Origin of the sequence: Streptomyces sp. AC550_RSS872 (assembly GCF_019049285.1) — a bacterium.
Taxonomy (GTDB): domain Bacteria; phylum Actinomycetota; class Actinomycetes; order Streptomycetales; family Streptomycetaceae; genus Streptomyces.
Genome location: NZ_JAGMUL010000120.1, coordinates 46983 through 160419 on the forward strand (window position 1 = coordinate 46983; position 113437 = coordinate 160419).

100 protein-coding genes and 1 pseudogene (1 of these 101 running past the window's edge) are annotated in these 113437 nt (G+C 71.3%); 38 read left to right on the plus strand and 63 right to left on the minus strand.

Translation table 11 applies throughout. The features are described 5' to 3' along the window. Together KUM44_RS33190 and KUM44_RS33195 are read left to right on the plus strand one after the other, a co-directional pair. The coding region (locus KUM44_RS33190; RefSeq protein ID WP_217213460.1) for a transposase at positions 1 to 370 on the plus strand (370 nt) is incomplete at its 5' end. Positions 371 to 642: 272 nt separating this feature from the next. After that, positions 643 to 2028: an MFS transporter gene (locus KUM44_RS33195; RefSeq protein ID WP_217213461.1), complete on the plus strand. Its 1386-nt coding sequence runs from the start codon at positions 643 to 645 to the stop codon at positions 2026 to 2028. Positions 2029 to 2096: 68 nt separating this feature from the next. Here KUM44_RS33195 and KUM44_RS33200 read toward each other — a convergent pair whose 3' ends face one another. From KUM44_RS33200 to lnt, 4 genes are all read right to left on the minus strand, one after another. Then, the gene (locus tag KUM44_RS33200) at positions 2097 to 4043 is read right to left on the minus strand and encodes a GAF domain-containing protein (protein ID WP_217213462.1); all 1947 of its coding nucleotides are present in this window, start codon (positions 4041 to 4043) and stop codon (positions 2097 to 2099) included. A 77-nt stretch (positions 4044 to 4120) separates the two neighbouring features. Then, a complete protein-coding gene (locus KUM44_RS33205; protein WP_217213463.1) occupies positions 4121 to 4930 on the minus strand; it encodes a 3-hydroxybutyrate dehydrogenase in 810 nt (269 codons plus the stop codon). A 54-nt stretch (positions 4931 to 4984) separates the two neighbouring features. Continuing rightward, the gene (locus KUM44_RS33210; protein ID WP_217213464.1) at positions 4985 to 5464 is read right to left on the minus strand and encodes an NUDIX domain-containing protein; all 480 of its coding nucleotides are present in this window, start codon (positions 5462 to 5464) and stop codon (positions 4985 to 4987) included. A 68-nt stretch (positions 5465 to 5532) separates the two neighbouring features. Next, a complete protein-coding gene (gene lnt / locus KUM44_RS33215; RefSeq protein WP_217213465.1) occupies positions 5533 to 7143 on the minus strand; it encodes an apolipoprotein N-acyltransferase in 1611 nt (536 codons plus the stop codon). A 237-nt stretch (positions 7144 to 7380) separates the two neighbouring features. Here lnt and KUM44_RS33220 point away from each other — a divergent pair, with 237 nt between their 5' ends. Continuing rightward, complete coding sequence (locus tag KUM44_RS33220) at positions 7381 to 8454, plus strand: O-antigen ligase (protein WP_217213466.1); 1074 nt, start codon at positions 7381 to 7383, stop codon at positions 8452 to 8454. A 3-nt stretch (positions 8455 to 8457) separates the two neighbouring features. On the opposite strand, the gene KUM44_RS33225 is transcribed toward KUM44_RS33220, so the two are convergent. Both KUM44_RS33225 and KUM44_RS33230 read right to left on the minus strand, forming a co-directional pair. Beyond that, positions 8458 to 9000, minus strand: coding sequence for a hypothetical protein (locus KUM44_RS33225; RefSeq protein ID WP_217213467.1), 543 nt, complete (start codon positions 8998 to 9000; stop codon positions 8458 to 8460). A gap of 105 nt (positions 9001 to 9105) precedes the next feature. Beyond that, a complete protein-coding gene (locus KUM44_RS33230; RefSeq protein ID WP_217213468.1) occupies positions 9106 to 9891 on the minus strand; it encodes a glutamate racemase in 786 nt (261 codons plus the stop codon). 39 nt (positions 9892 to 9930) lie between these two features. Between KUM44_RS33230 and KUM44_RS33235 the strand changes: the two genes are divergently transcribed. After that, entirely contained in the window at positions 9931 to 11124 is a 1194-nt protein-coding gene (locus tag KUM44_RS33235; protein WP_217213469.1) for a glycosyltransferase, read from the plus strand. Here the strand turns inward: KUM44_RS33235 and KUM44_RS33240 are convergent, their stop codons facing one another. Further along, positions 11125 to 12420 carry a TerD family protein gene (locus tag KUM44_RS33240; protein ID WP_217213649.1) on the minus strand — a complete coding sequence of 432 codons (1296 nt, stop codon included), beginning with the start codon at positions 12418 to 12420 and terminating at the stop codon, positions 11125 to 11127. A 296-nt stretch (positions 12421 to 12716) separates the two neighbouring features. Here KUM44_RS33240 and KUM44_RS33245 point away from each other — a divergent pair, with 296 nt between their 5' ends. The 4 genes from KUM44_RS33245 to KUM44_RS33260 all read left to right on the plus strand — a co-directional run bounded on the left by KUM44_RS33245 (position 12717) and on the right by KUM44_RS33260 (position 17347). Continuing rightward, the gene (locus tag KUM44_RS33245; RefSeq protein ID WP_217213470.1) at positions 12717 to 13151 is read left to right on the plus strand and encodes a DUF6643 family protein; all 435 of its coding nucleotides are present in this window, start codon (positions 12717 to 12719) and stop codon (positions 13149 to 13151) included. 43 nt (positions 13152 to 13194) lie between these two features. After that, positions 13195 to 14019: an MOSC domain-containing protein gene (locus tag KUM44_RS33250; RefSeq protein ID WP_217213471.1), complete on the plus strand. Its 825-nt coding sequence runs from the start codon at positions 13195 to 13197 to the stop codon at positions 14017 to 14019. A 178-nt stretch (positions 14020 to 14197) separates the two neighbouring features. After that, positions 14198 to 14803 carry a hypothetical protein gene (locus tag KUM44_RS33255; RefSeq protein WP_217213472.1) on the plus strand — a complete coding sequence of 202 codons (606 nt, stop codon included), beginning with the start codon at positions 14198 to 14200 and terminating at the stop codon, positions 14801 to 14803. A gap of 108 nt (positions 14804 to 14911) precedes the next feature. Continuing rightward, the gene (locus tag KUM44_RS33260; RefSeq protein WP_217213473.1) at positions 14912 to 17347 is read left to right on the plus strand and encodes a right-handed parallel beta-helix repeat-containing protein; all 2436 of its coding nucleotides are present in this window, start codon (positions 14912 to 14914) and stop codon (positions 17345 to 17347) included. A 21-nt stretch (positions 17348 to 17368) separates the two neighbouring features. Here the strand turns inward: KUM44_RS33260 and KUM44_RS33265 are convergent, their stop codons facing one another. Continuing rightward, positions 17369 to 19585 carry a hypothetical protein gene (locus tag KUM44_RS33265; RefSeq protein WP_254390482.1) on the minus strand — a complete coding sequence of 739 codons (2217 nt, stop codon included), beginning with the start codon at positions 19583 to 19585 and terminating at the stop codon, positions 17369 to 17371. Between the two features lie 375 nt (positions 19586 to 19960). Between KUM44_RS33265 and KUM44_RS33270 the strand changes: the two genes are divergently transcribed. Together KUM44_RS33270 and KUM44_RS33275 are read left to right on the plus strand one after the other, a co-directional pair. After that, positions 19961 to 20791 carry a DeoR/GlpR family DNA-binding transcription regulator gene (locus tag KUM44_RS33270; protein ID WP_217213475.1) on the plus strand — a complete coding sequence of 277 codons (831 nt, stop codon included), beginning with the start codon at positions 19961 to 19963 and terminating at the stop codon, positions 20789 to 20791. Positions 20792 to 20849: 58 nt separating this feature from the next. Then, complete coding sequence (locus KUM44_RS33275) at positions 20850 to 21329, plus strand: SRPBCC family protein (RefSeq protein WP_217213476.1); 480 nt, start codon at positions 20850 to 20852, stop codon at positions 21327 to 21329. On the opposite strand, the gene KUM44_RS33280 is transcribed toward KUM44_RS33275, so the two are convergent. The 3 genes from KUM44_RS33280 to KUM44_RS33290 all read right to left on the minus strand — a co-directional run bounded on the left by KUM44_RS33280 (position 21326) and on the right by KUM44_RS33290 (position 24646). Beyond that, complete coding sequence (locus KUM44_RS33280) at positions 21326 to 22207, minus strand: arginase family protein (protein ID WP_217213477.1); 882 nt, start codon at positions 22205 to 22207, stop codon at positions 21326 to 21328. The two genes, KUM44_RS33275 and KUM44_RS33280, sit on opposite strands and share 4 nt — an antisense overlap. Continuing rightward, complete coding sequence (argJ, locus tag KUM44_RS33285; RefSeq protein ID WP_217213478.1) at positions 22162 to 23400, minus strand: bifunctional glutamate N-acetyltransferase/amino-acid acetyltransferase ArgJ; 1239 nt, start codon at positions 23398 to 23400, stop codon at positions 22162 to 22164. The genes KUM44_RS33280 and argJ overlap by 46 nt, the downstream gene beginning before the upstream one ends. Positions 23401 to 23521: 121 nt before the next feature. Further along, a complete protein-coding gene (locus tag KUM44_RS33290) occupies positions 23522 to 24646 on the minus strand; it encodes a PLP-dependent cysteine synthase family protein (RefSeq protein ID WP_217213479.1) in 1125 nt (374 codons plus the stop codon). 345 nt (positions 24647 to 24991) lie between these two features. Here KUM44_RS33290 and KUM44_RS33295 point away from each other — a divergent pair, with 345 nt between their 5' ends. Then, a complete protein-coding gene (locus KUM44_RS33295) occupies positions 24992 to 25312 on the plus strand; it encodes a hypothetical protein (RefSeq protein ID WP_062717296.1) in 321 nt (106 codons plus the stop codon). A gap of 183 nt (positions 25313 to 25495) precedes the next feature. Next, entirely contained in the window at positions 25496 to 26074 is a 579-nt protein-coding gene (locus KUM44_RS33300) for an ATP-binding protein (protein ID WP_217213480.1), read from the plus strand. 249 nt (positions 26075 to 26323) lie between these two features. On the opposite strand, the gene KUM44_RS33305 is transcribed toward KUM44_RS33300, so the two are convergent. Genes KUM44_RS33305 through KUM44_RS33315 form a run of 3 tightly spaced genes read right to left on the minus strand, consistent with a single transcriptional unit; the run spans position 26324 to position 29945 of the window. Then, positions 26324 to 28885, minus strand: coding sequence for an ABC transporter permease (locus tag KUM44_RS33305; RefSeq protein WP_217213650.1), 2562 nt, complete (start codon positions 28883 to 28885; stop codon positions 26324 to 26326). Positions 28886 to 28908: 23 nt separating this feature from the next. Next, on the minus strand, positions 28909 to 29667 hold the full coding sequence (locus KUM44_RS33310) for an ABC transporter ATP-binding protein (protein WP_217213481.1): 759 nt from the start codon (positions 29665 to 29667) through the stop codon (positions 28909 to 28911). Beyond that, positions 29664 to 29945 carry an SHOCT domain-containing protein gene (locus tag KUM44_RS33315; protein ID WP_217213482.1) on the minus strand — a complete coding sequence of 94 codons (282 nt, stop codon included), beginning with the start codon at positions 29943 to 29945 and terminating at the stop codon, positions 29664 to 29666. The genes KUM44_RS33310 and KUM44_RS33315 overlap by 4 nt, the downstream gene beginning before the upstream one ends. 171 nt (positions 29946 to 30116) lie before the next feature. On the opposite strand from KUM44_RS33315, the gene KUM44_RS33320 reads away from it, so the two are divergent. Genes KUM44_RS33320 through KUM44_RS33330 form a run of 3 tightly spaced genes read left to right on the plus strand, consistent with a single transcriptional unit; the run spans position 30117 to position 31780 of the window. Further along, the gene (locus tag KUM44_RS33320; RefSeq protein ID WP_217213483.1) at positions 30117 to 30731 is read left to right on the plus strand and encodes a TetR/AcrR family transcriptional regulator; all 615 of its coding nucleotides are present in this window, start codon (positions 30117 to 30119) and stop codon (positions 30729 to 30731) included. An 11-nt stretch (positions 30732 to 30742) separates the two neighbouring features. After that, positions 30743 to 31315 carry a DUF4865 family protein gene (locus tag KUM44_RS33325; protein ID WP_217213484.1) on the plus strand — a complete coding sequence of 191 codons (573 nt, stop codon included), beginning with the start codon at positions 30743 to 30745 and terminating at the stop codon, positions 31313 to 31315. Positions 31316 to 31345: 30 nt separating this feature from the next. Beyond that, a complete protein-coding gene (locus tag KUM44_RS33330; RefSeq protein ID WP_217213485.1) occupies positions 31346 to 31780 on the plus strand; it encodes a tautomerase family protein in 435 nt (144 codons plus the stop codon). Here KUM44_RS33330 and KUM44_RS33335 read toward each other — a convergent pair. Further along, on the minus strand, positions 31767 to 32216 hold the full coding sequence (locus tag KUM44_RS33335) for an RpiB/LacA/LacB family sugar-phosphate isomerase (protein ID WP_217213486.1): 450 nt from the start codon (positions 32214 to 32216) through the stop codon (positions 31767 to 31769). The two genes, KUM44_RS33330 and KUM44_RS33335, sit on opposite strands and share 14 nt — an antisense overlap. Positions 32217 to 32300: 84 nt before the next feature. Here KUM44_RS33335 and KUM44_RS33340 point away from each other — a divergent pair, with 84 nt between their 5' ends. Next, on the plus strand, positions 32301 to 32588 hold the full coding sequence (locus KUM44_RS33340; RefSeq protein WP_217213487.1) for a hypothetical protein: 288 nt from the start codon (positions 32301 to 32303) through the stop codon (positions 32586 to 32588). 1 nt (position 32589) lies between these two features. On the opposite strand, the gene KUM44_RS33345 is transcribed toward KUM44_RS33340, so the two are convergent. Both KUM44_RS33345 and KUM44_RS33350 read right to left on the minus strand, forming a co-directional pair. Continuing rightward, positions 32590 to 33831, minus strand: coding sequence for an ROK family protein (locus KUM44_RS33345; protein ID WP_217213488.1), 1242 nt, complete (start codon positions 33829 to 33831; stop codon positions 32590 to 32592). 36 nt (positions 33832 to 33867) lie between these two features. Then, a complete protein-coding gene (locus tag KUM44_RS33350) occupies positions 33868 to 34521 on the minus strand; it encodes an alpha-ketoglutarate-dependent dioxygenase AlkB (protein WP_217213489.1) in 654 nt (217 codons plus the stop codon). Positions 34522 to 34589: 68 nt separating this feature from the next. On the opposite strand from KUM44_RS33350, the gene KUM44_RS33355 reads away from it, so the two are divergent. Continuing rightward, on the plus strand, positions 34590 to 35723 hold the full coding sequence (locus KUM44_RS33355) for a methyltransferase (RefSeq protein ID WP_217213490.1): 1134 nt from the start codon (positions 34590 to 34592) through the stop codon (positions 35721 to 35723). A gap of 28 nt (positions 35724 to 35751) precedes the next feature. On the opposite strand, the gene KUM44_RS33360 is transcribed toward KUM44_RS33355, so the two are convergent. Both KUM44_RS33360 and KUM44_RS33365 read right to left on the minus strand, forming a co-directional pair. Next, complete coding sequence (locus KUM44_RS33360) at positions 35752 to 36600, minus strand: class II fructose-bisphosphate aldolase (protein WP_217213491.1); 849 nt, start codon at positions 36598 to 36600, stop codon at positions 35752 to 35754. Positions 36601 to 36645: 45 nt separating this feature from the next. Continuing rightward, the gene (locus tag KUM44_RS33365; protein WP_217213492.1) at positions 36646 to 37527 is read right to left on the minus strand and encodes an SIS domain-containing protein; all 882 of its coding nucleotides are present in this window, start codon (positions 37525 to 37527) and stop codon (positions 36646 to 36648) included. 155 nt (positions 37528 to 37682) lie between these two features. Between KUM44_RS33365 and KUM44_RS33370 the strand changes: the two genes are divergently transcribed. After that, positions 37683 to 38462, plus strand: coding sequence for a DeoR/GlpR family DNA-binding transcription regulator (locus tag KUM44_RS33370; RefSeq protein WP_217213493.1), 780 nt, complete (start codon positions 37683 to 37685; stop codon positions 38460 to 38462). A gap of 108 nt (positions 38463 to 38570) precedes the next feature. Then, complete coding sequence (locus tag KUM44_RS33375) at positions 38571 to 40406, plus strand: glycoside hydrolase family 15 protein (protein ID WP_217213494.1); 1836 nt, start codon at positions 38571 to 38573, stop codon at positions 40404 to 40406. A gap of 76 nt (positions 40407 to 40482) precedes the next feature. Here KUM44_RS33375 and KUM44_RS33380 read toward each other — a convergent pair whose 3' ends face one another. Then, entirely contained in the window at positions 40483 to 41472 is a 990-nt protein-coding gene (locus tag KUM44_RS33380) for a hypothetical protein (protein ID WP_217213495.1), read from the minus strand. A gap of 182 nt (positions 41473 to 41654) precedes the next feature. On the opposite strand from KUM44_RS33380, the gene KUM44_RS33385 reads away from it, so the two are divergent. Both KUM44_RS33385 and KUM44_RS33390 read left to right on the plus strand, forming a co-directional pair. After that, a complete protein-coding gene (locus KUM44_RS33385) occupies positions 41655 to 41870 on the plus strand; it encodes a heavy-metal-associated domain-containing protein (RefSeq protein WP_217213496.1) in 216 nt (71 codons plus the stop codon). Between the two features lie 66 nt (positions 41871 to 41936). Continuing rightward, positions 41937 to 44210 (plus strand): cation-translocating P-type ATPase, encoded by a 2274-nt coding sequence (locus tag KUM44_RS33390; protein WP_217213497.1) that lies wholly within the window; start codon positions 41937 to 41939, stop codon positions 44208 to 44210. A 62-nt stretch (positions 44211 to 44272) separates the two neighbouring features. Here the strand turns inward: KUM44_RS33390 and KUM44_RS33395 are convergent, their stop codons facing one another. From KUM44_RS33395 to KUM44_RS33480, 19 genes are all read right to left on the minus strand, one after another. After that, positions 44273 to 44725, minus strand: a complete 453-nt coding sequence (locus KUM44_RS33395; protein WP_217213498.1) for a phospholipase — start codon at positions 44723 to 44725, stop codon at positions 44273 to 44275. Between the two features lie 105 nt (positions 44726 to 44830). Beyond that, the gene (locus KUM44_RS33400) at positions 44831 to 45421 is read right to left on the minus strand and encodes a hypothetical protein (protein WP_217213499.1); all 591 of its coding nucleotides are present in this window, start codon (positions 45419 to 45421) and stop codon (positions 44831 to 44833) included. Positions 45422 to 45426: 5 nt separating this feature from the next. Beyond that, positions 45427 to 46293: a carbohydrate ABC transporter permease gene (locus tag KUM44_RS33405; protein ID WP_217213500.1), complete on the minus strand. Its 867-nt coding sequence runs from the start codon at positions 46291 to 46293 to the stop codon at positions 45427 to 45429. Continuing rightward, the gene (locus KUM44_RS33410; protein WP_217213501.1) at positions 46290 to 47234 is read right to left on the minus strand and encodes a carbohydrate ABC transporter permease; all 945 of its coding nucleotides are present in this window, start codon (positions 47232 to 47234) and stop codon (positions 46290 to 46292) included. Before KUM44_RS33410 ends, KUM44_RS33405 begins: the two co-directional genes overlap by 4 nt. Then, positions 47231 to 48514 carry an ABC transporter substrate-binding protein gene (locus tag KUM44_RS33415; protein WP_217213502.1) on the minus strand — a complete coding sequence of 428 codons (1284 nt, stop codon included), beginning with the start codon at positions 48512 to 48514 and terminating at the stop codon, positions 47231 to 47233. Before KUM44_RS33415 ends, KUM44_RS33410 begins: the two co-directional genes overlap by 4 nt. A 71-nt stretch (positions 48515 to 48585) precedes the next feature. Continuing rightward, positions 48586 to 49338, minus strand: a complete 753-nt coding sequence (locus KUM44_RS33420; protein ID WP_217213503.1) for a cupin — start codon at positions 49336 to 49338, stop codon at positions 48586 to 48588. Further along, complete coding sequence (locus KUM44_RS33425) at positions 49332 to 50249, minus strand: PmoA family protein (RefSeq protein WP_217213504.1); 918 nt, start codon at positions 50247 to 50249, stop codon at positions 49332 to 49334. The genes KUM44_RS33420 and KUM44_RS33425 overlap by 7 nt, the downstream gene beginning before the upstream one ends. Beyond that, complete coding sequence (locus tag KUM44_RS33430) at positions 50246 to 51361, minus strand: Gfo/Idh/MocA family protein (protein ID WP_217213505.1); 1116 nt, start codon at positions 51359 to 51361, stop codon at positions 50246 to 50248. The genes KUM44_RS33425 and KUM44_RS33430 overlap by 4 nt, the downstream gene beginning before the upstream one ends. 316 nt (positions 51362 to 51677) lie before the next feature. Beyond that, positions 51678 to 54206: a beta-galactosidase gene (locus tag KUM44_RS33435; protein WP_308402785.1), complete on the minus strand. Its 2529-nt coding sequence runs from the start codon at positions 54204 to 54206 to the stop codon at positions 51678 to 51680. Beyond that, complete coding sequence (locus KUM44_RS46085) at positions 54203 to 55138, minus strand: carbohydrate ABC transporter permease (RefSeq protein ID WP_254390484.1); 936 nt, start codon at positions 55136 to 55138, stop codon at positions 54203 to 54205. Before KUM44_RS46085 ends, KUM44_RS33435 begins: the two co-directional genes overlap by 4 nt. Beyond that, positions 55138 to 56088, minus strand: coding sequence for a carbohydrate ABC transporter permease (locus KUM44_RS33440; protein ID WP_217213507.1), 951 nt, complete (start codon positions 56086 to 56088; stop codon positions 55138 to 55140). Before KUM44_RS33440 ends, KUM44_RS46085 begins: the two co-directional genes overlap by 1 nt. 6 nt (positions 56089 to 56094) lie before the next feature. Then, positions 56095 to 57378 (minus strand): sugar ABC transporter substrate-binding protein, encoded by a 1284-nt coding sequence (locus KUM44_RS33445; protein WP_217213508.1) that lies wholly within the window; start codon positions 57376 to 57378, stop codon positions 56095 to 56097. 197 nt (positions 57379 to 57575) lie between these two features. Then, on the minus strand, positions 57576 to 59312 hold the full coding sequence (gene polX, locus KUM44_RS33450) for a DNA polymerase/3'-5' exonuclease PolX (RefSeq protein ID WP_217213509.1): 1737 nt from the start codon (positions 59310 to 59312) through the stop codon (positions 57576 to 57578). Positions 59313 to 59413: 101 nt separating this feature from the next. Further along, on the minus strand, positions 59414 to 60643 hold the full coding sequence (locus KUM44_RS33455; RefSeq protein WP_217213510.1) for a DegT/DnrJ/EryC1/StrS family aminotransferase: 1230 nt from the start codon (positions 60641 to 60643) through the stop codon (positions 59414 to 59416). 169 nt (positions 60644 to 60812) lie between these two features. Next, positions 60813 to 61940, minus strand: coding sequence for a GNAT family N-acetyltransferase (locus KUM44_RS33460; protein ID WP_217213511.1), 1128 nt, complete (start codon positions 61938 to 61940; stop codon positions 60813 to 60815). 172 nt (positions 61941 to 62112) lie between these two features. Beyond that, the gene (locus KUM44_RS33465; protein ID WP_217213651.1) at positions 62113 to 62892 is read right to left on the minus strand and encodes a class I SAM-dependent methyltransferase; all 780 of its coding nucleotides are present in this window, start codon (positions 62890 to 62892) and stop codon (positions 62113 to 62115) included. Between the two features lie 94 nt (positions 62893 to 62986). Continuing rightward, positions 62987 to 64204, minus strand: coding sequence for an aminotransferase class V-fold PLP-dependent enzyme (locus tag KUM44_RS33470; RefSeq protein WP_217213512.1), 1218 nt, complete (start codon positions 64202 to 64204; stop codon positions 62987 to 62989). A gap of 5 nt (positions 64205 to 64209) precedes the next feature. Further along, a complete protein-coding gene (locus KUM44_RS33475) occupies positions 64210 to 65529 on the minus strand; it encodes a pyridoxal-phosphate dependent enzyme (RefSeq protein ID WP_217213513.1) in 1320 nt (439 codons plus the stop codon). Beyond that, a complete protein-coding gene (locus tag KUM44_RS33480; RefSeq protein WP_217213514.1) occupies positions 65526 to 67004 on the minus strand; it encodes a Y4yA family PLP-dependent enzyme in 1479 nt (492 codons plus the stop codon). The genes KUM44_RS33475 and KUM44_RS33480 overlap by 4 nt, the downstream gene beginning before the upstream one ends. A gap of 267 nt (positions 67005 to 67271) precedes the next feature. On the opposite strand from KUM44_RS33480, the gene KUM44_RS33485 reads away from it, so the two are divergent. Beyond that, entirely contained in the window at positions 67272 to 69515 is a 2244-nt protein-coding gene (locus tag KUM44_RS33485) for a sialidase family protein (RefSeq protein WP_217213515.1), read from the plus strand. A 45-nt stretch (positions 69516 to 69560) separates the two neighbouring features. Here KUM44_RS33485 and KUM44_RS33490 read toward each other — a convergent pair whose 3' ends face one another. From KUM44_RS33490 to KUM44_RS33505, 4 genes are all read right to left on the minus strand, one after another. Continuing rightward, positions 69561 to 69971 carry a VOC family protein gene (locus KUM44_RS33490; protein ID WP_217213516.1) on the minus strand — a complete coding sequence of 137 codons (411 nt, stop codon included), beginning with the start codon at positions 69969 to 69971 and terminating at the stop codon, positions 69561 to 69563. A gap of 115 nt (positions 69972 to 70086) precedes the next feature. Beyond that, positions 70087 to 71985, minus strand: coding sequence for a molecular chaperone HtpG (htpG, locus tag KUM44_RS33495; protein WP_217213517.1), 1899 nt, complete (start codon positions 71983 to 71985; stop codon positions 70087 to 70089). Between the two features lie 94 nt (positions 71986 to 72079). Continuing rightward, the gene (locus KUM44_RS33500; RefSeq protein WP_217213518.1) at positions 72080 to 72796 is read right to left on the minus strand and encodes a class F sortase; all 717 of its coding nucleotides are present in this window, start codon (positions 72794 to 72796) and stop codon (positions 72080 to 72082) included. 152 nt (positions 72797 to 72948) lie between these two features. Further along, complete coding sequence (locus KUM44_RS33505) at positions 72949 to 73869, minus strand: hypothetical protein (protein ID WP_217213519.1); 921 nt, start codon at positions 73867 to 73869, stop codon at positions 72949 to 72951. Positions 73870 to 74091: 222 nt separating this feature from the next. Here KUM44_RS33505 and KUM44_RS33510 point away from each other — a divergent pair, with 222 nt between their 5' ends. After that, positions 74092 to 75195, plus strand: a complete 1104-nt coding sequence (locus tag KUM44_RS33510) for an acyltransferase family protein (RefSeq protein WP_217213520.1) — start codon at positions 74092 to 74094, stop codon at positions 75193 to 75195. Positions 75196 to 75204: 9 nt separating this feature from the next. Here the strand turns inward: KUM44_RS33510 and KUM44_RS33515 are convergent, their stop codons facing one another. The 3 genes from KUM44_RS33515 to KUM44_RS33525 all read right to left on the minus strand — a co-directional run bounded on the left by KUM44_RS33515 (position 75205) and on the right by KUM44_RS33525 (position 78814). Next, positions 75205 to 75801, minus strand: coding sequence for a TetR/AcrR family transcriptional regulator (locus tag KUM44_RS33515; protein ID WP_217213521.1), 597 nt, complete (start codon positions 75799 to 75801; stop codon positions 75205 to 75207). 19 nt (positions 75802 to 75820) lie between these two features. Then, entirely contained in the window at positions 75821 to 77884 is a 2064-nt protein-coding gene (locus KUM44_RS33520) for a discoidin domain-containing protein (RefSeq protein ID WP_217213522.1), read from the minus strand. Positions 77885 to 78037: 153 nt separating this feature from the next. Further along, positions 78038 to 78814 (minus strand): class I SAM-dependent methyltransferase, encoded by a 777-nt coding sequence (locus KUM44_RS33525; protein ID WP_217213523.1) that lies wholly within the window; start codon positions 78812 to 78814, stop codon positions 78038 to 78040. A 154-nt stretch (positions 78815 to 78968) separates the two neighbouring features. On the opposite strand from KUM44_RS33525, the gene KUM44_RS33530 reads away from it, so the two are divergent. Both KUM44_RS33530 and KUM44_RS33535 read left to right on the plus strand, forming a co-directional pair. Then, complete coding sequence (locus KUM44_RS33530) at positions 78969 to 80114, plus strand: serine hydrolase (protein WP_217213524.1); 1146 nt, start codon at positions 78969 to 78971, stop codon at positions 80112 to 80114. 71 nt (positions 80115 to 80185) lie between these two features. After that, on the plus strand, positions 80186 to 80887 hold the full coding sequence (locus tag KUM44_RS33535) for a CPBP family intramembrane glutamic endopeptidase (protein WP_217213525.1): 702 nt from the start codon (positions 80186 to 80188) through the stop codon (positions 80885 to 80887). A gap of 5 nt (positions 80888 to 80892) precedes the next feature. On the opposite strand, the gene lpdA is transcribed toward KUM44_RS33535, so the two are convergent. The 3 genes from lpdA to KUM44_RS33550 form a co-directional block, all read right to left on the minus strand. Beyond that, a complete protein-coding gene (gene lpdA, locus KUM44_RS33540) occupies positions 80893 to 82305 on the minus strand; it encodes a dihydrolipoyl dehydrogenase (protein ID WP_217213526.1) in 1413 nt (470 codons plus the stop codon). A 182-nt stretch (positions 82306 to 82487) separates the two neighbouring features. Beyond that, a complete protein-coding gene (locus tag KUM44_RS33545) occupies positions 82488 to 83330 on the minus strand; it encodes a hypothetical protein (RefSeq protein ID WP_217213527.1) in 843 nt (280 codons plus the stop codon). Between the two features lie 172 nt (positions 83331 to 83502). Then, positions 83503 to 86694 (minus strand): amidohydrolase family protein, encoded by a 3192-nt coding sequence (locus tag KUM44_RS33550; protein WP_217213528.1) that lies wholly within the window; start codon positions 86692 to 86694, stop codon positions 83503 to 83505. A gap of 198 nt (positions 86695 to 86892) precedes the next feature. Here KUM44_RS33550 and KUM44_RS33555 point away from each other — a divergent pair, with 198 nt between their 5' ends. Continuing rightward, the gene (locus KUM44_RS33555; protein WP_217213529.1) at positions 86893 to 87603 is read left to right on the plus strand and encodes a ThuA domain-containing protein; all 711 of its coding nucleotides are present in this window, start codon (positions 86893 to 86895) and stop codon (positions 87601 to 87603) included. Further along, positions 87573 to 88685 carry a Gfo/Idh/MocA family protein gene (locus KUM44_RS33560; protein WP_217213530.1) on the plus strand — a complete coding sequence of 371 codons (1113 nt, stop codon included), beginning with the start codon at positions 87573 to 87575 and terminating at the stop codon, positions 88683 to 88685. The genes KUM44_RS33555 and KUM44_RS33560 overlap by 31 nt, the downstream gene beginning before the upstream one ends. Positions 88686 to 88715: 30 nt before the next feature. Here KUM44_RS33560 and KUM44_RS33565 read toward each other — a convergent pair whose 3' ends face one another. Continuing rightward, on the minus strand, positions 88716 to 90194 hold the full coding sequence (locus KUM44_RS33565; protein ID WP_217213531.1) for a glutamate-cysteine ligase family protein: 1479 nt from the start codon (positions 90192 to 90194) through the stop codon (positions 88716 to 88718). A 183-nt stretch (positions 90195 to 90377) separates the two neighbouring features. On the opposite strand from KUM44_RS33565, the gene KUM44_RS33570 reads away from it, so the two are divergent. Both KUM44_RS33570 and KUM44_RS33575 read left to right on the plus strand, forming a co-directional pair. After that, positions 90378 to 91547, plus strand: coding sequence for an MFS transporter (locus KUM44_RS33570; RefSeq protein WP_217213532.1), 1170 nt, complete (start codon positions 90378 to 90380; stop codon positions 91545 to 91547). A 137-nt stretch (positions 91548 to 91684) separates the two neighbouring features. Continuing rightward, positions 91685 to 92500, plus strand: coding sequence for an SAM-dependent methyltransferase (locus KUM44_RS33575; RefSeq protein ID WP_217213533.1), 816 nt, complete (start codon positions 91685 to 91687; stop codon positions 92498 to 92500). Between the two features lie 45 nt (positions 92501 to 92545). Here KUM44_RS33575 and KUM44_RS33580 read toward each other — a convergent pair whose 3' ends face one another. Together KUM44_RS33580 and KUM44_RS33585 are read right to left on the minus strand one after the other, a co-directional pair. Beyond that, on the minus strand, positions 92546 to 93451 hold the full coding sequence (locus tag KUM44_RS33580; protein ID WP_217213534.1) for a helix-turn-helix transcriptional regulator: 906 nt from the start codon (positions 93449 to 93451) through the stop codon (positions 92546 to 92548). Positions 93452 to 93509: 58 nt separating this feature from the next. Next, positions 93510 to 94157, minus strand: coding sequence for a phosphotransferase (locus KUM44_RS33585; RefSeq protein ID WP_217213535.1), 648 nt, complete (start codon positions 94155 to 94157; stop codon positions 93510 to 93512). Between the two features lie 17 nt (positions 94158 to 94174). Here KUM44_RS33585 and KUM44_RS33590 point away from each other — a divergent pair, with 17 nt between their 5' ends. After that, a complete protein-coding gene (locus KUM44_RS33590) occupies positions 94175 to 94909 on the plus strand; it encodes a maleylpyruvate isomerase family mycothiol-dependent enzyme (protein ID WP_217213536.1) in 735 nt (244 codons plus the stop codon). 24 nt (positions 94910 to 94933) lie between these two features. Here the strand turns inward: KUM44_RS33590 and KUM44_RS33595 are convergent, their stop codons facing one another. After that, a complete protein-coding gene (locus KUM44_RS33595) occupies positions 94934 to 95314 on the minus strand; it encodes a MarR family winged helix-turn-helix transcriptional regulator (RefSeq protein ID WP_217213537.1) in 381 nt (126 codons plus the stop codon). Between the two features lie 85 nt (positions 95315 to 95399). On the opposite strand from KUM44_RS33595, the gene KUM44_RS33600 reads away from it, so the two are divergent. Both KUM44_RS33600 and KUM44_RS33605 read left to right on the plus strand, forming a co-directional pair. After that, complete coding sequence (locus KUM44_RS33600) at positions 95400 to 96884, plus strand: MFS transporter (protein ID WP_217213538.1); 1485 nt, start codon at positions 95400 to 95402, stop codon at positions 96882 to 96884. 72 nt (positions 96885 to 96956) lie between these two features. Then, positions 96957 to 97241: a DUF6332 family protein gene (locus tag KUM44_RS33605; protein ID WP_217213539.1), complete on the plus strand. Its 285-nt coding sequence runs from the start codon at positions 96957 to 96959 to the stop codon at positions 97239 to 97241. Here KUM44_RS33605 and KUM44_RS33610 read toward each other — a convergent pair. The 3 genes from KUM44_RS33610 to KUM44_RS33620 form a co-directional block, all read right to left on the minus strand. Beyond that, positions 97202 to 97867 (minus strand): response regulator transcription factor, encoded by a 666-nt coding sequence (locus KUM44_RS33610; protein ID WP_217213540.1) that lies wholly within the window; start codon positions 97865 to 97867, stop codon positions 97202 to 97204. The genes KUM44_RS33605 and KUM44_RS33610 overlap by 40 nt on opposite strands. Beyond that, positions 97864 to 99108, minus strand: coding sequence for a sensor histidine kinase (locus KUM44_RS33615; protein ID WP_217213541.1), 1245 nt, complete (start codon positions 99106 to 99108; stop codon positions 97864 to 97866). Before KUM44_RS33615 ends, KUM44_RS33610 begins: the two co-directional genes overlap by 4 nt. Before the next feature lie 369 nt (positions 99109 to 99477). Next, the gene (locus tag KUM44_RS33620; protein ID WP_217213542.1) at positions 99478 to 100182 is read right to left on the minus strand and encodes a TetR/AcrR family transcriptional regulator; all 705 of its coding nucleotides are present in this window, start codon (positions 100180 to 100182) and stop codon (positions 99478 to 99480) included. A 142-nt stretch (positions 100183 to 100324) separates the two neighbouring features. On the opposite strand from KUM44_RS33620, the gene KUM44_RS33625 reads away from it, so the two are divergent. Beyond that, a complete protein-coding gene (locus tag KUM44_RS33625) occupies positions 100325 to 100774 on the plus strand; it encodes a nitroreductase family deazaflavin-dependent oxidoreductase (protein WP_217213543.1) in 450 nt (149 codons plus the stop codon). A 35-nt stretch (positions 100775 to 100809) separates the two neighbouring features. Here the strand turns inward: KUM44_RS33625 and KUM44_RS33630 are convergent, their stop codons facing one another. Then, positions 100810 to 102066 (minus strand): geranylgeranyl reductase family protein, encoded by a 1257-nt coding sequence (locus tag KUM44_RS33630; RefSeq protein WP_217213544.1) that lies wholly within the window; start codon positions 102064 to 102066, stop codon positions 100810 to 100812. Between the two features lie 133 nt (positions 102067 to 102199). On the opposite strand from KUM44_RS33630, the gene KUM44_RS33635 reads away from it, so the two are divergent. Further along, positions 102200 to 103555: a dipeptidase gene (locus tag KUM44_RS33635; protein ID WP_217213545.1), complete on the plus strand. Its 1356-nt coding sequence runs from the start codon at positions 102200 to 102202 to the stop codon at positions 103553 to 103555. Positions 103556 to 103580: 25 nt separating this feature from the next. Then, positions 103581 to 104633, plus strand: a complete 1053-nt coding sequence (locus KUM44_RS33640) for a protein kinase family protein (RefSeq protein WP_217213546.1) — start codon at positions 103581 to 103583, stop codon at positions 104631 to 104633. On the opposite strand, the gene KUM44_RS33645 is transcribed toward KUM44_RS33640, so the two are convergent. The 4 genes from KUM44_RS33645 to KUM44_RS33660 form a co-directional block, all read right to left on the minus strand. After that, a complete protein-coding gene (locus tag KUM44_RS33645) occupies positions 104575 to 105615 on the minus strand; it encodes an NUDIX hydrolase (RefSeq protein WP_217213547.1) in 1041 nt (346 codons plus the stop codon). The genes KUM44_RS33640 and KUM44_RS33645 overlap by 59 nt on opposite strands. Positions 105616 to 105756: 141 nt before the next feature. Then, positions 105757 to 106008, minus strand: a complete 252-nt coding sequence (locus KUM44_RS33650; protein WP_374202098.1) for a hypothetical protein — start codon at positions 106006 to 106008, stop codon at positions 105757 to 105759. Between the two features lie 46 nt (positions 106009 to 106054). Further along, complete coding sequence (locus KUM44_RS33655) at positions 106055 to 107062, minus strand: TIGR01777 family oxidoreductase (protein WP_217213549.1); 1008 nt, start codon at positions 107060 to 107062, stop codon at positions 106055 to 106057. A gap of 139 nt (positions 107063 to 107201) precedes the next feature. After that, positions 107202 to 108470, minus strand: a complete 1269-nt coding sequence (locus KUM44_RS33660) for a DUF418 domain-containing protein (protein ID WP_254390487.1) — start codon at positions 108468 to 108470, stop codon at positions 107202 to 107204. 263 nt (positions 108471 to 108733) lie between these two features. On the opposite strand from KUM44_RS33660, the pseudogene KUM44_RS33665 reads away from it, so the two are divergent. Continuing rightward, positions 108734 to 108877: pseudogene (locus tag KUM44_RS33665) on the plus strand (ABC transporter ATP-binding protein); the annotation flags it as partial. A gap of 590 nt (positions 108878 to 109467) precedes the next feature. Here KUM44_RS33665 and KUM44_RS33670 read toward each other — a convergent pair. Beyond that, the gene (locus tag KUM44_RS33670) at positions 109468 to 110421 is read right to left on the minus strand and encodes an ROK family protein (RefSeq protein WP_217213550.1); all 954 of its coding nucleotides are present in this window, start codon (positions 110419 to 110421) and stop codon (positions 109468 to 109470) included. A 220-nt stretch (positions 110422 to 110641) separates the two neighbouring features. On the opposite strand from KUM44_RS33670, the gene KUM44_RS33675 reads away from it, so the two are divergent. After that, positions 110642 to 111718 carry a LacI family DNA-binding transcriptional regulator gene (locus KUM44_RS33675; RefSeq protein WP_217213653.1) on the plus strand — a complete coding sequence of 359 codons (1077 nt, stop codon included), beginning with the start codon at positions 110642 to 110644 and terminating at the stop codon, positions 111716 to 111718. A 7-nt stretch (positions 111719 to 111725) separates the two neighbouring features. Further along, on the plus strand, positions 111726 to 112517 hold the full coding sequence (locus tag KUM44_RS33680; RefSeq protein WP_217213551.1) for a hypothetical protein: 792 nt from the start codon (positions 111726 to 111728) through the stop codon (positions 112515 to 112517). A 19-nt stretch (positions 112518 to 112536) separates the two neighbouring features. Here the strand turns inward: KUM44_RS33680 and KUM44_RS33685 are convergent, their stop codons facing one another. Further along, on the minus strand, positions 112537 to 113437 hold the final stretch of the coding sequence (locus KUM44_RS33685; RefSeq protein ID WP_217213552.1) for a serine/threonine-protein kinase. The gene runs 1079 nt beyond the window's last position; the window shows 901 of its 1980 coding nt (coding positions 1080–1980); the start codon falls outside the window, past its right edge — the gene reads right to left on this strand; its stop codon occupies positions 112537 to 112539.

Here is a 113437-nt window from a genome sequence, read left to right on the forward strand (position 1 = left end):
TCAAAGGCGCAAACGCCATCTGATCACCGACACCCTCGGCCTGGTCCTGGCCGTCCTGGTGACCGCCGCGAACGTCCACGACACCGTCGACGGAACGTATCTGCTCGACGACCTGGCGGCGCGTCATCCCAGCGTGGTCAAGGTCTGGGCCGACGGCGGCTACCAGAGCAGCATCTTCAATCACGGTGCCGGCCACGGCATCGACGTCGAGGTCGTGCAACGGACCCGGACGAAGGGGTTCGAGCCGCTGCCAAAGCGGTGGGTGATCGAGCGGACCTTCGGCTGGCTGATGCAGCGCCGCCGCCTGGCGCGGGACTACGAAGCCCTCCCGCAGAGATCCCGGACGATGATCCACTGGGGCGATGGCTAACAAAATGTCCCGCGAGTTGCTCTCTTAGTCAGCACCAAACCAGCACGGGAGTCAGCACGCCAGCATCAAATCACCCCGAATGACGCAACAAGGACACTGCCCGTTCTGCCATCGATCAGGCCCTCGGGACGGCCGTCGAAGCACCGGCATAGGGGCAACACGCACACCTCGTCCGCGAACTATGTAGTCCCACCACATGTGCCCCTGACCTGCAGATTCCTACGGTGTGCGAACACGTACCCGTCTCCACCGCACACGAGGAAGTGGCGCACATGGCCTCCGGAACCACCGCTCCCCCACCACCCGCGAACCTCCGTCGCATCGTCGCCGCCAGCCTCATCGGCACCACCATCGAGTGGTACGACTTCTTCCTCTACGGCTCCGCCGCCGCCCTCGTCTTCAACAAGCTGTTCTTCCCGGACTCCGACCCGGTCGTCGGCACTCTCCTGTCGTTTCTGACGTACGCCGTCGGATTCGCCGCCCGTCCATTGGGCGCGCTGGTCTTCGGGCACTACGGTGACCGGCTCGGACGCAAGAAGCTGCTGGTGTTGAGCCTGCTGCTGATGGGCGGGGCGACGTTCGCGATCGGGCTGCTGCCGACCCACGCGACCATCGGGTCCGCGGCGCCCGTGCTGCTGACCGTGCTGCGCCTGGTGCAGGGCTTCGCGCTCGGTGGTGAGTGGGGCGGGGCCGTGCTGTTGGTGTCCGAGCACGGGGACGCGCGGCGGCGTGGTTTCTGGGCCTCGTGGCCGCAGACCGGCGCACCCGCGGGGCAGCTGCTGGCCACCGGAGTGCTGTCCCTGCTGACGGCCCTGCTGTCGGACAGCGCCTTCGGCAGCTGGGGCTGGCGCATCCCCTTCCTCCTGTCCGGCGTACTCGTGATCGTCGGTTTGTGGATTCGTCTGTCTGTCGATGAATCGCCCGTCTTCAAGCAGGCGTTGGCACAGGCGGAGGCACGCAAGGTCACGCAGACGGCTGACGCCGAGAAGCTGCCGTTGGTCTCCGTGCTGCGGCACCACTGGCGTGATGTGCTGGTGGCGATGGGCGCGCGGATGGCGGAGAACATCAGCTACTACGTCATCACCGCGTTCATCCTCGTCTACGCCACCACGTCGGCCGGTGTCTCCAAGCAGACCGCTCTCAACGCCGTGCTCATCGCCTCCGCCGTGCACTTCGCGGTCATTCCCGCCTGGGGCGCTCTGTCGGACCGGATCGGCCGTCGTCCCGTCTACCTGCTGGGCGCCGCCGGCGTCGGGCTGTGGATGTTCCCGTTCTTCTCACTCATCGACACCGGCGGTTTCGGCAACCTGATCCTCGCCGTGACCGTGGGCCTCGTCCTGCACGGCGCCATGTACGCGCCCCAGGCGGCCTTCTTCTCCGAGATGTTCGCGACCCGGATGCGCTACTCCGGTGCCTCGATCGGTGCCCAGTTCGCCTCGGTCGCGGCGGGCGCGCCGGCACCGCTGATCGCGACCGCGCTGCTGGCCGACTACGACAGCTCCACCCCGATCGCCCTGTACGTCATCGCCGCGGCCGTCCTGACGTTGATCGCGGTCGGCGCGGCCAAGGAGACCCGTCACCGGGACCTGGCCGACATCGACTCCCCGACCGACGCGGAGCCGACGGCGGCCCGGGCGGCGGACGCGCGCATCGTCTGATCCACCCAGCGTCCACCGCGCACACTGCCCCTTCCCGGCAGCGCCCCGTACGCCCGCGCGTGCGGGGGTCAGCGCTGTGCCGGTGCCGACAACCGGTGCAGGCGCAGGGCCAGTTGGATCTCCAGGGCGCGGGCGGGGCTCTGCCAGTCGTCGCCGAGGAGGCGGCCGACGCGCTCCAGGCGCTGGGCGACCGTGTTCACATGGACGTGCAGTTCGTCCTTGGTGCGGGCCGGGCTCATCCCGCTGGCGAAGTACGCGTCGACGGTGCGCAGCAGGTCGGTGCCGCGCCGTTCGTCGTAGGCGACGACCTGGCCGATCGTGCGGTCGACGAAGCCCGCGATGTCCCGGTCGCCGGCCAGCAGCAGCCCCACGAACCCGAAGTCCTCGGCGGCGGCGCCGTCGCCAGAGCGGCCGAGCAGTCGCAGGGCGTCGAGGCAGCGCCGGCCCTCCTCGTAGGCGGCGGCCACGGCGTCCGGGTGGGCGGCCAGGGCCTCGACCGGGGCGGAGGCACCGACGGTGACCGCCTCGTGGACGGCCGTGCCGAGGTGACGGGCGGTGCTGCGGGCCAGGGTGGTGGCGGTGTCTCCCGCAGCGAGGGGCAGGAGCAGGACCGTGCCGCCGTCGCGCGCGGCCGCCAGGCCGTGCCGGGTCGCGGCGAGGTGGGACGCGGCGGACCACAGGCGTCTGCGGGCGGCCGCCTCCTGGTCGGCGTCGGCCGATGTGGCGTCGAGGCGGGCGGCGAGGACGACATGGGTGGCGTCGAGGTCGGCGTCCAGCCGCGCCGCACGCTCGCGCAGCAGACGCGGGTCGCGGTCGCGGGCGTCGAGCAGATCGTCCAGCAGCTCGCCCCGGACCCGCTGTTCGGCCTCGGCGGCGGAGCGGCGGGCGAGCAGCAGGAGGGAGGTGACCATCGCGGCCCGCTCCAGGGTGCGCTGGTCGACGGGGTCGAGGCCGGGGTGACCGCGCAGGACCAGCGCGCCGAGCAGCTCTCCGCCCGCTGCCACGGCGGCGATCCAGTCGTCGTCGTGTCGTACCGCGTGGCCTTCGACGCGGGAGATCTCCAGGGCGTCGGCCGGTGCGGCGGTGGCCTCCGCGAACTCGACCGTTCCGTCGAGGACTTCGGAGACCGCGGCGGCCACGTCGTGCACGCCTCCGCCGCGCAGCACGAGTTCGGCGAGCCGGTCGTGCACGTCGGAGGCCCGTTCGATGACTCCGCTGCGGTCCTGGATGATCTCGTTGGCCCGTTCCAGGTCGGCGAGGGCCGAGCGGGTCTCGGTGAGCAGGTTCGCGGTGTCGATGGCGGCTGCGGCGAGGGCGGCGAAGGAGCCGAGCAGCGCGATCTGCTCTCGTTCGAAGACCCGCGCCCGTCGGTCCGCGGCGAACAGGACGCCGATGACATGGTGTCCCAGCATCAAGGGCACCCCGAGAATGGCGACCAGTCCCTCGTCGCGCACGCCGGAATCGATGGTGAGGGTGTGCTGGAAGCGGTCGTCCTTGAAGTAGTCGTCGGTGACATAGGGGCGGGCTGTCTGCGCGACGAGGCCGCCCAGGCCCTCCCCCATGCCGAGCCGCAGCTGCTGGAAGCGGGCGGCGACGGATCCCTCGGTCACCCGCATATAGGTGTCGCCCCTGGCCGGGTCGTTCAGGCTGAGATAGGCGACGTCCGTGCCGAGCAGCGACCGGGCGCGCTGCACGATCGCCTGGAGCACGGCATCGAGGTCCCGCAGGCCGGCCAGGTCGTGGGCCGTCTCGAACAGGGCCGACAGTTCGGCCTCGCGCCTGCGCCGTCCCTCCAGCTCGGAGCGCACGCGCAGCGCGAGCAGCCTGGCCTGTTCGAGGGCGACGATCCGCTCGGTGGAGCAGCCCTCGGCGCGGGCGAGCAGCACCGGCTGCTCATAGGCGTCGGCGGATGCGCCCCGGGCCAGCAGCTCCAGGAACGGCGTCTCCGCGCTGCTCAGGGGCGCTCCGGCAGGGGCTGCGGAGCGCTCGGCGGGGTGCACGTGATCGCGAGACATGCCGACAGGATTGCTCATCGCACCGCCATCCCGTCAGCCCTGTGGATAACTCGGAATTCCGCCGCCCTCTCGGCCGGTCAGTGCGCTGTCCAGCCGCCGTCGAGCACGAGCGACGTACCGGTCACGAAGGAGGCGTGCGGACTGCACAGATACGCCACGGCCTCGGCGACGTCCTCCGGTTCGATGAGCCGCTTGACCGCGCTGTCCTGCAACAGCACCTCGGAGAGCACCCGTTCCTCGGGAAGCCCGTGAGCCCGGGCCTGGTCGGCGAGTTGCTTCTCGACCAGTGGGGTGCGCACATAGGCGGGGTTCACACAGTTGGAGGTGACGCCATGGGGTGCGCCCTCCAGGGCGGCGGTCTTGGAGAGTCCTTCCAGGCCATGTTTGGCGGCCACATAGGCCGACTTGAAAGCCGAGGCGCGCAGCCCATGTACGGAGGACACATTGACGATCCGGCCCCAGCCCTGCCCGTACATATGGGGCAGGGCTCCACGGATGAGCCGGAACGGTGCCTCCAGCATCACGGTGAGCACCGTGTGGAAGCCCTCGGGCGGGAACTCCTCGATGGGACGCACCAGTTGCAGCCCGGCGTTGTTCACGAGGACATCGGTGCCGGCGGCTGCGAGTTCGGCGGCGTTCAGGTCGGTGAGATCGAGGACGTGCGGTTCGACGGCCCCCGCGATGCCCCGGGCCGCTTCGGCGAGCTCCTCAAGACCGGCGGCGTCCCGGTCGACCGCTCTCACCTTGGCCCCAGCTGCCGCGAGCCGTAGCGCGCAGGCACGGCCGATACCGCCGGCGGCGCCGGTGACGAGGGCGGTGCGGCCGCCGAGGTCGAGCGGGAGGGGCAAGGACGAGCCTTGGGCCGGGAGGATGCTGCGCGGGGTCATGGCTCGACCCTAGACAGCACCCTCGCCAGGCCACATATGGTCACAACCCATACTTCAGTCCGAGCTCATGGGCTCGAACCACGTGGGTTCATCGCACTGTGCCTGCTTGATCCGGAACAGCTGACGCTCGCCCATCGCGGGCAGCGCGTCCACCTCGAACCAGCCCACCTGAAGGGATTCGTCGTCGTTCACGCGTGCCTCGCCGCCGACGGCACGGCAGCGGAAGGTGATGTCCATGAACTGGCACATGTCACCGTTGGGATAGGTGACCTCACCGCCCGACCTGACCAGGACGATCCGCTCGGCGACACAGTGGACCCCCGTCTCCTCGTACACCTCCCGCACGGCGGCGACCGCGGGCTGCTCGCCCGGGTCCGGGATACCGTTGATCACCGTCCACTCACCGTTGTCCGCGCGCTGCCCCAGCAGGACCCGGCCGTCGTCGTCGAAGACGACGGCGCTGACTCCGGGGAGCCACAGCATCTGATGACCGGCGGAGGCCCGGATCGTACGAATGAAATCAGGAGTAGCCATGGCCCCGACCCTAACGGGCCGTTGGCGATGCCCCCGGTGACTTCCGGGGGCGCACGTCCGGCGTACGGCTACAGGTCGCCCGCGCGTCGCGCCTTCAGTCCGGCGCCGATCGCCCAGCCAAGCCCGCCCGCGGCGACCAGCAGCAGCGCGATCTCCGGCAGGATGCCGAGCCGCGTGGCCGGCGTCTCGCTGGAGCGCAGCGGCACCTTCTGGACCAGCGAGTCGGCCACGAACATGCCCGTCTTCTGCGTGATCGTCCCGTCCGGCATGATGATCGCGCTGACGCCGCTGGTCACCGGGACGGTGACGGTCCGGCTGTGCTCGACGGCGCGGACGCGGGACATCGCGAGCTGCTGGTAGGTCATCTCGCTGCGGTCGAAGGTCGCGTTGTTGCTCGGCACGGAGATCATCTGGGCGCCGTCGGTGACCTCGGAGCGCACCGTCCAGTCGAAGGCCGCCTCGTAGCAGGTGACGAGGCCGACCTTGGCGCCGTCCATCGTGAACACACCGGGTTCGGTGCCCCGGCTGAAGTCCTGGCGGACCATCGACGTCCAGTTCTCGTTGATCGCCCCGACGATCGAGCGCAACGGCAGGTACTCGCCGAACGGCTGGATCTGCCGCTTGTCGTAGGTGTCGACCGGCCCCTTGGCCGGGTCCCACAGGATCTGCTCGTTGAACAGCTTGCCGTCGCGTTCCACGACGCCGCCGACGGAGATGGGCACGCCGATCGCCTGGGCTGCGTTGTCGATGACGGCGCGGGCGTCGGGGTTGGCGAACGGGTCGATGTCGGATGAGTTCTCGGGCCACAGCACGAAGTCGGGCCGTTCGGCCTTGCCCGCCTTGACCTGGGCGGCCAGGCGCTCGGTCTCCCGCGCGTGGTAGTCCAGTACGGCTCGACGCTGGGCGTTGAAGTCCAGTCCGGCACGCGGCACGTTGCCCTGGATGACGGCGACGGTAGCGGTGCCGTTCTCCGCCTTGTCGCTGACCAGCGGGCGCGCGGCCACGGCGCCCACCACCGGTACGGCCACGCTCAGCAGGGCCACGGCAGCGGCGGATCGCTGTACGGCCCGGGTGCGCCGCCGCTCCAGGAGCAGACGGACGATCTCGTACAGGCCGAAGCCGCACAGGACGATCGCGAAGCCGAGCACGGGTGTGCCGCCCACCGCGGCGAGTGGCAGGAAGACGCCGTCGGCCTGGCCGAAGGCGATCTTGCCCCAGGGGAAGCCGTTGAACGGCGCACGCGCGCGTGCCGCTTCTCCGGCGATCCACAGTGCCGCCGCCCACAGGGGCGAGCCCGGGAGCTTCGACACCGCGGCGACTCCCGCGCCCACCAGCGCGACGAAGACCGCCTCGATCGCGGCCAGCGCGAGCCAGGGACCGGGTCCGACCTCCACTCCGGTCCACACCAGCAGCGGCAGCAGGAAGCCGAGGCCGAAGAGATAGCCGAGGCCCAGGCCCGCCTTCCAGCTGCGGCCGCGCAGCACCCAGCCGAAGACGGCGAAGGCAGGCAGGGCCAGCCACCACAGGGTGCGCGGCGGGAAGCTGACGTAGAGCAGCACTCCGGAGAGCGCGGCGGCGAGGGCCGGAACCAGGCGCACGAGCCGTGCCGCGCGCGAGACGGGCGCTGTCTGCGACGGCAGCTGGTCCGACTCGCCCACGGAAGTTGCGGTGACGGTCACTCCGGGAGTGTACGGCGGCTGACCTCGGCACCGACAGCGCGGTCCGTGGCGGCAGGGGGCCCGGGCCTGCCCTGTGGGCTGCATCGACTGTCGTTTCTGCACGAGACATCCACAAATCGACCATCAGCCGTTACGGTAAGCCGGAGCCTCAGTCGTACCGGCCGGTCGGGTCCGGGCGAGCGGGGTCCGTCACAGGTCGGGGGACCGGGTTCGGGGGGCGGGGTGGATGTCACGGGGATGACGTCTGCGGCAGGTCCGGATGAGGACAGCGACAGACGAAACGTTTCTGATGCGGCCGGCGTGGTGGTGCTGGGGGCCTGCGCCGCCTGGTCGCTGATCTCGGCCGCCGTGCACGGCGGCCGGCCGGAAGGGGTCCTGCTCGCGATCCTGGCGGTGGCCGCCGGCTATGCCGCGGGGCGGATGAGCGGGGCGCTGCTGTCGGTCGCCGCGCCCTGCGCCGGAGCACTGGCCGGAGTGGGCCTGACGGTGGGTGTTCCGCATCTGTCCCCCGGCCCGCAGATCGTCGACCCGCTGGGTCATGCCGGGGCCACGGCTGCCGTACTGACCCTCTCGGCCGGCGCCGCGTGCTCTGCCGCCTGGGGAACGGCGGTGCCGGCCCTGCGCCTGGGTCTGCGCGTGCTGGCCGCCGGGATCGCGGTGACGGCGGCCGTGCTGGGCTCGACCACCGGCTTCGTGGCCTGTTCCGCCGTCCTGCTGTGCTCGCTCGCCGCGGGCCACCTCCGCCGTCGTGGCGTGGGCATCGCGGGGCTCGCCCTGGCCGCTGCCTCGGTCACCGGTTTGACCTGGGCGGTCGCAGCGAGCGCGGTTGCCGACGGGCTCGCCGCCTGGCTGGAGGCTCAGCTCACCCCTCACCGGGTCGAGCTGTGGCGCGACGCCCTGGACATGGCAGGTCGGGAGCCCGCGCTGGGTGTGGGCCCGGGGCGCTTCGGGGAACTCAGTGCGACGGCCGGCGCGACGCTGCCGTCCGACGGCAAGCCCCACTCGGCGCCCTTGCAGCAAGCGGCGGAACAGGGAGTCGTCGGCGTACTGCTGCTGGCGGCGGCCTTCTGCTGGATGCTGTTCGCGCTGTGGCGCACGGCGCGCCCCACGCCGGTCGCGCTCACCGCGGGCACGGCCCTGACGGCGTTGGCGGCCATCGCCGCGGTCGGCAACGCGCTCAGCTTCACCATGGTGTCGGTGGGCGCGGGCCTGCTGGCGGGGCTGGCCACGGCACGCCCGATCGCCGGCGATTCCGCGCAGCGCGAGATCGCCGCACGCGCGCGTGGCGATCGATCGGCCCCTGACGCGTAGCGCTCAGAGCGCTGGGCCGGCTGTCCGTGCGCGCAGCCGGTCCCTGATGACCGTCACGGCAGCCTCGGCGTCGTCCACGGTGACCGTGAACGTGTGGCCGTCCCACAGCCGCAGTACCAGGCCCTCACCACGTCGTACGACGACCGCGGTGCCCTTCTCGGGCCGCCAGCGGTAGCCCCAGCCACCCCAGTGGCGCGGGGTGACGAGCGGGACGAAGTCGGCCCCCACGACCTCGGACAGCGGGATACGGCGGCGTGGCACACCGATGTGGCCGCAGCGCACCTCGAGACACTCGTGGTCGACCTTCAGGGCGACATGCACGAACGCCAGGGTTCCGAAGAGGACCAGCAACCCGGCCGCGATGCAGCCGACGACTGCCATGACGAGCGGGGCGACGCCGCCGGTCCACGGGGAGTCGACGGCCAGCTCGATTCCGAGCGCCATGCAGGCGCCGCCGACGAGCGCCAGCAGCCATTGGACCCGGTTGGTCGCCCGCCCGGTCCAGACATCGGGGTGCGGCTTCCTGCCGTGGGGGTGGTCCCTCATGTCTATGAGGTTACTCAGGTTTCGCTGCGCTGGTACTGCGCTGCACAGGGTGACTGCGCCGACCGGGCCATGGCGGACTGAAGGCGTCCGCTTTGTGCCCGCCGGTCAGCGTGCGGGGCTGATCGCCTGTAGGAGACGGCCCTCTTCGTAGGAGAGGGCGGGCTCGGGAAGCGTGCCCTCGCGGCCGCTCAGGAGCACGGTCAGAGTCCCGTCAGCCGCCGCCCCGGGAGCGGGCTGCTCACCGAGGCGGCGCAGGGCCTGCGCGGCGACCGCTCCGGCGGAGCCGTGCAGGACGAGCGGCGGGAAGCCGGGGCGCTGGACGGCCTCGCGGATGCGTTCGGCCACGAGTTCGTAGTGCGTGCAGCCCAGGACTACGGTCGTCACGTCGTCGGGGGTCAGTGCGGCTGCCGCGGCGACGGCCGCCTCGATCGCCGCCTCGTCCGCGTGTTCCACGGCCTCGGCCAGGCCGAAGCACGGGACTTCGGTGACGGTCACACCGTCGGCGAAGTCCTCGATGAGGCCGCGCTGGTAGGGGCTGCCGGTGGTGGCGGGTGTGGCCCAGATGGCGAACGGGCCGCCGCCTGCCGCGGCCGGCTTGATCGCCGGCACCGTGCCGATGACCGGTGTGCCGGGTTCGAGGCGGGCGCGCAGGGTGGGCAGCGCGTGCACGGTCGCGGTGTTGCAGCCGATGATCAGTGCGTCGGGCCGGTGCGCGGCGGCGGCATCGGCGACGGCCACGGCGCGCCGCGTGAGGTCTTCGGTGGTCCTGGGGCCCCAGGGCATGCCGTCGGGGTCGAGTGAGAGCACGAGATCTGCGTCGGGTCGCAGTCGCCGTACCGCGGCGGTGGCCGCGAGCAAGCCGATTCCGGAGTCCATCAGCGCGATCTTCACCCGGTCACGATAGACGATGGGCCCTCGCCGGCCCCTGCGGTGGGGCAGACTGCGCGCGTGAGCGCCATCACGTGGACCGCCGCCGGATCACTCGCCGCCTGGCTGTGGCTACTGCTCTGCCAGGGCTTCTTCTGGCGTACGGACGTCAGACTTCCCGGGCGGACGGAACCGGTCGAGTGGCCGCCGGTCTGCGTCGTGGTCCCGGCTCGCGACGAGGCCGCGGTACTCCCGGCAAGCCTGCCGTCGCTGCTCGCGCAGGACTATCCGGGGCGCGCGGAGATCTTCCTGATCGACGACGGCAGTTCGGACGGCACCGGAGAGCTGGCGCGCGAGCTGGCGCGGCGGCACGGCGGGCTGCCGTTGACCGTGGACTCCCCCGGTGAACCACCGGCCGGCTGGACCGGCAAGCTGTGGGCGGTGCGCCACGGCATCGGGCTGGCACGCGCGCGTGGCCCCGCGTACCTGCTGCTGACGGACGCCGACATCGCGCATGCGCCCGACAGTCTGCGGGAGCTGGTCGCGGCGGCGCGCACCGGGGGCTTCGACGCGGTCTCGCAGATGGCCCGGCTACGGGTGGAGAGCGTGTGGGAGCGGCTGGTGGTGCCGGCCTTCGTCTACTTCTTCGCGCAGCTGTACCCGTTCCGCCGGATCGGCAGGAGGGGGGCGCGTACGGCGGCCGCGGCGGGCGGCTGCGTCCTCCTGCGCGCCGAGGCCGCGGAGCGGGCGCGGATTCCGGACGCCATCCGGCACGCCGTCATCGACGACGTGGCGCTCGCGCGGGCCGTCAAGCGCGGCGGCGGCCACATCTGGCTGGGGCTGGCCGAGCGGGTGGACAGCGTGCGCCCCTGTCCCCGGCTGCACGACCTGTGGCGGATGGTGTCGCGCAGCGCGTACGCACAGTTGCGGCACAACCCTCTGCTGCTGGCCGGAACCGTCGCCGGGCTCGCTCTGGTCTATCTGGTGCCGCCCGCGGCCGTGATCGCCGGTGCGGCCGTCGGGGACACGGTGACGGCGGTCATCGGCGGGCTCGCGTGGCTGGTGATGACGGGGACGTATGCCCCGATGCTCCGCTACTACCGGCAGCCACTGTGGCTCGCTCCTCTGCTGCCGTTCACCGCGTTCCTCTATCTCCTGATGACGGTTGATTCCGCGGTGCAGCACTACCGGGGGCGCGGCGCGGCCTGGAAGGGCCGCACGTACACGCGTCCGGACGCGGTGCCCGACGAGGGCTGACTACTTGCGGCCGGGCGTCCAGTTCATGCCCCACGCGTACGCGTGGTCGACCGTGCGCTGCGGGCTCACCCCCCGCTCGGGCACCAGGTAGCGGGCCTCGCGCTGGACGACCAGATCGCTGCCGGTGTTGGTGAGCAGGGCGAGGGCGCAGACCGTCGAGGGGACCGTGCACTCGTCGAGCGAGAAGTCGACCGGTGCGCCGTGCTGCGGGGTGAGCGTGACCGTGGCGTGCAGGTCGGCGAAGGAACGCGCCCCTTCGTAGATGGTCACGAAGATCAGGATGCGCCGGAAGTCCCGCTGGTGGTCGAGGTTGACGGTGAGGTTCTCGCCGCTCGCCATGGCGCCGGTGCGGTCGTCGCCGTCGAGGTGGATGTACGGGGGTTGGTTCAGGGCGCCGTAGGCGTTGCCGAGGGACTGGATGACGCCCTTGCGGCCGTCGGTGAGCTCGTACAGGGCGCACAGGTCGAGGTCGAGGTCGTTGTGCATGGCGACCGGGCGGCCCAGCTTGCTCGCCCAGCCCGAGAACTGCTTGCGCACCTGCCAGTTGAGGTTCACGCGCAGGGCGCCCGAGGTACCGCCCTGCTTGGTCAGCGAGACCGACGGGGCCGCCTTGGTGAGCGTCACCTTGCTGAGGCTGACCGGCGCCTGGGGTGCGGACGGCGGGACCGGTGGCATGGCGGGCGGCTGCATGGGAGCCGGCGGCGCCACGGGCGGGGGCGGGGTCATCGGGTTCGTGGCCGGCGGGGTGAGCGGCGCCGGGGCGGGCGCCGTCTGCTGGGGTTCGTCGACCGTGATGCCGTAGTCGGTGGCGAGGCCTTCGAGGCCGCTGCCGTAACCCTGGCCGACGGCGCGGAACTTCCAGGCGCCCTGCCGGCGATAGAACTCGCCGAGCACGAAAGCGGTTTCCACGGTGGCGCCCGTGCTGTCGAACCGAGCGACGACGGCGCCCTGAGCGCCGTCCTTGACCTCGATACAGAGGTCCGGAACCTGGCCGAAAGAGCCGCTGTCGGACGAGGCGGCGAGGATGACGGTCTCGATCGCGGGCTCCACGCGCGCGAGGTCGACGAGCAGACTGTCGGTCACCCGGCCGCCGGCGTCCCGCTTGCCCTCGTGGCGGACGGCGCCCGAGGAGTGCACGGGCTGGTTGTAGAAGACGAAGTCCCCGTCGGAACGGACCTTTCCGCCGACCAGCAGCAGCGCCGAGGCATCCGCGTCGGGCACGCCCGGCCCGGAGCGCCAGCCCAGTTCGACCCGCAGCGCCGTCGTCGGCACCGGAACGTTCGATCCTTTCGGCATTGACATGTCCGCCCCCATCACGGGTCACCGCGCCAGGGATGTCCCGGCAGCTCATCGGGTTTCTACAGGGTCAACCTATTCCCCGCTCCGGAGAACTCCCATGAGGGGCACGGGAACACCGACGGTCAACCCCCGGTAACCCGCCCGGAACTCGGCATTTACACGATCCGAGCACGGATTGGCGTCCCTTTTTGCCAAGTTCGCTCGCATTGGGGATCCGGCGTCACTGCGGACACATAAAACAACCCTCTTATCGGTCTCCCCAACCAGCACATCGTGGGCTTAACGTATGCGCCATGACCTCCCCCCGCTCCACCTATGGCGGCGGCTACTACTCCGCCTCCTTCCCGGACACTCCGATCTACGACTCGCTCGTGGCCGAGCGGGGCACCCCGCAGATCGCCCCGATCCGGGTGCCCGCCGCGTACGACACGCCGGGCAGCCATCTGCCCGCGCTGCCGTCGGCACTGCCCGCCCTCCCGGCGGCCCCGTCCCAGCCCTCCTACGGCTATCCGCAGGCGCAGCAGCCCGCTCCGCTGCAACAGGCGCCCGCGGCGTACATCCCTCAGCAGGCGGCCGCGCCGCGCGGCTATCCGGGCCCGCAGGGGCAGCAGCCCCGTCCGGTGGCTCCCGGCGGCATGGGCTACGAGGCGATGCGCCCCGCGGCTCCCCGCCCCGCCGCGGCTCCCTACCAGGACCCGTACAACAACCAGCAGTATCGCGGCTACTGACCCGTTCCCCCGGGCTGTCGGCGCCACCTGGCACGATGGGCCCATGGGGCACGCACAGTTGCAGTCGATACATGTTCATCCGGTCAAGGCGTTCCGGGGCACCGCGCCCCGGGAGGCCGTCGTGGAGCCCTGGGGGCTGGCCGGAGACCGACGCTGGGCGCTGATCGACGACGGGGGAAAGGTCGTTACACAGCGCCAGCAACCGCGCCTCGCGCTGGCCGCCGCCGAGCTGCTGCCCGGCGGCGTCCGGCTGTCCGGGCCCGGCATGGACCCGCTGACCGTGCCCGTGCCGACGAGGTCCGGCACCGTGCCGATGCAGATATTCCGCGACAAGGTCGAAGCGGTCCTCGCCGAGGACGACGCCGCGCACGCCTGGTGCACCGCCTTCCTCGGCGTCGACACGCGCCTCGTGCACATGGACGCCCCCGGCTCACGCCGTCCCGTCGACCCGGCGTACGCGCTGCCGGGCGAGACGGTCAGCTTCGCCGACGGCTTCCCGCTGCTCGTCACCACCACGGCCTCCCTCGACGCGCTCAACTCCCTCATCGCACGAGGTGATCACGCGGACGAGGGCCCGCTGCCCATGAACCGCTTCCGCCCGAACGTCGTCGTGTCGGGCACCACCGCCTGGGCCGAGGACGACTGGTCGCGCATCGCCATCGGCGAGGTCACCTTCCGTGTCCCCAAGAAGTGCGGGCGCTGCGTGGTGACCACGACCGACCAGGCCACCGCCGAGCGCGGCCGGGAGCCCCTGCACACCCTGGGCCGGCACCGCAGGCTGGACGGCAGACTGATCTTCGGCCAGAACATGGTGCCCCTCTCCCGCGGCACGATCCGGGTAGGCGATCCGGTCACGATCCTCGGCTGAGAATTCACCCCTGCGGGCGGCGGCGTACGGGAACCGGGGCCGGGCGCCCGCGCGTTGGGCCTTTCGTGAGAAGTTCATGAGAGGCCCGGTGGCGGTGATTTCACTCTCTCTTCGCCGGACTCGCGCGTGAGCTGCTCTGTCCGGGGTTATCACGGAGCGGGAAGGGGGTGGCCGGACGATGCGGGCGATCAGCGGACTCTGGCGCTGGCGGGACAATCCGCTGCGCCGTGCGACCGATCTGGCCGAGGCCTGGCTCGCCCTCGCGGCCCTGCTGCTGATCCTCGTCGTCATGCCCGTGGCCGGCTCGCTGGTCGGCGGCCTCGCCGAGGACGCCTTGCAGGAGTCCGTGCGTGAACAGCGTGCGTCCCGGCACATGGTGACGGCGAGCGTGGTCCGCAAGCTGGACGGTTCCCCGCTGGACGCCGACCCCGAGGCCGCCACCGGGCGGACCATGCGCACCCGGGTCGTGGCCGGCTGGACCGCCCCGGACGGCACCGTGCACCAGGGTCCGGTCATGACGAGCCTGGACACCCCGCAGCCCGGCGACCGGTTCAGGATCTGGACGGACGAACAGGGCCGCACCGTGGCCCGTCCGCTGGACTCCTCGACCGCGGCGACGCATGCCGTCCTCGCCGGGTTCGGCGCGGCCCTGCTGGCCGCCGGTCTGATCGAGGGCGGCAGACGGCTGATCGTCTGGCGCATGGTCCGTCGCCGGTACGCCCGTTGGGACCAGGCATGGGACAAGGCGGGTCCGGACTGGGGCCGGACCGGAGCCGGCAGCTGACGGCCTTACGGCTCTGGTCAACCCACCGCCCGCGCGCACGCTACGGTGGACCGGCCGAACTCTCCGGCAGCAGACCCGCGTACGACGAGGTGGGGGCACATCAACGCCATGGCACAGGGCACGGTCCAGGTGACGCACACCGGCACATCGCGGTGGCGGCGCCGCACGGGTGAGTACGCGTCGCTCGCCGCCGCCCTGGAGGCCGCGGCAGACGGTGACGTCCTCACCGTCGCCCCCGGCACCTACCGGGAGAACCTCGTCGTCCAGCGAGCGGTGACCCTGCGCGGCCCGGAGGGCTCTCCGGGCTCGGTGCGCATCGCGCCGCTGGACGGTGTGCCGTTGACCGTGCGCGCCTCCGCCGTGGTTCAGGACCTGCATGTGGAGGGCCAGGACGCGGCGGCGCCCGCCTTGCTCGTGGAGGAGGGCGCCCCGGAGCTGTCGGACGTCCGGATCGTCACGCGGTCCGCGGCCGGGATCGAGGTGCGGGGCGGCGCGCGACCGACCGTGCGGCGGTGCACCGTGGACAATCCCGCGGGCATCGGCATCGCCGTACTCGACGGCGGTGGCGGCGTGTTCGAGGAGTGCGAGGTCGTCGCGGCCGGCCAGGCGGGCATCGCCGTACGCGGGGGCGCGCATCCTCGTCTGGAGCGCTGCCGGATCCACCACGCCTCAGGTTCGGGGCTGACGGCGACCGGGGAGAACTCCGCGTTGGAAGCGGTGGGTTGCGAGGTCTACGAGGTCCGGGGCTCCGGCGTCCAGATCACCGGCCGGGCCACCGCCCATCTCACCGACTGCGATGTGCACCGCACCACCGCCGACGGGGTCACGCTCGACACGGACGCCGTGCTGACCCTGGCCGACTGCCGTATCCACGACATCCCGGAGAACGCGGTCGACCTGCGGTCCCGCTCGGTGCTGACGCTGACCCGCACGACGGTGCGTCAGTTCGGACGCAACGGCCTCTCGGTGTGGGATCCGGGCACGCGCGTGGACGCCAACCAGTGCGAGATCTTCGACAGCACGGGCGACTACCCGGCGGTGTGGGTCAGCGACGGGGCCACTGCGGTGCTGGACTCCTGCCGGGTGCACGACGTGCCGGACGCCTTGTTCGTCCTCGACCGCGGTTCGCGCGCGGACGTCGTCGACAGTGACCTGTCCCAGGTGCGCAACACGGCCGTGTCGGTGAGCGACGGCGCCACGGCCCAGCTCGACGACTGCCGGATCCGGGACGCCGCGACAGGCGCCTGGTTCCGGGACCACGGCAGCGGCGGCACCCTCAACAACTGCACCCTGGACGGCAACCAGACCGGCGTGATCGTCACCAAGGGCGCCGACCCCACCGTCGAGCGCTGCACGGTCGACTCCCCCGCCGAGGCCGGGTTCTACGTCTCGGCAGGTGGCCGCGGCACCTTCCTGGACTGCCGGGTGCGGGGCAGCGCCGGATACGGCTTCCATGTGATCGACGGCTGCCGTACGACGCTGAAGAAGTGCCGTACGGAGCGGTGCGCGCGCGGCGGGTACGAGTTCGCGGACGGCGGCCCGGACGCGGCCTTGGGAGTGGGCCCCGACGTGGAGGACTGCACCAGCGACGAAAGCGCGGGCCTCAGGCCGCCGGCCCCGGCGCCCGCCGTACAGACCGCGCATCAGTCCCCCGGGCTCCTCGGCGCGATCCCCGGCCAGCGCAGCACCGAGCAGGAGCCGCTGATCGCCGCCTCGGAGCCCGAGCAGCCGACGCGGACCTCCAAGGCCGTCCTCGGTGAACTGGACGCGCTGGTGGGCCTGGAGAGCGTCAAGCGCGAGGTGCGCGCCCTCACCGACATGATCGAGGTGGGGCGGCGCCGCCAGCAGGCGGGCCTGAAGGCGGCGTCGGTCAAGCGCCACCTGGTCTTCACCGGCTCCCCCGGCACCGGCAAGACGACGGTCGCCCGGCTCTACGGCGAGATCCTCGCCTCCCTCGGTGTGCTGGAGAAGGGCCATCTGGTCGAGGTGTCCCGTGTCGACCTGGTCGGCGAGCACATCGGCTCCACCGCGATCCGCACGCAGGAGGCCTTCGACAAGGCGCGCGGCGGTGTGCTGTTCATCGACGAGGCGTACGCGCTGTCGCCGGAGGACTCGGGCCGGGACTTCGGCAAGGAGGCCATCGACACGCTGGTGAAGCTGATGGAGGACCACCGGGACGCGGTCGTGGTGATCGTGGCGGGTTACACGGCCGAGATGGAACGCTTCCTTTCGGTCAACCCCGGTGTGGCGTCCCGTTTCTCGCGGACCATCACCTTCAGCGACTACGGCCCCGACGAATTGCTGCGGATCGTGGAGCAGCAGGCCGAGGAGCACGAGTACCGGCTCGGTCCGGGCCTGGCGGAGGCTCTCCAGAAGTACTTCACGGCGATTCCCAAGGGCCCGGCGTTCGGTAATGGCCGCACCGCACGTCAGACCTTCGAGGCGATGGTGGAGCGGCACGCGGGCCGGGTCGCCCAGTTCGACGAGCCGAGCACGGACGACCTGACGCTGCTGTACCAGGAGGACCTGCCGGAGCTGCCCTGAGGCGGCCCGGCAGGCCCGGGGTCAGCTCTGCACGTCGGACTCCGGCCGCTGTGCCGGCACCTCGGGCCGCAGCCGTTTCAGCAGCCGCTGCCGCTCCTGCGCGAACGCCGGGTCGGCCTGGTAGTCGCCGTGACCCAGGATCGGGGCGGGCAGGGGGTGTGCGGGGGTGCGGCCGTAGGCCAGCGGATCCTTGAGGGCCTCGCGGTCCACCGTGGGGGTGCAGCTGCCGGGCAGACGGACCGGGCCGCCGATGGGGTCGGTGACGCGGTACAGGTTGCGCCAGCAGTCGACCTCGGCGTGCAGGGAGGCGAGGGCGGCCGGGCCGAAGTGGGCCGGGAACCAGCGGCCGTAGAGGCGCTCCAGGGGGGAGCCGTAGGTGAGGAGTGCGACCCGTTTGCGGTCGGCGGGGGTCAGCTGCCAGGCCGCCGCGGCGGCGAGCACGCTGCCCTGGGAGTGCCCGGAGATGACGAGCCGGCGGTCGTCCTCGGCGCGGGTCCAGGTCGCCATGCGCCAGGTCAGGTCGGGCACGGCCCGCTCGGCGTAGCAGGGCGGTGCGAAGGGGTGAGCGGCGCGTGGCCAGAAGGTGCCGACATCCCAGAGGATGCCGATGGTGCGCCGTGCGGAGGCGTCCTTGTAGGCGCGTCTGCCCCAGGTGACGAAGAGTATGAAGCCGAAGCCGATCAGCCAGGAGCCCAGTGCCTGCGCGGTCTCGGCGGCGCCGTGCACGAAGGCGTGCGTTCCGTCGGCGGCCTCGCTCGGGGTCTGGTCGGCCAGGGCGCCGACGAGGGCTCCGGCGCCCAGGAGCAGGGTCGCGGTGGAGGTGACGGCGACGAAGAGGGGGGCGCGGTCGGTGAGCGTCGCCATCGCGCGCGTGCTCGCGATACGGCGGGTGCGGGCCGTGTCCCGGGGCTCGCCGGCGTAGTCGCGTTCCACGGTGCCCAGCTCGGTGCGGCGCAGCAGCCAGGCCCGCCACGCCAGCCAGCCGCAGAGCGACAGCAGGACGACCAGCAGCGGGGGGATCACGGAGGCCTGCCAGGTCAGCAGGACCGGCGGGCCGGCGATGGACCCGCCGGTGCCGTCCAGCCAGTCGGCGACCCGCTGGGCGACTCCGCCGGACATCACTCCGCCGAGAGCGCAGGCCAGCATCACCACGGCCGGTCCGCCCAGGCCCCGCATGGCGGCACGCGGGTCGGGTCGGGTGCGGTGCAGGACGTGGGCGACGACTGCGAGGACGATGACGAGCAGGCCTTGGAAGAAGGCGATGGCCCCGAAGGTAGGGTCGCCGGGGAGGCGGCCGGTCGACTGCCAGCCAGGGCGGTCCCAACCGGCGTAGACCAGGGCGAGCGCCAGCAGGACGAGGGCGGCGAGCGGCAGGCGTCGTACGAGGTGCTCGTCGAGTTCCTGGTCGAGGCGGTTCTCGCTGCGGCCCCGGCGGCAGACCACCCATACGACGACGCCGGCGCAGGCGACGAGTGCCGCGTCCAGGAGCCACCCGAGCGTGTCGAGGAGTGCGGGGCCACCGGGCCCGCGGTCGAAGCGCGCCGCCGCCGAGCCGACCGCCGCGGCCACCGTCAGCAGACCGGCGGCGGTGTGCGCGGCGCGCAGCCGGGCGACCAGGCGACGGCCGTACCAGAAGCCGGGGCGGCCGAGGGAGGTGCTGCCGGACTCCTCGTCGGGTTCGGCGTCGCGGGACATCGGCTGCTGGGACTCGTAGGCGCTCCAGGTGCGGCGGGACAGGTACCAGAGCAGGCCGGTGAGCGCGGCGGGCACCACGGCCGCGAGGGCGAGTCTGCGGCCGGGGTGGCTCCACCAGCCGCCGTTCGAGACCGTGGGCGACAGGAAGCCCAGCCAGCTGTTCCGCTCGGCGCACGCGCCTCTGCCCGCGCACTGCCAGGCCGCGAGGTCCAGGGCGACCTCGCAGGCGGCGGCGACGAGCAGCACTGTCAATGTCAGACCCGCGAGCCGCACGAGCAGGCCGTACAGACGTACGGTCCGTGCGCGGTCGCGCGTGGTGGGGCGCATCCAGTGGGCGAGGTTGACGACCATGAACGGCAGTAACAGCAGCCACAGGGCGCGGGCGCTGTTGCCCGAGGTGAGGTTGCACCAGACGTAGGCCTCGGGCACCGGTCTGCCCCGGTAGTCGTCCGGTCGGTCCTCGGCGTCGACGTCGTCGGCACGCCGGAACACGGCGGCCGTGTCGTCGCCGGTGATCCGTACGGTCCGCGGATCGTCGAGCATCTCCTGTGGTGTGGTGCCGCCGACGCCGTGAACCAGGAGTTCCAGGGCAATTCCGGCGTTTTCGTGTCTCTGTGCACGTTCCACTGTTCGCACTTCCCCCGTGACGAGCCGTTGGCTTCTGTCTGTGCGGGCACAAGGATCTCCGCGAAGAGGGTCCCGTACACCTCTCGTCACGGAATCTCCCCGATCCGCGTGAAGAACAGGGGAACGGGAGTTGTGGTCGTGACATGCCCGCGTCGGGACAGTCAGTGGCGCGACCGGTACCGACCCGTGCGAGTATGGGACCTCCCGCGCGCCGGGAGGGGTGAGAATGTCCTCATCAGAGCAGGTGCGCGGGTGTGGCGGACGGCTTGAGGCGAAAGGACCGGAGCGTACGTGAGTGAGAATCAGAACCTCCTCGCGGAGCAGCGGCGCGCCCTGATCCTTGACGAGGTTCGGCGCCGGGGCGGGGTACGCGTCAACGAGCTGACCCGCAAGCTCGGCGTGTCGGACATGACGGTGCGGCGCGATCTCGACGCGCTCGCCCGGCAGGGCGTGCTGGAGAAGGTGCACGGCGGCGCGGTCCCGGTGGTCGAGGCCAGCACGCACGAGCCGGGCTTCGAGGCCAAGTCGGGTCTGGAGCTGACGGCCAAGGAGGACATCGCGCGAGCGGCGGCCGAGCTGGTCGCGCCCGGCAGCGCGATCGCACTGTCGGGCGGTACGACGACGTACGCGCTGGCCCACCAACTGGTCGAGGTGCCCGACCTCACGGTGGTCACGAACTCGGTGCGGGTGGCCGACGTCTTCCACGCGGCGCAGCGCACGTCGGGCCCCCGGCAGGGCGCGGCCACGGTCGTGCTGACCGGCGGGGTGCGCACGCCGTCCGACTCGCTCGTGGGCCCGGTGGCCGACCAGGCGATCGCGGCGCTCCACTTCGACGTGCTGTTCCTCGGTGTGCACGGCATATCGGTGGAGGCCGGCCTGTCCACGCCGAACCTCGCGGAGGCCGAGACGAATCGGCGCCTTGTGCAGTCGGCGCGGCGGGTCGTGGTGGTCGCCGACCACACCAAGTGGGGTGTGGTGGGGCTGAGTTCGTTCGCTGCGCTGGAGCAGGTCGACACGCTGGTGACGGACGCCGGCCTCGACAGCGAGGCGCGCTCGGAGATCTCGGAGCAGCTGCGCCGGCTGGTGGTGGCGGGCGAGCCCGAGGAGGGTGCAGACATCTGACGGGGCGCCAGCTATGGTGACGCTGCCCGTAGCGGCGTCGGCATAGGGGGTTTCGTCCATGGCTCACCTGCTGCGTGAGGTGCGGCTCGACTTCGTCGGGACCGCGCCCGTACGGCATGTCTTCGCGCGGGAGGTCACCGCTCCCCCGGAGACGGTCTATCGCGCGCTGGCCGAGGACGTGCCGGGCTGGACGCAGTGGTTCTCGGCGGTGACGCTGGCCCGTCCGCTGGACGACGGGGCCCGGCGCGAGATCCGGCTCAGGGGAGGTACGCGCTTCGAGGAGACGATCCTCGCGGCGAAGAGCCCCGAGGTGTACGCCTACCGCGTCGACGTCACCAACGCGCCGGGAGCGCGGGCCATGGTCGAGGAGTGGCGGCTCGCCCCGGCGGGGGCGGGCACGCGGGTGCAGTGGACGTTCGCGGTGGACGGTACGGCGCCCTTCCGGTTCGCCTTCGGTGTCGCCCGGCCCGGTCTGGGACGGGCGTTCCGGGACGCGGTGACGGCGCTGGACCGGCGCCTGGCGGCCGCGGCGCGCTAGGACGGCCGTCCGGCGGACGTCGTCCGGAGACCGATGCCGTCGAGGATCCCTCTCAGGACGTGGTCGCTGTCGGCCGTATCGGTGGTGGGGGCGTGTTCCGTGATGCCCATGCCGGCGAAGGTGAAGCGTTGAGTGAGCGCGTGCAGGGCGGTGCGCAGCTGGTCGGGGTGCAGGCCCCCGGGTTCGGGGCAGGACAGGCCGGTGAAGTGCGCGGGGTCCAGCACGTCCAGGTCCAGGTGGACGTAGACGTGCGTGGCTCCCGTGGCCGCCACCTCGGCGAGCAGTCGGTCCGGCTCCCGGAGGCTCTGAACGGACAGGGCTCGGATTCCTTCGGAGTCGATGAAGTCCCGCTCCGCGGGATCGAGGGCGCGGACGCCCGCGAGGACGATCCGGCGGGTGGAGAGGCGTTCCTCCGGCTCGGGCACCAGTGCTGCCGGTCCCTGGCCGAGCAGGGTGCGCAGCACCATTCCGTGGAAGCCCCCGGAGGGGGACGTGTCGGGGGTGTTGAGGTCGGCGTGGGCGTCTAACCAGACGACGGCCAGGCTGTCGCCGTGGCGGGCGACGGCGCGGGCGACGGGCGCGAGCTCGATGCCGCAGTCGCCGCCCACCGCGAGGAGGGTTGCGCCGTCGCCGGTCCGGCACAGCGCGGTCCTGGTTGCTGCCAGGGAGCGGGTCAGCGCATCGAGGTGACGTACGCCGTCGTGGTCCTGTCCGGGGCGGGGGTCGATGTCGACGACGGTGCGTGACGCCGTGGGGAGCAGCGCGCCGAGCCGGTGGGCGCCCTCGGCCAGCCGTCGGGGATGGCGGGCCGCGGACCCCTGCCACTGCGGGATCACGAGCACCGTGGGGGATCCGTTGTCGCGGTCGCGGCCGGGCATGTCGTGTAGTCGGCGTTGACGCGGACGTAGCCGGCGGACAGGTCGCAGCCGTAGACCGTGGCTTCGGCCGCCCCGAGGCCGAGCGTGATGACGATGTCGACCTCGTCCCGGCGCATGAGGGCGACGAGCCGGTCGAGGGTGTCGGCTTCGGCTTCCTCGGGATAGACCTCGATGTCGCCGAAGCTGACGGTGACCTTGCCGGGCACGATGGTGGTGTCGTCGGTGTTCTTGCCGATGGCCATCAGCACCCGGCCCCAGTTGGGGTCGGCGCCGTGGACGGCGGTCTTGACCAGCGGGGAGTTCACCACGCTCTTGGCGATGCGTTTGGCCTGCGCGTGGTCGCCGGCCTCGCTGACCGTGACGCGCAGGAGCTTCGTGGCGCCTTCGCCGTCACCGGCCAGTTGCCGGGTGAGGTCCAGGCACAGGTCGGCGAGAGCTTCGGAGAACCGAGCCGGATCGACCGGGCCCGCGGCGCCGTTGGCGATGACCGCCACGGTGTCGGAGGTGGAGGTGTCGGTGTCGACGCTCAGGCAGTTGAAGGTGTGATGCACCGCTGTGCGCAGCGCGCTGTCCAGGTCGGCCGCGGGCATCTCCGCGTCCGTGAACACATAGGCCAGCATCGTGGCCATGTTGGGCTCCAGCATGCCGACACCCTTGGCCACGCCCACGACGCGGGCCTGTCCGACGGTCCGTACAGCGGTCTTCGGGCGGGTGTCGGTGGTCATCATCGCGCGGGCCACGTCCAGCGGTGCGGCCTTGAACGCCGCGAGTCCGTGCTCGGCGGTCTTGTCGAAGTGGGCGCGGATGGTGTCCATCGGCAGGGGGCGTCCGATGACGCCGGTGGAGCCGATCAGGACCTCGCCGTGCGGGATGCTCAGAATCCCGGCGACCCGGCGGACGACCTCGGCGGCGTTCTCCTCGCCCTGACGGCCGGTGGCGACGTTCGCGTTGTTCGCCAGCGTCGTCACGGCACGCAGCTTCTGTTCCGCGGCGTGTACCCGGCTGAGGGCCACGGCCGGGCCCGCGAAGAGGCTCTGGGTGAACATCGCGGCACTGACGGCCGGCCGGTCCGACGCGACTACGGAGATGTCGTCGCCGTGCTCACGCAGTCCTCCGTGCCCCGTGTAGGCCCGGAAGCCGGTCGGCCACTCCAAGGATTCCGCATCCCGAGGCAGTGAATGATCATGCACCATGTCGCATATGCTTGCATGGTAGGCGTGGGCTGTCCACGTACTTTCAAACGCCTCCCGAAGAAACGCCGTTCGGACGGGCGACTGCCGATCCGCCGGCCAGGCCGGCCCCGGACGCCGCCGGTCACTCGGGCCAGACCCCCGTGGCCAGCAGATGCTCGATGGCCGTCGAGTACGGCGCGATGTCCAGGCCCTGCTCGGTCAGCCAGGTGTCCGAGTAGTACTTGTCGAGGTACCGGTCCCCCGGGTCGCACAGCAGCGTCACCACACTCCCCTGGCGCCCCTCGGCGACCATCTCGGCGACGATCTTCAGCGCGCTCCACAGCCCGGTGCCGGTGGAGCCGCCCGCCTTGCGGCCGATGGCCTGCTCCAGAGCCCGTACGGCGGCGACGCTCGCCGCGTCCGGCACCTTCATCATCCGGTCGATGGCACCCGGCACGAAGCTCGGCTCCATCCGCGGCCGGCCGATGCCCTCGATGCGCGAACCGCAATCGCAGGTGACGTCCGGATCGCCGGTGGTCCAGCCCTCGAAGAAACACGAGTTCTCCGGATCGGCGACACAGATGCGGGTGTCGTACTGCATGTAGTGGACGTACCGGGCGATGGTCGCGGAGGTGCCGCCCGTGCCGGCCGTGGCGACGATCCACGCGGGCTCGGGGAACCGCTCCAACTCCAGCTGACGGAAGACGGATTCGGCGATGTTGTTGTTGCCGCGCCAGTCCGTGGCCCGTTCGGCGTAGGTGAACTGGTCCATGTAGTGGCCGCCGGTCTCCACCGCGAGGCGGGCGGACTCCTCGTACATCTTCCGCGAGTCGTCCACGAAGTGGCACCGTCCGCCGTGGAACTCGATCAGACGGATCTTCTCGGCGCTCGTCGTGCGCGGCATGACCGCGATGAAAGGCACGCCGATCAGCTTGGCGAAGTACGCCTCGGAGACGGCCGTGGAACCGCTGGACGCCTCGATCACCGGGCGGCCCGGCCGGATCCAGCCATTGCACAGGCCGTAGAGGAAGAGGGAGCGGGCGAGCCGGTGCTTGAGGCTGCCGGTCGGGTGGGTCGACTCGTCCTTCAGGTACAGGTCGATGCCCCACTGCTCCGGCAGCGGGAAGCGCAGCAGATGGGTGTCGGCCGAACGGTTGGCGTCCGCCTGGACCTTGCGTACGGCCTCTTTGAGCCAGGCGCGATAGGTGGCGTCGCTGTGGTCGACGTCGAGGGTCACGCCGGACGGGGTCTGCTGGACGGTGCTCACGGCGCTGCTCCTCATACTGTGCGGCGACGGCGACTCACGCGGCCGTCGCTTCGAGCATAAACACCTTTTCGCACGCTTCTCACCTGCATAAACACACCTTTGAGAGCCTCAAAGGCACCACTGCACCACTGGGGCAACGGTCTCACCCGGTTGTCGGGGGCGCATTCGCGCGAGTGCTCCGAACGCCCCGCTCAGCGACCACGGGCGCACTGGTGCTCGCCGCGGGACGCGGGCAGACTGCACCGGACGGGACGCGATCCCGAACGGGGTGCACACTGGATCACGACCAGAGCCGGCACCCGTACCAGGACGAGCCGGCCACTGACGCGCACAAGGGGGCGGGGCATGGCGGAGCCGGAGTTCAGGGCCACTGGCGTGCGGATCGGGAAGCGGCTGCGCTCGCTGACCCGGGCCGGGCAGGTGCGCATCAGCGACGGCAGGGTGCAGCTCCTCACCAGCTACGGCAGTGAGATCGACAGCGCGCCGGTGCAGGCCGTCCGGGCGTCCAAGCCCTGGTTCTCGGACGACCGGGCGCTGGCGGACCTCAACGGCAAGCGCTACTCCCTCACCCTCGGCGATCACGACCCCGCTCCGGGAGAGCCGGGACCTCCCGCGGCACGCCGGTTCATAGAGGCCGTACGGAAGGCCGCGGGGCGTAAGGGCTGAGTCACCGCGAGTTGCGGTACCGCACCCCCTGCGTCACGCTGGTCTCACGTCACTCTGGGTTTACCGGCGATAACGCTGCGAACCAGCCCGCCGGCCACGTCAGCAGGCGGCCGTTTTCCTCAAGCACCCTGCTGGATCCGTATCCGTGTTCTTCCGGACCTCTTCAGTCGGGGAGTCGCAGCCGTGATCAGTTACCCAAGCAGGCACTGCACGGTGGAGCTCCAAGCCCTGCCGTCGCGGATCGGCCAGGTCCGCAGAATCGTATCGGCGCAGTTGCGCTACTGGCATCTGGATCCCTTGATCGACCGCGCCGCGCTCGGTGTGACCGAGCTACTGACCAACGTCCACCAGCACGCCCAGCCGGACAAGATGTGCACCGTCGAGATCGAGCTGCTGCTCGACCGGCTCATGGTCTCGGTGCGCGACCACGACCCGCGGTTGCCGGTCGTGGCGGACGTCAAGGCCGCCGACGCCAAGGACGCCGACACGCTCGCCACCTGCGGGCGCGGGCTGGCGATGGTGGCCGCCGTCAGCGAGAGCTGGGGTGTGCGGCCGGACGGCGATTCAGGCAAGGTCGTGTGGTTCGCGCTGCCCACGCCTGTGACGGCGCGGGGCGCGAGGGCGCGAGCGCGGGCGCCACAGCGGACGGCCGCGGTGGCAGTGGCCTTGGAGGAGCCCGCGCGGCGGTTCGCGGAGGTCGGGGCGCGGGTTGATCTGCGCCGGCCCGAGCATGCTCCCGCCCGGTCGGCCGTTGTCGGTTGACCGGGCGGTGAGGGGTGGAGCGGTCGGGTACGGGCAAGCTCTTCGCACGCACTGTGCCCGCCCTGTGCCAGCCCTGTCCCGCCCGTGCAAGCCCTGTGCACGGGCGGGACAGCCGGCCTGCCGAATATCTGGTTCGGTCGCCTGCGGGGCGCCCCGACGGCTCCTTCACGGCCGGCGCGTTGGCACGGCTGGGTGGGTGGGCCGTTGCTGTGGGTCATGCGGGCCGCTTGGGCCGGGGTGGGTCATGGGTCACTCGGTGGCTATGGCGCGCAGGATGTCCAGGCGTGCCGCGCGGCGGGCTGGGCGAAGGCCTGCGAGGGCTCCGGCGGTCACGCCGACCAGGGCTACCACCAGGAGTTGCAGGGGTGGCATCGCGAAGGCGAAGGCGCTGTCGCTCGCGCCGTCGGAGGCCTTGACCAGCACCCAGCCGAGGAAGGAACCGAGGGCGAGGCCGCCGACCGTGCCGAAGGCTGCTACGAGGACCGACTCCCAGCGGACCATGGCGCGCAGTTGGGGGCGGGTCTGGCCCACGGCCCGCAGGAGGCCGAGTTCGCGGGTGCGTTCGTGGATGGCGAGGGTGAGGGTGTTGGCGATGCCAAGGAGGGCGATGAGCACCGCGAGGGCCAGCAGCGCGTAGACGAGGGTGAGCATCATGTCGATGCCGCCGGCCGAGGACTGCGCGTACTCGTCCCGGGTCTGGACCTCCGGGTTGCCGTACTGGGCGGCTGCCTTTTCCACCGCCGCCTTGCCGGTGTCCGTGCTCACGCCGTCCTTGAAGGAGACGGCTAGGAGGGTGTCGGCGTCCTGGGTGCGGTGCGGGGCCCAGGCCTCGCGGGTGATGACGTAGTCGCCGGCGAGTTCGGACTGACCGTAGACCGCGCGGACCGTGAAGGTCTCGGTGCGGCCGTCGGTGAAGGTGAGGCGGGCCTTGTCGCCGGTCGTCAGGTGTTGTTCGTCGGCCTCCTTCTGGGTGATGGCCATGCCGTGGGTGCCGAGGTCGTTCAGGGAGCCGTGGACGGTGCCGAGGTCGAAGGTGCGTTCCAGGGCCACCGGATCCGTGACCGTCAACGCCCTGCCCTTGCCGTCCACTTCGGCGACTCCGCGGCCGAGTCCGACGGCCGTGTCCACCTCGGGCAGCCGCTGGACCGCGTCGGCGAGGCGCGGGCTCAGGCCGCTGCCGCCCGCGCCGAACGACGGGGTGCTGACGGCCACGTCACCCGCGAAGGACCTGGACACCGTCTGGTCCATCGTCGCCTTCAGCGAGGCTCCGAACACCGTGAACAGGGAGACGACGGCCACGCCGATCATCAGGGCGCTCGCGGTGGCGGCCGTGCGCTTCGGGCTGCGCAGGGCGTTGCGCCGGGCGAGGCCGCCGGTGACGCCGCGCAGTCGGTCGAGGGGGCCGCCGAGGATCCGTACGGCCGTCGTGGAGGCGACCGGGCCGAGGACCACGAAGGCGGCCAGGGCGAGGGTGGCGCCGGTGCCCGCCAGCCAGAGGGACGGGGTCAGCAGGACTCCGCCGAGCGTCACGCCGATCGCCAGGGCGATCAGGCCCACGCCGGTGACGGCGCGGGCCCGGGAGGCGCCGGAGGTGTCGACGGCCGTCTCGCGCAGGGCGGCCAGGGGTGCGGTGCGGCCGGCCCGGCGGGCGGGGAGCAGGGCGGAGCCGAGGCAGACCACGACGCCGACGGCGAGCGGCAGGGTCATGGAGAGGGTCTTCAGCACCAGGTCGCCCTCGGGGAAGGGGAATCCGATCGCGGGGAACAGGGCCTGGAGGCCCGCCGCGATGCCGATGCCGCCGGCCAGACCGGCCACCGACGCGGTGACGGCCACGGCGGTCGCCTCGACGAGGGTCGACGCGGTGACCTGGCGGCGGGAGGCACCGAGGGCACGCAACAGGGCGTTCTCGCGGGTGCGTTGGGCCACGACGATCGCGAAGGTGTTGTGGATGGAGAAGGTCGCCACCAGGAGAGCCACGCCGGAGAAGACGAGGAGGAAGGTGGTGAAGAGGGTCAGGAACTGGCTGGAGATCATGTCGGTGTTCTCGGCGGCCGACTCCTGGCCGGTGATGGCCTCGACGCCGCTCGGCAGCACCGTCGTCAGTTCGTCGACGAGGTCCTGCTGGCCGGTGCCGGGTGCGGCCCGCACCTGGATGCTCGCGGCCTCGCCGGGCCGGGCCGTGAGGTACTTCTCGGCGTCGGCCCGGGTCATGCCGGTGAAGGTCACCTGGGCCATGCCGTCCTCGCCGCCGAAGGTCGCGAGGCCGACGATGGTCACCTTGACCGGGTCGGGCGTGCGCAGGGTCGTGGTGTCGCCGATCTTCAGGTCGCCGCGTTCGGCGGTCCCCCGGTTCACGACGACCTCGCCGGACTTCTCCGGGGCGCGGCCCTCGGCCAGACGGTACGGGTTGAGCTTCGGGTCGGTGATCCAGTTGCCGGCGAGGGTGGGCGGGCCCTGGCCGCCGACGGGGTCGCCGTTCCTGCCGACGAGCTGGCCGGCGCCCTGGATGTTGGGCGCGGCGGCCGCGACGCCGGGGGCCTGCTCGATCGTGGTGACGAGGTCGGTGCCGACCGGTTCGCGGGCGCCCTCGCTCTCGCCGGGCGTGGTGATGGCGTCGGCGCTGCGGACGACGGCGTCCGTGCCGCTGGTGGCGTTGCCGAACATGGTGTCGAAGCCGGCGCGCAGGGTGTCGCCCATGACGAGGGTTCCGACGAGGAAGGCCACACCGAGGAATACCGCGAGGAACGTGCCGACGAAGCGGCGCTTGTGGGCACGCAGGGAGGACACGCTCAGGCGGACGGAGGCCTTCATGCCGTTCATGGCGTTCATGGCGTTCATGAGGGCACCTCGAAGGCTTTCATGCGGTCCAGGACCTTGTCGGCGGTCGGGGATTCCATACGGTCGACCAGCCGCCCGTCGGCGAGGAAGACGACCTCGTCGGCATGGGCGGCGGCCACCGGGTCGTGGGTGACCATGACGACCGTGCGGGACGTCTGGCGCACCGTGCGGCCGAGCAGGCCGAGGACCTCCTCGCCGGAGCGGGAGTCGAGGTTGCCGGTGGGCTCGTCGGCGAAGACGACGTCCGGCTGTCCCGCAAAGGCCCGGGCCACGGCGACGCGCTGCTGCTGGCCGCCGGAGAGCTCGGAGGGGCGGTGGTGGAGCCGGTCGCGCAGGCCGACCACGTCGATCAGCGCTTCGATCCACTCCCGGTCGCCCCTGCCGCCCGCCAGGTCCAGCGGCAGGGTGATGTTCTCCGCGACGGTCAGCGTCGGCACCAGGTTGAAGGCCTGGAAGACGAAGCCGACCCGGTCGCGGCGCAGGAGGGTGAGGCGGCGGTCGTCGAGGCTGCCGATCTCGGTGTCGCCGATGTGGGCGGTGCCCGAGGTGAGCGTGTCGAGGCCGGCCGCGCAGTGCATCAGGGTGGACTTGCCGGAGCCCGAGGGCCCCATGATCGCGGTGAAGCGGCCGACCGGGAAGTCGACGCTCACCCCGTCCAGGGCCCTCACGCTGGTGTCGCCGGCGCCGTACACCTTCACGGCGTCGACGACCCGGGCGGCCGTCGGCACGGTCGTCGTGACGGTCGTGGTCGTCATGCCGCACCGCCCTTGCCGGTACGGCCGAACTGCTCGTCCAGGACGGACAGTCGGCGCCAGTACTCGTCCTCGTCGATCTCGCCGGAGGCGAAGCGGTGGCCGAGCACGGTGATGGGGGAGTTGCCGTCGGCCGCCGGCCGCCAGGGGCCGCGGCGTCCGCGCCACACCGTGCGGCGCAGCAGGGTGATGCCGCCGATCACGACGGCCGCCCAGATCAGCGGGAAGAGGAGGATCCACGGGCCGGGGCCGCCGTCGGCGAAGTGAGCCAGCGTCTGCATCTCGAGTCATCTCCCGAGTCGGTTCGGATGGGTCGTTCGGTGATGGTTCGAGGCTCGCGCCGGAAGGGGGGCCGGGTCGTCGTACGGCCAGCGGCAGTGTGCGTACCTCGCGGGGAGTACGCCGGGCTGATCGTGCTGCTCCCAAGAGGCTCGACTTCTGTAACTACTAGTATGTACAGTGAGGGTGTGAGCACCTCGGACACTTCGGACCGGCTGATCGAGTCCACCCGTGAACTGCTCTGGGAGCGCGGCTATGTGGGCACCAGCCCCAAGGCGATCCTGGAGCGCGCGGGTGCCGGACAGGGCAGCATGTACCACCACTTCAGGGGGAAGCCGGATCTCGCGCTGGCCGCGATCCGGCGTACCGCCGAGGAGATGCGGGCTACCGTCGCGGGAGTACTCGACGGGCCGGGCACGGCGTACGAACGTATCGAGGCGTATCTGCGGCGGGAGCGCGATGTGCTGCGCGGCTGTCCGGTCGGGCGGCTGACGATGGACCCGGACGTGATCGCCAGCGACCAACTGCGGGCCCCGGTCGACGAGACGCTCGACTGGCTGCGCGAACGGCTCGCCGGGATCGTCGAGGAGGGCAAGGAGCGGGGGCAGTTCGCCTCCGGGCTCGACGGTGAGTCGATCGCGGCGACGATCGTCGCGACGGTCCAGGGCGGCTATGTCCTCGCCCGGGCGTCCGGTTCGCCCGCCGCCTTCGACGCGGGCGTCCGGGGTCTGCTGTCCCTTCTCACGCCGTGCCAGGACCAAGAACAGGACCAGGACCAGGACCACTAGGAAGGCACCCGATGCACGCGACGCAGTACGAGCTCACCCTGCCTGCCGACTACGACATGGAAATCATCCGCCGTCGCGTCGCGAGCCGGGGGCATCTGCTCGACGACTGGCCGGGCTTGGGCTTCAAGGCGTACCTGACGCGCGAGCGCGGTGTGCACGGATCGCCGGTCAACCAGTACGCGCCGTTCTATCTGTGGAACACCGTCGCGGGCATGAACGCCTTCCTCTGGGGAGGCCCCTTCCAGGGCATCGTCGACGACTTCGGGCGGCCGTCGGTCCGGCAGTGGTCCGGGCTGGCGTACGAGGAGGGCAGTGCCGTCGGCTCCCCCGCGCGGGTCGCGGTACTGCGGCGCCAACACGTGCCGGACGAGGGGCTGTTGACCGACGTCATGGCGGACGCGACGCGGGAGACCGAGCGGATCGCCCGCGAGGGCGGCGCGGTGCTCTCGGCGGCCGCCGTGGACCCGAGCCGTTGGGAGCTGATCCACTTCTCCCTCTGGGAGAACGACACGCCCAAGACCGACGGCGACATGTACGAGGTGCTGCACCTCTCCGCGCCCGGGCGGGAACGGTTGCGGGGCTGACGAGGAAGTTCACAGCGAGGAGACCCACGCATGCCCTTCGTTCGCATCGACGCCCTGGGAGCCGGCCCCGAGCGGCTGGACGCGCTCGGCCGTGCCGTGCACGACGCCCTGGTGGAGGCCGTCGGGATCCCGCCCGACGACCGGTTCCAGGTACTGGTCGGGCACGACGGCACCCGCAGCACGCTCCGCTACGACGCCGACTACCTGGGCATCCACCGGGACGACGGCCTCGTGTACGTCACGATCACCCTGCGCTCCGGGCGAACCCCCGCGCAGAAGCAGGCGCTTTACCGAAGGATCGCCGAACTCGCCCACGGCTACGCGGGCACCGACCCACGGAACGTGTTCGTCAATCTGATCGAGAACGAGCCGATCAACTGGTCGTTCGGCGACGGGGTGGCGCAGTACGCCGACTGCCCCGCCCCCGTCGACTCCCCCGCCCCCGTCGACCTCACGTCTCCCTGAGGTCCAGGCGTCCGATGCAGGCCACGTTCTCCCGGTCCTCCGCGTCACCGCTCGCCGCGCCGGCGAACCAGGCGTCGAGGATCTCCTTGAGCAGGGGCTCGGACGTCAGGCGCAGGCTGAGGGCGAGCACATTGGCGTCGTTCCAGCGGCGGGCGCCGTCCGCCGTGTAGGCGTCCGTGCACAGGGCTGCCCGTACGCCCGGCACCTTGTTCGCGGCGATCGACGCGCCCGTGCCGGTCCAGCAGCACACGACCGCCTGGTCCGCCGTCCCGTCGGCGACCTCGCGGGCGGCGGCCGAGGAGCAGGCGGCCCACTGGGGGTCGTCGCCGGGGCGGAGCGCTCCGTGGGTCACCACGTCGTGGCCGCGGCCGCGCAGCTCGGTGACGAGGAGGCGGGCGACGGGTTCGTCCATGTCCGAGGAGACCGAGATCCGCATGTGCCGAGCCTACCGCTGGGCATGCGCCCGCCCGGCGCGCGGCCGAGCATGGAGATGAGCGGTGGGAACGGCCGAGGAGGAACCATGCCGACCCTGCACATCGAGCATCCGATCACGGACTTCGCCAGGTGGAAGACGGCCTTCGACCGCTTCGCCCCGGCACGTGCCGACGCGGGCGTACGGCACTACCGCGTCCAGCAGCCCGTCGACGACCCCGCCTATGTCGTCGTCGACCTCGACTTCGACGACGTGGCCGAAGCCGAGCGCTTCCTGGGGTTCCTGAGGTCGAGGGTGTGGTCGTCGTCCGAGAACGCGCCCGCGCTGGCCGGGGCGCCCCGGACGCGGATCCTTGAGACCGCCGACGAGCGGTGACCTACGGCGCCAGCGCCCCGAGCGGATCGTCCAGCACCGGCTGCCACGCCAACTCGGCCGCGCCGACCAGGCTGTTGTGGTCGAGGGTGCAGGCGAGGATCGGGACGCCGCCGCTCTGGCCCCACAGGCTGCGGTCGGCGACGACGGCGCGCAGGCGGTCGGGGTCGGTGTCGAGCAGGGTGCGGTGCAGGCCGCCGAGGATGATGCGGTCCGGGTTGAGGATGTTGACCAGTCCGGCCAGACCCAGGCCGAGCCGGTCGATGAGGGCCTCGGTGGCCGTGCGGACCGCGGGGTCGTCGTACTGGGTGCGGATCAGGTCCTTGGCCTGCTGGAGCAGGGAGCCCTCGGGACCGGGCTCACGGCCCGCCGCCGTCAGGAGCGCCAGCGGGTCGGTCTCGACGTCCAGGCAGCCGCGGCTGCCGCAGTGACAGGGTCTGCCCTCGGGGTGCACGGTGAGGTGGCCGACCTCCAGGGCCAGGCCCGAACTGCCGGTGTGCAGGCGGCCGTCCAGCACGAGCGCGCCGCCGACGCCGCGGTGCCCGGTGGCCACGCACAGCAGGTCGCGGGAGCCGCGCCCGGCGCCGTGCCGGTGTTCGGCGAGGGCGGCGAGGTTGACGTCGTTGGCGGCGAAGGCCGGTCCGGTGATGCCGGCCGCGCGCACGCACTCGGTGAAGATACGGCGCACCGGCGCGCCCACGGGCCAGTCGAGGTGGAGGGGGTTCAGTGCCAGGCCGTCCGGGTCCGCGACCGCGGAGGGGACGGCGAGGCCGGCGCCGACGCAGCGCCGGCCCGTCGCGCGCAGCAGGTCGGCGCCGGCCTCGACCACCGAGCCGAGGACCTTCGCCGGATCCGCGTCGACCGTCTCGCGGCCGGGCGCGGTGGCGACGATACGGCCGCCCAGGCCGACCAGCGCCGCCCGGAACCCGTCGGCGTGCACCTGTGCGGCGAGGACGACCGGGCCGTCCTCGGCGACCGCCAGCCGGTGCGAGGGCCGCCCCTGCGACCCGGCCGCCGCGCCGGGCCGGGCATCGACCCGGATCAGCCCGAGAGCCACCAGCTCGGCGGCGACCGCGCCGGCGGTGGCCCGGGTCACGCCGAGTTCGGCGGTGAGGACGGCGCGCGTGGGGGCGCGTCCGGTGTGCACGAGCTCCAACGCGGGTCCGAGCGCACCGCGCCCCCGGTCCAACCGCGTCCTCGAGGTGGTCCCTTCCCCCGCCGTCCGGGGGTCCGCCTTGCCGCTCATGAGGGCGAGTCTCCCATGATCCGCAGCTGCGGGGGCCTACCGGCCGCTCACTCTGAGCGTGATGTTCAGCCGCCCGGTCAGCCCCAACTCCGGCGGTGCGGTGCCCGGCTGCACCTTCGGCACACCGTGGTGGGCGAGCCGCGACGGGCCGCCGAACACGAACAGGTCACCGCTGCGCAGCTCGATGTCCGTGTACGGCCGGGTCCGGGTCTCGGGGTTGCCGAAGCGGAAGACGCAGGTGTCGCCGAGGCTCAGCGAGACCACCGGGGCGTCCGCCTTCTCGTCGCTGTCGCGGTGCATGCCCATGCGGGCCTCGGCGGCGTAGAAGTTGATCAGGGCGATGTCGTACGCCGCTTCCGGTTCTCCGTCCGGTGCGCCGAGGGTGTCCCGCACCGCGCGCCTGCCCAGCTCGCCGAGCCACTCGGGGAACGGTTTCACCGGGGCGTCGTCGCCGTCGACGACCGTGCGGGCGTAGCCGTACGGGTACCAGTGCCAGCCCAGACAGACCTGCCGGGCGGTCATGGTGCCGCCGCCGGGAGTACGCACTGTGCGCAGGCCGGCCGGAGGGCGAGCCCATGCGCGGCAGGCGTCCACCAGCTCGCGCTGGCGGTCCGGATCCAGCCAGTCGGGCACATGCACCGCGCCCGGCGCGACCTGCGTACGCTCCCGGGGGAACAGCTCGGCGTCCATGCCTCCCATCCTCCCCCACCGGCCTTGAGCTGCGGCTCGGCTAGCCTTGACGCACGATGAACGACCGTATGACGACGCCCTGGGGCGAGCTCGCGCTGACCCGTTTCCCCGAGGACCCCCGTGACAGGCTGCGTGCCTGGGACGCCTCCGACGAGTACCTCCTGAGGCATCTGGCGGAGCGGGAGGTCCCGCTGTCCGGCACGGTCGTGGTCGTCGGTGACCGCTGGGGCGCTCTGGTCACGGCGCTCGCGGCGCACGGCCCGGTGCAGATCACCGACTCCTGGCTGGCCCAGGAGGCGACCCGGGCCAACCTCGCCCGGCGCGGTGTCGAGCCCGGCACCGTCCAGCTCGGCACCACCCAGGATCCGCCGCCTGAGCGTGTCGACGTGCTGCTCGTGCGGGTGCCGAAGAGCCTGGCGCTGCTGGAGGACCAGCTGCTGCGACTGGCGCCCGCCGTGCACGAGGGCACAGTGGTCGTCGGCACCGGGATGGTGAAGGAGATCCACACCTCGACGCTCCAGCTGTTCGAGCGGATCCTCGGCCCGACCCGCACCTCGCTCGCCGAGAGGAAGGCCCGGCTGATCTTCTGCACGCCCGAGCCGTCCGTGGCGCGCCCCGCGAACCCGTGGCCGTACACCTACGCCCTTCCCGAGGGCATCGGCGCGGTCTCGGGGCGCACGGTCGTCAATCACGCGGGCGTCTTCTGTGCCGACCGGCTCGACATCGGCACCCGCTTCTTCCTGGGGCATCTGCCCGGCGGCAAGGGCCCCCAGCGGGTGGTGGACCTCGGGTGCGGCAACGGCGTCGTCGGTACGGCGATGGCGCTGGCGAACCCGGACGCCGAGGTGTTGTTCGTGGACGAGTCGTTCCAGGCCGTGGCCTCGGCGGAGGCGACGTACAAGGCGAACGGGGTGCCCGGGCACGCCGAGTTCCGGGTCGGGGACGGAATGGCGGGGGTGCCGGCCGGGAGTGTGGACCTCGTGCTGAACAATCCGCCGTTCCACTCCCACCAGGCGACGACCGACGCGACGGCCTGGCGGATGTTCACAGGGGCGCGGCGTGCGCTGCGGCCGGGCGGCGAGCTGTGGGTGATCGGCAACCGGCATCTCGGCTACCACGTGAAGCTGCGGCGGTTGTTCGGCAACAGTCAACTCATCGCCGGGGACCCGAAGTTCGTGGTGCTGAGGGCCGTCAAGAGGTAGGCGTCACGGTCCTGGACCAGTACTTCTGTCAGGCCAGTACCTCGATGATGTCGGCCACCGCCCGCACCATCGCCTCGCGCCCCACGCTCAGGTACTTGCGTGAGTCGACCGCCTCGGGATGGGCGGCGAGGTAGTCCCGGATCGCTCCCGTCATGGCGATGTTGAGGGCCGTGCCGACATTGACCTTGGCGATGCCGCCCGCGACCGCGGCGGTCAGTTCGCCGTCGGGGACGCCGGAGGAGCCGTGCAGGACGAGGGGGACGTCCAGGGCGCCGGCCAGGCGCTTGAGGAGGTCGTGGTCGAGGGTGGCGGTGCGGGTGGTCATGGCGTGCGAGCTGCCGATGGCGACGGCGAGGGCGTCGACGCCGGAGTCGGCGACGAAGGCGTGGGCCTCGGCCGGATCGGTGCGGGCGCCCGGGGCGTGGGCGTCGAGGGGCGGCTCGCCGTTCTTGCCGCCCAGCCGCCCCAACTCGGCCTCGATCCACAGCCCTTGGGCATGCGCCCAGTCGACGGCGGCCTTTGTCGCGGCGAGGTTGTCGGCGTACGGCAGTCTGGCCGCGTCGTACATCACGGAGCTGAACCCGGCCTCCGGCGCCTGGCGCAGCAGGTCGTCGCTCTGGATGTGGTCGAGGTGCAACGCGACGGGGACGGCGGCGCGTTCGGCGGCGGCGACGGCGGCGCGGGCGAGCGGCAGGAGACGTCCGTAGCGGAACTTGACGGCGTTCTCGCTGACCTGGAGGACGACGGGTGAAGTCACCGATTCCGCACCGGCGATGACGGCCTCGACGTGCTCCAGGGTGATGACGTTGAAGGCGGCGACGGCGGAGCGGGCTGCGGCGGCGCGGGTGATGAGTTCGCCGGTGGTCACGAGGGGCACGGCCTGTCCTTTCTCGGCGCGTGAGGGGGGTGCGAAGGGGGCGCGTCAGGGGGTGAGGATCACCGAGCGGGTGAGGTGGCGTGGCCGGTCCGGATCGAGTCCGCGGGCCGCGGCGACGGCGACCGCGAGGCGCTGGGCGCGGACCAGTTCGGCGAGCGGGTCGAGGCGGCCCTCGATCCACAGTCCGCCGGTGGAGTGCACTTGTTCGGCCAGCCCCTCGGGCGCCTCGCCGAACATCCAGGTCGCGGTGCCGCTCGTGGTGATGCTGATCGGGCCGTGCCGGTACTCCATGGCCGGGTAGGCCTCGGTCCAGGCGAGCGACGCCTCGCGCATCTTCAGCCCGGCCTCGTTGGCCAGCCCCACCGTCCAGCCTCGGCCGAGGAAGGTGAACTGCCCGCACTCCACGAGCCCTTCGGGCAGGTCGTCGGCGAGTGCGGTGCGGGCGTCGGCCACGACGGCGTCGGTGTGCAGGCCGAGGTGGGCGCGGAGCAGGGTGAGGGCGGTGGTCGCGAACCGGGTCTGCACGACGGACCGTTCGTCGGCGTAGTCGAGGACGACGAGCTCGTCGGCGGTCGTCATGACGGGCGTGTTCGGGTCGGCCGTGAGTGCCGTGGTAGGCGTGCGGCCCTTCAACTTCCCCAGCAGGTCGAGCACTTCGGTCGTCGTGCCGGAGCGGCTGAGGGCGAGGACACGGTCGTACGCCCGCCCGTGCGGGAACTCCGAGGCGGCGAAGGCGTCCGTCTCGCCCCGGCCCGATCCCTCGCGCAGTGCGGCGTAGGCCTGCGCCATGAAGTACGACGTCCCGCAGCCGACGACCGCGATCCGCTCGCCGGGTTCCGGCAGCACCCCGCCGAGCCCTGCCGCCTCGGCCGCGGCGCGGGTCCAGCACTCGGGCTGGCTGTTGAGCTCGTCCTCGACATGTGTCATGCCGCCGCCCTTTCACGCTCTCGATGAGCCTCGCCCAATACCTGTGATTGTTCTTGCAAGATATCGCTAGCTTTCGAGCAGAATCAAGCATTGCGCCGCAAAGGGGTGCGCTAAGGTCGCCGGAGATCGGGGAATGATCGAGGAATGGAGGGCGGATGTCGCGCGACGCCCGCTGGAAGGCGCTGCTGGAGCTGCTCGTGGAGCGTGGCCGGCTGGACGTCGAGGAGGCGGCCGCCGAACTGGCGGTCTCGGCCGCGACGATCCGACGTGACTTCGATCAGCTCGCCGAGCAGCAGATGCTCGTCCGCACGCGGGGCGGCGCGGTCGTGCACGGGGTGTCGTACGAACTGCCGCTGCGCTACAAGACCGCCCGGCACGCCTCCGAGAAGCAGCGCATCGCCAAGGCGGTGGCCGACCTCATCGCGCCCGGCGAGGCGGTCGGGCTGACCGGCGGCACGACGACCACCGAGGTGGCGCGCGCCCTGGCCGTGCGCAGCGACCTGGTGTCCGGGACGCCGGCGCTGACCGTCGTCACCAACGCGCTCAACATCGGCAATGAGCTGGCCGTCCGCCCCCAGTTCAAGATCGTGCTCACCGGTGGGGTCGCGCGCCCGCAGTCGTACGAGCTCATCGGGCCGCTCGCCGACGGGGTACTGTCCCAGATCACCCTCGACGTGGCGGTCCTCGGCGTCGTCGGTTTCGACGCGACGCACGGCGCCGCCGCGCACGACGAGGCGGAGGCGGCGATCAACCGGCTGCTGTGCGAGCGCGCCGAGCGGGTGGTCGTGGCCGCCGACTCCAGCAAGCTGGGCCGGCGTGCGTTCGCCCGGATCTGCGCGGCCGACGCGGTGGACACGCTGGTCACGGACACGGCGGCCACGCCCGACACCGTGCGGCGCTTCGAGGAGGCCGGCCTGCGGGTCATCGTGGTCTGAGCCCTCGCGGTCCGGCCCCCGGATCCCGGCTCCCGCCCGTCCGATTCCACCTACGCTGGGAGCGAGGCGCACTGCGGGTCAGGGAGTCGGCGGGCCAGGGAGGCTGCGATGAGCACAACCCCGATCGGGACGGACGCACCCACGACATCGCGCTGTCTGCCGATCGCCGAGCACGGGCTGATCGGCGATCTGCGCAGTGTGGCCCTGGTGGGGACGGACGGCACGATCGACTGGTACTGCTGCCCGGCCTTCGACGCGCCGAGCGTCTTCGCGGCGATCCTGGACGCGGAGCGGGGCGGCTGCTTCGAGCTGGCGGCGGCGGTGCCGGCCAGGACCAAGCAGTTCTACTTCCCCGACACGAACGTCCTGATCACCAGGTTCTTCACCGAGGACGGCGTCGGCGAGGTGCAGGACTTCATGCCGGTGGACGGCAGCTCGGTGGAGTCCGAACGGCACCGGCTGATCCGGCGGGTGGTGTGCGTCCGCGGGTCGATCCCGTTCCGGACGCGGGTCGCGCCGCGCTTCGAGTACGGCACACAGCCGCACACTGTCCGCATGGTGGGCGAGGTCGCGGTGTTCGAGTCCGAGAAGCTGTCGCTCGGGCTGACCTCGACCATGCCGCTGGAGGTCGACGGACCGGACGTGCGCGCCGACTTCAAGCTCGCGCAGGGTGAGTCGGCGGTGTTCGCGCTGGACCAGCTCGGCGCCGAGGTGACGCTGCGCCGGTGCGCGCGGAGCGAGGCGGAGGAACAGTTCAACAGCACGGTGGCGTACTGGCGGAAGTGGCTGTCCGCCTCCCAGTACCGCGGCCGCTGGCGGGAGATGGTGCACCGCTCCGCTCTCACCCTGAAGCTGCTCACCTACGCGCCGACCGGCGCGATCGTGGCCGCGCCGACGACGAGCCTGCCGGAGCAGCTGGGCGGGGAGCGCAACTGGGACTACCGGTACGTGTGGGTGCGCGACGCCGCCTTCTGCGTGTACGCGATGCTGCGGCTGGGCTTCACGGAGGAGGCCGAGGCGTTCATGAACTTCCTGACCGAGCACGTCAGCCGCGGCGACGGCTGCCAGACCGGCCCGTTGCAGATCATGTACGGCATCGACGGCCGCGCCGAGCTGCCCGAGCGCGAACTCGGCCACCTGGAGGGGCATCGCGGTTCCGCCCCCGTGCGCATCGGCAACGCCGCCGCCGGTCAGCTCCAGCTCGACATCTACGGCGCGCTGATCGACTCGATCTACCTCTACGACAAGTGGGCCAAGCCGATCTCCAGCGGCCAGTGGGACGACGTGTGCGCGCTGGTGGACTGGGTGTGCGACAACTGGGACCAGCCGGACGAGGGCGTCTGGGAGACCCGCGGCGGCCGGAAGAACTTCCTGTACTCGCGGCTGATGTGCTGGGTGGCGATCGAGCGGGGCATCCGCATGGCCAACCGGCGCGGGCTGCCCGCCGATCTGCCGCGCTGGCAGGCGTGCCGGGACACGATCTACCGGCGGATCATGAGCCGGGGCTGGTCCGAGCGGCGCCAGGCCTTCGTCCAGCACGAGGACGGCGACGTACTGGACGCCGCCGTGCTGATGATGCCGCTGGCGAAGTTCATCGCGCCGACCGACCCCAAGTGGCTGTCCACGCTGGACGCTCTCACCCAGGACCTGGTGTCCGACTCGCTGGTCTACCGCTACGACCCGCAGGCGAGCCCCGACGGGTTGCGCGGCGACGAGGGCACGTTCTCCATCTGCTCGTTCTGGTACGTCGAGGCCATGGTCCGGGCCGGCCGGGTCGACGAGGCGCGACTGGCCTTCGAGAAGATGCTGACGTACGCCAACCATCTGGGCCTGTACGCCGAGGAGATCAGCCACACCGGCGAGCAACAGGGCAACTTCCCCCAGGCGTTCACGCATCTCGCCCTGATCAGCGCGGCGTTCAACCTGGACCGCGCCCTGGGATGAGGCCGGTTCACAGGACTCAACGACATGCGGCTCAACCGGGCACCCGGCGCCAGCGGCGGGCGGGGCGGATCCGAGGTCAGTGGCCGTGACCGGGCTCGCCCTCGTGCCCCCCTGAGGACGAACCCGACGGCGCCTGCGAGGACGCCTCCTCAGCGGCCGTCGCCGCACCCGCCCGGACCGTGAACGCGGCCGTGTGCACCTCTCCTTCGTGCTTGAAGTCGAGGAACAGCCGGTACGTGCCCCTGCTCGGTGCCGTCGCCGTGAAGGAGATCTCCGGTCCGGGCTTCGTCGTGCCGTCGCCGGGTTCGCCGTTCGGGTGGACGTGGAGGTAGGCGAGGTCGCCGGAGCGCAGGGCCACCAGGTGGCCGTACGCGCCGAGGTAGGGCTGGAGGTTGGTCACGGGCTGTCCGTCCCGCGCGACCTTGAGCTTCAGTTCGCTCTCCTTGCCGGGACGCAGGCGGCCGTCCAGTCGGACGTCATAGCCGTCGATCTCGGCGGTGGTGTTCGGGGTGGGCAGTCGCTGCGGCTCGTATGGGCCGGAGGCCGCCAGGTCGGCGCCGAGGGTGAGGTTCTCGGCGCCCTTCTTCGCCGGGGTGAAGTCGGCGAAGACGCGGTAGCCGCCCGCGCGGGGCAGGTCCACGGGGATGCTCCAGGTGCCGTCGGCGGCCCGGGTGGGGTGAAGGTGGCGGTAGGTGCCCAGGTCGCGCGAGGCCACGATGAGGTGGAGTTCCTTGTCGTGCTCGCGCCGGTAGGCGGTGACCGCACGGCCGTCGTCGTCGCGGATGACGAAGCTCAGGTCGGCGCGCCGGCCTGCCGTGATGCTCTGTGTCCGCAGGTCGAGGGTGTAGCCGCCCGCGGAGATCTCCAGTCCGCCGGCCGGTTCGGTCTGGTGCCCGCCGTGTCCGGCGCCTCGCTCCGGTGCCGGTGACGCCTCGCTGTGGCTTTCGTGGCGGGCGGGGGCGGGGTCCTCGACGACGGGGTCCACGGCCTCACCCACACCGTAGGCGGTGCCGAAGGTCGCGGCCAGTGCGGCGGCGAACGCGGTGATCCTCAGTCCGGCATGCATGGCGGTCTCCTGCGGGTCGGTCTCTCCGGGCTTCACTGCACCTCACAATACCCCTGGGGGGTATGAAGTCAATCCGGTTCAGCACTTGCCTCCGCTACCCCCTGGGGGTATACATGGACACCGGCAAGGATACCCCTGCCCGGTACCCTGGTCGACCGCGGCCCCACCCTCAGGAGGAACCCATGTCCATCACCACGTACGCCGTGGCCGGAATGAGCTGCGGCCACTGCAAGGCCACCCTCACCAAGGTCATCGGCGAGCTCGACGGCGTCACCGACGTCGGCGTCGACCTCGCGACCGGCCAGGTCACCGTCACCAGCGCCGCCGAGCCCGACGACGCCCTGGTCGCCGAGGTCGTCGACGAGGCCGGCTACGAACTGACCGGCCGCGCCGCCTGACCCGCACCCGACCGCAGGAGCCCGGCCCGCGCCCGGCTCCGCCCGCACCCCGCACCAGGAGCAGCGATGACCACCACCGCGTCCCACCCCACGGCCGAGGTAGAGCTCGCCATCGGCGGCATGACCTGCGCCTCGTGCGCGGCGCGCATCGAGAAGAAGCTGAACCGCATGGACGGCGTGACCGCCACGGTCAACTACGCCACCGAGAAGGCGAAGGTCAGCTACGGCGACGAGGTCTCCGTCCAGGACCTGATCGCCACCGTCGAGGCGACCGGGTACACGGCACAGGAGCCCGCGCCGCCCGTGCGGGACGCGAAGGACGCGCAGGACCCGCCCGGGAGCGGCGACGGACAGGATGAACTGCGGCCGCTTCGGGAGCGGTTGATCACCGCCGTCACGCTCGCCGTGCCCGTCGTCGCGATGGCGATGATCCCGGCCCTCCAGTTCGAGTACTGGCAGTGGCTGTCGCTCACGCTGGCGGCGCCCGTCGTGACGTATGCCGCCTGGCCGTTCCACAAGGCGGCGTTCACCAATCTGCGGCACGGCGCCGCGACCATGGACACGCTGATCTCGGTCGGCACGTCGGCCGCGTTCCTGTGGTCGGTGTGGGCACTGTTCCTCGGCACGGCGGGCGAACCCGGCATGACGCACCCCTTCGAGCTGACCATCTCCCGCGGTGACGGCTCCGGGAACATCTATCTGGAGGCGGCCGCAGGAGTCACCGCCTTCATCCTGGCCGGGCGCTACTTCGAGGCCCGTTCCAAGCGCAAGGCGGGCGCGGCGCTGAAGGCGCTGCTGGAGCTGGGTGCCAAGGACGTCGCCGTGCTGGGCGCGGACGGCGGTGAACGGACCATACCGGTCTCGGAGCTGAAAGTCGGCGACCGCTTTGTCGTACGCCCCGGAGAGAAGATCGCCACCGACGGCACGGTGGTCGAGGGCTCGTCGGCCGTGGACGCGTCGATGCTCACCGGCGAGTCCGTGCCGGTCGAGGTCGCCCGGGGCGACGCGGTCACCGGCGCCACGCTCAACGCGGGCGGCCGTCTCGTCGTCGAGGCCACCCGGGTCGGCGCCGACACCCAACTCGCCCGGATGGCGAAGCTGGTGGAGGACGCGCAGAACGGCAAGGCCGCGGCACAGCGGCTCGCGGACCGGATCTCCGCCGTGTTCGTGCCGATCGTGATCGCCCTGGCGCTGGGCACCCTCGGCTTCTGGCTCGGCAACGGCGCCGGGCCTGCCGCCGCCTTCACCGCGGCGGTCGCCGTACTGATCATCGCCTGCCCGTGCGCCCTGGGTCTGGCCACGCCGACCGCGCTGATGGTGGGCACCGGTCGGGGCGCGCAGCTCGGCATCCTGATCAAGGGCCCGGAGGTACTGGAGTCCACTCGCAGGATCGACACGATCGTCCTCGACAAGACGGGCACGGTCACCACCGGCCGGATGACCCTGCTGGCCGTGCACACCGGGGACAACACGGAGGAGGCCGAAGTCCTGCGGCTGGCGGGTGCGTTGGAGCATGCCTCCGAGCACCCGATCGCACGCGCCGTGGCCGACGGGGCGCTGGCGAAGCTGGGTTCGCTGCCCACGCCGGAGGACTTCGCGAACGTGCCCGGCCTCGGGGTGCAGGGCGTGGTCGACGGCCACGCCGTGCTGGTGGGCCGGGAGCGGCTGCTGGAGGAGTGGGCCATGGAACTGCCGGAGCACCTGGCGCACGCCAAGTCCGAGGCCGAGGCGTCCGGTCGCACGGCCATCGCGGTCGCCTGGGACGGCGAGGCGCGGGCGGTCCTGGAGGTGGCCGACGCGGTCAAGGAGACCAGCCCGGAGGCGATCCGGCGGCTGCGCGACCTCGGTCTCACCCCGATCCTGCTGACCGGCGACAACCGCGCCGTGGCCGAGTCCGTCGCCCGCGAGGTCGGCATCGCGCCGGAGCACGTCATCGCCGAGGTGCTGCCGCAGGACAAGGCCGACGTCGTCAAGCGGCTACAGGGCGAGGGCCGTTCGGTCGCGATGGTCGGCGACGGCGTCAACGACGCGGCAGCCCTGGCCCAGGCCGATCTGGGACTGGCGATGGGTACGGGCACGGACGCCGCGATCGAGGCCGGCGACCTCACCCTGGTGCGGGGCGACCTGCGCGTCGCCGCCGACGCCATCCGGCTCTCCCGCAGGACGCTCGGCACCATCCGGTCCAACCTGTTCTGGGCCTTCGCCTACAACGTCGCCGCCCTCCCGCTCGCCGCGGCGGGACTGCTCAACCCGATGATCGCCGGAGCCGCCATGGCCTTCTCCTCGGTGTTCGTCGTCGGCAACTCGCTGCGGCTGCGCTCGTTCCGGGCCGCGGACTGATCCCTTCCACAGGAAGGTGAGGGCGCCGCACACGCGGCGCCCTCAGTCATGTCGACGGCGTGTCAGCCGAAGGCCTTCACCGCCTGGTAGTACGTCCACGCGGTGCTGTTGCAGGCGGCCTTCGTCCCGCCGCCGTAGCCCGCGCACACGCGCTTGAGGTCCTCGTAGAAGGCGCTGTCGAGGCGCGACTTGTAGGCGCTGAAGGTGCCCAGCGCCTTGTAGTTGCGGTAGCCGAAGTCGTGGCGGGCGCAGGACGTGGAGAACGGGAAGCCGAAGGGGTTGTCGGGCGAGGAGGAGCAGTAGTCCGTGGACCAGTCGAACCCGTAGCCGGACCAGGCGGACTGGTGGGCGCGGGCCGCGGCCCAGGCGTTGTGGCTGGACGCGCTGGTCTGGGTCCAACTGGCGAGGACCTGGGGCTTGTCGGCGGGCGCGGCCTCGGCGGCCGAGGCGGCGCCGAGGACCGTGACGAGGGCCAGGGTCGAGGTGGTCAGTGCGGTGGCGAGTCTGCGGTGCATTCCACACCTCCATGAGACTGCGACCCGTCCATCGAGCCGCAGGTTCATGACAAGATGATGGGCGCGCCAACCATCCTTCACACCGCATGTACCTCAAATGCGCCCTTAACTCTTGGACATGCCGGCCCGTCGGATATGAACGGCGGTCAGCGCCAAGGCCAACGGCCCAGGAGCGAGGAACGCGAGCGGCACCAGCATCCAGGCGCACAGGACCCCGGTGGCCACCGCGAGCAGCACCAGCCCGCTGCCTCCCAGGTCCCGTACCGAGTCCCCGGCGGACTCCCGCAGCGCCGCCCGCCAGTCGGTGAGCGACTCGGGGCGGGCGCAGGCCCCGAGGCCCACGGCCAGGGCGGCCGCACCGATGGCACCGGCCGCCACCGCGAACAGCTGTGCCCCCGGCAGCCCGGCGCCGGCGAGCGCCAGATCGGCGGCGAAGAGCAGGGCGCCCAGGAGGGCGACGGCGCCCGCCGCGAGGTCACCGGCCCGCAGCCGCCGCCGTAGCACCGCGAAGTACCGCCCCGCGGTGGCCGGTTGCCCCTCCCCCGCGCCCCGCAGCACCGCGCACGCGGTCGACAGCGCGGCCGGGACCGTCACGACGGGCAGGCACGCCACGGCCGTGGCGAGGCCGACGCTCAGCACGTCGGCGAACAGGGTCATCCGGGGTCCGAAGACCTCGCCCGGCTCACGGGTTCCCATGCCGCTCACCCCTTCAGCCCGGAGCTGGCCATGCCCTCCACCAGCAGGCGCTGGAAGGCGAGGAAGAACAGCACGATCGGCAGCAGCGCGATCACGGACAGCGCGAACATCGGGCCGAACGCCGAGGTGCTGGACGCGTCCACGAACGACCGCAGGGCGAGGGTGAGGGTGAACTTGTCCGGGTCGAAGAGATAGATGAGCTGGGTGAAGAAGTCGTTCCACGTCCAGATGAAGGTGAAGATCGCCGTGGTGATCAGCGCGGGACGGGTGAGCGGCAGGACGACCTTGAAGAAGCTGCGGAACGGACCGCAGCCGTCGATCCGGGCCGCCTCCTCCAGCTCGCGCGGCAGTCCGCGCATGAACTGGACGATGAGGAAGACGAAGAAGGCTTCCGTGGCGAGGAACTTCGGCAGGATCAGCGGCCAGTAGGTGTTCACCAGGCCGAGCTCGTTGAAGATGATGTACTGCGGGATCAGCACCGCGTGGTGCGGCAGCATGATCGTGGCGATCATGAACGCGAACAGCGGCCCCCGGAAGCGGAACCTGAGGCGCGCGAAGGCGAAGGCGGCGAGCGAGCAGCTGATCACATTACCGAGGACCGCACCCCCCGCGATCAGCAGCGAGTTGCTCAGCAGCCGCCAGATGGACACGTCGTTGACGCCGTCCAGGGCCGTGGAGTAGTTGGACCACTCCAGATGGCTCGGCAGCAGGTCGAGGCTCGCGATGACCTCGTCGGCGGGCTTGAGCGAGGTCGCCAGCAGCCAGGCCAACGGGTACAGCATGACCAGCAGCGCGGCCAGACAGCCGGCGTGCAGGGCGATTCGGCCCCAGGCAACGGGCTTGCGGACGACGGGAGTTGTGGTGCTGGTCATCGGTCCCCCTCGGAAGCGTAGAAGACCCAGGAGCGCGAGGTGCCGAACAGCACCGCCGTGACAGCGGCAATGACGATCAGCAGGACCCAGGCCATGGCGGAGGCGTAGCCCATGTGGGAGGCGACGAAGCCGCGGTCGTAGAGGTAGAGGGTGTAGACGAGGGTCGAGTCGGCGGGGCCGCCCTTGCCGGCGCTCAGCGCGAAGGCGGGCGTGAAGACCTGGAAGGCCTGGATGGTCTGGAGGACGAGGTTGAAGAACAGCACCGGGGACAGCATCGGCACGGTGACGGACACGAACTGCCGCCATTTCCCGGCCCCGTCGACGGCGGCCGCCTCGTACAGCTCGCCCGGGATCTGCTGGAGCCCGGCGAGGAAGATGACCATCGGCGCGCCGAACTGCCACACCGTCAGCAGGGCAACGGCGAGCAGCGCCCAGCCGGGCTCGTTGACCCAGCCGCCGGTGCCGAGCAGGTTGTCCACGGTGCCGCCGTCGTTGAAGACCGCTCGCCAGACGAGGGCGATGGACATGGACGCGCCCAGCAGTGAGGGGGCGTAGAAGGCCGACCGGTAGAAGCCCTTGCCGCGCTTCATGGACTTCAGGGCGAGCGCGACGGCCAGCGCGAGGGCCAGTTGCAGGGGCACGGCGATGACGACGTACGTCAGAGTGGTCACCACCGAGCGCCAGTAGCGCGGGTCCTCGGTGAACATCTGGACGTAGTTGCGCAGGCCCACCCAGCGCGGCGGATTGAACAGGTCGTAGTCCGTGAAGGACAGGTACAGCGACACGGCCATCGGCAGCAGCGTCAGGACGATCGCGCCGAGCACCCACGGGGAGAGGAACACCCAGGCGGGGCCCTGGCTTTCGCGCCTGGGGCGGCGCTTCGGTGCCGGGGTGGCCCCCGGCTTCCTGGCGGCGGGCGCGGGAATGTCGGTGGTGGTCATGACCTCAGCTCCGCCTTCGCCTCGGTGACGTAGTTCTCGGCCGCCTCGCGCGGCGACAGGCGCTCGTACGACACCTGGTCGTAGTCGCGCTGGAAGGTGGCCTGGAGGGCGTTGTCGCCTGAGGGCGGGGCCTGTGGCGGGTCCTTGAGCGTGCCTTCCAGGGAGGACTGGTAGTCGGCGATCGTCTTGTCGAAGTCCTTGAGCTGCGGTGCGGTCTCCTCTCGGATCGACTCGTTGACGGGGATACCGCGACTGGCGCCGAGGATCTTCGCCGCCTGCTCGTCGTTGATGAGGAAGTCGACGAGCTGGGCCGCCTCCTTCGGGTGACCGGTGCCCGCCCCCACGCCCAGGAACATCGACGGCTTGAAGTACTGGCCGGGGGTTCCGTCCTCGCCGGACGGCATCGGAGCGAGCGCGACGCCGGTCGGTATGAGGGCGAGGAAACCGCTGGCCGGGGCGTCCCAGTTGGCGTCGGAGACGGCCTCGCCGCGCCCGAGCGGGGTGTTCTCCACGGAGCCGTCGAGCTGTGTGGTCTGCTCGGCGGGCGAGACGACGCCCTCGCGCCGGAGCTTGTCGGTGAAGGTCCACCAGCGGGTCAGGTCGTCGGCGGTGAAGCCGAGCCCGCCGTCCTTCGTGTAGAGGGACTTGCCCTGACCGCGCAGCCACACCTCGAAGCAGTCCTCGCTCTGGCCGGGGTCGGTGGCGCCGGGCTTGCCGGTCTTCTTCGCCAACGCCCGCATGGCGTCGGCCCATTCGCTCCAGGTCCAGCTCCTCCCCGGGAGCGGCACACCGGACGCCTTCCACGCCTCGACGTCGTACGCGACGGTCTCGGTGCCGCGCCCCTGGGGGATGGCGTACTGCGTGTCGTCCAGCCGGCCGGTGGCGAGCAGACCGGAGTCGATCTCACCGGTGCGCAATACAGCCTTCTGCTCGGCGAGGTCGAGCAGGACGCCGCCGGAGGCGTACTGGTCGATCTGCCGGTAGTCGAGCTGCATCACGTCGGGGGCGTCGCCGCCCGAGGCCTGGACGGCGAGCTTCTGCTTGTAGGCCTCGTAGGCCGAGAACGACGTCCGCACCTGGATGTCCGGGTGCTGCTTCTCGAACAGGGCGACGGCCTGCTCGGTGCGTTCCGCGCGGTCGGGGTTGCCCCACCACGTGTAGCGCAGCACGACCTTGCCGCCGCCGACCGACTCCCCGGATCCTCCACAGCCGGCCAGCATCGCGCAGAGCGCGAGTGCGGCGGCCGACGCGCAGAACCCCTTTGTCCTGTGTCCGGGCATGCCGAGGTCACCTCTTTTCTCCTCGGTCCTTCTGTTGGCCCCCCTCGGCCCCCCTCGCTCCCCTGGGCGAGCTACTCGCCCTGGTACGGCAGCGTGACCCCGGGCAGGTTGTACTCGTCCCGGCGGCCGCACATCCCGAACCCGCCGAGCCTGGTGGGCCCGGCCTCGTGCGCGGTCGCGTCGGCGAGATACTCCGGCTCGCCCGCCTCCAGCGCGTCGAGCTGGGCACCCGTGCGCTCGACGGTGGCGAGCGCGCCCGCCCGCCACAGCTCCCGCCAGTTCGGAACCTTGGCGCGCACCAGCCGGGCCGCGGCCCGCTGGAACGCCACGTACGGGCCGCTGTCACCGGCGACGAGCGCCTCGCGCAGCAGGAGGTAGCCCTCCACGGCGAGGTCCCTGCGGCGCCGCGCGGCGGCCGCCGTGTCCGGTCCGGTGCCGGGTGGCAGGGCCGCCACCGCCGCGTACCGCTCCGGATCCGCGAGCACCTCGGGCGGGAAGGTGAAGACGGCGTCCCCGGCCTCGGGCAGCCCGCTGTTCTGCATCAGCACGGTGATCCGCAGATCACCGCCCTGGACCATACGGTGCACGGTCCCGGGCGTGAACCAGGCGACCGAGCCCGGCTCCAGGGGGATGTCCCGGTAGCCGTCGGGGCTCAGCGTCTGCACGGCGCCCCGGCCGCCGGTCACGACGTACGCCTCCGTGCAGACCAGGTGCAGATGCGGGCTGCCGCCGCACACGCCGTCGGCGGCCTCCCAGTCGTAGGCGCTGAGGTGGGACAGGCCGACGGCGCCGGGCAGCGGGTGGGGCAGGTTCGGCTTCACCACGGCATTCCCTCCAGGTGGGCGGCCACCTGCTCCCGGTCCCAGGCCCCGTCCGCGAACACGACGCGGTAGCGGTAGGCGAAGGACTCGCCCGGAGGCAGCTCGAACTCCTCGAAGAACGCCCAGGAGAACGCGACCGTCGGGATCGGCTCGGAGCGCACGAACCAGTGGGACTCGTGGATGGCCTCCGCGTTCTCGGGCGCGTGCGCGAACACGAGCGTGGAGTGCCCGTCGATGTCGTCGTGCTCGGTGGTGAAGGCGAGCCACGGGCCCTGACTGCCCATCAACTTGTCGGCGTCGGCGTCGGATTCCGGCGCGAAGGCGGTCCCGCCGGTGAAGTCGCGCGGGCCGCGCCACTGGAGTCCGGTGTAACCGGCCAGCTCCCGGCCCTCGGTGGTCGGGGATCCGAACCGCAGAGGCTCGGCACGGGTGTTGGTGAGCCGGATCGACCAGTCCAGCGCCCAGGCACCCGCCTCCTCGTCCACCGAGTGGACGGTCAGTCCGCGCACCTCGCGCGCCCACTCCTCGCCGCCGTTCGCCACCCAGGTGAGCTCCTCGGTGAACACGAGCCGGTCGTCCTCGACCGTGAACTCGCCGAAGCCGTCGTGCCGCATGGAGCCGACCCGCTCGGGCAGGGGCAGATAACCCTGGCCGTGGACATAGCAGTTGCCGCCCCAGAAGTTCTGCCCGGACAGATGACTCGCCGTCATCTGAAGGCCCTTGTGCCAGCGGTGGTCGCTCGGCCGGTAGCCGGTCACGGTATGTCCGGCCAGGGTGCGCACGGGATGGGCGTACGGCTTGCGGGACTCGAAGGCCTCCGGGTCGGGGCGGTAGACGTACCGCAGGATCTCGGTGCCGTTCGCGGCCGTGACGGCGATGTGGTCGCCGTGCGCGTGGGTGACGCGGATGCTCATGCGCGCTCCTTGGGGGCCCAGTGGGGGTGGTCTCCGTGCATGGCCGGGTAGAAGGGGTCGCCGGGCCGGATCTCGCCCGCGTGCACCGGGCTGCCCGTGAACGCGGCCTTGTAGAGGGCGGCCGCGAAGTCGAGCGTGGCCCGGGCGTCGGGTCCGCTGCCCGGGGGCCGGACACCGTTGTCGTAGGCATCGAGGAGGGCGCCGAGCTGTGCCGTGTGCGAACTGGGCAGGTCCGTGGCCTGGGTGCGCCAGGCGGTGGCGCGCTCGGAGGGGACGTGCGGGGCGGGGGTGTAGGCCCAGTCGTCGTTGCGGTGGCCGTACAGGTGGGTGAGCTCGACCGTCGCGTCTGCGCAGTCGATGCGGATGCGGCTCACCTCGTGCGGGGAGAGCACGCTGTTGACGACGGTGGCGAGGGCGCCGTTCTCGAACCGGACGAGGGCCGTGGAGACGTCCTCGCTCTCGGTGTCGTGGACCAGGCGGGCGGCCATCGCCCGGATCTCCGCCCACGGCCCGAGCAGATGCAGCAGCAGGTCGTACTGGTGGATGCCGTGCCCCATCGTCGGCCCGCCGCCCTCACTGGCCCACTTCCCGCGCCACGGCACCGCGTAGTACGCGGCGTCCCGGTGCCAGGTCGTCTGGCAGTGCGCGACCAGCGGGGTGCCCAGTTCACCGCTCGCGATCAGCTCCCGGGCGTGCACGGCGCCGGAGCCGTAGCGGTGCTGGAAGACGACCGACGCGTACGCGCCCGACGCCTCCTCGGCCGCCGCGATGTCGTCGTACTCGGCGAGCGACAGACACAGCGGCTTCTCGCACAGCACCCAGGCGCCCGCCTTGAGCGCGGCGACCGTCTGCTCCCGGTGCAGCGACGGCGGCGTGCCGATCAGGACCAGGTCGGGGCGTACGGCGTCCAGCATCTCACCGGTCGAGGTGTACCCGGCGACATCCTCGCCCGCGAGCTCCCGGAAGGCGTCCAGCCGGGCCTGGTCCACGTCGACGGCGGCGACCAGTTCCACCCGGTCCGCGTGGTGTCTCAGGGCGGAGAGATGGCTCCCGCTGACGATGGCGCCGGTGCCGATCACGGCGACGCGGCGGCGGGCAGGGCGTGGGGACATGCGGTACTCCTCGGACGGCCGGCGGACAGCCCGCTCAGAAAGCGCTTGCACTTCGAGGGCGACCCTAGGCAGGGAGCGAATGTCAGGACAACCCCTCTGCGGCGACATGAGCAAAGCCTGACCTGTTCGGCTCGGCTCACCCCGGGCACGCTCCCCTTCCGGACGGGCGCTCAAACGGGATGAAGATCACGAATGGCCAAGGAGCGGTGGCGTGGCGCGACCCGGCACGGCGACGGGCCGTCGGGCGCCCGCGTCAGCCGATCGGCTGGGCGGTCCCGGCACCCGGGCCGGGTGCCGGGCCACCCGTACTCCCCCCTCAGTCGGTCGGTCCCCCCAGCCACAGCGTCCGGATCTCCGGCGTCTCACGCCCCTCGATACCCTGCGCGAGCAGGGTCAGGCCCGGCCAGTTCGGCGGTACCCAGAGCGCGTCGGGGTCACCGCCCGAGAAGTCGGGCCGGTCGCCCGCCCAGACCCGCCCCACGCACTCTCCGCCGGCCCATCCGGTCACCCGGACCTGCGTGGCGTCCAGCCGGACCAGGAATCCGTCCGGTGACGCCGGCAGGTCGACGTCGAGCCATGCCTCCTCCCCCGGTTTCAGCGCCAGCGGGAACCGTACCTCCTCCGTGCGGCCGGATCCGACGGCGAACGCGGTCAGCAGCTCGTCGTCCTGCACCGCGCACGACCAGTCCCGTACGGCGTCGAGCGCGAGCAGTTCGGCGCGCAGGCCGAGGCCGCTCGGGTGGTGCGGCAGCGTGGCGGAGATCCGGTGGGTGCCGGCGGTCAGCAGCACCCAGGGGTTCTCGGCGTGGACGGTCTCCGGCTCCCCGTCGTCCACGCTCACCCGCAGCGGTTCGACGACCCCGCGCAGATGCAGCGCCGACGGGGTGGGCGAGTGGACGGTACGGGTGTAGGTGAGCGGTGCCGCGACGCGGGTGCTGCTCCAGCCTACGAGCACCCGGATGGGCGCCGGAGTGCCGGCCCAGTGGCCGTGCACCGTCCACAGGGCCGACACGTCCGTGGTGTCCCGGACCTTCCAGAGGGTGCCGAGGCCCCGCAGCGCGCCGAGGCAGAGCGCGGGCAGACGGGCATCGTCGAAGTTGGCGTGGCCCCAGATCTCCACGACGGCCTCGATCGCGGCGGCCCCCGTCACATCCCGGACGTCAATGCGGCGGGCCGCACCGAATCCGGCGACCGTCGCAAGCGCCCGGCCCGCGACCGACAGATCGACGATGTCGGCGGCGTCGGTGAGCAGCAGCTCGTCGACGCCGGTCAGGTCCGTGGTGGTCCGGTAGGCGCCGCGTCCCCGGTACACGCCGAGCGACTCCAGGGCGGGTGGCAGTTCGTGCTGACCGGCCGGCTGCTCGGGGGCCGCCTCGGAGCGCCGTCGCACCTCGCGTACGGCGGCCGGTTGCCGGGCGGCGGGTTTCTCGGAAGGCTCCGCGAGCCGGACGGTGCCGTCGCCGTCGACCGACCGCAGCCGCGCGGCCTCGGCCGGCGACAGCACCACGAGCGTGGTCCCAGCCACGGTCTCCCGTCCGGACACCGGGATCTCGGTCCGTGTCCCGTCCAGTACGACGGTGACGGGCACGTCGGAGGAGAACACCAGCACCCGGTCCGTCCGCGCCACGAGGTCCGCCGAGGCGAGTTCCAGGGTGGCCTCGGCGAGCGGTACGTCCACCGCCATGAGGGGGCACGATCCCGGCGCCACCGCGACGGGCACTCCCTGGACGACCGCCGTGCCCGGCTCGGTCCCGAGATGCGGTACCGCCACGAGCCGGCCGCCCTCGGGAAGGTCCAGCGCCGCCGGGACCGAGCCCGTCGGGAAGTCGCAGCTCAGCTCCGTGTGCAACGACGGTGTCGCCAGGGCCAGTTGAGGGCCCCAGGTCTCGACGACCCGTGCGAGTACCTGCGCCTCGGCGTACTCCGGGCGCTCCAGGCCGGTGGAGGTGACGTATCCGCCGAAGTCGTAGCCGTGGCTCATGAGGTTGCCGGGGCGCCCCCAGTTGCCGCTCGACGGGGTGTACCCGAAGTTCCAGCCGGACGACTGGAGATACGGCGCGATCAGCTTGGCGCCGCTCGCCAGCAGCCGCCGCAGCGTCCGGTGGCGCCGGTTCGTCTCGGTGACCAGCAGCGGCACCCCGCGCTCCGCGACCAGAGCCGCGTAACGGCGCACCTCGGCCTCGATGTCCGGGGAGTCGTCGTCCGGGTAGAAGTTGCAGGCCGGTACGACCCCGTCCACGTCCCCGGTGGCGCCGGCGAGGTCGCCCTGGCCGGAGCAGGCGATGAGCGGCACGGTGATGCCGTGCCGAAGTGCCGTGTCCCGCAGGGCTGTGAGGTAACCGGGGCGGTCCGCGCAGTCGAAGAAGTCCAGCTCGTTCTCCAGCTGCACCATGATCACTGAACCGCCCGCCCCGTACTGGCGCTCCGCCAGCAGCGGCAGCACCTGGTCGAACCACGCCGTGACCTGCTCCAGATAGCGGGGCTCGTTCTGGCGGACCTTCAGCTCCGGGTCCAGGCCCAGCCATGCGGGCAGCGCGCCGCCGTCCCACTCGGAGCAGATGTACGGGCCTGGCCGCGCGATGACGTACAGGCCCGCCTCCTGCGCGAGGTCCAGGAAGGCGGCGACGTCCCACCGGCCCCGGAAGGACCAGCGACCGGGCGCCAACTCGTGGAAGTTCCAGGGCAGATAGACGTCGACGCAGGTGTACCCCGACGCCCTGACCTGTTCCAGCCGCGCGCGCCACTGCTCCCTCGGGAGACGGAAGTAGAACAGGGACGCGCACAGCAGCGTGCGCGGACGGCCGTCGATCCACACGCCCTGGCCGTCCACATGGATGGTGGTCACTTCACTCCCGCGCTTCCGCCGCTGATGTCCATCTCGTACAGGTACTTCTGGCCCAGGTAGTAGACGATGATCATGGGCAGGGCGAGCAGGACCGAGCCGACCATGACCAGGTTCCACGCCGGTGACTGGCCCGCCGCGGAGGTGCTGGTGATGTACTGGATGCCCAGCGACAGCGGCATCTTGGACTCGTCGTTGAGATAGATCAGCGGGCCCATGAAGTCGCCCCAGGTGTGGGTCAGGGTGAAGATGCCGATCGCGATCAGCACCGGCCACAGCATCGGCAGCATGATCCGCCGGTAGATGCCGAAGAAGCCGAGGCCGTCGACCATGGCCGCCTCGTCGAGCTGGCTGGGCAGCCGGGAGACGAACTGCCGCACCAGGAAGACGTTGAAGGCGTTGGAGAAGAAGTTCGGCACGATCAGCGGCAGATAGCTGTTCACCCAGCCCAGGTCCCGGAAGAGGATGAACTGCGGGATCATCGTGATCTGTGTCGGGATCATCATGGTGGCGATGACGATCAGGAACAGCGCGTTCTTGCCCGGGGCCCGCAGCCGGGCGAAGGCGTAGCCGACCAGACCGCTGGAGAGCATCTGTCCGGCGACCGAACAGAGCGAGATGATCACGGAGTTGATCAGGAAGCGGCCCATCGGCAGTTCGGAGCCGAAGACCCGGCTGAAGTTCTCCCAGTGGAACTCGGTCGGGAAGAGCGTGAAGGAGTTGGTGTTCACCGTCGCGTCGCTGGAGAGCGCGATGGAGCCGACGAACACCAGCGGCATGGTGAGGATCGCCGCCACGACGATCAGCGTGGCGTAGGTGAACGGGGTGGCCCGGAACGCCCGTACCGTGCCGGGGCCCCGTCCCCCACGGGGCTTGCGCGGCACGCCGCTCTCCTTCGTCCGCTGCGGCGCCGGGGTGGTCAGGAGGCCGGTCATCACTTCACCTCGGTTTCGTAGAACACCCAGCGCCGGGCGGTGCGGAATGCGATCAGCGTGAAGACGAGGACCACGAGGAACAGCAGCCAGGAGATCGCCGACGCATAGCCCATGTGGTAGTTGCCGAAGGCCTCGTCGAAGAGGTACGGCACCATCGTCTCGGCGCCGTCGTAGGCCGCGCGCAGCTTGCCCTTCGGCACCAGGATGTACACCTGGGCGAAGACCTGGAAGGCGCCGATCATCCCCATGATCAGGTTGAAGAAGATGATCGGGGTCAGGTGCGGCAGCGTGATGCTCCAGAACTGCCGTACCGCGCCCGCGCCGTCGACCTCGGCCGCCTCGTACAGCTCCTTCGGGATGCCCTTCATGGCGGCGAGCAGCAGCACCGTCGCGGCGCCCGCGCTCCACGCCGACATCACGACCAGCGCGGGGATCGCCCAGTCGCCGTCGAGCAGCCAGGCCGGGCCCGAGACGCCGAACAGGCCGAGCCCGTCATTGAGCGGGCCGTTCGGGGCGAGTACCTGGCGGAAGATCATCGCGGTGGCCACGAGCGGCACCAGGGTCGGCAGATAGATCAGGGTGCGCAGGAGTTTCCGGGCGCGTACCTGTTTGTTGAGCAGATTCGCCAGCCACAGGCCGAGCACCAGACCGAGCGGGACCGAGACGGCCGCGTAGTAGAAGGTGTGCCACAACGTCCTCCAGAACCTGGGGTCGTCGGTGATCAGCGTGACGTAGTTGTGCAGCCCGATCCAGGTGGGCGAGGTGAACGAGTCCCAGTCGGTCATCGAGTAGTAGACCGACGCGATCATCGGCCCGAACAGGAAGACCAGGAACCCGATCACCCACGGTGAGACGAAGAGATAGAACCAGAGCGCCTCACGGCGCCGCCGCTTCGAGGACGTCCCGGTCTTCGGGACCGCCGCTCCGGCCGTCTTCGAGAGGATCGCCATCGCCGGTCATCCCGCGGACTTGATAATGGACTCGAGGTCCTTCTGGAGGCCGGTCAGCGCCTTCTTGGCGCTCTCCTTGCCAAGCCAGAAGTTGGCGAGCCCGGAGTCGATGGCCGACGTCATCTCGTTCCACTCGGGGATGAACGGCGCGCGGAAGATGAAGTCGCTGGACTCGGCGAACGCGCCCATGTTGACGTCGGTCTTCATCCACGCAGGCTTGAGGAACGCGTCGCTCTGCTGCACCGCGAGACTGGCCGGTACGTCCTCGCCGTCATCGATGATCTGCCGCTGCGCCGCGTCCGAGGTGAGGAAGTCGATCGCCTTGAAGGCGTTGTCGCGCTGCTTGGAGGTACGGGAGATGGCGAGGCCGCTGCCGAACGCGGACACGGCCTGCTTCTTGCCGCGCCAGATCGGCGCGATGTCCCACGCGAACTTGGCGTCCGTCAGACCGGCGGTGACCCAGAAGCCGTTGGCGTGCGTGGCGCACTTCTGCATCGGGAAGGCCTGGTCGCCGCCGACCTCGGAGCCCATGTCGGCGTAGTCCGCCTTGCTCGGCGCCACCTTGTGCTTGAAGACCAGGTCACCGGCCCACTGCAACGCCTCGACGACCTCGTCGCTGTCGACGGCGGGGCGGCCGTTGGCGTCGATGATGGTGCCGCCGTTCTGGTACGCGAGGCTCCACCACTGCGGGAACCACTCGGCGCCGGTGTATCCCCACTGCTTGCCGGGGACGGTGAGTTCCTTGAAGGCGTCGAGCGCGTCGTCCCAGGTCCACTGGGCGGTGGGCGCCTCGATGCCCTTCTTCTCGAACAGGTCCTTGTTGTAGTACACGGTGATCGCGCCGGAGCGGTCCGGGATCGCGTACAGCTTGTCCTCGTACGTGTAGATGGAGCCGACCGGACCGAACCTCTTCCCGGTGTCGAGGCCGGCCTTCTTGGCGAGGTCGTCGAGGGGCAGGAGCTGGTTCTTGCTGGAGTAGGTGTTGACGCTCTCGGCGACCTGCATGATGTCCGGGCCGCTGCCGCCCGCGATCATCGTCTGCACCTTCTGGGCGTACGCGTCGCTGGGTATCAGCTGGAGCTTGACCTTCAGCTCCGGGTACTTCTTCACCAGCAGGTCGATGCGCTTCTGGTACGTCTTGCGGTCGGCGTCACCGCCCCAGACGGTCATGACGAGCGGCCCGCTCGAACTCCCGCTCCCCGAACCGCAGGCAGTGAGTGTCACGACCCCGGCCGCGACGGAGAGCCCGAGGAACCCTCGGCGCGACATCTGGACCTTGTCAACTGGCATGGCACGACTCCTCGATGAAAAGGCGAACACACAGGGAACAGCCCTCGGGAGCCCGGGCCCGGCTTCGAGTGACGGTTAAATTAACCCTCGTCAAATCTCGCTACAAGCCCTTGATTCCCACGAGTTTCAACCTGCACGACTCGCACACGAGGGAGAGCGGACCGCGCTCGACGCCCGCCGGGGCCCGTCGCCGGAGGTCAGCCCTGGTCCAGGAACCGCCGCAGCCGGGTCAGTGGCCAGGTGTTGATCACGTCGTCCTTGGTGAGCCAGCCGCGCTGTGCCGTGCCGACGCCGTAGCGCAGGTTGGCCAGGTGGACGACGGCGTGGGCGTCGCTGTCGACGGCGAACTTCACGCCGTGCCGCCGGGCCCGCAGGATGTCCTCGTCGCGCAGGTCGAGCCGGTCGGGATGGGAGTTGATCTCCAGGGCCGTGCCGGTGCGGGCGCAGGCGGCGAAGACGGCGTCGAGGTCGACGTCGATGCCGGGGCGCTTGCCCAGGAGGCGGGTGGTGGGGTGGCCGATGACGTGGACGTACGGGTTCTCGCAGGCCCGGACGATGCGCCGGGTCAGCGCCGCGCGCTCCTGGTTGAAGTGCGAGTGCACCGAGGCCACACACAGGTCGAAGCCGGCGAGGAACTCGGGCGGCCAGTCCACGTCGCCTTCGGGCCCGATGTTCAGCTCGGCGCCGTGCAGCAGCCGCATGCCGCCGCGCCGGCCCCGCCTGCCGTACTCCCCGTCGAGCTCGCGGACGCGTGCGCGCTGGGCCAGGATCCGTTCGTCGGTCATGCGCTGCATGGCCATGTCGGGGCCGTGGTCGGTGACCGCGTAGTAGGCGTAGCCGCGCTCGGCGGCCGCGGCGACCATCTCCTCCAGCGGGGCGAGCCCGTCGGTGAGGTCGGTGTGGGTGTGCAGGTCGCCCCGGATGTCCTGCTCCTGGATCAGCTCGGGCAGCTCGCCGCGCAGCCCGGCCTCGATCTCGCCCCGGTCCTCGCGCAGGGTGGGCGGGATCCACGGCAGGCCCAGGCGCGCGTACACCTCCTCCTCGGTCTCGGAGACGATCTTCTTGCCGGTCTCCGTGTCGAAGAGCCCGTACTCGGAGAGCTTGAGCTTCTGGTGGACGGCCATCTCCCGGGTGCGGATGTTGTGCGCCTTCGAGCCGGTGAAGTACTGCATCGCCGCGCCCCAGGAGTCCGGCGGTACGACCCGCAGGTCGACCTGAAGGCCCTTGTCGGTGCGGACCGACGTCTTCTTCTCGCCGTGCGCGATGACCTCCGAGACGTACGGCAGCTCGGTGAAGGCCCGCATGACCGGCTCCGGGTTCTTCGCCGCGACGAGGATGTCGATGTCGCCGATGGTCTCGCGGACGCGGCGCAGCGAGCCGGCGTAGGAGCAGCGCTTGCAGCCGGTGACCTGCGACATCTCGGCGACGATGTCCTCGGCGAGGCTCATGGCGACGTCGATGAGGACCCGGTCGCCGGAGGACTGGAGCAGACCGATGCCGCGCAGGATGTTCTCCTCCGTCTTCGGCCCGAAGCCCTTCAGGTCGCGCAGCCGCTCCTCGTGGATGGCGTCCGCCAGTTCCTCGGTCGTGGAGATGCCCAGCTCCTCGTAGATGACCAGGGCCTTTTTCGGGCCGAGCGTGGGGATCGCCGTCAGCTGCCGGACACCGGCGGGGATCTTCGCCCGCAGTTCCTCGACGGCGGACACCTTGCCGGTGGTGAAGTACTCGATGATCTTCTGGGCGGTCGACTTGCCGACATTGGGGATCTCCTGGAGCCCCTTGACGTCGAGCGTGGACACGTCGGCGTGATGGCCACCGATCGACCGGGCGGCCTTCTCGTAGGTACGCGTCCGGAACGCGTCTCCTCCGGTGATGGAGATCAGATCCGCGTACTCCTGGAACAGCGCGGCGACCTCGTCGTTGGACCGTGCCACGGTTTCAGGGTAGGCGGGGGAGGTGGGTGCCGCGATGTGCCGTCGACCGTCTGCGGGATTCATGTGGCTGGTCGCGCCCACCCGGCGGAGCCGCAATCGTTTCAGCCCCTCGCCCCTTCAGGGGCGCGGCCGAACCGTTCTCCATTTCGCCAGGTCGGTGGGTGGGCCGGCGTTGCCCCTTCCTTCGTCAGGGCGTCCGCGATCCTGCGGGCCACCAACGGGTCGGCGGGCAGAGTGTGGGACGCGAACCAGCGGGCCGCCTCGGGTGCGGGGGACGGTTCCGTGAACTCGGCGCCCGCGTAGTCGTCGAGCGGTGGGTCGTAGACGTAGCCGGCGACCACGCCGTGGTCGACGAGGCGTTCGAGGAGCGCGTCGCGGTTGCCGACCAGGAGCGGTACCCGGAAGAGGGAGGGCGGGCCGTCGCCCGTGCGATCACGCAGGGCCGGGGTGGCCCAAGTGGTGCCGGACAGAAGCGACACACCGGCCCTGCGGCGGGCGAGGTCGCCGTCGAGCAGGGCCATCCGCAGCTCCAACTGCCCCCGGACCAGGCTTCCGTGGCGGGTGCGGAAGCCGTGCAGGTCGACCCGTACCCAGGGCTCGTACGCCGCCAGGCTCGGGGCGTGGCGGGCGCTGCCGGCGAGACGGGGTGCGTGCAGGGCCATACGGAAGTCGTCGCGTTCCAGGAGCCGTAGGCGCTGCATGGTGCGCCACACGGGACGGACCAGGTGGAGCGTGCGCACGGCTGAGCGGGCCAGCGGGCGCAGTGTGGTGGACAGGTCCTCGCGCAGGCGACGCGGGGTCAGCAGGTCGTCGCGCAGGAGCTCCAGCTCACGGCGGGTGCGCGCGTCCTCGACGGCCAGGAAGCCGCCGGCCATGGCCGCCACGTGCTTGGACAGGCTGAACGCCGCCGCCGTCCCGAAGGTCCCGATGGGCTGCCCGTCCACATGCGCGCCGATGGCGTGCGCCGCGTCCTCGAACAGGGGTATCCCCAACTCGTCGCAGCGGCGGCGCAGTTCGACGACGCGGTCCGGCATGCCGTACAGGTTCGTGGTCAGGACGGCGTCCACGTTGCGCCAGGTGGACTCCGGTACGGCGGCCGGGTCGATGTTGCCGTCCCATGGGGACACGGGGGCCTGGACGGGGCGCAGGCCCGCCGCGAGGACGACGAAGAGGATCACGTCGTCGTTCACCGGGGACATCAGGACCCGTGCGCCGGGCCGGCACCAGCGGCGCAGCGCCAGGTACAGGGCCAGTCGGGCCGAGGGCGTGTAGACGCATTCGCGTCCGATGCGCCGTGTCATCATCGCGGCGAGCCGCGATCCGTACGGCATGGTCACCTCTTCCGTGGAAGGGTCCGACGAGGGGCCGCCCGGAGGCGGGCGGTGCGTGCTCGCGCGCGTCGATCCGGGCCGCCGCGCGGGGTGAGGGGACCGCGGGGGGCGTGAACGCACGACACGGGCGTGTGCGAAGGGCAGCGGGGACGGACGGGCACGGGCCCGCTCAGTGGGTGCGTGCTCCCGCTTCGCGCGAGTGGGCCAGTCCCGAGGTGCGCAGGGTGCCAACGGTCTTCAGCAGCCGGTCGGCGGGCTCGCGCAGTCGGGGGTGGGCCAGGACGGTGTTTCTCAGGCCGCGCACCGGTCTGCGCCACAGCCGGTGCGCCGCCGCCACCGGGTGCGGGCGGATCGCGAATCCCTCGGCCACCCGCAGCTCACGGGTCTTGAGCCAGTCCTTGTACTCCTTCTCGCCGCGCCCCATGTCCATCAGTGTCACGCCGTCCCGGCCGGCGGCGTCGGCCAGCCGTAAGTGCATCATCAGTCCGGGCGAGTAGTAGCCGAACTCGGGGTCGTACGCGGTGAACCAGGCCGCGAAGACCGTCCGCGACCTCGGCCCGAAGTGCGCGGCGACCGGCCGGTCACCGGCGTACACCACGGACAGGACGCCGGTGAAGTGCTCCTCACGGACCTGGAACAGGTGGTCCACCAGGTCGACGATCCACGGCTTGGAGAACCGGTCCATCCGCCCCGTCCTGCGGTACTGGGCGGACTTCCACCGCATGAGCGTGCGCAGCATGCGCGGATCGCGCTCGTCGTACACGAACCGCACCTCGCCCACGTCACGGCCCAGGCGGCGCTCCTTCTTCAGCGTCGTCTTGGCCTGCCCCGGGTAGGTGGCGCGCAGCCACTCGGCGTAGCTTCCCTCGCCGGGCTTCAGATCGAGCACGGGAGAGGCGAACGTCCCCGTGACGTAGGGGCCGAAGGGCTTCTGTTCCTCGACGAGGTGGTCGAACTCGAACACGGACAGCCCGCAGGCGCGCAGGAGTTCCCGGGTGTCCCAGCTGACGCCGGGCCGGTGCACCAGGGCCTGGCAGTCGGAGAGACCGAGGCCGATGGCCCGGCCGACGCCGAGCGGGCCCCGCTCGTAAGGGAGGAAGCCGACGGCCTCCCCGTTCTCGTGCAGGACCGCCACCTGCGCACCGCGGCGGCGTCTGCCGACTCCGATCGCGAACTCCGGCGCCAGGAAGGGGTTGGCGTAGTCCGGCGACTCGTCCATGGCCCGGTACCACGCCCGGCGCAGCGACTCGTCCAGCTCTTCGGGTCTGTGAATCGTGATGGCGTGCGTGGATCGCATGGCGACCGCTCCCCCCAAAAAATCCCCCAGGAGACGCTTCTTGGGCGCCTCGCCACCGTTTCCCCCATGTCGAACTTTGTGGCGAGCTCAAACGTCGCGAAACAGCACGCACCCTGTCAAGGTGGATGATGAATCCTTTAGCTGTGCTTGGTGACGCGCGCTCTTGGACCGGTCAGCGGATCGCGACGAGGACGTGACTGTCGCCGTACTGCCAGACGGCACCGACGTGCCTGAATCCCGCCTGCCGCAGGAGCCGTTCGTGCGCGGACACGGACAGGCAGGGCGCGCCGCCGGTTCCGGCGCTCGTGCCGGTGACGGCCGCCTGCCGCCGTCGGCGCTCCGCGAGCAGGTCGGTCAGCTCCGGGTCGTGTGCGACCGCCGCCCACCAGGAGGCCCAGTCCTCGTGCGCCAGGGCCTGTCCGCGTTCGGCGTGACGGCGGCCGACGCATTCGGCGAGTCCGGCGAGCGCGCAGTCGTCGTGCGGGAAGTGGTCACCGTTGACGAGGACGCCCCCGGGTCGCAGGAGGCCCGCGAGCTGCCGGTAGGTGCGGTGCAGGGCGTCCGGGTCCAGGTAGTGCAGTGCCGTCGTCGACACCGCGGCGTCCAACGGGCGGTCGAGGCCGAGGGCACGGGTCCAGTCCTCCGCGCCGATCACGACGTCGACGTAGCGCGCCGCGTCCGCGTGGTGGGTGCGGGCCAGCTCCAGCAGCAGCGGGTCCATGTCCACGGCCACGATGTCGGCGTACGGCATCCGGCGGGCGAGCCGGGCCGCGAGGGAGCCGGGACCGCAGCCGAGGTCGACGACCGACGGTCGGCCCGGGACGCCCGCCACGGACTGTTCCACCACATCCGCGATCACCGTGAAGCGCTCTTCGCGGTCGACGGCGTACCGCTGCTGCTGGCGCTCCCAGCGCTCCACCCATCGCTCCGCCGTCGCCAGGCTCAGCCCCATCCCGTCGTGCACCTCGCCGTTCCGCACCTGTCCGCACCGTCTGCGTCAGACCCTACAGGTGGAAACGGTTCCCATTCCCTCTAATGGCGGTACGTCACCCGAGCGTGGCGAGGACGTCCAGCAGTCGGTCGATCTCCTCGGCGGTGTTGTGGACGTGCAGGCTCACCCGCACCGAGCCGGTCCGCTCCCCCGCGCCGCCCTGGCAGTGGTGGTCCGAGCGGACCATGAAGCCGTGGCTGAAGAGGATGAAGCCGAGGTCTGCGGAGTCGATGGCGTGGTGGCGGAGGGTGACGATGCCCTGGCGCCGTTGCACGGACGAATCGGCGGCCAGGCTCTTCTGGCAGCCGAGGATCTCGTACGCGTCGAGGTGGCGCAGGCCCTCGGTGAGCCGGGCGGCCAAGGCGACCGTCCACCGCTCGATCCGGTCCGTACCGGCGGTGTCCAGCCAGTCCAGGGCCGCGGTGAGGGAGGCGATGCCGACGGTGTTGGGGGTGCCGGACCAGCCGCCAGGCGTGAAGTGCGGTCCGCGTGACTGGCGGGCCCAGACGGCTCCGGTGCCGGGCAGGGCCATGGCCTTGTGGCCGGAGAAGACCACGAAGTCGACGTCCGGATCGGCGACGGACACGGGCAGATGGCCCACGCTCTGGGCGGCGTCCAGACAGATGACCGCGTCCGGGCCGACGGCCTGGCGGATGCGATGGACGTTCATGTTGCCGCCGTACACGTGGTGGACATGGCTGACGGCGACCAGGCGGGTGCGGGGGCCCGCGAGATCCGCGAGCGCGGTGTGGTCGTAGTCACCGGACGACCGCTGGTACGGCATCGGCCGTACGCGGATGTGGACGCCCTGCGCCGCCAGGTGCCGTTGGGTCTCCAGCCAGGGCGCGATGTTGGCCTCGTGGTCGGCGACCGGCACGACGATCTCGTCGCCGTCGGCGAGGAGCCCGGGCAGCCAGTCGCGGGCGACCGTGCGCAGACCGTCGGTGGTGCCGCTCGTGAAGTGGACGGTCGAACGGTCGGGAGCGGGGTCGCCGAGGAACCGCTTCACCCGGTCGCGGGCCTGCTCGACGAGGTCCGTGGTCCGGTTGGCCCAGGGGTAGGTGCCGCGGCCGGCGTTGGCGTTGGTGGTGGTGAGATAGGTGTGGACGGTGTCGAGCACGGCCTGCGGTTTCTGGGCGGTGGCGGCGCTGTCCAGATAGGCCAGTTCCGGGTGTGCGGTGATGATCGGGAACTGGGCGCGCAGGGCGCGCTGCCACTCCCCCAACTCCTTGATGACGGCCGCCCCTTGGGTGTCGGTACTCGGTGTGGTCATGGGCGTCAGTCCCGTACGAGGGGTGCGCCGGCGTCGCGCCAGGCGATGATGCCGCCGGTCAGGCTGCGGACGTCCGGGTGCCCCATCCGGGTCAGCAGGGCGGCGTGCCGGGCGGACTTCTCGCCGACCGGGCAGGCCAGCAGGACGGGGCGGTTGCGACTGAACGGCAGTCCGCCGTGGAGGAGTTCCTCGAAGAGCTCGTCGACGATGTTGACCGAACCGTCGATGTGCAGCGCGGCGTAGGCGTGGGGGCTGCGCAGGTCGACGACGAGCGGTGCTCCGGTGGCGATCCACGCCTGGGCGTCGGCGACGCCGATGGCCGGTGCCGTACGGATCTCGGCGGGCGTCAGGTCGGCCGGGGAGTTCCTGCGGCGCGGGCGGCCGAAGAGGTCGGGGCGCCGCTGACGGACGTAGCTCAGATAGCTCTCGACGCGGTCGCAGACGATGAAGACCGCCGACTGCCGCGCCGTCAACTCCTCGTCAGCAGCGCGTAGTTGGCGCACGGCACCGAAGAAGGCCGCCCCTCCCGTGGGGCCGGCGAGTATGCCGCAGCGGCGGTTGAGGGTCAGCATCCCCTCGATCGCCTCGTCCGCGGTGACCGCGTCGATGGTGTCGTAGGTGCCGGGGTCGAACAGGCCCACCTCGTGCGCCTCGTCGATGGTTCGGATGCCGGGGATGAAGTCGGACTTGGCCGCGACCAGGCCGGTGACCCGTACGGCGGGGTCGTGTTCGCGCAGGGCGCGGGCGACGCCGGTGGAGGAGCCGGCGGTGCCGACGCAGGCTATGAACCAGTCGGGGGCGCGGCCGTCCAGGTCCTTGACGATCTCCGGGCCGGTGCCGGTGAAGTGGGCTTCGGTGTTGCGGGGGTTGAAGTACTGGTCGGTGTGCAGATACGTGCTGTCGGGCTCGGAGAGGGTGCGGTGGAACAGGGTGAGCGGGTCGTCGGTGGCGGTCGGGTCCAGGCACTCGCTCTGGCCGGGCAGTTCCTCGATCTCCGCGCCGAGCAACAGCAGCAGGTCCTTGATCTCCGGGATGCGCATCCGGTTGGTGACGCTCTTGAAGGTCAGGCCGTGCATGCCCGCGAGGACGGCGAGGGCCTTGGCGGTGTTGCCGCTGGACAGCTCGACGACCTGGCCGCCCTCCTCGGCCGCGGCGGCCAGATGAGGACGCGCCATGTTCCAGGCGGCCCGGTCCTTGACCGATCCGAAGGGGTTGAGCAGCTCCAGCTTGGCGTACAGGTCGATGTTTCTCAGGCCGTGCACGGCCGGGTCGATGCGCACCAGCGGTGTGTTGCCGATGGCCTCGGTGATGCTGTCGTACCTCACTGCGCTCCCCCCACGGGTGTGGTCGGCCAGTACTGGTCGTCCAGGCACCAGCGCCAGGTGTCGCCCTCCTGCCAGGCGGCGACCTTGCGCGCGGCGGGCTGGTGCTGGGCACGGGTGGCGTGGAAGTCCATGCAGTATCCGGCCGTGTTGGCGAAGGCCAGCAGGTCGCCCGGTGCGGGGCGGCGGGGCAGGAAGACCGTGCGGCGTGTGATCAGGTCGGACTCCAGACAGCGGCTGCCGAAGAGATGGACGGCGACCGGGCCTGTGCCTGCGTCTACGCTTGCGCCTGCGGAGTCCCGGGGTACGACGACGGGGTCCATGAACACCCCGTGCTCCTCCAGCGCCACGTCGTCGGCCTTGGCCGCGAGCCGTACGGCGAGCGGGCCGCCGGTCTCCTGGTCGCGGACCTCCAGCACCTTCGCCAGGGTCAGTCCGCACTGGTCGAGCAGTGCTCGGCCCGGTTCGGTGTGCAGGTCGTAGAGATGCTCCAGGAGCAGCGTGGCCAGGGGGCGGCCGTCCAGGGAGGCGGCCGGGTGTGCGAGCAGTTCGTCGAGGTAGCGGGCTCCGGCGACCGGGCGGTGAGCCGGGTACACGCCCAGGGTTCCGCGCAGGGTGCCGGCCTCGCTGCGCAGTCCGTAGCCGTGGCCACCGTAGGTCATCGGCGGGCGGGTGCCCAGTACGGCTTCGGTGAGCTCGGTCGTGTACCGCTCCCACTGTCCGCCGTCGGCCAGGTAGTTGACGCCGAACCCGCCGCCGATGTCCACGGCCCGGGGCCTGAGCCCTCGGCTGCGGCACTCCTCCAGCACCCGCAGACAGCCTTCCAGCGCCGTCGCCTTCTCGGCGAGGCTCGTCGTGTCCAGGTGGTAAGCCACACCCACGGGCTCGACCACGTCGGCGTGCCGTTCGACGGCCTCCAGCAGGGGATCCAACTCCCCCACTGCGGTTCCGAATCGGCTGCGTCGGCTCAGCACTCGCACACCGGACGCCTCGAAGCCCGACAGTCGCAGCAGGACTCGGGTCCTCGGCAGCGCGTGTTTGCGTACCAGCGTGGCGAGTTGGTCCAGTTCGCCTCGCGTGTCGAGGCTGACGGTGACGGATGTGCGGGCCGCCAGCCACAGGAACTCCTGGTTCTTCGGGCCGGTGGCGGTGATCCGGTCAGGGGTGAAGCCGGCGCCGAGGGCGTGTTGCAGTTCCCCCAGCGAGGCGACGTCCACGCCGGCGTCCGTGGCGGCGAGCCGCCGCAGCAGGGCGCTGGACCGGTTGGCCTTGTGGGCGAAGAACACCTGGCCGGACAGGTGATGCTTGCCGTACACGGCGCGGAACTTCAGGAGGTTGTCGGCGAGTTGGTCCGGCACGACCAGGTTCAGCGGAGACCCGAGTCCGTCGGTGAGCGTGTGCAGCAGGGCCGGTGAGTCCAGCAATGTGCGCAGCCGGGATTCCAGCCGCGGTTCGAGATACAAGGGCTCCCCGCCCATGCACGGACCCTCCCAGCGCTTCGGGCCCGACGTCCGGGCACTGACGACCACTCCCCGCGGTTTGCCGTATAGCTCCTTTCCCTTCCTACGGGTGGTTTACGCCCCGTACCTGCGCTCCTGGGCGGTACGTCAGCGGGCGGGCCGGAACTCACCGGCGCCGAAAGCCTCGGCCGCCCCGAGAGACACCGGTTCGCGCCCTTCTGCTCAACTGCCTTCTCTCGTAACGTCATTGCCGCTTGAGATGACCATGACGATGGAAGGGACTTCATGGGCAGAGGTCTGCTGTCTCTGGTTCTGGCGGCGGTGACCGGCGCCGCGTTGCTCGCGGCACCGGCGGCGGCCGCACCGACCCCGCCGACCGGGTCGTCCGCGCCGCCAGGCCCGTCCGATGTCTACCGGCCGGTCCGTGGACCGGCCGCGCCCGCGGAGTACCGCTACCTCCAGAAGACCCTGCCGGGCGAGTCGATTCCGCGTCACGCGCACGACCTCGCCGCCGCGCAGGCCCGCGAACTGCCCACCGTCGGTGGGCGCTGGAAGAGCGTCGGCCCTACCAACATCGGCGGGCGGATCGTCTCCCTCGCCCTCGACCCCAAGCGCGCCGACACCCTGTACGCCGCGGCCGCGAGCGGCGGGCTGTGGCGCAGCACCGACGCCGGGACGACCTTCCACTCGGTGTGGCCCGACAGTTGGACGCAGGCCATGGGCGCGGTGGCCACCGCCCCGGACGGCACCCTTTACGTGGGCACCGGTGAGCCGAATCCGGGTGGCGGGAGCATCACCTACGAGGGGACCGGGCTGTACCGGAGCCGGGACGGCGGCCGGACCTGGAAGCCGCTCGGCCTGCGCGACTCGGGCGCGATCAGCGCCATCACCGTCGACCCCGCCAACCCCCGCCGCATCTACGTCGCAGCGGCCGGCTCCCTCTACAGCGGCGGTGGAGACAGGGGTGTCTACCGCTCGGAGGACGGCGGCGCCACGTGGGAGCGGATCCTCGCCGGCGCGGGCGAGTTCACCGGCGCCACCGAGATCGTCGTCGACGGCGACCGGCTGTACGCCGTGCTGTGGGACCATCGCCGAACACCCGAACTGCGGACGTACGGCGGGGTCGGCTCGGGCGTCTTCCGCAGCACGGACGACGGCGCGACCTGGCAGCGGCTCGGCGGTGGGCTGCCCGCCGCGGGCCCGGACGTGGGGCGCATCGGCCTGGCGGTCGCGGGCGAGCGGCTCTATGCGATCGTCAACAAGGCGAGCGGCCCCTTCGAGGGCTTCTACGCCTCCTCCGACGGCGGCGGCAGCTGGACCCGCACCCCTGCCAACGAGGACATGACGGGCTCCCAGTCCAGCTTCGGCTGGTGGTTCGGCAAGGTGTGGATCGACCCCCGGGACAGCGCGCACGTCCATGTGGCCGGCGTCCCCCTGATGACCACGAAGGACGGCGGCGCCACCTGGACGGCCGACGACACCAGCATGCACGTCGACCAGCACGCCATGGTGTGGGACCCGCGTCGTCCGGGCCGCGTCTACCTCGGTAACGACGGCGGCGTCTACCGCTCCGACTCGGGCGGCGACGGCGGCTGGGTGAAGTCGCGCCACCAGCCGTACACCCAGCTCTACAGCGCGGCGATCAGCCCGCAGGACGTCACCCGGATCTCGGGCGGCGCCCAGGACAACGGCTCGCTGCGCTCCTGGGGCGGGGAGGGGTTCAACGAGTACCTCGGCGGCGACGGCGAGGAGAACCTGATCAACCCGACCGACGTGAACAACGTCTTCGCCTGCTACCAGTACGGCAACTGCTTCAGCTCCACCGACGGCGGCGACACGCTCACGTACTTCGCGGACCGGACGACGTACCAGCGGCGCAACTGGTTCACACCCGTGGTCTTCGACCCGCGCGACCCGAAGATCCTCTACTACGGCTCCGAGGTGCTCAACCGCTCCACGGACGGCGGCGCGACCTGGCAGCCGATCAGCCCCGACCTGAGCGGCGGGCCGGGTCCCGACCCCATCTACACCAACTACGGCACGATCACCTCGATCGCCCCGGCGAGCGACGGGCGCACCGTCTACGCCGGCACGGACGACGGCCGCGTCTGGGTCACCCGGGACCTCGGGGCGACCTGGACGAAGCTGGCCGAAGGGCTGCCCTGGGTGACCCGGGTGGTCGTCGACCCGAAGAACCCCGACCGCGTCTGGACCACCCACTCCGGCTACCGTTCGGGCTCCCCGCTGGCCCACGTGTACGGCAGCACGGACGGCGGCCGGCACTGGCGGAACCTGTCGGGCAACCTCCCGGCGGCACCGGTCAACGACCTGGTCGTCGCCCGCGGCGGCGTCCTCCATATCGGCACCGACCAGGGTGTGTTCACCAGTGTCACGGGCGGCGGCCACTGGCTGCGCCTCGGCCGCGGCATGCCGCAGGTGCCCGTCGACGACATCGAGTACGACGCGGGTCACCATCGCCTGGTGGCCGCGACCTTCGGCAGGGGCTTCTACGAGCTGACCACTCCCTGACCACCACCAGGTACGCGATTGCCGGGTGGGGGCGCTGTGTTCGGCTCAGCGCCCCTCCCCGGCGATGTTGACCATCCAGGTGATGCCGAAGCGGTCCGTACACATGCCGAAGACGTCACCCCACATCTGCTTCTCCAGCGGCACGGTCACCGAGGCGCCCGCGGACAGCTTCTCCCAGTAGCCGCGCAGCTCGGCGTCGTCGTCGCCGCTCAGGCTCACGGCGATGTTGTTGCCGGGCCGGTGGTCGTCCGTCGGGGTGTCGGCGCCCATCAGGGTGAGGCCACCGGGGGACTCCAGCATGCCGTGCATGACCTTGTCGGCCATCGGGGTGTCCGTCTGACCGAACTCGGCGTACGTGTTGAGCACGAGGGTGCCGCCGAAGACGTCCTTGTAGAACTCCATCGCCTGCCGGGCGTCACCGGCGAAGGTGATGTACGGGTTGAGACGCGAGGCCATGAATCCTCCAGGAGTTGGGCAGGTAGCCGACTTCAAGGAAGGTAGCGCGGGCCACTGACAACGGCCCGCGCTCACGCCCACATGGGCTACCTGGCCCCATGGCCCACAGCGTCGGCTACAGGGTGCGTTCCAGGCGGTCCGCCACCAGCTTCACGAACCGCGCCGGGTCCTTCGGCTGCCCGCCCTCGGCGAGCACCGCCAGCGTGTGGAGCAGTTCGGCGGACTCGGCGAGCTCCGCGCGGTCCTCGCTCGCCTCGTACGCCTGGTGCAGGCCCTTGACCAGCGGGTGGCCGGGGTTGAGCTCCAGGATCCGCTTGGTGCGCGGAACCTCCTGGCCCATCGCCCGGTACATGTTCTCCAGGGCCGGGGTCAGGTCGTGCGCGTCGGAGACGACACAGGCGGGCGAGACGGTGAGCCGGGTCGAGAGGCGGACTTCCTTGATGTCCTCGTCCAGTCGCTCCCGCATCCAGCCGAGCAGACCGGCGTACTCCTCGGCCTGCTTCTCCCGCTCCTCGTCGGCCTTCTCGTCGCCCTCGCCCTCCAGGTCGATCTCGCCCTTGGCGATGGAGCGCAGCTTCTTGCCCTCGTACTCGCCCACGGCGTCGACCCACACCTCGTCGACGCCGTCGGTGAGCAGCAGGACCTCGATGCCCTTGGCCCGGAACGCCTCCATGTGCGGGGAGTTCTCGATGCTCTGCCGGGACTCGCCGGTGATGTAGTAGATGTCGTCCTGGCCGTCCTTCATCCGCTCCACGTACTGCGCGAGCGTGGTCGGCTCGTCGTCGGCGTGGGTGGTCGCGAACGACGCGACGGCGAGGATCGCGTCGCGGTTCTCGGTGTCGGTGAGCAGGCCCTCCTTGAGGACCGTGCCGAACTCGCGCCAGAAGGTGGCGTAGCGGTCGGCGTCCTTGGCCATGAAGTCCTTGACCGTGGACAGGACCTTCTTGGTCAGCCGGCGCTGCATCATCCGGATGTGCCGGTCCTGCTGGAGGATCTCGCGGGAGACGTTGAGCGAGAGGTCGGCCGCGTCGACGACGCCCTTGACGAAGCGGAGGTACGGCGGGAGCAGGGCCTCGCAGTCGTCCATGATGAAGACGCGCTTCACATAGAGCTGGACACCGCGCTTGAAGTCCCGCGTGAACAGGTCGTGCGGGGCGTGCGAGGGGATGAAGAGCAGCGACTGGTACTCGAAGGTGCCCTCCGCCTGTAGCCGGATCGTCTCCAGCGGCTCGCGCCAGTCGTGGCTGATGTGCTTGTAGAGCTCGTGGTACTCGTCGTCGGACACCTCGTCGCGCGAGCGTGCCCACAGGGCCTTCATCGAGTTCAGCGTCTCGGGCTCGGGCGTGGTGTCCCCCTCGGCCGGCTCCGGGACCATCCGGATCGGCCAGGTGATGAAGTCCGAGTACCGCTTGACGATCTCCCTGATCTTCCACGGCGAGGTGTAGTCGTGGAGCTGGTTCTCGGGGTCGGCGGGCTTGAGGTGGAGCGTGACCGACGTGCCCTGCGGCGCGTCGGCCACGGTCTCCAGCGTGTACGTGGCCTCGCCGCGCGACGTCCAGCGGGTGCCCTGGCTCTCGCCGGCGCGCCGGGTCACCAGCGTCATCTCGTCCGCCGCCATGAAGCCGGAGTAGAAGCCGACGCCGAACTGGCCGATGAGCCCTTCGGCGCCGGCCTCGTCCTGTGCCTCGCGCAGCTCCTTCAGGAAGGTGGCGGTGCCCGAGTTGGCGATGGTGCCGATGAGCTGCCCGACCTCGTCGTACGACATCCCGATGCCGTTGTCCCGCACCGTGAGGGTACGGGCCTCCTTGTCGACGTCGATCTCGATGTGGAGGTCCGACACGTCGGCGTCGAGGGAGTCGTCCCGCAGCTTCTCCAGACGCAGCTTGTCGAGCGCGTCGGAGGCGTTGGAGACGAGTTCCCGCAGGAAGACCTCCTTGTTCGAGTAGACCGAGTGGATCATCAGCTGGAGCAGCTGACGGGCCTCTACCTGGAACTCAAACGTCTCGGTCGGCATGGTTCGCGACTACCTCACATCAGTTACCGGAACTGGGTCGCAGTCACTGTAAGACACGAGGTCAGCGCTGTGGGGCGCGATATCGGAGAAGGGCTCAGACCAAGTGGGCGAAGACCACCAGATTCGCCGTGTAGTCCTTGACCTGCCGGTCGTAGTCGCCCGCGCAGGTGATCAGGCGGACCTGGGCACGGGGGGTGTCGCGGTACACGCGGTCGCTGGGGAAGTCGTCCTTGTCGAAGGTCTCGGCGCTGTCGACCACGAAGGACGCCTTGCGGCCGTCGGCGCGGAGCACCTGGAAGCGGTCGCCCTTCTTCAGCTCGCGCAGGCTCGCGAAGACCGCGGCGGACGTCGTCGTGTCGACGTGCCCGGCGATGATCGAGGTGCCCGCCTCCCCGGGGGAGGCGCCCTTGGCGTACCAGCCGACGAGGTTGGTGTCGTGGGCCGGCGGGGGCTCGAGCTGGCCCTTGCTGCCGATGGCGAGGTCGGTGAAGGGGGCGTCGACGGAGATCTTGGGGATGAGCAGCCGGACCGGCCTGGACCGCGGCAGATGCTTGCCCACGGGTCGCGAGGAGTGCGAGGAGGGCTTGGCCGCACGGGGGACGTGCGACTCGATCGCCGGGGCGGCGTACGGTGCGCCGCGGCCATCGGGTGCCTCGTCGTGGCCGCCGGGCAGGGCCACCACCAGGAACACGGCGGCGACCGTGCTCCAGAGCAGCCCTCCCGCCACGCGCCTTATCCGCCGTGAGCGCGCGGAAACGGTGTCGGCACGGGCCGGGTCGTGGTCGGGGGACGAGGGACGGCCGGCGGCCATCGGGCACCACCTCACTCGGGCACAGCAGCGAACACGGCAACGGGAGGAACAGGGAGGACCGGCAAAACCGGGACAACGGGGTGGACGAACGGGGCCGCCGCGACGCGCGGCGCACGTGCGGCGGCCACGGCCGCTATGAGGGAGGGCATGGGTCAGGCCGCGGATCCGCCGGCCTTCCTGCGACGCAGCGCGTACCAGCCGGCGCCGGCGACGCCCAGCATGGCGAGGCCACCGCCGGTGACACCCGGGCTGGCGAGGCCGCCGCCGCCGGTGTGCATACCGCCGCGCGGCCCGTCGTGGTCACCGCCGCCCCACGAGTCGTTCTCGTGGTCGCCCTTCCACGAGTCGTCGTCTTCCTTCCAGCCCCCGCCGTGGTCGTCGCCCTTGCTGCGGTAGCTGTCCGGGTCGTGCTTCGGGTCCTTGTCGCCGCCCCAGTCGCCACCGTTGTTCACGAGAGCCAGCGCGCCACCGCCCGTGTGCACACCGCCGTGCGGCTTCTCGTGCTTGCTCTCCTTGTCGTACTTGCTGTCCTTGCCGTAGTCGCTGCCCTCGTCGTGCTTGCTCTCCTTGCCGTGCTCCTCGTCCTTGGAGCCGCTCCAGTCGTCGTCCTTGTCGTTCAGGAGAGTCAGCGCGCCACCGCCGGTGTGCACACCGCCGTGCGGCTTGTCGTGCTTGCTCTCCTTGTCGTACTTGCTGTCCTTGCCGTAGTCGCTGCCCTCGTCGTGCTTGCTCTCCTTGTCGTACTTGCTGTCCTTGCCGTGCTCCTCGTCCTTGGAGCCGCTCCAGTCGTCCTCGTCGGTCACGAGAGTCAGCGCTCCGCCACCCGTGTGCATACCGCCACTGGGCTCGTCGTGCTTGCTCTCCTTGTCGTGCTCCTTGCTGTAGGACTTGTCATGGTCCTTGCTGTAGGACGAGTCCTCGTGGTCCTTGCTGTGGGACGAGTCCTCCTTGTCCTTGCTGTGAGACGTGTCCTCTTGGTCCCAGTCTCCCGTCGTAACGGCGTAGGCTGCGGGCGCGATCGCCAGTGCGGCCGTGGCCGTCGCGGTGGCGAGCAGCATGCGGACAGAGCGCATAGTGAGTCCTTCCGTCATGGCCTGGGCGGCTGACGCTTCATCACCACTGGGGCCAGGCCCGACGTGATCCACCGTCAGCCATTCCTCCCGGTCGCACCATTCGGAGCGATCACATGGGTTACGGCCACACCCCTACGGCCCTATGGCCGGCGCTTCCGCGCAGGTGAGAGCCGTGTCCGGCCGGGGAGGTTTGCCTCGTCCACATGCGGTGAGACGCGTGGGATGCCGAAGCACAGCGCCGCCGTGGGCACCGCTCCCATCCCCGCCACTCCGCCGCCACCTGCGCATTCGAAGCAGCGGGACGCCTTCTTCGACAACGCCAAGTACGCGGCGATCGTCCTGGTGGCGGTCGGCCATGCGTGGGAGCCGCTGCGCGACGGCAGCCGGACCGTGGACGCGCTGTACATGCTCGTGTACGCCTTCCACATGCCGGCGTTCATCGTGATCTCCGGCTATTTCTCCCGCGGCTTCGACGGCCGCCCGCAGCGGCTCAAACGCCTGGTGACCGGCCTCGTCGTCCCGTACGTCGTCTTCGAGACGGCGTACACCCTGTTCACCAGATGGACCGACCAGGAGCCGGACCGTCCGGTCAGTCTGCTGGACCCGCTGTATCTGACGTGGTTCCTTGCGGCCCTGTTCCTGTGGCGGCTGACCACCCCGCTGTGGCAGCGGGTGCGCCTGCCGCTGCCCCTCGCGCTCGCGACGGCGATGCTGGCCACCCTGTCACCGTCCATCGGAAACGACCTCGATCTCCAGCGTGCCCTTCAGTTCCTGCCGTACTTCGTGCTGGGCCTGTCCCTGAAGCCGGAGCACTTCCGGATGGTCCGGCGCCGTGCGGTGCGGATCGCCGCGGTGCCCTTGTTCGCGGGCGCGTTCGTGGTGGCGTACTGGGCGGTGCCCCGGATGACCGGCAGCTGGTTCTACCACCGGGACAGCGCGCAGGAGCTGGGCGCGCCCGCCTGGTACGGGGCCGTGATGACGCCGGTCCTGTTCGCGTGCTCACTCGTCCTGGTGGCCGGTTTCCTCGCCTGGGTGCCCGGGCGGCGGCTGTGGTGCACCGTGCTGGGGACGGGCACGCTGTACGGCTATCTGCTGCACGGTTTCGTCGCGCAGGGCTCGAAGTACCTCGGCTGGTACGACCCCGCCTGGGTCCAGCGGCCGCTCGGCGCGGTCCTCGTCACCGCCGTGGCCGCCGCGGTCGTGACGGTGCTGTGCACGCCGCCCGTCCGGCGAGTGCTGCGCTGCGTGGTGGAGCCGGACATGCGGTGGCTGTTCCGGCGCGAGGCGGCGGAACCGGCGCGGGACCGGGCCGCCGCAGGCGGCTGACCGCCCCTGTCAGGTCTCCTGCACCAGCCCGGCGATGTGCGCGGTGACCGTGTCGAGGATGGCGGTCCAGGCGGCGTCGTCGCCGAGCACGAGGTAGTTGAGGGTCAGGCCGTCGGTCATGGCGGCCAGGTAGCGGGCCAGTACGGGGACGGGTACGCGCAGCCGGAGGCCCATGGTCTGCCGCAGTTGGTCGACGAGCTCGGCGTACGTCTCGGCGTACAGCTCGTACTGGCGGCGTGCCAGGTGCTCGAAGCCGGGCTGGCGCAGGGCGTACTGCGTGAGCTCATAGGTCAGCATGTGCTCGTCGGGGTGGGTGCGGACGTGGTCCCAGTAGGCCTGGAAGCCGGCCCGGACGGTGTCCTCAAGGGTGGATCTGGGCCGTATGGCGTCCTTCACGAGCGTCACGGAGTGCTCGGTGAGGGTCGTGATGACGGACTCGATCAGCTCCTGCTTGGAGTCGAAGCAGTAGTGGAAGACGCTCAGCGAAACGCCCGCCTCGGCGGCGATGGACCGGGTCGTCGTCCTGGGGACGCCGTCCCGGCTCATCGCTCTGATCGCCGCCTCGGTGAGCAGTCGCCGCCGCTCGGCGGACGGCAACCGTGCCATGGAACCCCTCTCGTGGGTGTCAGCTGCTGTGGACGCCGACCTCGTGGAGGGAGTAGCCCCAGTCGGTGCCGCGCTGCGAACCGTGGACGCGAACATACCTGGCCGGTGTGCCGGCGAACCGGGCCGTGTCCAGGCCGCCGTCGCCGGCGGTCGTGGACCAGGCGGTCCGCCAGTTCACTCCGTCGGTGGAGAGCTCGATGCGGTACGACTTGCCGTACGCGCGTTCCCAGTCGAGGGTGACCCGTCTGACGAGCTGCGTGGACCCGAGGTCGACCTGGTACCACTGGTCGTCGCTCCAGTCGCTGGCCCAGCGGGTACGGCTGTCGCCGTCGACGGCGCGTTTCGGCTGGTAGCTGGTGAACAGGCTCCACTCCGACGAGCTGGCGGACGTGCTCGCGCCGCTCGCGAGGTTCACGCCGGACGCGTGGTTCTCGGAGGCCGCCCAGGTGTCGAGGTAGGACTCGGCGCCCCGGAAGAGGTCGTCGACCACGTCCTGGCCGCCGACGCGGCGGATGTCCTCGATCCAGTCCGGGACGAGGCCGTAGTGGGCGGCGCCGTCGGTGTTCAGGTCCCAGGTGCGCTCACCGGTGGTCTGCCGGTCGATGACGGAGCCGCCGTCGACACTCTTGAACGGGTACGTCACCTTGTGGGGCGCGTCCGCCCCGCGCGGCCCCGGCCAGCCGCCGACGCCGTTCATGTCGGTGCCGTAGCCGTAACCCACGCCGTACTTGTCGCGCAGGGCCTCCGTGCGCTCTGCCTCGGCGACGAAACCCTCGGAGCCGTGCATGTACTGGGCGATGAAGCCGCCGAGGCCGTAGACCCGTTCGGTCCAGTCGAGGTCCATCCAGCTGTGCGAGGACAGGACGCCGGGGTAGGACGAGGACTCGAAGATGTCGAGCACCCGGCCGGTGGCCTTGACGCTCATGTGGTCGATCTCCAGCATCATCTTGCGTTTCATCATGCCGCGCACGGCGTATTCGCCGAGGTCGGTGAGGCCTCGGACGTTGCACTGGGCGTCAGCACCGTACGAGGGGACCTCGACGCCCGCCGGGAGCTCGTCCTCGGCCTGGGCCGCCGAGGCGTTGCCGATGGGGTTGTCGTGCTGCGGGCCCTTGCAGGTCTCGGTCTTCCAGAAGGTGCCGGTCGACAGGAACTGGCCGACGTTGATGGCCGTGCCGAGCCCGCCCGAGTCGAAGCGGACGCCGCACAGGGCGTTGTCGAACTTGTGGCACAGGAACATGCTGCGCACGCCGAGCGCGTGGAGCTCGTCGAGCCCCTTGTCGATGTCCTCCTTGCCGCACTGCGCGATGTCCAGGATCTGCTTGCAGCCGAAGGGCTCGGAGGTCTCGACGCCGAGGATGACCGCCAGCTTGCCCTGCTCGATGACCTTCCGGGCCTGGGCGCTGTCGGTGACGATGCGGAACCAGCCCTTCCCGGTGCCGCCGTACATCTTGTCGACGAAGGCCTGCATGTCGTACGTCAGCTTGGCCTGGAGCCGGATGGACGTCATCTCGTCGCAGGAGCGGTCCTTGAAGAAGTACACGGAGCAGATCACGCCGTTGGTGACGAGGTCGTTGACCAGGACGCGCTGGCCGCCGCGCCAGGCCCGCTCGATCCAGGCGTAGTAGTTCTGCTGGTGGGTCAGTGAGTCATGGGCGGGCCAGTCCTTGAAGGTGGGCCAGCCGACCGGGTCGTGCTTGCCGTCGCCGCCGTTGGTGATGAAGTCGAAGATCGCGAGCGAGCCGTCCGGGTAGTGCTCCGGGCAGTCCTTGAGGGCGTCGGCGACGCCCTGCTCGGAGAAGGGCTTTCCGCAGATCAGACGGCCGCCGAAGGCCTCGTTGGAGAAGATGTGGTCGTGCGCGTCGACGAATCCGCGGACCTCGCCCTTGGAGTCGGTGCCGGTGAAGGGCTCTCCCGTGACGTTGACCTGGGAGTCCGGTGCGGGCCGTGCGGTCGGGTCCCACCAGTCGGTCCCGGCCGCCGAACTCGGGGTGGGTCCGAGCGTGAGGGACAGCACGAGCAGGAGGAGCGACACAACGGTGACGTTCTTGCGTCTGCGGTACGGGCGTCCGGCACTGGTCACAGCCCACGTCCCTCGGTCGGCGGGAGAGCGGGGTCGAGTTGTCATGACCTCGCACAAGGTGCGACGAGGATGGCCACTCCCGCTTGACGAGTCAAGGGTCCGGGACAGATGACCTGCTTCGGCCTGGACATGGGCTGCTGACGGGGAGTCGGTTCACATCGCGTGCGTGACCCGGATCTTCGACTGACCGTGCGGGAGCTTCTCCCAGTCCGTCATGAAGCGGGCCCGCAGGCCGTGCTTCTCGGCCAGCGCCACGAGGGTCTCGGTGCGGTAGTAGAAGTCCTCGCGCAGGACGTGGTGTTCCTGCCCCTCGGTGCGGTCGAAGGTGAAGTCGAACCAGCCGCCGGGGGCGAGCACCCGGCCCACGTTGGCCAGGCACTCCTCGATCACCGGGAGCGGCGAGTGGGAGAAGACGCTGTGCGCGTGTACGACGTCGAACCGGGAGTCGGGCAGGAACCGCAGCGTCAGGTCGCGCACCGGGGTCAGCGTGGGCAGCCGCTGTTGCAGGCCCATCTCCACGACGGTGTCCTGGGCGGCGAACAGGATGTCGGGCGAGATGTCGATGCCGTAGTAGTGGCCGGGGTCGAGGTGGCGGATGAACCGCCAGCCGCCTCGCAGGTTGCCGCACCCGATCTCCAGCATCCGGTGCTCGGGGCGCAGACCGTGGCCGACGAGGTAGTCGAACTGCATCGCCCCGAGCGCCATCCACCGCTCCCGGTTGTGGCTGCCGACCGCCGCGTCCGGATCGGACCGGGTGTCGGAGCGCATCACGGCGCGGTAGTAGGAGACGTGGTCCGGGTGACGGCGGCGCAGCCACATGTCGCGGGCGGTGCGGGCCAGATGGCGGGGCACGCGGTCGGGGTGGCGCAGGGCGTAGGCGACGCGATGGCCTAGGGCAGCGCGGTTGGCGGTGAGGTTGTTGGCCGGCATGGGTGGGGCCTCCCTGGGGACGCGGTACCACCGAGGATGCTCAAGCGGGCGTCACGGCGCCACAGGGGCGGGCAGGCGGACGTGCGCGGCCGATGACTTCTCGCGGCCCCGGGAGTCGTACCTGCGACGACCACCTCGAACCGGAAGGCCACTGATGAGCGCGCTGCGAGACACCCTGCACCGGTATGTCGACGACGGAGGCGTGCCCGGTGCCGTCGGCCTCGTGGCCCGCGGCGACGACGTCGACGTGGTGACCGTCGGCTCGGCGGACGTCGACGGCACCGCCCCGATGACGAGGGACTCGCTGTTCCGCATCGCGTCCCTCACCAAGCCCGTCACCGCGGCCGCGGTGCTGATGCTGGTGGAGGAAGGACGGCTCGCCCTTGACGCTCCGGTAGAGGAATGGCTGCCGGAGCTGGCGAGACCGAACGTGGTGCGCACCCCGGACGCCCCGGTCGACGACGTCGTCCCGGCGAACCGTCCGGTCACGGTCGAGGACCTGCTCAGCTCCCGCACCGGCTGGGGCTTTCCCGCCGACTTCTCCCTCCCGGCCGTGCAGTCCCTGTTCACGGTGCAGAAGGACGGTCGCACCCTGCGGGACTGGCCGGACCCGGACACCTGGTTGGGCCGCCTCGCCCAGGTACCGATGCTCTACCAGCCGGGCCAGGCCTGGCTGTACGACACCTCCTCCGACCTCCAGGGCATCCTGGTCGCCCGGGCGTCGGGCCGCACCCTCCCCGAGTTCCTCGCGGAGCGCGTCTTCGAGCCCCTGGGCATGAACGACACGGCCTTCGAGGTCCCCGAGCCGAAACGGCACCGCTTCGCCTCGGCCTACGCGCCGGCTCCGGGAGGAACGCTGGAACTGACGGACGCCCCCGACGGTCAGTGGAGCAGCCTCCCCCGCTTCCACTCCGGCGGTGGCGGCCTGGTGTCCACCGCCGACGACTGGCTGGCCTTCGCCCGCATGCTGCTGAACGGTGGCGAGAGCAACGGCCACCGTCTCCTCACGCCCACCTCGGTCAGCCGTATGACCACCAATCACCTCACGGCCGGGCAGCGCGCCGACGTCACGCTCTTCCTGGAGGGCCAGGGCTGGGGCTACGGCGGCCAGGTCGACGTCACCCCGGCCGACCCCTGGAACGTCCCGGGCCGCTACGGCTGGGTGGGCGGCACCGGTACCACCGCGCACGTCGTCCCGGCGACGGGGACGGTCGCGATCCTGCTGACGCAGGTGGCGATGGAGAACCCGACGCCGACGCCGCTGATGAGGGACTTCTGGCGGAGCGTGGCGGGCGGCTGAGACCCGTCCGGCGGGTCGGCGGCCTGCCGAGGGCAGTCGGCGGAGCCGTGACAGGGGATCCTGGAAGCCGGATGCGGATCGTATGTGCTGTCGCCGTTCTCGCCGTCGCGAACCTGCTGAACAACTGGCTCGCGCGGAGCCCCGCCCTGTACGTGGTCGTCTGCGTGACCGCGACGGCGGCTCTGCTGCTGATCGCGCGGTGGGACGGGCTCACCCTGGCCGACCTGGGGCTCGACGCGGCGGCCGTGCGCAGGGGGCTGCGGTGGGCGCCCGTCCTCGTCGGGATCGTCCTGCTGGTGCTGGTGCTGCTCCTCACCGCTCCTGCCGGGCGCGAGGCCTTCCGGGACGCCCGGGCCGCCGACCTGTCCGTGGGGCGGCTGCTGTGGGTGACGCTGGTGCGGGTGCCGTTCGGGACCGTGCTGCTGGAGGAGACGGCCTTCCGTGGTGTGCTGTGGGCGATGATCCGGCGGCGGCACGGCGCGGCGTGGGCCACGGCCGTGTCGTCGCTGCTGTTCGGGCTGTGGCATCTGATGCCCGCCCGGGGCATCAACCGCTCCAACGCCGCCGTGGGCTCCGTCTTCGGCGACGGCACGGCCGGGGTGGCACCGACGGTGGCCGTGGCGATCGTCGCCACGGCCGTCGCCGGGGTCGTGCTGTGCGAGCTGCGGCGCCGCTCCGACAGCCTGCTGCCGCCCATGGCACTGCACTGGGCGGTCAACAGCCTCGGTTACGCCTTCGCCTGGGCAGCGGCCCGCTGGTGGCTCGACGGCTGAACGAATCAGAAGTTGATCATGTGACCCGCGAGGCCGTGCACCGCCTCCTTGACGGCCTCTCCGAGGGTCGGGTGGGCATGGACGTTACGGGCGACCTCGTGCACGGTGAGGTCCCACTGCTGGGCCAGCGTCAGCTCGGGCAGCAGCTCGGTGACGTCCGGGCCGATGAGGTGGGCGCCGATGAGTTCGCCGTGGGTGTCGTCGCTGATCAGCTTCACGAAGCCGGTCGCGTCACCGAGGCCGTGCGACTTGCCGTTCGCCGTGAACGGGAACTTGGCGACCTTGACGTCGTAGCCGAGTTCACGGGCCTGGGCCTCGGTGTAGCCGAAGCTGGCGACCTGCGGCTGGCAGTAGGTGGCCCGCGGGATCATCACGTAGTCCAGCTCCATCGTCTCGGCGTCCGCGATGGTCTCGGCGGCGATGATGCCCATGGCCTCGGCGGCGTGCGCCAGCATCAGCTTCGCGGTGACGTCGCCGATGGCGAAGATGTGCGGGACCGAGGTACGGCAGCGGCCGTCGACGTCGATCGCGCCGCGCTCGGTGACACTCACGCCGGTCTTGTCCAGGCCGTAGCCGTCGATGTTCGGCTGGAAGCCGATCGCCTGGAGCACCTTGTCGGCCTCCAGGACCTGCTGGGCACCGTCCTTGCCGGTGACCGTGACACGCACCCGCTCACCGGACTCGTCGACGGTGTCGACCCGGGTGGAGGTCAGCACGTCGATGCCCAACCGGCGGTACTGCTTGGCGAGTTCGGCGGATACCTCGGCGTCCTCCAGCGGGGCCATCCGGTCCAGGAACTCGACGATCGTGACTTTCACACCGTAGTTGTGGAGTACGTAGGCGAACTCGACGCCGATCGCGCCGGCGCCCGCGATGACGATCGACTCCGGCAGTTCCTCGGCCAGGATCTGCTCCTCGAACGTCACCACGCGCGAGCTGCGCCGGGTGCCGGGCAGCAGCTTGGGCGTGGCGCCGGTGGCGATGATGCAGTGCTCGAAGCCGATGGTGCGGGTCTCGCCGTCGTAGCCGGCCACCTGAAGGGTGTGCGGGTCGAGGAACGTGCCGCGGCCGTCGATCTCGGTGATCTTGTTCTTCTTCATCAGGTAGTGGACGCCCTTGACCCGGCCGTCCGCGACCTTGCGGCTGCGGCGGAAGGCCTCGCCGAAGTCGAAGGTGACCTGACCGTCCACCTTGATGCCGAAGGTCTTCGCCTCGCGGGTGAAGATGTGCGCCAGTTCGGCGTTGCGCAGCAGTGCCTTGCTGGGAATGCAGCCGACGTTCAGACAGACGCCGCCCCAGTACTTCTCCTCCACGACCGCCACCCGCTTGCCCAGCTGGGCGGCGCGGATGGCGGCGACGTAGCCGCCGGGGCCCGCGCCGAGGACCACGACATCGAAGCGCTCGTCCTGCTCGACCATGGAGAGTTCCTTCCTGAGTTACGACGTCCTGCTCTGCTGGTGCCGGTGCGCCAGGTGGTGGCGGCCGGCTTCTTCCAGCATGACCGCATCCACGAGGTTGTGTGGCGATGCGGGAGGGTGACGACGATCTCAGGTGGCGGGCGCTCCGATGACCCTGATCCAGTGGCGGTCCGGCGGCTCGGTCAGCCGAGGCACACGAGGTTGAGCACGCAGAGCTGCGTCGGCGAGGTCGCTTCCGGTGCGGGGCTGGACGGTGACGTGGCGGTGCCGGAGTCGGAGCCGTCGGTCGCCGACGGGGCCGGCGTCTGCTGCTGCTCGGCCGACGTGTCACCGCTGTCGCCGGAACCGGACCCGGAACCGGAACCGGAGTGGGATCCGCCCGAGCTCGCCCCTTCGGAGTTCGCACCGCCGGCGGCGGACGAGACGCTCTGCGACTGCGGGCCCGTGGTCGGCGCGGGGCTTGGCGTGGAGGCGACGTCCGGTCGGGTGAACTCCCGGGTGGTGCGCTGCGTCGTGATGGGCTCGCGGGCGGCGTCGGTCGGGGACGCCTTCGAAGGAGACGTGTCGGCGCGCCGGGCTTCGCGGGTGTCCGCGGGGGTGGACACCGGGCGGGTGAGCTCGCTCTCCTGCTGCTCGGCGGCCGCCGTGTTCGGCCGTTCCGGAGCGGTGGCCGCCTGGGCCTTGTCGCCGCCCTGCCGGTCCAGCGCCGACACGGTCAGTCCGCCGCCGACCAGGGCGACGGCGGTCGCGACCACGGCACGGCGCTGGTTCTTCTTCCATCGGGCCCGCTGCCGACGGCGCGCCGCGCGGCCCAGGGGGGCGGCGGCAGGTACGCCTTCTGCCCCGGCGAAGCCTTCCACGTCCTCGGACGCGGCGAGCGGCACGGTTTCGGCCGGACCGGCCGAGGGCACCGAGGGTGCCGCCTGCTCGTCACGGAAGTAGCCGTCGTACCAGGTGTCGGCGGCATGACCTCCTGCCGCGGAGGGAGCGATGTCCGGGGCGTAGGCGCCGCACCCGGGGCACACGAGGGCCCCGTTGAGATGCCGACGGCACGAGGAGCAATAGTCCATCTGCGGTCTTTCGTTAGCACGCGGTATCGAACGGCCAGAACGCTAACGACGCTTTGGACAGGCTGTGTGCAGCCCAAGTGATGCTCCTGCACAGATGTCCCACGAAGTGTGTGTGGAGTATGACCACTCAGACTTCACAGCATCCCTCACGGCGCATACGGCGGCTCACCTCCAGCCATTCCTGGGCCGCTCGCCGCCCTGCCGGGACGTCGAAGACGTCGACCAGGTCCGACTGCTCGAACAGCACGCCCCCGCGCAGCACCGCCACCGTACGGGTCAGCTCGGCGAAGTCGGTGAACGGGTCGCCGTCCACGACCGTGAGGTCGGCGAGCTTGCCCTCCTGAAGCGTGCCCAGGTCGGCGTCGGCGCCGAAGACCCGCGCGGGCAGCAGGGTCGCGGTGCGCAGCGCCTCGGCCGGTGACAGGCCGGCTCGATGCAGGGCACGCAGGGCCAGGTGCAGATGCAGACCGACCGGGACGAGCGGCTGGTCGGTGCCGAGCGCGACCAGTCCGCCGCCCGCGAGGATCCGCCGGTAGACGTTCATCTCCCGGCCCAGCGTGGCCAGTTGGGCCTCGGTGGGCGGCTGCCCGGCTTGCTGACGGACCATCGCGGTGTCCCACGGCGGCATGAGCGCGGTGACGCGCGGGTCGTCCGCGAGGGAGGGGTCGGCGCCGAGCAGGGCCAGGGCGGTGAAGGGTGTGGCGACGAGACGGAAGTCGGTGGCGGTGTAGATCTCCTCGACGTCCTGGTAGGCCCGTCCGGTCGCCGAGGTCGCGTGCCCGAACTCCAGCCGCTGCGTCGCCTGGAGGTGGGTCGTCAGGTCCTGCCCCACCTGTACCCCGGGGCTGCACAGGTGGCTGCCGCAGCGCACCCCGAGCCGGTCGTGCGCGAACTGGGCGGCGTCCTTCATCACCCACCCGGGAGCGCGTACGTACGTCTTCACGAAGTCCCAGTCCAGCGCGGCCCCGCGCGCCAGCGAGCGGTGCAGGCCCTCGCGGGTGCGATGGGCGCGGCCCATGCTGTAGGCGACCCGCGCCCCGTCGAGGAGTTCGCCGGTGGTCAGCAGCCGGGGTCCGGCGAGGGCACCGGCGGCGACGGCCTCCCGGATGCGGGCCTGCTCGTAGGCGAAACCGCCCAGCGAGACCGCCGTCGTGATGCCGTACGCGAGTTGCAGCGCGCTCTGGCGGCCGCCGTACGTGGTCTGCCAGGGGTGGGTGTGCGCGTCCCACAGGCCCGGGATCACGGTGCGGTCGCTCGCGTCGACGCGACGGGCGGCAGCGCGGCCGGCACGGTGCGGAGAGACCTCCGCGATCCGGCCGTCGCGGATCACGACGTCGATGTCCTCGCGGACGTCCGACCCCGCGCCGTCCCAGAGGCGGCCCGCGTGCACGACGGTGTCCGCCGGGCGCGGTCTGCGGTAGTCCAGCGGTACGCGCACGGTACGGGTCCTGCCGCCGCGGATGTCGACGAGTCGCAGGGTGCCCGCGGAGAGGTAGAGCAGGGTGCGGGCGTCGGCGGACCAGGAGGGGTGGTCGGCGGGTTCGGTGGTGAGCCGGCGTGGCTCGCCGTCCGGGGTGCCGTCGGCCCGGACGGGCAGCAGCCACAGCGCGGACTCGGCGACCACGGCCATCCAGCGGCCGTCCGGGGACCAGACGGGTCCGCAGTCGTAGCGGTCGGAGAGCGAGGTGTGCGGGGCGAGGGCGTGCAGGGCGGCGGCCCGGGTGGTCGTGTCGACGACGCGGATGAGGTTGTAGCCCTCGCGGAAGCGCTGGTTGAGGCGGTTCCGGTCGCACAGCGCCAGGTACCGGCCGTCGGGCGACCAGCTGGGGCGGCCGGGCAGTCCGCCCGCGCCGAGCGGTGCGGCGAGGACCCGTTCGATGCCGTCGGCGAGGTCGCGGACCACGAGGTTGCCGGACATGTCCAGGCAGGCCAGCCGGTTCCCGTCCGGCGCGAGGGCGGGGAAGACCCGGCCGCCGTCGGCGAGTACGACCTCCTCCCCCGAGTCGAGATCCCGGCGCCGTACGGTGAACAGTCCGTCGCGGTCGTCTGCGTACACGAGCGCCGTGCCGTCGGGCGTCCAGGTCGGCGCCGACACATAGCGGGTGGCGGGGACTTGGAGCACCCTGCGGGGTGCGCGGCCGCCCGTGGTCCCGGCGGTCCACAGCGCGTTGAGCGCGGCGAAGGCGACGCTGCGGCCGTCCGGCGACAGGGCGGGCAGGTGCAGGGCGCGGACGGGACGGGTGCCACCGCCCTCGAAGTCGTATGTCTTGGTGCGGTAGTGGGGCCGGTGCACGGGCAGTGTGGCCGTGAACGGGATCTCCTCACCGCCGCCCGGCGCGTCCGGGTCGACCAGGTGGAAGTGGCCGTCGACCGTGAGGAGCAGCCGCTCGGCGTCCGTCCAGCGGGGCGGCGCGGGCAGGACGTCGCCCTCCACCGCGACCGGCCTGCCGTCCACGACGAGAGTGCAGGAGGCCGCGGGGGCGGCCGTGGTGCGCAGGTGGGCCAGGCGCCCGGCGGGCGAGACGGCCGGGGTCATGAGCTGGGCGCCGGAGTCGTCGGTGTGCTCGGCGGTGACGGGACCCGAACCGTCGGCGGCCACGGACGCGATGGTGTTCGCGCGGAGGGCACCCGTCGCGGTGACGCCGGCCCGCACGAACAGCACCCGCTCGCCGTCGGGCGACCATGTCGGGTCGAGGTCCTCCCAGCCTCCGTCCTGCCCGGGCCCCTGCTGACCGGGGCGCCCGGTGAGCCGGGTCAGCGCGCCGGTGCGCACGTCCACGACCCAGATGCGGTACGGGGCACCGGTCACGGTGTCGCCGCCGCGCTCGGAGGCGAACGCGATCCGGGTGCCGTCCGGTGACCAGGCCGGCCCCCGGTCGTCCCACGGTCCGTCGGTGAGCTGCCGAAGGCCGGCGCCGTCGGGCCGCAGCGTCCAGAGGTGGAAGCCGCCGCCGCGGTAGGCGCAGACGACGATGCGGCTGCCGTCGGGCGAGAACTGAGGGCGGGTGGGTTCGAGGCCGGGCGTGGTGATCGGGGTCGCGGTGCCGCCGTCCCTCGGGACGGACCAGAGCACGTTCTGGACCTCGGCGACCAGCCGGTCACCGGACGGGGCGAGGGTGGCGGAGCCGCCGGTGACGGCGGTGAAGGAGAGGGAGGTCCCAGTGGCGGCGGCCGTGGCCGGAGTGCTGACGCCGGCGGCCGCCGTAGCCGTGGCCGCCGCTGTCGCGGTGGCGGTGGCGGTGGCCTGGAGGAATCTGCGGCGGGAGAGCGGGCCGGGACGGCGGGCGTCCGAGGCGGCTGACGTGTCGTCGAAGTCCAAAAGGGCTCCCGGTGCGCGGAGTTGACGAGCCGGACAGGAGAGACTCCCGAAGCCTGCCCGGTCACCGGCCGTCGATCGCCTCCGAGCGAAAATTTCGCGCAACCCGGCGACTCTTTCCTGGAGGCGGGCGCCTGGCGCATAGTGAGGGCGCTGTCCGTCGACCCCCGAAGGGACGATTCGTCCCGACGAAAGGACGAGATGACGCGGAAGAAGGCCCTGGTGGTCCGAGGCGGATGGGAGGGGCATCAGCCGGTTCGGGCGACCGAGCTGTTCCTGCCGTTCCTGCGGAGCAACGGATACGCCGTCCGGATCGAGGAGTCCACCGACGTCTACGCCGACGCCGCCGAGATGGCCGCCACGGATCTCGTCGTCCAGTGCGTCACGATGTCGCAGATCAGCGCCGAGCAGCTGGCGGGACTGAGCGCGGCCGTCGTCGCCGGCACCGGCTTCACCGGCTGGCACGGCGGCATCGCCGACTCGTTCCGGGCCTCCTCCGACTATCTCCACCTGGTGGGCGGGCAGTTCGCCACCCACCCGGGCAAGGAGCCGTGCGAACGCGTGGGAGGTCAGGAGGACAACTACCTTCCCCACGCCGTCAACATCACCCAGCTGGGCCGCGAGCACCCCGTCACGGCGGGCATCGAGGACTTCGAGCTGGACACCGAGCAGTACTGGGTGCTCCACGACGACCTGATCGACGTCCTGGCCACCACCACCCACCCCGCCCGGCCGTGGCAGCCGTGGCACCGCCCGGTCACCTCGCCGGCGATCTGGACCCGGCAGTGGGGCGCCGGGCGCGTCGTGGTGACGACTCCGGGGCACAGCCTGGACGTCCTGGAGGACCCGAACGTCCGTACCGTCATCGAGAGGGGCATGCTGTGGGCGACGCGCACCGCATCGGCGTCGTAGGACTCGGCGTCATCTCCCGCGCGTACCTGGACACGCTCGTCGGCCACCTCCGCGTGCGCGTCACCGCGGTCGCCGACCTGGACGCCTCCCGGTCGGCCGCGGTCGCCGCCGAGGTACCCGGCGTCCAGGCGCTGACCGTCGAGGAGTTGCTGAGCAGCCCTGACGTGGACACGGTGCTCAACCTCACCGTCCCCGCGGCCCACGCCGAGATCGCCCTCGGCGCCATCGGGCACGGGAAGCACGTCTACGGGGAGAAGCCGCTGGCCGCAGGCCTCGCCGACGCGCACGCCGTGATCGAGGCCGCCGCCAAGGCAGGGGTCGGTGTGGGATGCGCGCCGGACACCGTCCTCGGCACCGGCGTCCAGACGGCACGGGCGGCCGTCGCGGCGGGGAGCATCGGGCGTCCCCAGTTCGCCACGGCGGTGATGGTCACGCCGGGCCACGAACGCTGGCATCCGCATCCCGACTTCTACTACACGGCCGGTGGGGGCCCGCTGCTGGACATGGGGCCGTACTACCTCGCCTCCCTGGTCCATCTGCTCGGTCCCGTGCGGGCCGTGACTGGGGCGTCCAGCCGGTTGCGTGCCGAGCGCGTGATCGGGTCCGGTCCGCGCGCGGGCGAGCGGATCCCGGTGGAGGTGGACAGCCATGTCTCCGGAGTCCTGGAGCACGCGGACGGCACCCTGACGACGATCACGACGAGCTTCGACGGCGTCGCGACGAACGCCGCGCCGATCGAGGTGCACGGCGCGGCGGGCACCCTCGCGGTTCCGGACCCGAACCACTTCGACGGTGAGGTGCGACTCTTCGAACTCGGCGCCACCCAGTGGCGTACGCTCCCGCCCTCGGCGGGCTACGTCGACGGCGCCCGGGGCATCGGACTGCTCGACTTCATCACCGCCGACGGGCGGCGGGCGCCCAGGGCGAACGGCGAACTCGCCCTGCACGTGCTGGAGACGATGAGCGCCCTGCTGCGCTCGTCGGCCGAGGGGCGCCGTATCGAGCTGGCGACGACCGCGGAGGTGCCCGCGCTCGTCCCGTTGACGCCGGCGGACGACTGGAAGGGGCAGGAGGCCGGCTGACCCGCACCCGCCCCCCCCGGTGCACGGAGGTCAGTCCACGGGCCACGTGTGCGCGGCCGCGTTGAGATGCATGTAGTCCATGTACGTCGTGGTCATCCGCCGCAGCGCCTCACCCCGGTCAATGACGCCGGTCTTCTCCAGCTGGTGCACCGTCTCCGCCTGCCACAGGGCCCCGTTGCGGGCGACGACGCAGCGCTGCTCGACGATGCCCAGCAGGGGTTCGCGCCACGCCGCGTCCAGGCCGGCCAGTTCCAGGCCACGATGGGCGAGGGGCAGCAGGCGGCGCAACACCAGCTCCGGGACCGGGACTTCGCCCATGCCGGGCCAGTACAGGCGGGCGTCGATGCCGTCGCGGGCGGCGGTGTGGAGGTTCTCCTCGGCGACCGAGAACGACATCCGCGTCCAGATCGGCCGGTCCTCGTCGACCAGGGCACGTGTCAGGCCGTAGTAGAAGGCGCCGTTGGCGATGATGTCGGCCACGGTGGGCCCGGCGGGCAGGACGCGGTTCTCGATGCGCAGATGCGGACCGCTGTCGGTGACGGCGTAGATGGGACGGTTCCAGCGGTAGATCGTGCCGTTGTGCAGGGTCAGTTCGCCCAGTTGCGGGGCGCCGCCGTCATCGAGGGCCCGCTGGGGATCCTCGTCGTCGCACAGGGGCAGCAGGGCCGGGAAGTAGCGCACGTTCTCCTCGAACAGGTCGAAGACGCTGGTGATCCAGCGTTCGCCGAACCACACCCGAGGCCGTACGCCCTGGGCCTTGATCTCCTGGGGGCGGGTGTCGGTGGCCTGCTCGAACAGCGGGATACGGGTCTCGCGCCACAGCTCCTTGCCGAAGAGGAAGGGCGAGTTCGCCGCGAGGGCGATCTGTACGCCCGCGACGGCCTGGGCGGCGTTCCAGTAGTCGGCGAAGTCCTTCGGTGCGACCTGGAGGTGGAACTGGGTGCTGGTGCAGGCGGCCTCGGGCGTGATGGTGTCGGCGTACGTCGACAGGCGCTCGACGCCGTCCACCGAAATGCGCAGATCCTCGCCGCGGGCCGCGAAGATCTGCTCGTTCAGCAGCTGGTAGCGCGGATCGCCGGACAGGGCCCGCTCCCCGACGTCCGTCTCCCCCAGGGTCGGCAGGATGCCGATCATGATCAGGTGGGCGCCGACGGCGGCGGCGCGGTCCTCGGCGTGGTTGAGCGCGTCACGGATCGCCTGCTCCCAGGCCCCGGGTCCCCCGGTCGTCAGCTCCCGGGGCGGGATGTTGATCTCCAGGTTGAAGCGGCCCAGTTCGCTCGACCAGGCGGGGTCCGCGATCGCCTGGAGGACCTCGGTGTTGCGCATCGCCGGCCGCCCGGCGTCGTCCACCAGGTTGAGCTCGATCTCCAGGCCGACCCGGGGGCGCTCGCTCTCGAACGTCGACTCGCGCAGCATCTGCGCCAGCACGTCGAGACAGCTGTGCATCTTCTCCCGGTACCGACGGCGATCCTCCCGTGTGAACACCAGGGCCGGCACATCACGTCCCATCAGCGCCCTCCCGAGTTCCCTCGGCGGATAGCTCTCGTCCCAGCGTCGCACTTCGCACGGCACCCGGACAGTCGGCGGGCACCAGGACCGTCGGCCGGCGCAGCGCTCCCCTTGTCGTCTCCCCCGTCGCCCGCCTAGCCTGATTTTGTGCCGTTAATAAACAAAACCCGATCGCACAACGCCGTGCCGGGTACCCCCGACGACCTGACCCGCCTCCGTATCGCCCTGACCACCTTCTTCGCCCTCGACGGCTTCGTCTTCGCCGGCTGGGTCGTCCGTATCCCCGCCATCAAGCAGCAGACCGGCGCCTCCGCCGGCGCCCTGGGCCTGGCCCTCCTCGGCGTCTCCGCCGGAGCCGTCGTGACGATGGTGCTCACCGGCCGCCTCTGCCGCCGCTACGGCAGCCACCTCGTCACCGTCGTCTGCGGCGTCCTGCTCTCCCTCGGCGTGGCCCTGCCCCCGCTCACCCACTCCGCACCGGCCCTCGGTGCCGTCCTGCTGGTCTTCGGTGCCGCCTACGGAGGGATCAACGTCGCCTTCAACAGCGCCGCGGTCGACCTGGGCCGAGCGCTGCGGCGGCCCATCATGCCCAGCTTCCACGCCGCTTTCAGCCTCGGCGGCATGGTCGGCGCCGGGCTCGGCGGGCTCGTCGCCGGGGCACTGTCGCCCACGCGGCATCTGCTCGGCCTCACCGCGATCGGCCTGGTCGTCACGGCCCTGGCGGGCCGCGTCCTGCTGCGCGTCCCGGCGCCGGAATTGCCCGAGAGCGCACCGCAGGCCGAGTCCGCGCCCCGCCGCCCGGACTCCCGGACGCGTCGTCTGGTCATCACCTTCGGCCTGATCGCCCTGTGCACGGCCTACGGCGAGGGAGCCCTGGCCGACTGGAGCGCCCTGCACCTGGAGCAGGACCTGCACGCCACGCCGGGCGCGGCCGCAATCGGCTACTCCTGCTTCGCGCTCGCCATGACGATCGGCCGGCTCACCGGCGCCTGGCTGCTGAGGCGCCTGGGACAGACCCGTACCCTCGTCTCGGGCGGCGCCACCGCCGCGGCCGGGATGCTGCTCGGCGCGCTCGCCCCCAGCCTCTGGGCGGCACTCGTCGGCTTCGTGATCACCGGGCTGGGCCTCGCCAACCTCTTCCCCGTCGCCGTCGAACGAGCCGGAACCCTGGCCGGTCCCGACGGCGTCGCCATCGCGTCCACCCTCGGCTACGGCGGCATGCTCCTGGGCCCACCCGCCATCGGCTTCATGGCGGACTGGTTCTCTCTCCCCCTCGCCCTCACCAGCGTGGCCGCCCTCGCCGCCACGGCGGCTGTCATCGGATTCGGCACGCGACGTGCGACAGTGCGCTGAACCACCAACAGATGTTTCGGCATAGGCGAGTTGGGGCCCGGTGATTCACATGAGTCGCCCTGCGGGGAATAACGTGGGTGCCCACGACCGGTGTTGGCCGGTTTCGTGGTACTGACCACACACATACGGGAGTGTCCATGACTGATGAGCCGGAGAACACCGAGCACGAGGCGCTCGCCAAGATCGACACCTCGGTGCCGCAGTCGGCTCGGATCTGGAACTACTGGCTGGGGGGCAAGGACAACTACGAAGTCGACCGGGTGGCCGGTGACGCGTTCCGCACGATCTTCCCCGGGATCGAGACCGGAGCCCGCGCCGCGCGCTACTTCCTCGCCCGCGCCGTTCGCCATCTGGCCGCCGAGGAGGGCATCCGGCAGTTCCTGGACATAGGCACCGGGCTGCCCAGCGTGGACAACACCCATGAGATCGCCCAGCGGGTGGTTCCCGAGTGCCGGATCGTCTACGTCGACAACGACCCGTTGGTCCTGGCCCACGCCCGCGCGCTGCTCACCAGCACGCCGGAAGGTGTCACCAACTATGTCGACGCCGACCTGCGTGATCCCGGCACCATCGTGCGGGAGGCCGGGAAGACGCTGAACTTCGACCAGCCGGTCGCTCTGATGCTGATGGGCATCCTGGGCCACATCGAGGACTACGACGAGGCGCGCTCGATCGTGCGGCAGTTGGTGGACGCGCTGCCCTCCGGCAGCTACCTGGTGCAGTACGACAGCACCAACACCAGTGAGTCCTACGTCCGGGCCATCCAGCAGTACAACGACGGCGGCTCGATCCCGTACATCCTGCGCAGCCCCGAGCAGATCGCGGGCTTCTTCGAGGGCCTTGAGCTGCTCGAACCGGGCGTGGCGTCGTGCTCGCGCTGGCGTCCCGACGGGGGCGCCTGGGGTCTGCCGGCGGAGGTGCACCAGTACGGCGGGGTGGCCGTCAAGCGCTGAATCCGCGGGGTCCGCGGCCCGCCGACCGCCGGTCCACGCCGTGGATCAGGTTTCCTGGAGGATGCGGTGGAGAATCGTCGGCGTCTCGTCCGGCGATTCCGCTTCGACCACCAGGCGGTTCATGACATCCCAGTAGCGCTCGATCTCGTCCGGCTTGTCGGGGTAGAGGGCGGTGGCGAGTTGTTCGAGATAGACCATGTCGGGCAACAGACCGCCGGGCAGCCGCAGGATGGTCACGGGGCCACTCTCCGCGGCATGGCCCCCTGCGAGGAACGGCAGGATCTGGACGGTGACCTGAGGGAGTCGGCAGATCTCGATGAGATGCCTGAGCTGGTCACGCATCACGTCGAGACCGCCCACCGGGCGGCGCAGCGCCGCCTCGTCGATCACGGCCCAGAACTGCGTCGTCGGCCGGCGGTGCAGGATGCGTCGGCGTGTCATCCTCAGCATGCACCGCCGGTCGATCTCGTGCGCACCGGCGCCCGGGTGGGCGAGCCGGACGGCGGCGCGGGCGTAGTCGGGGGTCTGCAACAGGTGGGGTACGCGCTGGACCTCGAAGCAGCGGATGAGACTCGCCGCCTGTTCTGCGCCGAGGTAGAGCTGCGCCCAGGTGGGCACGACGTCGCCGTAGTACTGCCACCAGGCGGGGGTGTTGGCCTGTTCGGCCAGGGTCAGCAAGGTGGCCCGTTCGGCCTCGTCCGTGACGCCGTAGAGGGTGAGGAGATCCTCCACGTCACGCGGTTTGACCCCGTGGCGGCCGCCCTCCAGCCGGCTGATCTTGGACCGTGAGGCCCGGATGACGTGCCCCGCGGCAGCGCGGGAGATCCCCTGTTCCTCCCGCAGTCCGCGCAGCCGCGCGCCCAGTACCAGCCGCGCCCCCATGGGCCCGGCCGACTGTCCGTCCAGGCCCCTGCCGCCGACCGGGGTACGTGCTGCCTTGTCGAGGCGCATGGGCAATCTCCCTGCGACGAACGCGACTTGCGCGCATACAAGCGGTGCGGCCGCCATCCTAGGGGCTGTCCGGTACATGATCTCCAAGTCGTGGGAACGGCCATCCTGGAAGTGCGGGCGGCGACGGATGACTCGGCGACTCGGCCAGATGCGGGTGCGCCGCGCTCCAGCCGATCCCGTCGTCGAGTTCGATCAGGAGCCCGTCGGCGCCCCGGGTGGCCTGGGGCTCGGGCCCCTGCTCGGCCGGCCGGCGCACGAGGTCGGCCGGGGCCCGCTGTCCGGCGATGCAGTGCAGCCGGCGCCGGCGCTCGGCGTCGTCGCGGAATGGGGCGACGCACTCCGGCGCGTAGGCCACGTCGTGCAGGCGGGTTGCCGGGCGGGCGAAGTCCCAGGCGATGATTCCCACCGGCGGGCTGCCCTGCCAGACGACGTTCCAGGGGCCGAAGTCCCCATGGCAGACGACCTCGTCGTCGCCCGGGACGGCGGTGTCCGTGGACCAGGTCGCGCCCGGCGGAGCCGAAAAGCCGCTGGAGGCGTCGTGGCAGTCGCGCAGCAGCCGGGCGAAGTTCCGCAGCCCCTGCCCGTCCACGTCCTCGGACCAGCCCGCCGGCGCGGGGTCGGACCTGGTCTCCGGCGCGGGAAGGCAACGAGTTCTGCCTCTTTCCCACCGCGCCCCGAAGAGCGCTTCCCTTCGACCGCACTCCATCCGGCACACTCACCCCCATGGAGACACAGGAGTTCGTCCGCAGCCTCGACCGCGAGGGCCGGCTGCTGGCGGCGGCCGCCGAACAGGCAGGGACCGACGCGAAGGTGCCGACCTGTCCCGAGTGGCAGGTGCGGGATCTGGTGCGGCACACGGGGATGGTGCACCGCTGGGCGGCGGCGTTCGTGGCCGAGGGGCGCATGTCCCCCCACCCCGGCGGCGGCCTGCCCGACCTCGACGGCGCCGAGTTGCTCGGCTGGTTCCGGGAAGGGCACCGCCACCTGGTCGACACGCTCGCGGCCGCCCCCGCCGACGTGCGGTGCTGGCACTTTCTGCCCGCTCCCTCACCCCTCGCCTTCTGGGCCCGCCGGCAGGCACACGAGACGACCGTGCACCGCTTCGACGCGGAGGCGGCACTCGGGGGTACGCCGAGCCGGATCGACGCCGGCTTCGCGGCGGACGGCGTCGACGAGTTGCTGTGCGCCTTCCACGCCCGGCCGAAGAGCCGGGTCCGCAGCGCCGAGCCCCGGGTGCTGCGAGTGCGGGCGACGGACACCGACGGCGCCGTGTGGACCGTACGGCTGTCGCAGGAGCCTCCCGCGGCCGAGCGGGGCGACACCGCTCAGGCCGACTGCGAGATCGCCGGACCGGCCGCGCAGGTGTACCTGTCGCTGTGGAACAGGCAGCCCTTCCCGGACGTGACGGGCGACGAGTCCATCGCCACGCTGTGGCGGGAGAACTCGGCCGTCATCTGAAGCTGAACTCGCGCCCTGCGCCGGTCAGTTCGCCAGCATCCTGGTCAGCACCGCCCGCTGCACGGGCAGCACCTTGCCGTGCAGCGTGCGGCCCTTCGCCGTCAGGTGGACCTTGACGCCCCGCCGGTCCTCCTGACACATACCGCGCTCGACCAGCCCGTCCTTCTCCAGCCGGGCGATCAGCCGTGACAGGGCGCTCTGGCTCAGGTGGACGCGCTCGGAGATCTCCTGCACCCGGTACGACGGGCACTTGGCGTCCGCCAGCACGTCCAGGACCTCGAAGTCGCTTGCGCACAGGCCGTGTTGGCCGAGGGCGCGGTCCAGTTCGCACTGGGTGCGCGCATGCAGCGCCAGGATGTCGTGCCACTGGTCCACGAGTGCCTGCTCGGGCTTCTTCGCCACCATGGGCGCACCGTAGCAGAGTTCCGCAATTATTGCATCGGAATTAAATGCCCTTGCATCTCATGCATACGCATGTACTGTCTTCGTCATGACCTCTCCGCTCACCACCCCCGCGTCCGAAGGACGCTGGACCCCCCGGCTGTGGGGCACCCTCCTGGTGCTGTGCGCCGCGATGTTCCTGGACGCGCTGGACGTGTCGATGGTCGGCGTCGCCCTGCCGTCCATCGGCGCCGACCTGGGCCTGTCCACCTCGACCCTGCAATGGATCGTCAGCGGCTACATCCTGGGCTACGGCGGCCTGCTGCTCCTCGGCGGACGCACCGCCGACCTGCTGGGCCGACGCCAGGTGTTCCTCGTGGCCCTCGCCGTGTTCGCACTCGCCTCACTGCTCGGCGGGCTCGTCGACTCGGGCCCGCTGCTGATCGCCAGCCGGTTCGTCAAGGGCCTCGCCGCCGCGTTCACCGCGCCCGCGGGCCTGTCCATCATCACCACGACGTTCGCCGAGGGCCCGATACGCAACCGCGCGCTGGCGATCTACACCACCTGCGGCGCCACCGGCTACTCGATGGGGCTCGTCTTCTCCGGCCTGCTCACCGAGGCCAGTTGGCGCCTGACCATGCTGCTTCCGGCGCCCGTCGCGCTGATCGCCCTGGTCGCCGGCCTGAAACTGCTCCCGCGCACCGAGCGCGAACGGACGAGCGGCGGTTACGACGTCCCCGGCGCCATCCTCGGCACCGCCGCGATGCTGCTGCTCGTGTTCACCGTCGTCGAGGCACCGGAGGCGGGCTGGGGCTCGGCCCGCACGATCCTGTCGTTCGTCGCCGTCGTCGTCCTGCTCACCGCCTTCGTCCGCGTCGAGCGGCGCAGCCCGAGCCCGCTGATCCGGCTGGGCGTACTGCGCTCGGGGGCCCAGGTGCGGGCGCAGCTAGGTGCGTTGACGTTCGTCGGCAGCTACATCGGCTTCCAGTTCCTGGTCACGCTGTACATGCAGCAACTGCTCGGCTGGTCGGCGCTGCACACGGCGCTGGCCTTCCTGCCGGCCGGCGCGCTCGTGGCGCTGTCGGCGACGAAGGTCGGTGCGATCATCGACCGGTTCGGTACGGCGCGGCTGATCGCGATCGGTTTCGCCTCGCTGGTCGCCGGCTACCTCCTGTTCCTGCGGATCGACCTCGACCCGGTCTACGCCGCGGTCATCCTGCCCACCATGCTGCTGGTGGGCGCGGGCTTCGCGCTGACCTTCCCCTCGCTCAACGTCCAGGCCACCAACGGCGTCGACGAACACGAGCAGGGCATGGTCTCGGGCCTGCTCAACACCTCGGTCCAGGTGGGCGGCGCGCTGTTCCTGGCCGTCGTGACCGCGGTCCTGACCGCGAACAGCCCCGAGGAACCCGCCTCCCCCCAGGCGGTCCTCGACAGCTACCTGCCCGCCCTGGCCGTGACCACCGTGATCGCGGTAGCGGGCCTCCTGATCGCCCTCACCGGACTGCGTACGCGCCCGAAGCAGCGGACCGTCGTGGTCGCCGAGTCCACCGCGAAGGAGGCGGAAGCGGAGCGTGTGGCGCTCCGTGACTGAAGGGGACGCCTCCCGCGTGCGCCCGGTGTGAGCGACTTGCTCCAGCGGGCGCACGCCTGTTTGACTCGAAGGATGGAGAGCTACGGGGGACGGCGCCGTCAGGCCGAGCGGGACGCGATCACCGTCGAGATCGGGTACGCGCTGTTCAGTGCCGCGTTCGCGGCGGCGGTGCTGTTCGGGGCGATCGTCGGGCCGGCGTTCGTCTTCGACCTGTCGGACGGTGCGCGCGGCGCACTCGTCGGCGTGGGCACCACGGTCGCGGTCGTGCTGTTCTTCGCCCGGGTCGTCAGCGTTCTGACGCGGTTCCGCCAGACGTCTCAGCCCAACCAGCCCGGCCGCACCAACCCCGACTCGTAGGCCAGCACCACGAGTTGGGCCCGATCCCGGGCGCCGAGCTTCACCATGGTACGGCTGACGTGGGTCTTCGCGGTGAGCGGGCTGACCACCAGGCGGCGCGCGATCTCCTCGTTGGACAGGCCGATGCCGACCAGCGCCATCACCTCCCGCTCACGCTCGGTGAGTTCGGCGAGGGCGTCGGCGGCAGCGGGTTCCTTGGAGCGGGCGGCGAACTCGGCGATGAGGCGGCGGGTCACTCCCGGCGACAGCAGGGCGTCGCCCTCGACCACCGCCCTTACCGCACGCAGCAGTTCCTCCGGCTCGGTGTCCTTGACCAGGAAGCCGGCGGCGCCCGAGCGGATGGCCTCGAAGACGTACTCGTCGAGTTCGAAGGTGGTCAGCATGACCACCTTGACGTCCTTCAGCTCCATGTCCTCGGTGATCCGGCGGGTCGCGGCGAGACCGTCCAGGAGCGGCATGCGGATGTCCATCAGGACGACGTCGGGCCGCAGTTCGCGCACCTCGCGCAGCGCCTCCTCGCCGTCGGAGGCCTCGCCGGCCACCTCGATGTCGGGCTGAGCGTCGAGCAGCGCCCGGAAGCCGGCCCGCACCAGTGACTGGTCGTCGGCGAGCAGTACGCGGATCACCGGTCCTCCTTGACCTCGTGGGAAGCCTTCAACGGCAGTACGGCGAGCACCCGGAACCCTCCGTCGTCCCGCGGGCCCGCCTCGATCGTGCCACCGAGCGCGGCCGCCCGCTCCCGCATTCCGGCGAGTCCGTTGCCGCTGCCGCCCGCGTCGGCGCCCGTCGCGGGGCCGTCGTCGTCGATACGCAGCCGTAGCGTCGTCCGGTCGTCGTGATCGAGGTGCACGCGTGCGTGCCGCGATCCCGAGTGGCGTACGACGTTGGTGAGGGCCTCCTGGACGATCCGGAAGGCGGCGAGGTCGGTGCCGGGCGCGAGGCGGGGCGGCTCGCCCTCGACCTCCACGGTGAGGCCCGCGCTCGCGGCCTGCTCCACCAGTTCGGGCAGCCGGTCCAGGCCGGGCGCCGGGGTGCGCGGGGCGTCGCCCGGGGTGCGCAGGGTGTCGAGGACCTGGCGGACCTCGCCGAGCGCCTCCTTGCTCTTTGCCTTGATGGTGGTGAGCGCGGTGCGGGCCTGCTCGGGGTCGGTGTCCAGGAGGGCGAGGCCCACGCCTGCCTGCACATTGATCACGCTGATGCTGTGCGCGAGGACGTCGTGCAGCTCGCGGGCGATCCGCAGCCGCTCCTCGTCGGCCCTGCGCCGTGCCGCCAGCGCCCGCTCCACCCGCTCCTTCACCCACTGCTCGCGCCGGATCCTGGCCAGCTCCGACACCGCCACGATCGCCGCCACCCACGCGGCGATCACGCCCTCCTGCCCCCAGGGCGCGGCCGAGTCGCCGGACGGCGGCAGCCACTGGTACAGCCAGTGCGCCACCAGGGCATGCCCCACCCAGAGCACCCCGACCGCGGCCCAGGCGGCCCTGCGGTGCCCCATGACGATGGCGTTGAAGCAGGCCAGGGCGACGGCCACGAAGACCGGCCCGTACGGGTATCCGGCGCCCAGGTAGACCGTGGCGGCCGTCGCCGTCCCGAACACGACGGCCACCGGGTACCGCTTGCGCCACAGCAGCAGCGCCGACGCCACGAACAGCAGCGCACGTGCGAAGGGATCGAGCGGCGCCCGGTCGTCGAGCTGGCCCTGGGCCGCGAAGTTCGAGCCGGCCATCACGAAGAAGGTGACCAGCAGGGTGGATCGCCAGGGCCAGCGTGGAGCGTGCTCCTCGTCGGCCCACCGGTTCCACCCCGGTGGCCCGTGCCGCCACCACATCCGGGGACCGCCGCCCCGGCGTTCCTGCTGCTCGTCCATGTCCGCCACGCTAGACGCGATGGCGGCCGGGCGGCGTCACCCGCGCGTGGTGATCACACGTACTCCCAGTGAAGTACGTCAGCCGCCCCGGGCGGGTAGCCGCCGCCGGGGGCCTGAGCGGGTGCGGGCGTGTCCCGGACCCGTCCGTCCCGGGTCTGTTCGAGGCCCTGTGGAGCGGGGCACCGCCGACGCATGTACGCAACCTCGGCTCACCGGCGTCGGGGCCGGCCCTCTGCGCGATCGACGCCGCCCGGTAGGCGGCGGAGTTGTGGCACGGGAGCCGCATTGCGCACCCTGCACGCCCGGTCCTCGCCAGGACCCGGAACTGCCGCCGTCACCCGTGCCGGCCCTCTGACGACGCGCGTCGGTCTAACGCTCTCCGTCCACCAGGCCGACCCCGTGCGCGAGTCGGCCCACCGCATGCCGGAAGAACGCCGCCCGGTCCTCCACGACCCGGTTGAACTGACCGAACAGCTCGAACCCGACGAGCCCGATGAGCTCGGCCCAGGAGGCGACGAGGGCCGCGACATGGGCCGGCGGGAGGTCGGGGGCCAGGTCGGCGGTCATGCGCTCGGCCTCGGGGCGCAGTTCGGCGGGCAGGGGTGCCGGTTCGGTGAGGCCGGAGGTCCCGTGGGCCTCGCGCACGATGCCGATGAGGACGAGGCCTACGCGGGAGGCGGGCGGGACCGTGGTGTCGGGCGCGGTGTAGCCGGGCACGGGCGAGCCGTAGATCAGCGCGTACTCGTGCGGATGGCGCAGCGCCCAGTCCCGTACGGCCTCCGCCACCGCCGTCCAGCGCCGTACGGGTCCGGCGTCGGCGGCCTTGGCGTGCGCTGCCTCGGCGCGCTCCCCGAGGGAGTCGTAGGCGTCGATGATGAGAGCGGTCAGCAGGTCGTCGCGGCTGGGGAAGTAGCGGTAGAGCGCCGAGGACACCATGCCGAGTTCGCGGGCCACGGCGCGCAGCGAGAGCTTGGCGGCGCCCTCGGCCGCGAGCTGTCTGCGGGCCTCGTCCTTGATGGCCGCGGTGACTTCCATCCTGGCGCGGGCGCGCAGGCCCTTTGCGGTACTGCTCATGGGGGCCAGTCTTCCACGAAGGACAGAGCGGTGCACACATTCAAGAGCACTGCTCTTGCTTTGGATCAGAGATCTCGTACACACTGCTCTCAAGCGAGAGCACCGCTCTCTCAATCGTCCGAACCGGACTACGGAGGTCCCCATGACGTCGCCGTACTACCTCAAGGGCAGCCCGCTGAACGTCCGCCTCAACAGCGTCATCGGCTGGCTCGCCCGGCACGGACTCAGCATCGCGGGCTCGGCGGAGATGTCGGTGCGCGGGCGCAAGAGCGGCAGGATGCAGCGCATCCCGGTCAACCCGCACAGGTACGAGGGCGCGCAGTACCTCGTCTCGGCCCGCGGCCACTCCCAGTGGGTGCGGAACATGCGCGCGGCCGGCGCTGGGGAGCTGCGGGTCGGGCGCAAGGTGCGGGAGTTCGCCGCGGTGGAGCTTCCCGACCAGGAGAAGCTCCCGATCCTGCGGACCTATCTGGAGAAGTGGGGCTGGGAGGTCAACCAGTACTTCCAGGGGGTCACCGCGAAGTCCTCGGACGAGGAGATCATCGCGGCGGCCCCGGACCACCCCGTCTTCCGGATCACCGTCGGGAAGTGACCCGGTCCGGCATCAGGAGGTGCCCCTGGCCACCGTCAGGAAGTGCCCTCGCCATCGGCCGGAGCCGGAGTCGGAGTCGGAGTCTGGCGGCGGTCCATCGCGGTGAGCGCGCGGTGGGCCATCGGGTGGGTGCGGACGATCTCGGCCAGCGACGTCGAGCCGCGGGTGATGTCCATGAAGGCCTTCCAGGCGGGCCGGAAACCGGTCAGCGTGGCGTGGAAGAGCCCGGGCCGGCGCTCGAACACCGTCAGCAGCCGCTTGCCGACGCTCATCTCGACGCCGAGTCCCGCCTTGATCGCGAAGGCGTAGTTCAGGGCCTGGCGCCGGGTGTCCACCGCGTCGTGCGCCTCGGCGATCCTGACCGCCCACTCCCCCGCCAGCCGGCCCGACCGCAGCGCGAACGAGATCCCCTCGCGGGTCCAGGGCTCCAACAGGCCCGCCGCGTCACCGCACACCAGCACACGCCCGCGTGACAGCGGCGAGTCGTCGGCACGGCAGCGCGTCAAGTGGCCGGAGGAGACGCTCGGTTCGAACCCGGCGAGCCCGAGCCGCCCGATGAACTCCTCCAAGTACCGCTTGGTGGCGGCTCCTTCGCCGCGCGCCGAGATCACACCGACCGTGAGCGTGTCCCCCTTGGGGAAAACCCAGCCGTAACTGCCGGGAATCGGACCCCAGTCGATGAGCACCCGTCCCTGCCAGTCCTCGGCGACCGTCTCCGGCACCGGAATCTCCGCCTCCAGGCCGAGATCCACCTGGTCGAGCTTGACCCCGACATGCGCTCCTATCCGGCTGGCGCTGCCGTCCGCGCCGACCACGGCCCGCGCGAGCAGCGTCTCGCCGCCCTGGAGGACGACGGCGACGCTGCGCCGGTCCGGCACCGCCGAGCCGTGCTGCTCGACGCGCTGCACGGTGACGCCCGTACGCAGCTCGGCGCCCGCCTTCTGCGCGTGCTCGACGAGCTGCTGGTCGAACTCGGGCCGGTTGATCAGCCCGAAGAGCATCTGCTTGGAGCGCCGGGTCCGGGTGAAGCGGCCGTTGTTGGAGAAGGTGACCGCGTGCACGCGGTCGCGGAAGGGCAGTTCGAAGCCGGGCGGAAGCGAGTCGCGCGAGGGGCCGATGATGCCGCCGCCGCATGTCTTGTAGCGCGGCAGCTCGGCTTTCTCCAGCAACAGCACGCGCCGCCCGGCGACGGCCGCCGCATACGCGGCCGAGGCTCCCGCGGGTCCCGCGCCCACCACGACGACGTCCCACACCTGCCGCACGTCGTCCGCCGAAGAGTTCTCGCTGCTCACGATGGTCTACTGCTCCCGATCAAGCCGCCGCCTGCTGCTGTCCCCCGCATCCTACGGCGGGCATCGCCGCAGGCCACTGTGCGAGGATCACAGCACTCACACGTACAACGTCGCACCCACAAGGAGCGTGCCCATGTCGTCGAATCCGGTCGCCGAGACCGTCGCCTCGCTGATGCCCAGGGCCAAGGCGGAGCTCACCGAACTGGTGGCGTTCAAATCGGTGGCGGACTTCGACCAGTTCCCGAGGAGCGAGAGCGAGGGCGCCGCCCGCTGGGTCGCCGACGCGCTCGGCGCCGAGGGCTTCCAGGACGTGGCCCTGCTCGACACCCCCGACGGCACGCAGTCGGTGTACGGCTACCTGCCGGGGCCCGAGGGCGCGAAGACGGTCCTGCTGTACGCCCACTACGACGTGCAGCCCCCGCTGGACGAGGCCGCCTGGCGCACCCCACCCTTCGAGCTGACCGAGCGCGACGGCCGCTGGTACGGGCGCGGGTCCGCCGACTGCAAGGGCGGCGTGATCATGCACCTGCTCGCTCTGCGCGCGCTGAAGGCGAACGGCGGCATACCGGTCCACGTCAAGGTGATCGCCGAGGGCTCGGAGGAGATGGGTACGGGCGGTCTGGAGCGGTACGCCGAGCAGCACCCGGACCTGCTGGAGGCCGACACCATCGTGATCGGCGACGCGGGCAACTTCCGTGTCGGCCTGCCGACGGTCACCTCGACCCTGCGCGGTATGACCCTGGTCCGCGTGCAGATCGACACGCTCGAGGGCAACCTGCACTCCGGCCAGTTCGGCGGAGCCGCGCCGGACGCGCTCGGCGCGCTGATCCGCGTACTGGACTCGCTGCGCGCCGAGGACGGTTCGACGACGGTGGACGGGCTGACCGGTGAGGCGTCGTGGGAGGGGCTCCAGTACGCGGACGAACAGTTCCGCCAGGACGCCAAGGTCCTCGACGGCGTGGAGCTGATCGGCTCCGGCACGGTCGCCGACCGCATCTGGGCCCGCCCCGCCGTCACGGTCCTCGGTATCGACTGCCCGCCGGTCGTCGGCGCCACCCCGTCCGTGCAGGCGAGCGCGCGTGCGCTGATCAGCCTGCGGGTGCCGCCGGGCGTGGACGCTGCCGAGGCGACGAAGCTGCTCCAGGCCCATCTGGAGACGCACACGCCGTGGGGTGCCCGGGTGCGCACCGAGCAGATCGGCCAGGGCCAGGCCTTCCGCGCCGACACCGGCAGCCCGGCGTACCAGGCCATGGCGGACGCGATGGCGGTCGCCTACCCGGGCCAGGAGATGCAGTACGCCGGCCAGGGCGGCTCGATCCCGCTGTGCAACACCCTCGCCGCCCTCTACCCGCACGCGGAGATCCTCCTCATCGGCCTGAGCGAGCCGGAGGCGCAGATTCACGCCGTGAACGAGAGCGTGTCGCCTCAGGAGCTGGAGCGGCTGTCGGTCGCCGAGGCGCTGTTCCTCCTTAATTACGCGGCGAGTTGAGGGGCCGCGCGCTGAAGGTGGGCCCATGACCCGGACCGCGCGTCGCGCCGCTCACACCGATGTAGCCACGTCCCTCGCGCTCCTCTCCGACCACGATCTCGCGGCCCTCGTGGCGGAGGGGACGCCGACGGGGGCCGGGATCGGAGGACGGGCGACGCTGGTCGAGGTCGACGGCGTCCAGGTCTTCGTGAAACGCGTACCGCTCACGGACGCCGAGCGGCTCCCCGAGCACGTCCGCTCCACCGCGAACCTGTTCCGGATGCCGCCCCACTGCCACTACGGCATCGGCAGGATCCCCAGCCCCGGCTTCGGCGCCTGGCGGGAACTCGCCGTGCACACGATGACCACGAAGTGGGTGCTCTCGGACACGTTCCCCGGCTTTCCGCTGATGTACCACTGGCGGGTACTGCCCGAGCCCGTGCAGCCGCTGCCGAACGAACTGGCCGACGTGGAAGCGGTCGTCCGCTACTGGGGCGGCGCCCCGGGGGTGCGTGAGCATGTCGAGGCCCGGCGGACCGCTTCCGCGAGCGTGGCCCTGTTCCTGGAGTACGTCCCGCACACGGTGCACGACTGGCTCCGCGCCCGGCTCGCCGCGGGCGACGCGCAGGCCGCCTGCCGACTGGTGGAGCGGGGCCTCGAGGCCACCACCTCCTTCCTTCGCTCACGGCAACTCCTGCACATGGACGCCCACTTCGGGAACTTCCTCACCGACGGCCACCGGCTCTACCTGGCCGACTACGGCCTGGCCCTCTCCCCGCGCTTCCGCCTGACACCGGACGAGCGCGACTTCCTGGACCGGCACCGTGCCTACGACCGCGCCTACACCTCCCTGTACCTGGTGCTCTGGCTCGTCACCGAGCTGTACGGGCACCGCGGGGAGGAACGGTCCGCGTTCATCCGCGCATGCGCCGACGGCGCCCGACCGGAGGGCATCCCGGAGGCCGCCGCCGCGGTGATCTCCCGGCACGCGCGGACGGCGGCTGCGATGGACGACTTCAGCCGACGGTTTCAGGAGCGGGTCACGACGTGGGAACACCCGCCTCCAGATACAACGCCGCCCCGCGTTCCCGAGCCCTGAGCGCCCACCGCAGCCGCTCATAACGCACCGGTGGGAGCAGATCGGCCGCCTCCTCCTCGGTGACGAACCGACAGTCACGCAGCTCGGGTCCGGGCAGCATGAGGCGTGCGGCCTCCGTGGAGTCGAGGCGCCCGCCGTCGAAGAGGAGGCGCAGACCTCCGTACCCCGGGGGCGAGGGCCGCTCCCAGTCGACCACGAGGAGCCGCGGCACGTCGTCGAGCCGTATCCCCGTCTCCTCCGCGACCTCCCGGATGCCCGCCCGCGCGGGCGCCTCACCCCGCTCGACGACCCCGCCGGGGAACTCCCAGCCCGCCTTGTAGGTGGGGTCGACGAGCAGCACCCGGTCCTCCTCGTCGAAGAGGAGGACGCCCGAGGCGACGGTCTCGGCGGTGGGCTCGGGCGTCTGCACGATGTCGCAGACCGGGGCCGTACCGCTGCCGACCGCCTCGGCGATACGGACGGCGGTCTCGTACGGGGTCAGCCCGCCGTTGTCGACGGGATACGCGTCGGCGGTGAGCCAGGAGGCGAGTGCGGCGCGATACGGCTCTATCTGGTCGTACGACCACTGCCGGACCCGTATCTCGCCGTCGGACGGCTCGGGCGGGATCTCCCGCCCGGCTATTCGCTCGCGCAGGATCGTTTCCGCCGGGGCGAGGAGCACATGCCGGACGGTGATGCGGCGCGCTGCCAGGCCGCCGAAGATCTCGTCCCGGTACTCCTGTCGCAGCAACGTCATCGGGACCACGAGGGTCCCGCCGAGCTCGGCGAGCAGCGCGGCCGCCGTGTCGATCACGAGACGCCGCCAGATCGGCAGGTCCTGGAAGTCACCGACCTCGGTGAGGTGTTTGGGCGGAAGCAGGTGGGTGAGTGCTCCGCCGATGACCTCGGGGTCGAAGAGCGTGCTGTTCGGGATCAGCTCGATCAGTTCCCGTGCGGTGGTGGTCTTCCCCGCACCGAACGCACCGTTGATCCAAACGATCACGTTTCCCCCTCTTCTGTTGGCCCCCTGTGGCTTGCCCGCTCCACCCTGCCACGGAAACCAGCTCCCGTAGAGAGCGCATGACAGCGGCGCCGGCCCCCTCGGATGCGGGGGTACGGCGCCGCGGTCGAGTCGGGGGGCCCGTCAGCCCTTCTTTGCCTTCTTCCCGTGCGGGGCATCGTTCACAGCCCGCTCCGTCTCACGGTTGATGGCCCGGCCGACGGTGTCCAGGGCCTTGTCGACGCTCACACCGCCGAGCTTGGTCTCGGCACCGGCCGGCAACCCGGCGTCAGGGGCCCCGGTGGCGGGGGAACCGGTGACGGGGAGCTCGATGGCGTGGGACGGAGTGACCGCCGCGACGACGAATCCGGTGGCCAGGGATGCGATGGCGAGCATGCTGCGCTTCTTCATGACCGTTTCAACTGCGAAACGGAGGTGGGAGTCACGCTCCGCCTCTTGGCGATCGGGACGGCGACGCGATTTCGGCCCCGGGTCGCTCCCTGTGGAGCCGGCGCTGCCGCACGCGCCGTACGAGATCGCCGGCCGCCTCAGGCCACCGGTCGTACTCGAAGACGAACCCCTCGTCGAGCAGCCGGCCGGGCACGACACGGCGGCTCTTCAGCAGGAGTTCGGTGTCCGAGCGCAGTGCGAACGCGCCGATCTCGGCCATCCACTTCGTCGCGGGCAGGCCCACGGGTACGCCCCACGCGGAGCGCAGTGCCCGCATGAAGGCGCGCTGCGTCAGGGGTTCGGGAGCGGCGAGGTTCACCGGGCCGGCGAGATCCGGCCGATCGACCAGGAACTCGACCGCCCGGACGAAGTCCCGGTCATGGATCCAGGAGACGTACTGCCCGCCGCCCGCGACGGGCCCGCCGAGCCCCAGCCGCGCCAGTCGCAGCAGGACGTCGAACACGCCGCCACGATCGGGGCTCATCACCATGGCGGAACGCAGGGCGACCTTCCGGGTGTGCGGTGTGTCGGCCTCCTCCTGCGCCCGCTCCCAGGCCTTGGCGATCTCGACGCTGTACGCCCAGTAGTCCGGCACATCGGGTTCGCCGCCGCCGATGACGCCCGTGGCCTCGTCGTGCGGCGCGTCGAAACGGTGGGCGTAGACGGTGGCCGTGCTCATCTGGAGCCAGACCCGCGGCGGCCGGGCGGCGCCGCTGATCGCCTCTCCCACGACCCGGGTGGAGTGCACCCGCGAATCCATCATGGCCCGCAGATTGGGCGCGGTGTAGCGGCAGCTGACGCTGCGCCCGGCCAGGTTGATCACGATGTCGCTGCCGTCGATCGCCGCGGCCCAGGGGCCCGGCGTCTTCCCGTCCCAGTGGAGCTCGCCCTTTTGCGAGGGCCGCCTGGTCAGGACGACGACCTCGTGGCCCGCGCCGCTCAGCGCACGGTTCAGGACCGTGCCCACCTGCCCGGTTCCCCCGGGGATCACTATCTTCATCGACTCCCCCTCGTGTGTGGAAACGAGCCTAGCGCACACAGTTGAACATGTTCAAAAGCGTGGGCCCATGGCAGATGCCGGGTCAATGAGCGGCCCGGGCCGGGGGTGGAACGTGGAGGTGTCCCACCCCGGCCGGGTGTCATCGGATGTACTTCACCGGCTTGGTGGCGGCGTTGAGGAGGTACTCCAGGGGGCCGCGGCGGAAGAAGCGGGACCAGGTCGCGGCGAACACGATCGCCCCGAGGACGTACATGATCAGCGGCGACCAGGACTGCTGGGTGCCGGTTCCGGCGGCCGTGGACAGTGCGGTCTGTGCGAGGAAGTGGCCGACGTAGGCGGTCAGGGACATGGTGCCCACGGCGATGACCGGTTTCGCCAGGCGGCGCAGTCGCGGCAGGCGGTCCATCGCCACCGTCGCGCCCACGATCACGAGGATCGCGATTCCGACGCTGCCGATGATGTCGAACGTGGTGCCGCTGTGGGGGCCGGCCGCCAGGAGCGACGACGCCGGCATATCGGGGAACGACCCGCCGTCGAGGGGCATCGATCCGCTGCCGGCGGGCATCGACCCGGAGCCGCTGGACGACGGCCCGTCTTCCGCGAGGCTCCGCAACGCGTCCTTGCCGGCGAGCAGCAGGGACATGCCGTAGGCGGTCGCGGTGAGGGTGGCGCCGAGCGCGGCGAGGCGCTTGTGGACAGTGCCGGAGGACAGGTCGAGGCGGCCCAGTGCCATGCCGGCGATCACGAAGGACATCCACGTGAGCGCCGGGTAGAAGCCGGTGAGCAGCAGATCGAGCACTCCCACCTCGCTGAGGTGGCGGAGCGGGTCGTAGGTGTTGATGCTCTGCTGGACCGAGGGAGTCAGCAGCGAGGTGAGGAGGAACGCCAGCTGCGGTGTGACGAGGGCGAACGCGGCCGCGATGATCGCGAGGGTCCTGGCGCGCAGGCGTACCAGGGGCAGGGCGAGGAGGAAGTAGACCCCGTAGAAGCCGAGGATGATCACTCCCCCGTACTCCATCGCCATCACGGTGCCCAGAGCCAGCAGGACCACGGCCCGGATCGCGATGCGGGCCTTCGCCTGCCGGCCGGCCAGGCCGGTCTTGGGCTCGCGGCGTCCGGCGAGCAGCATCAGTGAGAACCCGGCGAGGGTGGCGAACAGGACCGACGAGTGACCGTCCGATATGTAGCGGATCCAGCTGCCGACGCCGGACGTGGCGGACAGCGGGGGGCCGATGTGCACGACGTACATGCCGAACACCGCCAGCGCGCGGGCCAGGTCCACCCCGACGAGGCGTCCCATCGAGGGACCGGGCGAGGCCGGCACGGCGGACTCGGGGGAGGTTCGGGGCGGCGGAGGCGAGTTCTCCTGCGGAGCCGACGTCTCCTGGGGCGGCTGTGTCTGTGTCATACGGAGAACCTCGCGTGGACGTCCGGGGGCGGACCATCCGGCAGTCTTCGGTGACTCCCCCGCCGATCGGCGGGTACCGCCCTGCCGACTGACGGAGTCTCATCCTGACCGGCCGGTCCGGTGCGACCGGACGGCGGTGCTGTTCAGCCACCCGGCGGGGGTGGACCCGACGGTTGCCGGATGGGCGCGTGGCGGCCGGGCTTCCAGGCTGGAGGCATGACACACCGCGCCGGCACAAGGGGCGCGAGGGGCGCGAGGACTGCCTCGGCACTTCGGCCCGCGCCGACCGGATCGTCGTCATGGAATCCGGCCGGGTCCGCTCGGTGGGCACCCATGAGGAACTGGTGGCCGAGGACCGGCTGTACGCACAGCTGGCGGCCACCCAGCTCCTCGCCCCCGCGCGATGACCCACCACACGCCAGGTTGTCCGGTCGGCGACTGCCCCGCTCCCGGCCGGACACCACGCGCACCCACACCCACGTTCACGGAAACCAAGACCGCGAAAGGCCCCGCATGCTCACCGAGCCCGCCACCCGGGACAGACACGCGGTGTGGAGCCGACCGGCACAGCCGACCGCCCTGTTCGGCGGCGTGTACGGCCTCCTGGTGTCGAGTTCGGCCGTCGCCGCGCTCACCCGGTTCGGCGAGACGACCCGGGCGGCACGCATGGACGACGCCCTGTGGGTCCCGTTCACCGCCCCCGCCTCGGCCCTGGCGTCCGGGCTCGGAACGACCTCGTCATGCCAGGGGGTGTTTCGAAAGTCCCGCGCGGTGCCCGCGGTGTCCGGTGCGTGCCCTCGGCGCGCCGGACGAAGGCCCTCGTACTGGACGTACTTGGGCCTTTGGCCGGTGCGGCGAGGGTGCGTGCCGGGCACCGTGGGTGCTGTGCGGGACTTTCGAAACACCCCCTAGGCGTCAGCCAGGCGGTCCCCGCCCGTCACGTCCCGGCGAGTGAAACGTTCCTTCCCTCACCGCGCGCGTACACCCCCGCCGGACCTCACACCCCCGCCGCGGCCGCCCCGGCCTTCCCCGCGAGCGCGGCCGCCGCGGCCCCCACCAGCCCGGCGTCCGTGCCCATCTGGGCGGGCGTGATGGTCAGGCGCTGGACGAAGGACAGGGTGGCGTAGTCGCTCAACGCCTTGCGGAGCGGCGTGAAGAGGATGTCGCCCGCCTTGCCCACTCCCCCGCCGATCACGGCGATGTCGATCTCGACGAGGGTCGCGGTGGCCGCGATCCCGGCGGCCAGGGCCCGCGCGGCACGCTCGAAGGAGGCGACGGCGACCGGGTCGCCCTCCCGGGCCGCGGCGGCCACCGCGGCGGCGGAGGTGTCGCCGTCCGGGCCGGGCCGCCAGCCCTTCTCGACAGCCCGCCGCGCGATGTTGGGGCCGCTGGCGATGCGCTCCACGCAGCCGCGCGAACCGCACGGGCACGGGTCGCCGTCCAGTTCGACGCTGATGTGGCCGATGTGGCCGGCGTTGCCGGTGGGGCCCGGGTGCAGTCGGCCGTTCAGCACCAGGCCGCCGCCGACGCCTGTGGAGACGACCATGCAGAGCGCGTTGTCGTGCCCCCGTGCCGCCCCCTGCCAGTGCTCGGCCGCGGTGATGGCCACACCGTCGCCGATCAGCTCGACGGGGAGGCCACCGGCCGCCTCCCGAACCCGCCGGACCAGCGGATAGCCGCGCCAGCCGGGCACGTTCACCGGGCTCACGGTGCCCGCGGAGGCGTCCACGGGTCCGGCGCTACCGATGCCGAGGGCCGTAGCGCGGACCCACAGGGGCGATGCGGTGAGCTCGCCGACGACCTCCTCGACGGCCCGCATCACCGTCTCGCCGTCCTCCCGCGCCGGCGTCGCGCGCTGAGCCCGGACCACGATCGTGCCGTGGCCGTCCACCAGCGCTCCGGCGATCTTGGTGCCGCCGATGTCGAGCGCAGCCACGAGGTCGGTGTGCATCAGTGTGAGTTCTCCCCAACTGTTCGGATCTCCCCGTCAACCACGGGAATTGGGCGAGCCGGTCTCGCGGTGGGGGCGCAGGCCGGAGATCGCGGTGGACAGTGTCCCCCGGATCTGACAACGTTGTCCAGGCTCTATGCTCGACGCCACATCCTCATACAAACCCATGGACCGACGCATCCCCGTGGACAGACGCTTCGCAGTGGACCGACGCTTCCCCGTGGACGACAGGACAGGACGCCGCATCGTGCCCGAGACCATCCGCCGATCCGACCGCGCACCCGAGAACCGCTACGGCAACCGTCCGACCATGAAGGACGTCGCAGCGCGGGCGGGAGTCGGTCTGAAGACCGTCTCGCGCGTGGTCAACGGTGAGCCCGGTGTCACCCCGGAGACGGAGCGCCGCGTCCAGGAGGCCATCGACGCCCTGGGCTTTCGCCGCAACGACAGCGCGCGGGTGCTGCGCAAGGGCCGCACGGCGAGCATCGGTCTGGTCCTGGAGGATCTCGCGGATCCGTTCTACGGGCCGCTGAGCCGCGCGGTCGAGGAGGTCGCCCGAGCGCATGGCGCCCTGCTGATCAACGGCTCCAGCGCCGAGGACCCGGACCGCGAGCAGGAACTGGCACTGGCGCTGTGCGCGCGGCGGGTGGACGGCCTGGTGATCATTCCGGCCGGCGACGACCACCGCTATATGGAGCCCGAGCTCAAGGCGGGTGTCGCCACGGTGTTCGTGGACCGGCCGGCCGGGAAGATCGACGCCGACTGCGTGCTGTCCGACAACTTCGGCGGCGCCCGCGACGGCGTCGCCCACCTCATCGCGCACGGGCACCGCAGGATCGGCTTCGTCGGCGACATGCCCCGCATCCACACGGCGGCCGAGCGGCTGCGCGGCTATCGGGCCGCCATGGAGGACGCGGGCATACCTGTGGCGGACTCCTGGATGTCCCTGGGCGTCACCGACCCCGAGCGGGTGCGCCGGGCGGCCGAGGAGATGCTCTCCGGCCCCTCCCCCGTCACCGCGATCTTCGCGGGCAACAACCGTGTGACGGTCACCGTGATCCGTGTCCTCGCCGAGCAGAACCGCCCCGTCGCCCTCGTCGGCTTCGACGACATCGAGCTCGCCGACCTGCTCCAGCCCGGCGTCACCGTCGTCGCCCAGGACGCCGCGGCCCTCGGCCGTACCGCCGCCGAGCGCCTCTTCCGCCAGCTCGACGGCACCCTGGTCACCCCTGAACGCATCGAGCTGCCGACGCGGCTGATCACCCGCGGCTCGGGCGAGCTGCCGCCGGCGGACTGAGCGGCCCATGGACGACATCACGAGCGGGCCGTCGCGGCCCTCGCCCTCGCACAGCCGCACGTTGGAAGCGCTGGGCCTGGCCGACGCACCACGCGATCAACCGCTCCTCTACCCGGGCGCCTGGCCCGCGGACTCCGGACTCCTCGACGGGGACCAGCTGCTGCCCCTGGACCGTCTGGTGCACGACGACCGCGTGCCCGTCCTCGCGGTCGGCTCCAACGCCTGCCCCGGCCAACTGCGGCACAAGATGGACGCGTTCGGGATCACCTCCCCCATCCCCATGGTGAAGGTCCGGATCACCGGCATCGACGTGGGCGTCTCCGCACACGTGAGCCGACTGGGTTACGTCTCCGCCTCCCCCTTCGACGCCCCCGGCCACGTACGGGACTTGTTCATCACCTGGCTCGACGCCGAGCAGCTCGAGGTGATCGACGCGAGCGAGGGCGTGCCGGTGCCGCACGGCAACTACGACCGGGTCTGGCTGCCGGCGCCCGACCTGCGGTTCGACCTGGCCGACGGCAGCACGCTCCCGGGCACCTTCGTGTACGTCAACCGCCATGGCGTCCTGCACGACGGCACCGGCGCGCCGCGCACCCACCCCGGCCAGCGGGCGCTGATCACCGAACTCCTGCTGGGCTCGCCCCGGTTGCGGCAGTTGTTCGGTGACTCCCCCGAGGAGTTCTGCGCGCGAGCGCGGGCCGACGCGCGGCTGTGCGAGCGCGGGACCCGGCTGTTCGCGCAGGAGCGGATGGTGACGGCCTCGGGGCTGGAGAAGTACGTCGAGGTTCAGCGGACCTGAGAAACAGCGGACCTGAGCGTCAGCAGACCGGGAGGCCGGGCACCGGCTCGTCGTTGTTGCCGCCCTGGATGTAGACGTCGCTGATGAAGACGCCGGTGTTGCCGCTGTCGTCGTCCGTCTTGGCCCACCAGACGTTGGTCCACTGCCCGGACGTCTCACGACGGCCCAGGTTCTGCTGGCAGTAGAAGTAGTTGGTGCCCGCTTTGAGGACGCCCACCTCGGTGCCGGACGCGGTGTACGACTTGGCCTGGGTCCAGACCTGGCAGTTGTACTTGCCGCCGCCGATGGACTGGCAGGCGTCGGGCTGGGGGGTGCTGCCGCCCCCGCCGGTGGTTCCGCCGCCGCCTGTGGTTCCTCCCCCGCCCGTGCCGCCGCCGCTGCCGGAACCGCCGCCCGTGGTGCCCCCGTCGGTGCCGCCGCCCGAGGTCTTGGTCGGGGACGCCGTGGTGGGCTCGTCGGTGGCGTCGGTCTCCGCCGTGCCACCGGGGGACTTGGTCGCGTCGGGGGACTTCTTGTCGTCGTCCGTGTCGGTCAGGCCGGCCTCGCCCGAGGGGCGGGCGTCAGGACTGCCGGTCGCCGGGGCGGAGGCGCCGGTGGAGGTGGTGGACGACGTGTTCTGCGCCTCGGTCTTGGATTCGCCCTTGTTGTTCACCAGGGCGACGGTGACGCCGGCCGCCGCGAGGACGACGGTGACGGCCACGGCGGCGAGCAGGGCACGGCCCTTGCGCCGGGAGGGGGTGCCGGAGGACGTGGCCATCGGGCCGGTGGCGTCCGGGAAGTGCCGCTGCGGGGGCGGGGCGCCGTACGGCGACGCGGTCGGGTGTCCCGGAGTGCCGTATCCCTCACCCTGACCTGCCTGTCCCGCCGAACCGGGCCGGCCGGGGGTGCCGAAGCCCTGGACGGGCGGCATGCCCTGTCCG

Coding starts and splice junctions, on each gene's coding strand:
- KUM44_RS33515 (WP_217213521.1), bottom strand. CDS start 75,801: ATGGCACGGTTGCCGTCCGCCGAGCGGCGGCGACTGCTCACCGAGGCG.
- KUM44_RS33455 (WP_217213510.1), bottom strand. CDS start 60,643: ATGCCGTACGGATCGCGGCTCGCCGCGATGATGACACGGCGCATCGGA.
- lpdA (WP_217213526.1), bottom strand. CDS start 82,305: ATGGTCGAGCAGGACGAGCGCTTCGATGTCGTGGTCCTCGGCGCGGGC.
- KUM44_RS33510 (WP_217213520.1), top strand. CDS start 74,092: ATGCCGAAGCACAGCGCCGCCGTGGGCACCGCTCCCATCCCCGCCACT.
- KUM44_RS33460 (WP_217213511.1), bottom strand. CDS start 61,940: ATGCGATCCACGCACGCCATCACGATTCACAGACCCGAAGAGCTGGAC.
- KUM44_RS33440 (WP_217213507.1), bottom strand. CDS start 56,088: ATGGCGATCCTCTCGAAGACGGCCGGAGCGGCGGTCCCGAAGACCGGG.
- KUM44_RS33410 (WP_217213501.1), bottom strand. CDS start 47,234: ATGACCACCACCGACATTCCCGCGCCCGCCGCCAGGAAGCCGGGGGCC.
- KUM44_RS33400 (WP_217213499.1), bottom strand. CDS start 45,421: ATGGGAACCCGTGAGCCGGGCGAGGTCTTCGGACCCCGGATGACCCTG.
- KUM44_RS33350 (WP_217213489.1), bottom strand. CDS start 34,521: ATGGACGCCGAGCTGTTCCCCCGGGAGCGTACGCAGGTCGCGCCGGGC.
- KUM44_RS33330 (WP_217213485.1), top strand. CDS start 31,346: ATGCCCTTCGTTCGCATCGACGCCCTGGGAGCCGGCCCCGAGCGGCTG.
- KUM44_RS33375 (WP_217213494.1), top strand. CDS start 38,571: ATGAGCACAACCCCGATCGGGACGGACGCACCCACGACATCGCGCTGT.
- KUM44_RS33670 (WP_217213550.1), bottom strand. CDS start 110,421: ATGCACACCGACCTCGTGGCTGCGCTCGACATCGGCGGCACCAAGATC.
- KUM44_RS46085 (WP_254390484.1), bottom strand. CDS start 55,138: ATGACCGGCCTCCTGACCACCCCGGCGCCGCAGCGGACGAAGGAGAGC.
- KUM44_RS33210 (WP_217213464.1), bottom strand. CDS start 5,464: ATGGCTACTCCTGATTTCATTCGTACGATCCGGGCCTCCGCCGGTCAT.
- KUM44_RS33345 (WP_217213488.1), bottom strand. CDS start 33,831: ATGAGCGGCAAGGCGGACCCCCGGACGGCGGGGGAAGGGACCACCTCG.
- KUM44_RS33470 (WP_217213512.1), bottom strand. CDS start 64,204: ATGACCACACCGAGTACCGACACCCAAGGGGCGGCCGTCATCAAGGAG.
- KUM44_RS33315 (WP_217213482.1), bottom strand. CDS start 29,945: ATGCAGACGCTGGCTCACTTCGCCGACGGCGGCCCCGGCCCGTGGATC.
- KUM44_RS33625 (WP_217213543.1), top strand. CDS start 100,325: ATGACGTCGCCGTACTACCTCAAGGGCAGCCCGCTGAACGTCCGCCTC.
- KUM44_RS33580 (WP_217213534.1), bottom strand. CDS start 93,451: ATGCGCCTCGACAAGGCAGCACGTACCCCGGTCGGCGGCAGGGGCCTG.
- KUM44_RS33505 (WP_217213519.1), bottom strand. CDS start 73,869: ATGCGCTCTGTCCGCATGCTGCTCGCCACCGCGACGGCCACGGCCGCA.
- KUM44_RS33615 (WP_217213541.1), bottom strand. CDS start 99,108: ATGGACGAGCAGCAGGAACGCCGGGGCGGCGGTCCCCGGATGTGGTGG.
- KUM44_RS33340 (WP_217213487.1), top strand. CDS start 32,301: ATGCCGACCCTGCACATCGAGCATCCGATCACGGACTTCGCCAGGTGG.
- KUM44_RS33220 (WP_217213466.1), top strand. CDS start 7,381: ATGACGTCTGCGGCAGGTCCGGATGAGGACAGCGACAGACGAAACGTT.
- KUM44_RS33600 (WP_217213538.1), top strand. CDS start 95,400: ATGACCTCTCCGCTCACCACCCCCGCGTCCGAAGGACGCTGGACCCCC.
- KUM44_RS33325 (WP_217213484.1), top strand. CDS start 30,743: ATGCACGCGACGCAGTACGAGCTCACCCTGCCTGCCGACTACGACATG.
- KUM44_RS33445 (WP_217213508.1), bottom strand. CDS start 57,378: ATGCCAGTTGACAAGGTCCAGATGTCGCGCCGAGGGTTCCTCGGGCTC.
- KUM44_RS33575 (WP_217213533.1), top strand. CDS start 91,685: ATGACTGATGAGCCGGAGAACACCGAGCACGAGGCGCTCGCCAAGATC.
- KUM44_RS33430 (WP_217213505.1), bottom strand. CDS start 51,361: ATGTCCCCACGCCCTGCCCGCCGCCGCGTCGCCGTGATCGGCACCGGC.
- KUM44_RS33265 (WP_254390482.1), bottom strand. CDS start 19,585: ATGCTCGACGATCCGCGGACCGTACGGATCACCGGCGACGACACGGCC.
- argJ (WP_217213478.1), bottom strand. CDS start 23,400: ATGGTGCATGATCATTCACTGCCTCGGGATGCGGAATCCTTGGAGTGG.
- KUM44_RS33195 (WP_217213461.1), top strand. CDS start 643: ATGGCCTCCGGAACCACCGCTCCCCCACCACCCGCGAACCTCCGTCGC.
- KUM44_RS33500 (WP_217213518.1), bottom strand. CDS start 72,796: ATGGCCGCCGGCCGTCCCTCGTCCCCCGACCACGACCCGGCCCGTGCC.
- KUM44_RS33305 (WP_217213650.1), bottom strand. CDS start 28,885: ATGAAGGCCTCCGTCCGCCTGAGCGTGTCCTCCCTGCGTGCCCACAAG.
- KUM44_RS33620 (WP_217213542.1), bottom strand. CDS start 100,182: ATGAGCAGTACCGCAAAGGGCCTGCGCGCCCGCGCCAGGATGGAAGTC.
- KUM44_RS33655 (WP_217213549.1), bottom strand. CDS start 107,062: ATGAAGATAGTGATCCCCGGGGGAACCGGGCAGGTGGGCACGGTCCTG.
- KUM44_RS33660 (WP_254390487.1), bottom strand. CDS start 108,470: ATGACACAGACACAGCCGCCCCAGGAGACGTCGGCTCCGCAGGAGAAC.
- KUM44_RS33555 (WP_217213529.1), top strand. CDS start 86,893: ATGACGCGGAAGAAGGCCCTGGTGGTCCGAGGCGGATGGGAGGGGCAT.
- KUM44_RS33385 (WP_217213496.1), top strand. CDS start 41,655: ATGTCCATCACCACGTACGCCGTGGCCGGAATGAGCTGCGGCCACTGC.
- KUM44_RS33255 (WP_217213472.1), top strand. CDS start 14,198: ATGCGGGCGATCAGCGGACTCTGGCGCTGGCGGGACAATCCGCTGCGC.
- KUM44_RS33405 (WP_217213500.1), bottom strand. CDS start 46,293: ATGACCAGCACCACAACTCCCGTCGTCCGCAAGCCCGTTGCCTGGGGC.
- KUM44_RS33535 (WP_217213525.1), top strand. CDS start 80,186: ATGCGGATCGTATGTGCTGTCGCCGTTCTCGCCGTCGCGAACCTGCTG.
- KUM44_RS33260 (WP_217213473.1), top strand. CDS start 14,912: ATGGCACAGGGCACGGTCCAGGTGACGCACACCGGCACATCGCGGTGG.
- KUM44_RS33585 (WP_217213535.1), bottom strand. CDS start 94,157: ATGGAGTGCGGTCGAAGGGAAGCGCTCTTCGGGGCGCGGTGGGAAAGA.
- KUM44_RS33370 (WP_217213493.1), top strand. CDS start 37,683: ATGTCGCGCGACGCCCGCTGGAAGGCGCTGCTGGAGCTGCTCGTGGAG.
- KUM44_RS33295 (WP_062717296.1), top strand. CDS start 24,992: ATGGCGGAGCCGGAGTTCAGGGCCACTGGCGTGCGGATCGGGAAGCGG.
- KUM44_RS33490 (WP_217213516.1), bottom strand. CDS start 69,971: ATGGCCTCGCGTCTCAACCCGTACATCACCTTCGCCGGTGACGCCCGG.
- KUM44_RS33225 (WP_217213467.1), bottom strand. CDS start 9,000: ATGAGGGACCACCCCCACGGCAGGAAGCCGCACCCCGATGTCTGGACC.
- KUM44_RS33530 (WP_217213524.1), top strand. CDS start 78,969: ATGAGCGCGCTGCGAGACACCCTGCACCGGTATGTCGACGACGGAGGC.
- KUM44_RS33680 (WP_217213551.1), top strand. CDS start 111,726: ATGGACGACATCACGAGCGGGCCGTCGCGGCCCTCGCCCTCGCACAGC.
- KUM44_RS33605 (WP_217213539.1), top strand. CDS start 96,957: ATGGAGAGCTACGGGGGACGGCGCCGTCAGGCCGAGCGGGACGCGATC.
- htpG (WP_217213517.1), bottom strand. CDS start 71,985: ATGCCGACCGAGACGTTTGAGTTCCAGGTAGAGGCCCGTCAGCTGCTC.
- KUM44_RS33650 (WP_374202098.1), bottom strand. CDS start 106,008: ATGCTCGCCATCGCATCCCTGGCCACCGGATTCGTCGTCGCGGCGGTC.
- KUM44_RS33425 (WP_217213504.1), bottom strand. CDS start 50,249: ATGAGCATCCGCGTCACCCACGCGCACGGCGACCACATCGCCGTCACG.
- KUM44_RS33595 (WP_217213537.1), bottom strand. CDS start 95,314: ATGGTGGCGAAGAAGCCCGAGCAGGCACTCGTGGACCAGTGGCACGAC.
- KUM44_RS33275 (WP_217213476.1), top strand. CDS start 20,850: ATGGCTCACCTGCTGCGTGAGGTGCGGCTCGACTTCGTCGGGACCGCG.
- KUM44_RS33380 (WP_217213495.1), bottom strand. CDS start 41,472: ATGCATGCCGGACTGAGGATCACCGCGTTCGCCGCCGCACTGGCCGCG.
- KUM44_RS33485 (WP_217213515.1), top strand. CDS start 67,272: ATGGGCAGAGGTCTGCTGTCTCTGGTTCTGGCGGCGGTGACCGGCGCC.
- KUM44_RS33310 (WP_217213481.1), bottom strand. CDS start 29,667: ATGACGACCACGACCGTCACGACGACCGTGCCGACGGCCGCCCGGGTC.
- KUM44_RS33205 (WP_217213463.1), bottom strand. CDS start 4,930: ATGACCCCGCGCAGCATCCTCCCGGCCCAAGGCTCGTCCTTGCCCCTC.
- KUM44_RS33525 (WP_217213523.1), bottom strand. CDS start 78,814: ATGCCGGCCAACAACCTCACCGCCAACCGCGCTGCCCTAGGCCATCGC.
- KUM44_RS33390 (WP_217213497.1), top strand. CDS start 41,937: ATGACCACCACCGCGTCCCACCCCACGGCCGAGGTAGAGCTCGCCATC.
- KUM44_RS33200 (WP_217213462.1), bottom strand. CDS start 4,043: ATGTCTCGCGATCACGTGCACCCCGCCGAGCGCTCCGCAGCCCCTGCC.
- KUM44_RS33365 (WP_217213492.1), bottom strand. CDS start 37,527: ATGACACATGTCGAGGACGAGCTCAACAGCCAGCCCGAGTGCTGGACC.
- KUM44_RS33480 (WP_217213514.1), bottom strand. CDS start 67,004: ATGGGCGGGGAGCCCTTGTATCTCGAACCGCGGCTGGAATCCCGGCTG.
- KUM44_RS33335 (WP_217213486.1), bottom strand. CDS start 32,216: ATGCGGATCTCGGTCTCCTCGGACATGGACGAACCCGTCGCCCGCCTC.
- KUM44_RS33640 (WP_217213546.1), top strand. CDS start 103,581: ATGACCCGGACCGCGCGTCGCGCCGCTCACACCGATGTAGCCACGTCC.
- KUM44_RS33240 (WP_217213649.1), bottom strand. CDS start 12,420: ATGCCGAAAGGATCGAACGTTCCGGTGCCGACGACGGCGCTGCGGGTC.
- KUM44_RS33245 (WP_217213470.1), top strand. CDS start 12,717: ATGACCTCCCCCCGCTCCACCTATGGCGGCGGCTACTACTCCGCCTCC.
- KUM44_RS33415 (WP_217213502.1), bottom strand. CDS start 48,514: ATGCCCGGACACAGGACAAAGGGGTTCTGCGCGTCGGCCGCCGCACTC.
- KUM44_RS33565 (WP_217213531.1), bottom strand. CDS start 90,194: ATGGGACGTGATGTGCCGGCCCTGGTGTTCACACGGGAGGATCGCCGT.
- KUM44_RS33320 (WP_217213483.1), top strand. CDS start 30,117: ATGTACAGTGAGGGTGTGAGCACCTCGGACACTTCGGACCGGCTGATC.
- KUM44_RS33590 (WP_217213536.1), top strand. CDS start 94,175: ATGGAGACACAGGAGTTCGTCCGCAGCCTCGACCGCGAGGGCCGGCTG.
- KUM44_RS33395 (WP_217213498.1), bottom strand. CDS start 44,725: ATGCACCGCAGACTCGCCACCGCACTGACCACCTCGACCCTGGCCCTC.
- KUM44_RS33465 (WP_217213651.1), bottom strand. CDS start 62,892: ATGGGGCTGAGCCTGGCGACGGCGGAGCGATGGGTGGAGCGCTGGGAG.
- KUM44_RS33280 (WP_217213477.1), bottom strand. CDS start 22,207: ATGCCCGGCCGCGACCGCGACAACGGATCCCCCACGGTGCTCGTGATC.
- KUM44_RS33250 (WP_217213471.1), top strand. CDS start 13,195: ATGGGGCACGCACAGTTGCAGTCGATACATGTTCATCCGGTCAAGGCG.
- KUM44_RS33635 (WP_217213545.1), top strand. CDS start 102,200: ATGTCGTCGAATCCGGTCGCCGAGACCGTCGCCTCGCTGATGCCCAGG.
- KUM44_RS33355 (WP_217213490.1), top strand. CDS start 34,590: ATGACGACGCCCTGGGGCGAGCTCGCGCTGACCCGTTTCCCCGAGGAC.